Annotated in this window: 103 protein-coding genes and 3 pseudogenes (2 of these 106 only partly in view); 53 read left to right on the top strand and 53 right to left on the bottom strand. The window is 70.4% G+C overall.

Going from position 1 to position 114476, the window contains the following annotated elements:
- Positions 1 to 348: the 5' end (the start) of a ricin-type beta-trefoil lectin domain protein gene (locus NLX94_RS12505; protein ID WP_254382740.1), read on the bottom strand. 1194 nt of this gene lie to the left of the window's left edge; 348 of the gene's 1542 nt are visible here — the first part of the coding sequence; its start codon is at positions 346 to 348; the stop codon falls past the left edge of the window.
- Between the two features lie 107 nt (positions 349 to 455).
- Here NLX94_RS12505 and NLX94_RS12500 point away from each other — a divergent pair, with 107 nt between their 5' ends.
- The 3 genes from NLX94_RS12500 to NLX94_RS12490 all read left to right on the top strand — a co-directional run bounded on the left by NLX94_RS12500 (position 456) and on the right by NLX94_RS12490 (position 5208).
- Complete coding sequence (locus NLX94_RS12500; protein ID WP_254382739.1) at positions 456 to 1847, top strand: aspartate ammonia-lyase; 1392 nt, start codon at positions 456 to 458, stop codon at positions 1845 to 1847.
- 179 nt (positions 1848 to 2026) lie between these two features.
- Positions 2027 to 2737: a DUF402 domain-containing protein gene (locus tag NLX94_RS12495; protein WP_254382914.1), complete on the top strand. Its 711-nt coding sequence runs from the start codon at positions 2027 to 2029 to the stop codon at positions 2735 to 2737.
- Between the two features lie 230 nt (positions 2738 to 2967).
- Positions 2968 to 5208: an ATP-binding SpoIIE family protein phosphatase gene (locus NLX94_RS12490; protein WP_254382738.1), complete on the top strand. Its 2241-nt coding sequence runs from the start codon at positions 2968 to 2970 to the stop codon at positions 5206 to 5208.
- A 24-nt stretch (positions 5209 to 5232) separates the two neighbouring features.
- On the opposite strand, the gene NLX94_RS12485 is transcribed toward NLX94_RS12490, so the two are convergent.
- Positions 5233 to 7476, bottom strand: a complete 2244-nt coding sequence (locus NLX94_RS12485; protein ID WP_254382737.1) for a transglycosylase domain-containing protein — start codon at positions 7474 to 7476, stop codon at positions 5233 to 5235.
- A gap of 279 nt (positions 7477 to 7755) precedes the next feature.
- Here NLX94_RS12485 and NLX94_RS12480 point away from each other — a divergent pair, with 279 nt between their 5' ends.
- The 3 genes from NLX94_RS12480 (at position 7756) to NLX94_RS12470 (ending at position 9748) form a co-directional block, all read left to right on the top strand.
- A complete protein-coding gene (locus NLX94_RS12480; protein ID WP_254382736.1) occupies positions 7756 to 8667 on the top strand; it encodes an SPFH domain-containing protein in 912 nt (303 codons plus the stop codon).
- Positions 8664 to 8936: a hypothetical protein gene (locus tag NLX94_RS12475; protein ID WP_254382735.1), complete on the top strand. Its 273-nt coding sequence runs from the start codon at positions 8664 to 8666 to the stop codon at positions 8934 to 8936. Before NLX94_RS12480 ends, NLX94_RS12475 begins: the two co-directional genes overlap by 4 nt.
- Before the next feature lie 104 nt (positions 8937 to 9040).
- On the top strand, positions 9041 to 9748 hold the full coding sequence (locus NLX94_RS12470) for a peptidylprolyl isomerase (protein WP_254382734.1): 708 nt from the start codon (positions 9041 to 9043) through the stop codon (positions 9746 to 9748).
- An 81-nt stretch (positions 9749 to 9829) separates the two neighbouring features.
- Here NLX94_RS12470 and NLX94_RS12465 read toward each other — a convergent pair whose 3' ends face one another.
- Positions 9830 to 11338 carry a DUF2079 domain-containing protein gene (locus tag NLX94_RS12465; protein ID WP_254382733.1) on the bottom strand — a complete coding sequence of 503 codons (1509 nt, stop codon included), beginning with the start codon at positions 11336 to 11338 and terminating at the stop codon, positions 9830 to 9832.
- Between the two features lie 183 nt (positions 11339 to 11521).
- Here NLX94_RS12465 and NLX94_RS12460 point away from each other — a divergent pair, with 183 nt between their 5' ends.
- Genes NLX94_RS12460 through NLX94_RS12450 form a run of 3 tightly spaced genes read left to right on the top strand, consistent with a single transcriptional unit; the run spans position 11522 to position 15134 of the window.
- Complete coding sequence (locus NLX94_RS12460; protein ID WP_254382732.1) at positions 11522 to 12046, top strand: PadR family transcriptional regulator; 525 nt, start codon at positions 11522 to 11524, stop codon at positions 12044 to 12046.
- Positions 12043 to 12729: an ABC transporter ATP-binding protein gene (locus tag NLX94_RS12455; protein ID WP_254382731.1), complete on the top strand. Its 687-nt coding sequence runs from the start codon at positions 12043 to 12045 to the stop codon at positions 12727 to 12729. The genes NLX94_RS12460 and NLX94_RS12455 overlap by 4 nt, the downstream gene beginning before the upstream one ends.
- Positions 12726 to 15134 (top strand): ABC transporter permease, encoded by a 2409-nt coding sequence (locus NLX94_RS12450; protein WP_254382730.1) that lies wholly within the window; start codon positions 12726 to 12728, stop codon positions 15132 to 15134. The genes NLX94_RS12455 and NLX94_RS12450 overlap by 4 nt, the downstream gene beginning before the upstream one ends.
- A 52-nt stretch (positions 15135 to 15186) precedes the next feature.
- Here the strand turns inward: NLX94_RS12450 and NLX94_RS12445 are convergent, their stop codons facing one another.
- Positions 15187 to 16128 carry a hydrogen peroxide-inducible genes activator gene (locus NLX94_RS12445; RefSeq protein ID WP_308402426.1) on the bottom strand — a complete coding sequence of 314 codons (942 nt, stop codon included), beginning with the start codon at positions 16126 to 16128 and terminating at the stop codon, positions 15187 to 15189.
- A gap of 125 nt (positions 16129 to 16253) precedes the next feature.
- On the opposite strand from NLX94_RS12445, the gene NLX94_RS12440 reads away from it, so the two are divergent.
- Positions 16254 to 16808 carry a peroxiredoxin gene (locus tag NLX94_RS12440; RefSeq protein WP_254382728.1) on the top strand — a complete coding sequence of 185 codons (555 nt, stop codon included), beginning with the start codon at positions 16254 to 16256 and terminating at the stop codon, positions 16806 to 16808.
- A 3-nt stretch (positions 16809 to 16811) separates the two neighbouring features.
- A complete protein-coding gene (locus NLX94_RS12435) occupies positions 16812 to 17351 on the top strand; it encodes an alkyl hydroperoxide reductase (protein WP_254382727.1) in 540 nt (179 codons plus the stop codon).
- Between the two features lie 69 nt (positions 17352 to 17420).
- On the opposite strand, the gene NLX94_RS12430 is transcribed toward NLX94_RS12435, so the two are convergent.
- The 6 genes from NLX94_RS12430 to NLX94_RS12405 form a co-directional block, all read right to left on the bottom strand.
- A complete protein-coding gene (locus NLX94_RS12430) occupies positions 17421 to 18107 on the bottom strand; it encodes a hypothetical protein (protein WP_254382726.1) in 687 nt (228 codons plus the stop codon).
- 27 nt (positions 18108 to 18134) lie between these two features.
- The gene (locus NLX94_RS12425; RefSeq protein ID WP_254382725.1) at positions 18135 to 18896 is read right to left on the bottom strand and encodes a hypothetical protein; all 762 of its coding nucleotides are present in this window, start codon (positions 18894 to 18896) and stop codon (positions 18135 to 18137) included.
- The gene (locus NLX94_RS12420; protein WP_254382724.1) at positions 18880 to 20283 is read right to left on the bottom strand and encodes an AI-2E family transporter; all 1404 of its coding nucleotides are present in this window, start codon (positions 20281 to 20283) and stop codon (positions 18880 to 18882) included. Before NLX94_RS12420 ends, NLX94_RS12425 begins: the two co-directional genes overlap by 17 nt.
- A gap of 134 nt (positions 20284 to 20417) precedes the next feature.
- Positions 20418 to 21134, bottom strand: a complete 717-nt coding sequence (locus NLX94_RS12415) for a transglycosylase SLT domain-containing protein (RefSeq protein ID WP_254382913.1) — start codon at positions 21132 to 21134, stop codon at positions 20418 to 20420.
- 418 nt (positions 21135 to 21552) lie between these two features.
- Entirely contained in the window at positions 21553 to 22869 is a 1317-nt protein-coding gene (locus tag NLX94_RS12410; protein ID WP_250742793.1) for a PhoH family protein, read from the bottom strand.
- Between the two features lie 415 nt (positions 22870 to 23284).
- Positions 23285 to 24058 (bottom strand): isoprenyl transferase, encoded by a 774-nt coding sequence (locus tag NLX94_RS12405; RefSeq protein WP_254382723.1) that lies wholly within the window; start codon positions 24056 to 24058, stop codon positions 23285 to 23287.
- Between the two features lie 138 nt (positions 24059 to 24196).
- On the opposite strand from NLX94_RS12405, the gene mgrA reads away from it, so the two are divergent.
- The 4 genes from mgrA to NLX94_RS12385 all read left to right on the top strand — a co-directional run bounded on the left by mgrA (position 24197) and on the right by NLX94_RS12385 (position 28339).
- Positions 24197 to 25234: an L-glyceraldehyde 3-phosphate reductase gene (gene mgrA, locus NLX94_RS12400; RefSeq protein WP_308402415.1), complete on the top strand. Its 1038-nt coding sequence runs from the start codon at positions 24197 to 24199 to the stop codon at positions 25232 to 25234.
- A 409-nt stretch (positions 25235 to 25643) separates the two neighbouring features.
- Positions 25644 to 26054, top strand: a complete 411-nt coding sequence (locus NLX94_RS12395; RefSeq protein ID WP_254382722.1) for a DUF192 domain-containing protein — start codon at positions 25644 to 25646, stop codon at positions 26052 to 26054.
- A gap of 59 nt (positions 26055 to 26113) precedes the next feature.
- Positions 26114 to 26731 (top strand): SMI1/KNR4 family protein, encoded by a 618-nt coding sequence (locus NLX94_RS12390; protein ID WP_254382721.1) that lies wholly within the window; start codon positions 26114 to 26116, stop codon positions 26729 to 26731.
- Positions 26732 to 27028: 297 nt separating this feature from the next.
- On the top strand, positions 27029 to 28339 hold the full coding sequence (locus NLX94_RS12385; protein WP_254382720.1) for an extracellular solute-binding protein: 1311 nt from the start codon (positions 27029 to 27031) through the stop codon (positions 28337 to 28339).
- 209 nt (positions 28340 to 28548) lie between these two features.
- Here the strand turns inward: NLX94_RS12385 and NLX94_RS12380 are convergent, their stop codons facing one another.
- From NLX94_RS12380 to NLX94_RS12370, 3 genes are all read right to left on the bottom strand, one after another.
- On the bottom strand, positions 28549 to 29175 hold the full coding sequence (locus NLX94_RS12380; protein ID WP_254382719.1) for a hypothetical protein: 627 nt from the start codon (positions 29173 to 29175) through the stop codon (positions 28549 to 28551).
- Between the two features lie 91 nt (positions 29176 to 29266).
- On the bottom strand, positions 29267 to 29596 hold the full coding sequence (locus NLX94_RS12375; protein ID WP_254382718.1) for a nuclear transport factor 2 family protein: 330 nt from the start codon (positions 29594 to 29596) through the stop codon (positions 29267 to 29269).
- Between the two features lie 161 nt (positions 29597 to 29757).
- Positions 29758 to 30579, bottom strand: a complete 822-nt coding sequence (locus NLX94_RS12370) for a polysaccharide deacetylase family protein (RefSeq protein ID WP_254382717.1) — start codon at positions 30577 to 30579, stop codon at positions 29758 to 29760.
- Between the two features lie 239 nt (positions 30580 to 30818).
- On the opposite strand from NLX94_RS12370, the gene NLX94_RS12365 reads away from it, so the two are divergent.
- Positions 30819 to 31991: an Ig-like domain-containing protein gene (locus tag NLX94_RS12365; protein WP_254382716.1), complete on the top strand. Its 1173-nt coding sequence runs from the start codon at positions 30819 to 30821 to the stop codon at positions 31989 to 31991.
- Positions 31992 to 32214: 223 nt separating this feature from the next.
- Here NLX94_RS12365 and NLX94_RS12360 read toward each other — a convergent pair whose 3' ends face one another.
- Positions 32215 to 33804 (bottom strand): MDR family MFS transporter, encoded by a 1590-nt coding sequence (locus NLX94_RS12360; RefSeq protein ID WP_254382715.1) that lies wholly within the window; start codon positions 33802 to 33804, stop codon positions 32215 to 32217.
- Between the two features lie 125 nt (positions 33805 to 33929).
- Here NLX94_RS12360 and NLX94_RS12355 point away from each other — a divergent pair, with 125 nt between their 5' ends.
- From NLX94_RS12355 to NLX94_RS12340, 4 genes are all read left to right on the top strand, one after another.
- Positions 33930 to 34514, top strand: a complete 585-nt coding sequence (locus tag NLX94_RS12355) for a TetR/AcrR family transcriptional regulator (RefSeq protein ID WP_254382714.1) — start codon at positions 33930 to 33932, stop codon at positions 34512 to 34514.
- Positions 34515 to 34621: 107 nt separating this feature from the next.
- Positions 34622 to 35614 carry an SGNH/GDSL hydrolase family protein gene (locus NLX94_RS12350; RefSeq protein WP_254382713.1) on the top strand — a complete coding sequence of 331 codons (993 nt, stop codon included), beginning with the start codon at positions 34622 to 34624 and terminating at the stop codon, positions 35612 to 35614.
- On the top strand, positions 35611 to 35889 hold the full coding sequence (locus NLX94_RS12345; protein WP_254382712.1) for an SDR family oxidoreductase: 279 nt from the start codon (positions 35611 to 35613) through the stop codon (positions 35887 to 35889). Before NLX94_RS12350 ends, NLX94_RS12345 begins: the two co-directional genes overlap by 4 nt.
- A 27-nt stretch (positions 35890 to 35916) precedes the next feature.
- Positions 35917 to 36303: a VOC family protein gene (locus tag NLX94_RS12340; protein WP_254382711.1), complete on the top strand. Its 387-nt coding sequence runs from the start codon at positions 35917 to 35919 to the stop codon at positions 36301 to 36303.
- 7 nt (positions 36304 to 36310) lie between these two features.
- Here the strand turns inward: NLX94_RS12340 and NLX94_RS12335 are convergent, their stop codons facing one another.
- The 5 genes from NLX94_RS12335 to NLX94_RS12315 form a co-directional block, all read right to left on the bottom strand.
- The gene (locus NLX94_RS12335) at positions 36311 to 37321 is read right to left on the bottom strand and encodes a quinone oxidoreductase (protein ID WP_254382710.1); all 1011 of its coding nucleotides are present in this window, start codon (positions 37319 to 37321) and stop codon (positions 36311 to 36313) included.
- A gap of 335 nt (positions 37322 to 37656) precedes the next feature.
- Positions 37657 to 40665: a tetratricopeptide repeat protein gene (locus tag NLX94_RS12330; protein ID WP_254382709.1), complete on the bottom strand. Its 3009-nt coding sequence runs from the start codon at positions 40663 to 40665 to the stop codon at positions 37657 to 37659.
- A gap of 387 nt (positions 40666 to 41052) precedes the next feature.
- Entirely contained in the window at positions 41053 to 41382 is a 330-nt protein-coding gene (locus NLX94_RS12325; RefSeq protein WP_254382708.1) for a trypco2 family protein, read from the bottom strand.
- 220 nt (positions 41383 to 41602) lie between these two features.
- Entirely contained in the window at positions 41603 to 42007 is a 405-nt protein-coding gene (locus NLX94_RS12320; RefSeq protein ID WP_254382707.1) for a DUF1992 domain-containing protein, read from the bottom strand.
- A gap of 50 nt (positions 42008 to 42057) precedes the next feature.
- On the bottom strand, positions 42058 to 42483 hold the full coding sequence (locus tag NLX94_RS12315) for a nuclear transport factor 2 family protein (RefSeq protein WP_254382706.1): 426 nt from the start codon (positions 42481 to 42483) through the stop codon (positions 42058 to 42060).
- Between the two features lie 141 nt (positions 42484 to 42624).
- Here NLX94_RS12315 and NLX94_RS12310 point away from each other — a divergent pair, with 141 nt between their 5' ends.
- The 5 genes from NLX94_RS12310 (at position 42625) to NLX94_RS12285 (ending at position 47289) form a co-directional block, all read left to right on the top strand.
- Positions 42625 to 43188, top strand: coding sequence for a TetR/AcrR family transcriptional regulator (locus NLX94_RS12310; protein WP_254382911.1), 564 nt, complete (start codon positions 42625 to 42627; stop codon positions 43186 to 43188).
- Between the two features lie 130 nt (positions 43189 to 43318).
- Positions 43319 to 44833 carry an SH3 domain-containing protein gene (locus NLX94_RS38910; protein ID WP_302169240.1) on the top strand — a complete coding sequence of 505 codons (1515 nt, stop codon included), beginning with the start codon at positions 43319 to 43321 and terminating at the stop codon, positions 44831 to 44833.
- Positions 44834 to 45081: 248 nt separating this feature from the next.
- Positions 45082 to 45507, top strand: coding sequence for a hypothetical protein (locus NLX94_RS12295; RefSeq protein ID WP_254382705.1), 426 nt, complete (start codon positions 45082 to 45084; stop codon positions 45505 to 45507).
- A gap of 205 nt (positions 45508 to 45712) precedes the next feature.
- Entirely contained in the window at positions 45713 to 46126 is a 414-nt protein-coding gene (locus NLX94_RS12290) for a YciI family protein (RefSeq protein WP_254382704.1), read from the top strand.
- 17 nt (positions 46127 to 46143) lie between these two features.
- Positions 46144 to 47289 (top strand): RNA polymerase sigma factor, encoded by a 1146-nt coding sequence (locus NLX94_RS12285; RefSeq protein WP_254382703.1) that lies wholly within the window; start codon positions 46144 to 46146, stop codon positions 47287 to 47289.
- Between the two features lie 102 nt (positions 47290 to 47391).
- On the opposite strand, the gene NLX94_RS39325 is transcribed toward NLX94_RS12285, so the two are convergent.
- Complete coding sequence (locus tag NLX94_RS39325) at positions 47392 to 51468, bottom strand: LamG-like jellyroll fold domain-containing protein (RefSeq protein WP_254382702.1); 4077 nt, start codon at positions 51466 to 51468, stop codon at positions 47392 to 47394.
- 691 nt (positions 51469 to 52159) lie between these two features.
- Here NLX94_RS39325 and NLX94_RS12275 point away from each other — a divergent pair.
- From NLX94_RS12275 to NLX94_RS12245, 7 genes and pseudogenes are all read left to right on the top strand, one after another.
- The gene (locus NLX94_RS12275) at positions 52160 to 58378 is read left to right on the top strand and encodes an RHS repeat-associated core domain-containing protein (RefSeq protein WP_254382701.1); all 6219 of its coding nucleotides are present in this window, start codon (positions 52160 to 52162) and stop codon (positions 58376 to 58378) included.
- Positions 58379 to 58403: 25 nt separating this feature from the next.
- Positions 58404 to 58733, top strand: a complete 330-nt coding sequence (locus tag NLX94_RS12270; protein ID WP_254382700.1) for a hypothetical protein — start codon at positions 58404 to 58406, stop codon at positions 58731 to 58733.
- Between the two features lie 282 nt (positions 58734 to 59015).
- A pseudogene (locus tag NLX94_RS12265) lies at positions 59016 to 59477 on the top strand (transposase family protein); the annotation flags it as partial.
- 467 nt (positions 59478 to 59944) lie between these two features.
- Positions 59945 to 60277: a hypothetical protein gene (locus NLX94_RS12260; protein ID WP_254382699.1), complete on the top strand. Its 333-nt coding sequence runs from the start codon at positions 59945 to 59947 to the stop codon at positions 60275 to 60277.
- Between the two features lie 56 nt (positions 60278 to 60333).
- Positions 60334 to 60834 carry a Ku protein gene (locus tag NLX94_RS12255; protein ID WP_254382698.1) on the top strand — a complete coding sequence of 167 codons (501 nt, stop codon included), beginning with the start codon at positions 60334 to 60336 and terminating at the stop codon, positions 60832 to 60834.
- 985 nt (positions 60835 to 61819) lie between these two features.
- Positions 61820 to 62146: a hypothetical protein gene (locus NLX94_RS12250; RefSeq protein WP_254382697.1), complete on the top strand. Its 327-nt coding sequence runs from the start codon at positions 61820 to 61822 to the stop codon at positions 62144 to 62146.
- Positions 62147 to 62785: 639 nt separating this feature from the next.
- Positions 62786 to 63106 carry a hypothetical protein gene (locus tag NLX94_RS12245; protein ID WP_254382696.1) on the top strand — a complete coding sequence of 107 codons (321 nt, stop codon included), beginning with the start codon at positions 62786 to 62788 and terminating at the stop codon, positions 63104 to 63106.
- A gap of 89 nt (positions 63107 to 63195) precedes the next feature.
- On the opposite strand, the gene NLX94_RS12240 is transcribed toward NLX94_RS12245, so the two are convergent.
- The 3 genes and pseudogenes from NLX94_RS12240 to NLX94_RS12230 all read right to left on the bottom strand — a co-directional run bounded on the left by NLX94_RS12240 (position 63196) and on the right by NLX94_RS12230 (position 65593).
- On the bottom strand, positions 63196 to 64416 hold the full coding sequence (locus NLX94_RS12240) for an IS30 family transposase (RefSeq protein ID WP_254382695.1): 1221 nt from the start codon (positions 64414 to 64416) through the stop codon (positions 63196 to 63198).
- A gap of 119 nt (positions 64417 to 64535) precedes the next feature.
- Complete coding sequence (locus NLX94_RS12235; RefSeq protein ID WP_254382694.1) at positions 64536 to 65141, bottom strand: IS630 family transposase; 606 nt, start codon at positions 65139 to 65141, stop codon at positions 64536 to 64538.
- Positions 65096 to 65593: pseudogene (locus NLX94_RS12230) on the bottom strand (winged helix-turn-helix domain-containing protein). Before NLX94_RS12230 ends, NLX94_RS12235 begins: the two are co-directional and overlap by 46 nt.
- A gap of 937 nt (positions 65594 to 66530) precedes the next feature.
- On the opposite strand from NLX94_RS12230, the gene NLX94_RS12225 reads away from it, so the two are divergent.
- Entirely contained in the window at positions 66531 to 67400 is an 870-nt protein-coding gene (locus NLX94_RS12225) for an alpha/beta fold hydrolase (RefSeq protein ID WP_254382693.1), read from the top strand.
- Between the two features lie 22 nt (positions 67401 to 67422).
- On the opposite strand, the gene NLX94_RS12220 is transcribed toward NLX94_RS12225, so the two are convergent.
- The gene (locus NLX94_RS12220; RefSeq protein ID WP_254382692.1) at positions 67423 to 68157 is read right to left on the bottom strand and encodes a hypothetical protein; all 735 of its coding nucleotides are present in this window, start codon (positions 68155 to 68157) and stop codon (positions 67423 to 67425) included.
- 128 nt (positions 68158 to 68285) lie between these two features.
- On the opposite strand from NLX94_RS12220, the gene NLX94_RS12215 reads away from it, so the two are divergent.
- On the top strand, positions 68286 to 68852 hold the full coding sequence (locus NLX94_RS12215) for an AAA family ATPase (protein ID WP_254382691.1): 567 nt from the start codon (positions 68286 to 68288) through the stop codon (positions 68850 to 68852).
- Between the two features lie 28 nt (positions 68853 to 68880).
- Here the strand turns inward: NLX94_RS12215 and NLX94_RS12210 are convergent, their stop codons facing one another.
- Positions 68881 to 69381 carry an ATP-binding protein gene (locus tag NLX94_RS12210; protein ID WP_254382690.1) on the bottom strand — a complete coding sequence of 167 codons (501 nt, stop codon included), beginning with the start codon at positions 69379 to 69381 and terminating at the stop codon, positions 68881 to 68883.
- Positions 69382 to 69606: 225 nt separating this feature from the next.
- Between NLX94_RS12210 and NLX94_RS12205 the strand changes: the two genes are divergently transcribed.
- Both NLX94_RS12205 and NLX94_RS12200 read left to right on the top strand, forming a co-directional pair.
- Positions 69607 to 70458 (top strand): helix-turn-helix transcriptional regulator, encoded by an 852-nt coding sequence (locus tag NLX94_RS12205; protein WP_254382689.1) that lies wholly within the window; start codon positions 69607 to 69609, stop codon positions 70456 to 70458.
- Between the two features lie 11 nt (positions 70459 to 70469).
- Positions 70470 to 70667, top strand: a complete 198-nt coding sequence (locus tag NLX94_RS12200; protein ID WP_254382688.1) for a hypothetical protein — start codon at positions 70470 to 70472, stop codon at positions 70665 to 70667.
- Positions 70668 to 70703: 36 nt separating this feature from the next.
- Here NLX94_RS12200 and NLX94_RS12195 read toward each other — a convergent pair whose 3' ends face one another.
- The 14 genes and pseudogenes from NLX94_RS12195 to NLX94_RS12130 all read right to left on the bottom strand — a co-directional run bounded on the left by NLX94_RS12195 (position 70704) and on the right by NLX94_RS12130 (position 82080).
- Positions 70704 to 71339 (bottom strand): OmpA family protein, encoded by a 636-nt coding sequence (locus NLX94_RS12195; RefSeq protein ID WP_254382687.1) that lies wholly within the window; start codon positions 71337 to 71339, stop codon positions 70704 to 70706.
- Between the two features lie 4 nt (positions 71340 to 71343).
- Positions 71344 to 71733 carry a hypothetical protein gene (locus tag NLX94_RS12190; RefSeq protein WP_254382686.1) on the bottom strand — a complete coding sequence of 130 codons (390 nt, stop codon included), beginning with the start codon at positions 71731 to 71733 and terminating at the stop codon, positions 71344 to 71346.
- A gap of 228 nt (positions 71734 to 71961) precedes the next feature.
- On the bottom strand, positions 71962 to 72561 hold the full coding sequence (locus NLX94_RS12185) for a pilus assembly protein TadG-related protein (protein ID WP_254382685.1): 600 nt from the start codon (positions 72559 to 72561) through the stop codon (positions 71962 to 71964).
- Positions 72561 to 72761 carry a hypothetical protein gene (locus NLX94_RS12180; protein WP_254382684.1) on the bottom strand — a complete coding sequence of 67 codons (201 nt, stop codon included), beginning with the start codon at positions 72759 to 72761 and terminating at the stop codon, positions 72561 to 72563. Before NLX94_RS12180 ends, NLX94_RS12185 begins: the two co-directional genes overlap by 1 nt.
- Before the next feature lie 110 nt (positions 72762 to 72871).
- Positions 72872 to 73561 carry a response regulator gene (locus NLX94_RS12175; RefSeq protein ID WP_374683943.1) on the bottom strand — a complete coding sequence of 230 codons (690 nt, stop codon included), beginning with the start codon at positions 73559 to 73561 and terminating at the stop codon, positions 72872 to 72874.
- Positions 73558 to 74814, bottom strand: a complete 1257-nt coding sequence (locus NLX94_RS12170) for a sensor histidine kinase (RefSeq protein WP_254382682.1) — start codon at positions 74812 to 74814, stop codon at positions 73558 to 73560. The genes NLX94_RS12175 and NLX94_RS12170 overlap by 4 nt, the downstream gene beginning before the upstream one ends.
- Positions 74815 to 74817: 3 nt before the next feature.
- The gene (locus NLX94_RS12165; RefSeq protein WP_254382681.1) at positions 74818 to 75711 is read right to left on the bottom strand and encodes a DUF5936 domain-containing protein; all 894 of its coding nucleotides are present in this window, start codon (positions 75709 to 75711) and stop codon (positions 74818 to 74820) included.
- Positions 75712 to 75721: 10 nt separating this feature from the next.
- Positions 75722 to 76660, bottom strand: coding sequence for a type II secretion system F family protein (locus NLX94_RS12160; protein ID WP_254382680.1), 939 nt, complete (start codon positions 76658 to 76660; stop codon positions 75722 to 75724).
- 359 nt (positions 76661 to 77019) lie between these two features.
- Positions 77020 to 78318: pseudogene (locus tag NLX94_RS12155) on the bottom strand (CpaF family protein); the annotation flags it as partial.
- Positions 78319 to 78325: 7 nt separating this feature from the next.
- Positions 78326 to 78700, bottom strand: coding sequence for a TadE/TadG family type IV pilus assembly protein (locus NLX94_RS12150; protein ID WP_254382679.1), 375 nt, complete (start codon positions 78698 to 78700; stop codon positions 78326 to 78328).
- A 1-nt stretch (position 78701) separates the two neighbouring features.
- Positions 78702 to 79031 (bottom strand): TadE family protein, encoded by a 330-nt coding sequence (locus tag NLX94_RS12145; RefSeq protein WP_254382678.1) that lies wholly within the window; start codon positions 79029 to 79031, stop codon positions 78702 to 78704.
- A 63-nt stretch (positions 79032 to 79094) separates the two neighbouring features.
- A complete protein-coding gene (locus tag NLX94_RS12140; RefSeq protein WP_254382677.1) occupies positions 79095 to 80411 on the bottom strand; it encodes an AAA family ATPase in 1317 nt (438 codons plus the stop codon).
- 7 nt (positions 80412 to 80418) lie between these two features.
- On the bottom strand, positions 80419 to 81123 hold the full coding sequence (cpaB, locus tag NLX94_RS12135; RefSeq protein WP_254382676.1) for a Flp pilus assembly protein CpaB: 705 nt from the start codon (positions 81121 to 81123) through the stop codon (positions 80419 to 80421).
- Positions 81124 to 81162: 39 nt separating this feature from the next.
- The gene (locus NLX94_RS12130; RefSeq protein WP_254382909.1) at positions 81163 to 82080 is read right to left on the bottom strand and encodes a hypothetical protein; all 918 of its coding nucleotides are present in this window, start codon (positions 82078 to 82080) and stop codon (positions 81163 to 81165) included.
- Positions 82081 to 82413: 333 nt separating this feature from the next.
- Here NLX94_RS12130 and NLX94_RS12125 point away from each other — a divergent pair, with 333 nt between their 5' ends.
- The gene (locus tag NLX94_RS12125) at positions 82414 to 84150 is read left to right on the top strand and encodes a chitinase (protein ID WP_374683937.1); all 1737 of its coding nucleotides are present in this window, start codon (positions 82414 to 82416) and stop codon (positions 84148 to 84150) included.
- Positions 84151 to 84260: 110 nt separating this feature from the next.
- Positions 84261 to 85598 (top strand): M14 family metallopeptidase, encoded by a 1338-nt coding sequence (locus NLX94_RS12120; protein WP_254382674.1) that lies wholly within the window; start codon positions 84261 to 84263, stop codon positions 85596 to 85598.
- 76 nt (positions 85599 to 85674) lie between these two features.
- Here the strand turns inward: NLX94_RS12120 and NLX94_RS12115 are convergent, their stop codons facing one another.
- From NLX94_RS12115 to NLX94_RS12100, 4 genes are all read right to left on the bottom strand, one after another.
- A complete protein-coding gene (locus NLX94_RS12115) occupies positions 85675 to 87576 on the bottom strand; it encodes a serine/threonine-protein kinase (RefSeq protein WP_254382673.1) in 1902 nt (633 codons plus the stop codon).
- Positions 87577 to 87683: 107 nt separating this feature from the next.
- Positions 87684 to 88178, bottom strand: coding sequence for a lamin tail domain-containing protein (locus NLX94_RS12110; RefSeq protein ID WP_254382672.1), 495 nt, complete (start codon positions 88176 to 88178; stop codon positions 87684 to 87686).
- A gap of 120 nt (positions 88179 to 88298) precedes the next feature.
- The gene (locus NLX94_RS12105; RefSeq protein ID WP_254382671.1) at positions 88299 to 88709 is read right to left on the bottom strand and encodes a RidA family protein; all 411 of its coding nucleotides are present in this window, start codon (positions 88707 to 88709) and stop codon (positions 88299 to 88301) included.
- Entirely contained in the window at positions 88706 to 89479 is a 774-nt protein-coding gene (locus tag NLX94_RS12100; RefSeq protein WP_254382670.1) for an IclR family transcriptional regulator, read from the bottom strand. The genes NLX94_RS12105 and NLX94_RS12100 overlap by 4 nt, the downstream gene beginning before the upstream one ends.
- Before the next feature lie 136 nt (positions 89480 to 89615).
- On the opposite strand from NLX94_RS12100, the gene NLX94_RS12095 reads away from it, so the two are divergent.
- The 5 genes from NLX94_RS12095 to NLX94_RS12075 all read left to right on the top strand — a co-directional run bounded on the left by NLX94_RS12095 (position 89616) and on the right by NLX94_RS12075 (position 94460).
- Positions 89616 to 90899: an amino acid deaminase gene (locus tag NLX94_RS12095; protein WP_254382669.1), complete on the top strand. Its 1284-nt coding sequence runs from the start codon at positions 89616 to 89618 to the stop codon at positions 90897 to 90899.
- 4 nt (positions 90900 to 90903) lie between these two features.
- Positions 90904 to 92490, top strand: coding sequence for an amidohydrolase family protein (locus NLX94_RS12090; protein WP_254382668.1), 1587 nt, complete (start codon positions 90904 to 90906; stop codon positions 92488 to 92490).
- A 53-nt stretch (positions 92491 to 92543) separates the two neighbouring features.
- Complete coding sequence (locus NLX94_RS12085) at positions 92544 to 93551, top strand: YdcF family protein (protein WP_254382667.1); 1008 nt, start codon at positions 92544 to 92546, stop codon at positions 93549 to 93551.
- Positions 93552 to 93644: 93 nt separating this feature from the next.
- Entirely contained in the window at positions 93645 to 93830 is a 186-nt protein-coding gene (locus NLX94_RS12080) for a hypothetical protein (RefSeq protein WP_254382666.1), read from the top strand.
- Positions 93831 to 93977: 147 nt separating this feature from the next.
- Positions 93978 to 94460: a nitroreductase/quinone reductase family protein gene (locus NLX94_RS12075; RefSeq protein ID WP_254382665.1), complete on the top strand. Its 483-nt coding sequence runs from the start codon at positions 93978 to 93980 to the stop codon at positions 94458 to 94460.
- Here the strand turns inward: NLX94_RS12075 and NLX94_RS12070 are convergent.
- Complete coding sequence (locus NLX94_RS12070) at positions 94441 to 95118, bottom strand: DUF4386 domain-containing protein (RefSeq protein WP_254382664.1); 678 nt, start codon at positions 95116 to 95118, stop codon at positions 94441 to 94443. The two genes, NLX94_RS12075 and NLX94_RS12070, sit on opposite strands and share 20 nt — an antisense overlap.
- Positions 95119 to 95255: 137 nt before the next feature.
- Here NLX94_RS12070 and NLX94_RS12065 point away from each other — a divergent pair, with 137 nt between their 5' ends.
- A complete protein-coding gene (locus NLX94_RS12065) occupies positions 95256 to 95984 on the top strand; it encodes a TetR/AcrR family transcriptional regulator C-terminal domain-containing protein (RefSeq protein WP_254382663.1) in 729 nt (242 codons plus the stop codon).
- Here the strand turns inward: NLX94_RS12065 and NLX94_RS12060 are convergent.
- On the bottom strand, positions 95981 to 96460 hold the full coding sequence (locus NLX94_RS12060) for a macro domain-containing protein (protein ID WP_254382662.1): 480 nt from the start codon (positions 96458 to 96460) through the stop codon (positions 95981 to 95983). The genes NLX94_RS12065 and NLX94_RS12060 overlap by 4 nt on opposite strands.
- A 310-nt stretch (positions 96461 to 96770) precedes the next feature.
- Here NLX94_RS12060 and NLX94_RS12055 point away from each other — a divergent pair, with 310 nt between their 5' ends.
- Positions 96771 to 97982, top strand: a complete 1212-nt coding sequence (locus NLX94_RS12055) for a PTS transporter subunit EIIC (RefSeq protein ID WP_254382908.1) — start codon at positions 96771 to 96773, stop codon at positions 97980 to 97982.
- 2 nt (positions 97983 to 97984) lie between these two features.
- The gene (locus NLX94_RS12050; RefSeq protein ID WP_254382661.1) at positions 97985 to 98215 is read left to right on the top strand and encodes a DeoR family transcriptional regulator; all 231 of its coding nucleotides are present in this window, start codon (positions 97985 to 97987) and stop codon (positions 98213 to 98215) included.
- Positions 98216 to 98293: 78 nt separating this feature from the next.
- Here the strand turns inward: NLX94_RS12050 and NLX94_RS12045 are convergent, their stop codons facing one another.
- Positions 98294 to 98719, bottom strand: a complete 426-nt coding sequence (locus NLX94_RS12045; RefSeq protein ID WP_254382660.1) for a hypothetical protein — start codon at positions 98717 to 98719, stop codon at positions 98294 to 98296.
- Positions 98720 to 98980: 261 nt separating this feature from the next.
- Here NLX94_RS12045 and NLX94_RS12040 point away from each other — a divergent pair, with 261 nt between their 5' ends.
- Positions 98981 to 100192, top strand: coding sequence for a pyridoxal phosphate-dependent aminotransferase (locus tag NLX94_RS12040; RefSeq protein WP_254382659.1), 1212 nt, complete (start codon positions 98981 to 98983; stop codon positions 100190 to 100192).
- 21 nt (positions 100193 to 100213) lie between these two features.
- Here NLX94_RS12040 and NLX94_RS12035 read toward each other — a convergent pair whose 3' ends face one another.
- Both NLX94_RS12035 and NLX94_RS12030 read right to left on the bottom strand, forming a co-directional pair.
- The gene (locus NLX94_RS12035; RefSeq protein WP_254382658.1) at positions 100214 to 100846 is read right to left on the bottom strand and encodes a biliverdin-producing heme oxygenase; all 633 of its coding nucleotides are present in this window, start codon (positions 100844 to 100846) and stop codon (positions 100214 to 100216) included.
- Positions 100843 to 102018 carry a polyprenyl synthetase family protein gene (locus NLX94_RS12030; protein ID WP_254382657.1) on the bottom strand — a complete coding sequence of 392 codons (1176 nt, stop codon included), beginning with the start codon at positions 102016 to 102018 and terminating at the stop codon, positions 100843 to 100845. The genes NLX94_RS12035 and NLX94_RS12030 overlap by 4 nt, the downstream gene beginning before the upstream one ends.
- Positions 102019 to 102178: 160 nt before the next feature.
- Between NLX94_RS12030 and NLX94_RS12025 the strand changes: the two genes are divergently transcribed.
- Entirely contained in the window at positions 102179 to 102574 is a 396-nt protein-coding gene (locus NLX94_RS12025) for a hypothetical protein (RefSeq protein WP_254382656.1), read from the top strand.
- A gap of 181 nt (positions 102575 to 102755) precedes the next feature.
- Here the strand turns inward: NLX94_RS12025 and NLX94_RS12020 are convergent, their stop codons facing one another.
- Entirely contained in the window at positions 102756 to 103301 is a 546-nt protein-coding gene (locus NLX94_RS12020) for a hypothetical protein (protein ID WP_254382655.1), read from the bottom strand.
- 146 nt (positions 103302 to 103447) lie between these two features.
- Between NLX94_RS12020 and NLX94_RS12015 the strand changes: the two genes are divergently transcribed.
- Genes NLX94_RS12015 through NLX94_RS12000 form a run of 4 tightly spaced genes read left to right on the top strand, consistent with a single transcriptional unit; the run spans position 103448 to position 107947 of the window.
- Complete coding sequence (locus tag NLX94_RS12015; protein ID WP_254382654.1) at positions 103448 to 104533, top strand: substrate-binding domain-containing protein; 1086 nt, start codon at positions 103448 to 103450, stop codon at positions 104531 to 104533.
- Between the two features lie 15 nt (positions 104534 to 104548).
- Positions 104549 to 105733 (top strand): toxic anion resistance protein, encoded by a 1185-nt coding sequence (locus NLX94_RS12010; RefSeq protein ID WP_254382653.1) that lies wholly within the window; start codon positions 104549 to 104551, stop codon positions 105731 to 105733.
- Positions 105730 to 107355, top strand: coding sequence for a substrate-binding and VWA domain-containing protein (locus tag NLX94_RS12005; RefSeq protein WP_254382652.1), 1626 nt, complete (start codon positions 105730 to 105732; stop codon positions 107353 to 107355). The genes NLX94_RS12010 and NLX94_RS12005 overlap by 4 nt, the downstream gene beginning before the upstream one ends.
- The gene (locus NLX94_RS12000) at positions 107342 to 107947 is read left to right on the top strand and encodes a hypothetical protein (RefSeq protein ID WP_254382651.1); all 606 of its coding nucleotides are present in this window, start codon (positions 107342 to 107344) and stop codon (positions 107945 to 107947) included. The genes NLX94_RS12005 and NLX94_RS12000 overlap by 14 nt, the downstream gene beginning before the upstream one ends.
- 84 nt (positions 107948 to 108031) lie before the next feature.
- Here NLX94_RS12000 and NLX94_RS11995 read toward each other — a convergent pair whose 3' ends face one another.
- The gene (locus NLX94_RS11995) at positions 108032 to 109888 is read right to left on the bottom strand and encodes a phosphoenolpyruvate carboxykinase (GTP) (RefSeq protein ID WP_254382650.1); all 1857 of its coding nucleotides are present in this window, start codon (positions 109886 to 109888) and stop codon (positions 108032 to 108034) included.
- 220 nt (positions 109889 to 110108) lie between these two features.
- Between NLX94_RS11995 and NLX94_RS11990 the strand changes: the two genes are divergently transcribed.
- Entirely contained in the window at positions 110109 to 110795 is a 687-nt protein-coding gene (locus NLX94_RS11990) for a hemolysin III family protein (RefSeq protein ID WP_254382649.1), read from the top strand.
- A gap of 53 nt (positions 110796 to 110848) precedes the next feature.
- On the opposite strand, the gene NLX94_RS11985 is transcribed toward NLX94_RS11990, so the two are convergent.
- The 3 genes from NLX94_RS11985 to NLX94_RS11975 form a co-directional block, all read right to left on the bottom strand.
- Positions 110849 to 111913: a virginiamycin B lyase gene (locus NLX94_RS11985; RefSeq protein WP_254382648.1), complete on the bottom strand. Its 1065-nt coding sequence runs from the start codon at positions 111911 to 111913 to the stop codon at positions 110849 to 110851.
- An 81-nt stretch (positions 111914 to 111994) separates the two neighbouring features.
- On the bottom strand, positions 111995 to 114412 hold the full coding sequence (locus NLX94_RS11980) for a galactose oxidase-like domain-containing protein (protein ID WP_254382647.1): 2418 nt from the start codon (positions 114410 to 114412) through the stop codon (positions 111995 to 111997).
- Between the two features lie 22 nt (positions 114413 to 114434).
- Positions 114435 to 114476: the final stretch of a glycosyltransferase family 2 protein gene (locus NLX94_RS11975; RefSeq protein WP_254382646.1), read on the bottom strand. It continues 1143 nt past the right edge of the window; only the last 42 of its 1185 coding nucleotides appear in the window; the start codon falls outside the window, past its right edge; it ends in the stop codon at positions 114435 to 114437.

The raw sequence follows: 114476 nt of genomic DNA, 5'->3' as shown, positions 1-114476 counted from the left end.
CGCCGCGTCGGGCGAGCGGTGGCACTGATTGGACGGGGTGTTGGTCGCGGGGTCGTAGTTGCCGACGCCCTCGCCCGAGATCTCGCTGTCGCCGAGCGAGATGAGCCCCGTCTTGCGGTCCGCGAGCGGGCGGATCGCGGAGTCGCCGTAGATCTTGACGGCCTCGGCGGCCCGGACGGCCTCCAGTTCGGGCGTGAGCGGGGTGACCGCGGCGGCGGCCCCCGAGGCGTTGGCCGCTTGGGCCGTGGGGGTGATGGCGGTGACGCCCCCCAGGGCGGCCAGGGCCGCCGCGACGGCGGCGACGGTAGATCTGAGCCTGGTCCTTGATTGCGTACGGGCACGTGCCATGAACGCCTCCCCGATCTCGGTGTTACCCACGGTATTTACTGGCCGGTAGGCGAGTTGGGAACAGTCCGAACAAGACAATTGCTCAACTTTTTGAGGAGGCACCACAGATGACGAACGAACAGTTCCGGATCGAGCACGACTCCATGGGGGACGTGCGCGTCCCCGCCCACGCCAAATGGCGAGCTCAGACCCAGCGCGCCGTCGAGAACTTCCCCATTTCCGGGCAGCGCCTGGAGCGGGCCCACATCGAGGCACTGGCCCGCATCAAGGCCGCGGCCGCCACCGTCAACGCCCGGCTCGGCGTGATCGAGGCGGACACCGCCGGGGCCATCGTCGCGGCCGCCGCCGAGGTGGCCGACGGCCGCTGGGACGAGCACTTCCCCGTGGACGTGTTCCAGACGGGTTCCGGCACCTCGTCCAACATGAACGCCAACGAGGTGATCGCCACCCTCGCCACCGAGCGGCTCGGCCGCGCCGTCCACCCCAACGACCACGTCAACGCCTCGCAGAGCTCCAACGACGTCTTCCCCTCCTCCATCCACATCGCCGCCACCGCCGCCGTCACCGGCGAGCTCATCCCCGCCCTGGAGCACCTGGCCGGCGCGATGGAGCGCAAGGCCGCGGAGTTCGCCCAGGTGGTCAAGGCCGGCCGGACGCACCTGATGGACGCCACCCCGGTCACCCTGGGCCAGGAGTTCGGCGGGTACGCGGTCCAGCTCCGCTACGGCGTCGAGCGGCTGCGCGCGGCGCTGCCCCGGCTGGCCGAACTGCCGCTGGGCGGGACCGCCGTGGGCACCGGGATCAACACCCCGCCCGGGTTCTCCGCGGCCGTGATCGCCGAGGTGGCCGCCGCGACGGGGCTGCCGCTGACCGAGGCCCGGGACCACTTCGAGGCCCAGGGGGCCCGGGACGCCCTCGTCGAGACGTCCGGAATGCTCCGTACGGTCGCCGTCTCGCTGACCAAGATCTGCAACGACCTCCGCTGGATGGCATCGGGGCCGCGCACCGGATTGGCCGAAATCAATCTCCCGGATCTTCAGCCGGGGTCCTCGATCATGCCCGGAAAGGTCAATCCGGTGGTCCCGGAGGCCGCCCTGATGGTCGCCGCCCAGGTGATGGGGAACGACGCCGCGGTCGCCGTGGCGGGCGCAGCGGGCAACTTCGAGCTCAACGTGATGCTCCCCGTGATGGCCCGCAACCTCCTGGAGTCCATCCGGCTGCTGGGCAACGTGAGCCGCCTGCTGGCCGACCGCACCGTGGACGGAATCACCGCCAACACGGCCCGGGCCAGGGAGTACGCCGAGTCCTCGCCCTCCGTGGTGACCCCGCTGAACCGGTACATCGGCTACGAGGAGGCTGCCAAGGTCGCCAAGAAGTCCCTCGCGGAGCGCAAGACGATCCGGGAGGTCGTCCTGGAGTCGGGGTACGTGGACCGCGGCGACCTCACCCTGGAGCAGCTCGACGAAGCACTGGACGTGCTGCGGATGACCCGCCCCTGAGCGGACCCCGATCCGGGGCGGCCGCCCCGCCCCGGGGTCCGGATCCGGTCGTTTCCCTCCCTCGGACACCTCGGTGACCTGCAGCGCAGCGGTCCCCCGGACCCCCGCCCTAAGATCTGCCCATGACAGGTACCGGAGGCCGCGGGGGCGGCAGCGCGCGGAGCTCGGCACGGGGCTCGATGCAGAGCTCGGCCCAGGGCTCGGCCGGGCGTGCGGAGCGGGGCGCCGCACAGGGCGTCCGCTGGGCGCCCGGGGAGCAGATCCTCTGGCGCTACCGCGATCACGCGCCCGACGCGAAGGGCGCCGTCCACATCTGCCGGCCCGTGACCGTGGTGGCCGACACCGACGAGCTGCTCGCGGTGTGGATGGCCCCCGGGACCGAGTGCGTCAAGCCGGTGCTCGCCGACGGGACCCCGGTCCACGAGGAGCCGCTCGCCACCCGGTACACCGCGCCGCGGACCACCGTACGGTCGCGCTGGTTCGGCGGGGGCGTGCTGAAGCTGGCCCGGCCCGGGGAACCCTGGTCGGTGTGGCTGTTCTGGGGACCGGGCTGGCGGCTCAAGAACTGGTACGTGAACCTGGAGGAGCCGCTGTCCCGGTGGACCGGCGGGGTGGACTCCGTGGACCACTTCCTCGACATCGCCGTCTACCCGGACCGCAGCTGGAAGTGGCTGGACGAGGACGAGTTCGCCCAGGCCCAGCGGTCGGGTCTGATGGACCCGGAACAGGCCCGCCGCGTGCGCGCGGCCGGCCTCGCGGCGGTGGACGTGATCGGGGCCTGGGGTCCGCCATTCTCCGAAGGCTGGCAGGATTGGCGGCCGGACCCCGCATGGGGCGTACCGGCACTGCCGGAGGACTGGGACCGCACTCCGGCGCATATGACCTCATGAGACCCTTGATGCGCCCCCGGGGGGCGATCGTAGGATCGTCCTCCGCCGGGGCGTCGGCGGTCAAATGTCGCCAGCAGCACAGCATTTGACCTAGGCCGACGCGATATCGAGAGGTAACGAGCGGGACGCGGAAACGCGGGGCGATGGTGTCCCCGCCGCTGAGCGGGTATACCGCGACTGACCGAGTTGAGTGCAGCGCACATCGAGCGCAAACGGACGGAATGCCACGCGTGACGGAGTACCCCACCTCTCAGGAGGGCCCCCAGCCGGTTGCCTCCGGCGGTCGGACCGACGAGTCCGGCCACGGCACGGAGGAACTGGGCCACGGCAAGGCCACGCTCCCGGCGGCCGAGGCCGTGCGCACGCATGCGCAGCCCCAGGCGGCGGACCTGCCCCGCCCCCGCGCCACCGCGGAGGCGCCGTCCGCCTCCGAGGGGGCCGGGGAGCCCGGCGACCCCGCGGCCCTGCCCGGCCAGGGCGCCGCCCGGGTCCGGGCCGGCCGTGACGCGGCCGCGGCCGCGGAGGCGGGCAGTGCGCGCACCCGCGACGGCGAAGCCGCCCGCGAGGCCGCGGGACGGTCCGGCACGCTGGCCACCTCCGGCGCCTCCGGTGCGTCCGGACGGCCGGGCGCGTCCGTGCAGCCCGGCGGTACGGCCCAGGCCGGCGGCACGGGCGGCCCCGGCGGCATCGGGGCCGACTCGACCATCGCGCGGCGCGAGGGCGACCGGCTGCGGTTCGTCGGAGCCGCCACCCGGCGGATCGCGCGCGGCATCGACCTCGACGAGATCGTGCTCGGCCTGTGCCGGGCCACCGTGCCCACGTTCTCCGACGCCATCCTCGTCTACCTGCGCGATCCCCTGCCCGTCGGCGACGAGCGGCCCGTCGGACCGGTCGTTTTAAGGCTCCGCCGAACCGACCGGCTCCGGCCGATCGACGAGTTCACCGGAGCCGGAGCCGGAGCCGCCGGCGCGGCGACCACCGCCGACGGCGAGCTCGACTTCAGCCAGCTCGCCCTGGTCGGCCCGCAGGGTGACCTGCCCGCGGCCGAGCTGTGCGAGATCCGCCCCGGCGGGGCCCTCGCCGAGGTGCTGCGCGGCGTACGGCCGGTCTTCGGGTCCTCCGCCGCCGCCCGCGCCGCCCTGCCGGAGCTGCTGGGCGCCGACCACCCGGTCCCGCGCGGCCAGCGGGCCATCCTCGCGCCGCTGCGGGGCCGCCGCCGCGTCATCGGCGCGGCGGTGTTCCTGCGCACCCCGGAGCGGCCCGCCTTCGAGACGAACGACCTGCTGGTCGCCGCGCAGCTGGCCACCCACACCGCGCTGGGCATCGACAAGGCCGTGCTCTACGGCCGCGAGGCCTACATCGCCGACGAGCTCCAGCGCACGATGCTGCCCGACAGCCTCCCCCAGCCCACCGGGGTCCGGCTCGCCAGCCGCTACCTGCCCGCCGCCGAAACGGCCCGGGTCGGCGGGGACTGGTACGACGCCATACCCCTGCCCGGCAGCCGGGTCGCGCTCGTCGTCGGCGACGTCATGGGCCACTCCATGACCTCCGCCGCGATCATGGGACAGCTCCGCACGACGGCCCAGACGCTGGCGCAGCTCGACCTGCCGCCCGCGGAGGTCCTGCACCACCTGGACGAGCAGGCGCAGCGGCTCGGCTCCGACCGCATGGCCACCTGTCTCTACGCCGTCTACGATCCGGTCTCGCACCGGATCACCATCGCCAATGCCGGGCATCCGCCGCCGGTCCTGCTGCACCTGGGCGGCCGCGCCGAGGTGCTGCGCGTACCCCCCGGCGCCCCCATCGGCGTCGGCGGCGTGGACTTCGAGGCCGTGGAGCTGGACGCCCCGGCCGGGGCCACCCTCGTGCTGTACACCGACGGGCTCGTCGAATCGCGGCTGCGCGACGTCTGGACCGGCATCGAGCAGCTCCGCGAGCGGCTCGCCACCACCGCGCAGCTGACGGGCCTGGACCACCCGCCGCCGCTGGAGGCCCTGTGCGACGACATCCTGGACATGCTCGGCCCCGGTGACCGGGACGACGACATCGCGCTGCTCGCGGCCCGGTTCGACGGGATCGCGCCCAGCGACGTGGCGTACTGGTTCCTGGACCCGGAGGAGACCGCCCCGGGGCGGGCCCGCCGGTTCGCCCGCCGCGCGCTGGCGCGCTGGGGGCTGGAGGAGCTGGAGGACTCGCTGGAGCTGCTGGTCAGCGAGGTCGTGACGAACGCCGTGCGGTACGCCGAGCGGCCCGTGACCCTGCGCCTGCTGCGGACGGACGTACTGCGCTGCGAGGTCGGCGACGACTCCCCGCAGCTGCCGCGCCAGCGCCGGGCCCGGGACGACGACGAGGGCGGCCGCGGCCTGTTCCTGGTCAACCGGATGGCACGCCGCTGGGGTGCCACCCGGCTGAGCAGCGGCAAGGTCGTCTGGTTCGAGCTCGCTCTGCCGGGTTCGCCGGACCGGCGCTGACCGGACCGGCGCTGACCGGACCTCCTACGGTTCGGGCTCCCGGTCCGGCGGCGAGGGCTTCCCCGAGCTGGACTTCGTCGGGGTGGGCGTCGAGCTGGGCGTCGAACTCGGGGTCGAGCTCGGCGTCGAGCTGGGCGTCCGGCTCGGCGTCCGGCTGGGCGTCCGGCTCGGGGTGCCGCTCGGCGACTGCGAGCTCTCGGACTGGCTCGGCGAGGTCGACGCGGAGCTGCTGGGGCTCGACGACTGGACCTTGCCCATGTCGGCCTCGTCGAGGTCGAAGGAGGCCGTGTCGACGCCCTTGAGGGCGGCGAGGGTGTACTCCTTCCAGATCGACGCCGGGAAGCTGGAGCCGCCCGCGCGGCCGCCGCCGGCGGTGCCGGTCAGGCTGGTCTGGGTGTGGGTGCCGGGCTCGTCACCGAACATCGCGACGACGGTGACCAGTTCCGGGGTGAACCCGGTGAACCAGGCGGCCACGTTCTTCTCGGCCGTTCCGGTCTTGCCCGCGGCCTCGTAGGCCGAGCTCTTCACGGCCTCACCGGAGCCGTCCTCGACGACGCCGGTGAGCACCTTGGTGACGGTGTCGGCGGTCCTGCGGCTGATGGCGGTGTCGCCGACGGCGCGGACCGGCTTGTACTCGCGGTCCGCGTGCTTGGCGGACTTGATGATGCTCGGCGTGACCTTCTTGCCGTGGTTGTCGAAGGTGGCGTAGACCCCGGCCATCTCGACCGTGTCGGCGCTCATGGTGCCGAGCGACATGGCCGGCCTGTCCTCGGGCCAGCCCTCGCGGTCCTGCATGCCGAGCTGCAGGGCGGTCTTCTTCGCGTTCCGCGGACCGACGTCCACGATCATCTGGGCGTACACGGAGTTCACCGAGGAGTTGGTGGCGGACTGCACCGTCATCATCGGGTTGCCGTAGTTCCTGTCGTCCTGGTTCTGCGGGGCGAACGGGGTGTCGCTGCCCACCACGGGCCGCTTGCTCGTGCCGTCGTAGAGGGTGCTGGGCGTGATCGGCTTCCCGTCCTGCGTGCTCGCCTTCTGCTCCAGGGCCGCGGCGAGCACGACCGGCTTGAAGGTCGAGCCCGGCTGGAAGTCCTTGCGCAGGGCGTTGCTGGCCCACTGCTCGCTCTGCCCGGTGCCGCCGTACATCGCGACGATCGCGCCGGTCTTCGGGTCCACGGAGGTGGCGCCCGCCTGCACGGCGGCGTCGACGGGGCGGCCCTTGCGGTCGAGCTTGGACTCCAGCTCGTCCTGGACGGCCTGCTCCAGCGCCGCCTGCTTCTTCGGGTCGATGGAGAGGGTGATCTCCCAGCCGCCGGCCTTCAGCTGGCCGTCGGTCATGCCGGTCTGGCGCTTGAGCTCCTCGTCGGCGGCCTGGATCAGGTAGCCCTTCTGGCCCTCCGCACCGGTGGGCGCCTTGGGCTTGATCGGCTCCTGGAACTTCATTTCCTTGCGCTTGGCCGGGTCCAGCTTGCCCATCTCGACCATGTTGTCGAGCACGCCGTTGAAGCGGATCATGACGAGCTCTTTGCCGTTCGGCCCGGCGGTCGCCCAGTCGTACTGGCTGGGGGCCTGGAGGACCGCGGCGAGGTACGCGCCCTGCTCCAGGGTCAGCTTGTCGGCGTCGACCCCGTAGTAGGCCTGGGCCGCGGCCTGGATGCCGTAGGCGTTGCGGCCGTAGAAGTTGGTGTTCAGGTAGCCCGCAAGGATCTGGGGCTTCTCCATCTCCTGGTCGACCTTGAGGGAGATGATCAACTCCTTCAGCTTGCGGGTCGCCGTCTGGTCCTGCGTCAGGTAGAAGTTCTTGACGTACTGCTGGGTGATCGTCGAACCGCCGGCCTTGCCCTTGCCGGTGACGGTGTTGAACACGCCTCGGGCGATGCCCTTGAGGTCGACGCCCCGGTCACTGTAGAAAGACTTGTTCTCGATGGCGATGAAGGCCGTCTGCACGTCCGCCGGGATCTTGTCGATCGACACGATCTGGCGGTTCATGGAGCCGACGCGGGCCATGACCGTGCCGTCGGAGAGCTTGTAGACGTTGCTCTGCTTCAGCGCATCGTCGTTGGGGTTCGGCGGTTCCACGTAGAAGTAGAGGCCGACCAGGGCCGCCATGCCGAGCAGCACCGCGCCGAAGAAGGTGCCGAGCACCTTCCTCCAGGTGAAGAAGCGGCGTATGCCGGTCGGTTTGCCGCCCTTGCCCTTGACGCGCCCGCGCGGCGCTCGTCGCGCACCGCGCTGCTGCTGCGCCCTACGCGCTTCTGCTCGCCCCATCGCTCCCGCTCCGCTCGATTACCCCCCGACGTCAGCTCAGAAAGCTAACACCGCAGGCTGTGACAAAAACCGGCCAACGGATGCTGATACCGGGCAATTCGGACGTGACAATGAGCACCCATCCCACCGGAACCGACGCAAGCGGGGCCCCGGAGGTTGCCGCTCCGCATCCCCTCCCCTCCCGCTCCCCTCTCTCGCTCCCCTCCCGCCCTGGTCAAAAAAGTGATATCACTTTGCTAAGCGGCCCGACCGGCCGCCACCGACGAAACGGGGCAGACGATGACGAACACCACGGGCGGTACCGAGAGCGGCGTACGGGAGTTCCCCGCGCGGAGCGTGGGCGGCGGGCTCGCGCTGCTGCTCGGCCTGGCGGGAATTGCCGCGGGGGCGGGCCTGATCGTGATCGCCTCGGTGTCCGCGAGCGGCGGGGCCCTGGTGGGCCTGATCCTGGCGGGCGCCCTCCTGGCCCTCGTCGCCGTCATCACGATGACCGGGCTGAACATGGTCGCGCCGGGCGAGGCCCGCGTGGTCCAGCTGTTCGGCCGTTACCGCGGCACCGTCCGCACCGACGGACTGCGCTGGGTCAACCCGCTGGCCACCCGCCACCCCCTGTCCACCCGGGTCCGCAACCACGAGACCGCCGTCATGAAGGTCAACGACGCCTACGGCAACCCGATCGAGCTGGCCGCCGTCGTGGTGTGGCGGGTCGAGGACACCGCGCGGGCCGTCTTCGAGGTCGACGACTTCACCGAGTTCGTCGAGACCCAGACCGAGGCGGCCGTCCGCCACATCGCGATCGAGTACCCCTACGACGCCCACGAGGACGGCGGCCTGTCGCTGCGCGGCAACGCCGAGGAGATCACCGAGAAGCTCGCCGTCGAACTGTCCGCCCGCGTCGAGGCGGCCGGCGTCCAGATCATCGAGTCCCGCTTCACCCACCTCGCGTACGCCCCTGAGATCGCCTCCGCGATGCTCCAGCGCCAGCAGGCGGGGGCGGTCGTCGCGGCCCGCAAGCTGATCGTCGAGGGCGCGGTCGGTATGGTCGAGCTCGCCCTGACCCGCCTCGCGGAGCAGGACGTCGTGGACCTCGACCCGGAACGGAAGGCGGCGATGGTGTCCAACCTGATGGTGGTCCTGTGCGGCGACCGGGCGGCCCAGCCGGTAGTCAACACGGGCACCCTCTACCAGTGACCCCCGACCAAGGCGCCGCACCGGAGGGCGCGGCCGAGGGGGCCGCGGCGGCCCCCAGGGCCGGGCGCCAGGCCCGCAAGCAGGTGCTGCTGCGGCTGGACCCGCAGGTGCACGACGCACTCGCGCGGTGGGCCGGGGCGGAGTTGCGCAGCACCAACGCGCAGATCGAGTTCCTGCTCCGCCGCGCCCTGTCCGAGGCCGGCCGCCTCCCCGGCGGCGCGGGCCCGATCCCACCCCGGGGCCGCCCCCGCAACGCACCGGATTCCTGAGGGCATTCCGCCCGAATTGCACGGCGTGTGCCGCCCGCCCGCATCCGTACGACTGGATACGCTCACCGCGTCATATACGGCCGCTCACCGAATTCGAGGCTCGTATGAATCTGACCAGTGGGACGAAATCCGGCGGACGGCGGGCGGCCCGGAAAGCGGGCGTCGCGGTGGCGGCGGTCGCCGTGTGTTCCGGACTCACGTGGACGGCGCTCTCCCTCACCGGTGGCGTCACGGATTCCAAGCCGCCCGTCACCTGCACCTACGCGGCTTCCGACGGCGGCAGCAAGGCCTCCGTCCCGGGCTTCGACGCCGTGGCGGCGGCCCGGCCGTACACGGTGAGGATCGACACCGAGGAGGGCCCCGTCACCATCGAGGCCCTCACGAAGGACGCGCCGTGCACCACCAACTCGTTCTCCTTCCTCGCCGGAAAGAAATACTTCGACGGAAGTAAGTGCCACCGGGTCACCACTGGAGGGATTTTCGTATTGGAATGCGGCGACCCCGCCGGAGAGGGTAATTCCGACCCCGGGTACTGGTTCAAGGACGAAAACCTGGCCGGAGCCTCCTACCCCGCGGGCACCGTCGCCATGTCCAAGGCCGTGCCGGGAAGGAACGGCAGCCAGTTCTTCATCAGTTACGCCGATCCCACTCTCCGCATGCCGCCCAGCTGGACCCCCTTCGGGAAGGTCGTCGGCGGGCTGGACACGGTGGCGAAGATCGCCGCCAAGGGGACGGCGGACGGATCGACCGACGGAAAGCCCAAGGAGCCCGTCGTCATCAAGTCGATCACGGTGCAGCGCCCGGCCGCGTGACGGCGGGCGACTGAGCCTCGCGAACAGCCGTGTGGGGCGCCGGCCGAGCCGGCGCCCCACACGCGTGTCCGGTGCAGGCGGCTATCCCGTGCGGCTCAGCAGGACGAAGCCGTCCCTGTCGTCCACCGTGTGGTACCCCCGGGCCCGGGCCTCGTCCAGGGAGATCTGCTCCTGGAAGACCGACATCGGCCACCGCAGATGCGGCTGTACCTGGGTGTCGACCATGATCCACTCGGGATGGGGGCGGCTGTCCCCCCATCCGTAGAGGCTGACGCTGGTGCGGTCGGCGAGGTGCGGCACGAGGTAGTGCGACGCCTGGACCGTGGCGTCGTCCGGGATCTCGTCCATCACGCTGTGGGCCACCGCGATGCGGGGGTCCTTCACCCAGGTCTCCGGCTGCGTCAGCTGCCAGAGCGGATAGTGCGGCAGCAGGAGCAGGGTGACCGCCGCGGAGCCCGCCAGGTAGCGGTACAGGCTGCGGCCGCTCGCCCCGCGCCGCTGCAGGGCGTCGACGAAGGCCACGAAGACGACCGGCATGACCAGCAGCGAGTAGTGGTAGCCGGTGCCCCAGTGGGGCGGGTAGTTCGAGGCGAGGCGCCACAGTACGGACGGCAGCGCGATCAGCACCAGGGGCGAACGCGCGGCCAGGAAGAGGGTGGGGGCCAGGATGAGGACGAGGGTGGTGACCTTCTCCTGCGGGGTGATCAGACCGAGCGTCAGCTGGTGGAGGAGTTCCAGTACGCCGCCCTGCGTTTCCCCCACCAGCGCGCCGCCCGAGCCGCCCGCGCCGCCACCGGGGTTGTGGGAGACGAGGTAGCCGTCGAAGCCGCCCGGATGGAAGGAGGCCAGCACCAGCAGGGCCAGCCCGGTCCCGGCCACACCGGCCGCTGCCGTGAGGAGCCCCAGCCGGCGCCCGCCGCGGCCGCCCCGCCAGGCGATGACCAGGCCGATCGCGGCCACCGTGAGACCGAGGTCCTCCTTCACCAGCAGGAGCGGCAGCGCCCAGTACGCGGCGGCGCGCAGCCGGCCCGCGCCGAGGGCCGTCAGGGAGAGGGTGAGCAGCGGAAGGGCGAAGGCCCACTCGTGGAAGTCGGAGGAAACCCCGCTCGCGATGCCCCACGAGAGCCCGTAGCAGGTGCCGATGACCGCGGCGGCCGCGGAGCCCAGCGTCCGACGGGCCCAGAAGGCCAGCGGCAGCACGCTCCCGGCGACCAGCGCGGCCTGCGCCACGAGCAGCACCTTCACCGACGGCCACAGCCAGTACAGCGGCGCCAGCAGGGCCAGGATCGGGGAGAAGTGGTCTCCCAGGACCGGGAAGTCGGGCCCCTTGACCTCGGATACGGGCAGGTGCCCCGACGCATAGGAACGCACGACCTGGACGAAGATCCCCAGGTCGAAGCTGCGGGAGAGCAGGCGTTCGTGGATCCGCAGGGACAGGGCCATGTAGGCGAAGAACAGCGCCCCCGCCATGGCCCAGATCCACCAGTCGGCTCGGGCCCGGCCTTCCGGGGACGGCGTCGGCGCCGCCCGCTCCTCGGTGCCCGTCTGCTGCGGTGGGAGTGCGGCGGTATTGGTGGTGGGTGCTCGCATGAACCTTCAAGATGCCAGCAAGGTCCCGGCCGACCCCGGAGCCGCCTCCCCCGCGGGCGGATTCCCTTCGAATGGCGGACCCCGTCGGTCGAATGGCCGATCCTGCCCGTCGAATGGCCAGTCCTGCCGGCTATGCACTCCACGTATACATCGAGCGTATACACCGCGTGTATAGTCGTCGGCATGTCCATCAGTCACGCACTCCTCGGCCTCCTGGAGGCCGGCCCCCGGCACGGCTACGACCTCAAGCGGACCTTCGACGAGAGATTCGGCCACGACCGGCCCCTCGCCTACGGGCAGGTCTACTCGACGATGTCCCGGCTGCTGAAGAACGGCCTGGTCGAGGTCGACGGCGTGGAGAGCGGCGGCGGCCCCGAGCGCAAGCGGTACGCGATCACCGACGCCGGGATCACCGACGTCGAGGGCTGGCTCGCCCAGCCCGAGAAGCCCGAGCCGTACCTGCAGTCGACCCTCTACACGAAGGTCGTGCTCGCCCTCCTCACCGGCCGCAGCGCCCAGGAGCTCCTGGACACCCAGCGCGCCGAGCACCTGCGCCTGATGCGCATCCTCACCCAACGCAAGCGCAAGGGCGACCTCGCCGACCAGCTCGTCTGCGACCACGCCCTGTTCCACCTCGAAGCGGACCTGCGGTGGCTCGAACTCACCGCCGCCCGCCTCGACCAGCTCGCCCAGGAGATACGCCGATGACCCCGGCCGGCACGCTGCTCAGCGCCACTGACCTCCGTAAGACCTACGGCACCACCCACGCCCTCGACGGAGCCGAGTTCTCCATCCACGCGGGCGAGGTCGTCGCGATCATGGGCCCCTCCGGGTCCGGCAAGTCGACCCTGCTGCACTGCCTCGCCGGAATCGTCACCCCCGACTCCGGAACCATCACCTACGCCGGACGCGAGCTCTCCGCCATGAACGACGCCGAGCGCAGCGCCCTGCGCCGCGGCGAGTTCGGCTTCGTCTTCCAGTTCGGCCAGCTCGTCCCCGAGCTCACCTGCGTCGAGAACGTCGCCCTGCCGCTCCGCCTCACCGGCGTGAAGCGCAAGCAGGCCGAACGGACCGCCCTGGAATGGATGGAGCGGCTCCAGGTCGACGACCTCGGCCGCAAGCGCCCCGGCGAGGTCTCCGGCGGCCAGGGCCAGCGCGTGGCCGTCGCCCGCTCCCTCGTCACCAACCCCCGGCTGATCTTCGCCGACGAGCCCACCGGCGCCCTCGACTCCCTCAACGGCGAGCTGGTCATGCAGCTGCTCACCGAGGCCGCCCGGTCCACGAACGCCGCCGTCGTCCTCGTCACGCACGAGACCCGCGTGGCCGCGTACTCCGACCGGGAGATCGTCGTACGCGACGGCAAGTCCCGCGACATGGAGCGCGCGGTATGAGTCACGGCACCACCCACCGCCGGGCCGGCGGCCACGGCGGACCCGCGGAGCAGAGCGCGCTCCGCGTCTGGCTCCGCGACCTCGGACTCGGCGTCCGCTTCGCCTTCGGCGGCGGCCGCCAGGGCTGGACCCGTACCCTCCTCACCGGCCTCGGCGTCGGCCTCGGCGTCGCCCTGCTGCTCGTCACCAGCGCGGTCCCCAGCGCCCTGGCCGCCCGCGACGCGCGCGGCGCCGCCCGCCAGACCTTCACCTCGCCCACCGCCGAGGAGCCCGGCCGCGACACGCTGCTGATCACCGATGTGAACCAGACGTACCGCGCCTACGGGATCGACGGGCGGCTGGTGCAGCCCGAGGGGCCGGACGCCCCGCTGCCCCCGGGCGTGAAGAAGTTCCCCGGCGCCGGCGAACTGGTCGTCTCCCCCGCGCTCGACCGGCTGATGAAGACGGACGAGGGCAAGCTGCTGCGCGACCGCCTCGACGGGAAGATCGTCGGGACCATCGGCGACGCGGGCCTGGTGGGCCCCGGCGACCTCTACTTCTACGCGGGCAGCGACCGCCTCCCCGCGCTCCAGAAGGAGGCCCCGAACTACGTCCAGCGGGTCACCGCCTTCGAGAACAGCCAGGAGAAGGAGGGCCTCGACCCGGTCCTCACCCTCCTCGTCGTCCTCACCTTCGTGGCCCTGCTCATGCCGGTCGCCGTGTTCATCGGCGCCGCCGTCCGCTTCGGCGGCGACCGCCGCGACCGCCGGCTCGCCGCCCTGCGCCTGGTCGGCGCCGACGGCCGGATGGTCCGCCGGATCGCCGCCGGCGAGGCCGCCGCCGGATCGCTGATCGGCCTGGCCCTGGGCACCGGCTTCTTCCTGGCGGCCCGCCAGGCGGCCCCGGCCATGGACCTCTACCAGCGCAGCGTCTTCCCCTCCGACCTCAACCCGACGCCCTGGCTGGCCGTGCTCATCGCGATCGCCGTGCCCGCCGCGGCCGTCGCCGTGACCCTGTTCGCCCTGCGCGGCGTGGTCATCGAGCCGCTCGGCGTGGTCCGTACGACGACTCCGGCCAAGCGCCGGATCTGGTGGCGGCTGCTGCTCCCGCTGGCCGGACTCGGCCTGCTGGCCCCGCTGATGGGCAAGGGCAACGACAGCGGACAGTTCAACCAGTGGCAGGTCTCGGGCGGCGTGGTGCTGCTCCTCGTCGGCATCACCGTCCTGCTCCCCTGGGTGCTGGAACGGGTCGTCGGCCGGATCGGCGGCGCGGGCCCGGTCTCCTGGCAGCTCGCCGCCCGCCGGCTCCAGCTCACCAGCGGCAGTTCCGCCCGGCTGGTCAACGGGATCGCCGTCGCGGTCGCCGGAGCCATCGCCCTGCAGATGCTCTTCGCCTCCACCGAGGACTCGTACACCAAGGACACCGGTCACGACCCGACCCGGGCCTCGATCTCCGTCATGCAGCGCTCCCGCGGCGGCGGCGAGGACGTCGCCCGGGTGCTGGCCGGGACCAAGGGCGTCACCCAGGCCGTCGCGGAGTCCTCGACCATGGCCGGGCGCAGCCCGGACATGAGCTACACGGACACGGCGATCCAGGTGACGACCGGCACCTGCGCCGCCCTCAAGGAGTTCGCGGAGCTGCCCTCCTGCAAGGACGGCGACGCCTTCGTCATCACCGGCGCCCCCGCACCCGGAGGCATGACCGGCGACACCGCCAAGCCCGGCGAGAAGCTGTTCGTGGGGAACATCTTCAAGGAGAACGCGGACGACGGCACCAAGCCGGTCGCCTGGACCGTGCCCGCCGACGCCCGGACCGTACAGCCCCGCAAGGGCCCGATGGGCGACACGCTGAGCGGACTGCTGGTCACCCCGGCGGCCGCCCCGAAGGGCATGGGCAACTTCCAGTCCTCCCGGGTGTACGTGAAGCTGGACCCGAACGTGCCCGACGCCGTGGAGCTGGCGCGCAACGCCGTCTTCAAGGCCGACCCGATGTCCGTCCCCATGACGGTCCAGGCCACCGAGGTCAACGACCGCTTCGCCTCCATCCGGACCGGCCTGTTCGTGGGCTCCGCCCTCGTGCTGATGCTGATCGGCGCCAGCCTGCTCGTCTCCCAGCTGGAGCAGCTGCGCGAGCGCAAGAAGCTGCTGTCGGCGCTGGTCGCCTTCGGCACCAAGCGCTCCACGCTCAGCCTCTCCGTGCTGTGGCAGACCGCCATCCCGATCGGCCTGGGCCTGGCCCTGGCCACGGTGGTCGGGCTCGCGCTCGGCCTGGTGCTGCTGCAGATGACGGGCTCCACGATCACGGTCAACGTGACCGCGGTCCTGGGGATGGTCGGCATCGGCGCGGGCGTGTCCGTTCTGGTCACCCTGCTCAGCCTGCCGCCGCTGATCCGCCTGATGCGCCCGGACGGCCTGCGCACGGAGTAACGGCCGCGCACGGATCGACCGCCTCGCGCACGCAGCCCCGTACGCCCGCTCCCTAGTCCGTCAGCCAGACGGGGAGCGGGCGTACGGCTTCGCGCAGGGCGTCGGCGACGGCGCGGAACTCCTCCGCGCGGGCGGTGCCCGTCCGCATGGCCAGCGCGATCCGCCGGGAGGGCGCCGGTTCGGCGAAGTACCCGGTGGCCAGGTGCTCGTTGCGGGCGGTCTCCAGTCGCAGCGCGGTGCGCGGCAGCAGCGTCACGCCGAGCCCGCCGGCGACCAGCTGGACGAGCGTGGACAGTCCGGCGGCCGTGGTGGTGACGTCCGCCCCGGCGCCGCGTCCCGCGTCGTGGCAGATGTCGAGGGCCTGGTCGCGCAGGCAGTGCCCCTCGTCGAGCAGCAGCATCCGCAGTCCGCGCAGTTCCTCGCGCCGGATGTCCCGGCGGCCGGCGAGAGCGTGCTCGCGCGGCGCGAGCAGGACGAAGTCCTCGTCGAAGAGCGGCAGTTCGGTGACTCCGGGGACCCCGAGCGGTACGGCGAGCAGCAGCAGGTCGAGCCGCCCGCCGGCCAGCCCCTCCAGCAGCGAGGCCGTCTGCTCCTCGTGCACCTGCAGGTCGAGCCGGGGGTAGCGGCGGTGGAATAGCCCGAGCACGGTCGGCAGCAGGTACGGGGCCACGGTGGGGATCACCCCGAACCGCAGCACCCCGGTGAAGGGGGCCCGTACCGCCTCGGCCTCCTCCAGCAGCCCGCCCATCGCGTCGAGCACGGCCCGTGCGCGGGCCGCGATCCGCTCCCCGGCGGGGGTGAGCAGCACCTTGCGCGTGGTCCGCTCCAGCAGCCGCACCCCGAGCGCCTCCTCCAGCGCGGACACGGCGCCGGAGAGCGCGGGCTGGCTCATCCCGATCGCGGCGGCCGCGTCGCGGAAGTGCAGCTGCTCGGCCACGGCGGCGAAGGCCCGCAGCTGGGCCAGCGTCGCCTGCTTCGTTCCTCTGATAGGTATCTCCGATCACTCACTACCAGGTTAGCTATTTCTGCAATCAATGCCGCCGTGTCAGCATGTGAGATACGTCCAACCTCACCGGAAAGCCCCCAAAAGGGTCACTTTCCATTCCGCAAGGAGAGCGCGTGCTCACTGTCGGCGACCAGTTCCCCACCTACGACCTGACCGCTTGCGTCTCGCTCGACGCCGGGGCCGAGTTCGCCCAGATCGACCACAAGACCTACGAGGGCAAGTGGAAGATCATCTTCTCCTGGCCGCTCGACTTCACCTTCGTGTGCCCGACGGAGATCGCCGCCTTCGGCAAGCTGAACGAGGAGTTCGCCGACCGCGACGCCCAGATCCTCGGCTTCTCGCTCGACTCCGAGTACGTGCACCACGCCTGGCGCAAGGACCACGCCGACCTGCGCGACCTGCCCTTCCCGATGATGTCCGACATCAAGCGCGAGCTCTGCTCCGACCTCGGCATCCTCGGCTCGGACGGTCTCCCGATGCGCGCCGTCTTCATCGTGGACCCGAACAACGAGATCCAGTTCTCCATGGTGACCGCCGGTTCCGTCGGCCGGAACCCCAAGGAGGTCCTGCGGGTCCTCGACGCCCTGCAGACCGACGAGCTGTGCCCCTGCAACTGGAACAAGGGCGACAGCACCATCGACGCCGGCGCCCTGCTGGCCGGTGAGTGACGGATGTCCCTCGACTCCCTCAAGTCCGCCGTACCGGACTTCGCCAAGGACCTGAAGCTGAACCTCGGCTCGGTCATCGGCAATCAGGACACCCTGACCCAGCAGCAGCTGTGGGGCACCGTCCTGTCCTGCGCCATCGCCGCCCGGTCCCCGCGCGTCCTGCGCGAGCTGGAGCCGGAGGCGAAGGCGGCCCTGAGCCCGGAGGCGTACACCGCCGCCAAGGCCGCCGCCGCGATCATGGCGATGAACAACGTCTTCTACCGCACCCGCCACCTGCTCTCCGACCCGGAGTACGGCACCCTGCGCGCGGGCCTGCGGATGAACGTCATCGGCAACCCGGGCGTGGACAAGGTGGACTTCGAGCTGTGGTCGCTCGCCGTCTCCGCGGTCAACGGCTGCGGCCAGTGCCTGGACTCGCACGAGCAGGTCCTGCGCAAGGCCGGCGTGGACCGCGAGACGGTCCAGGAGGCCTTCAAGATCGCCTCGGTGATCCAGGCCGTCGCCGTCACCCTCGACGCCGAGGCCGCGCTCGCCGGCGAGTGACACCCCGCCCTACGTGCCCAGGTGCCCCGCGACTCCGGTCGCGGGGCCCCTGCGTGTGTGCGGCAGCGGTTACCGCTTCAGCTTGGCCATCAGCGCCCGCATGTCCTCGACCATCGCGGCTTCCATCGCGCCCCCGTCGACGCCGCCGCCGGGGTCGCCGTTCAGGTGGAACCACTGCACGCTGAGGGTGAAGACCGCCCCTCCGTCGAGCACCATCAGCCGCGCTCCGGTGCGCCCGTAGTACGGGTCGAGCACCGCCCGCTCGCCGAGGCCCACCACCGCGTAGCGCTCGTCGGTGTCGAGCCTGGTGTCCGGGTCCGTCCCGGGGCCGGTGGCGAACTCCCGCCCGGGGTCGGTCTTCTTGTGCAGCTCGACCAGCACCTGGGCCCCGTACATCGGGGCCCCCTCCACGTACAGCATGGAGGTCGTGCAGTACGCCCAGTCCTGCTCGGGTGAGGTGCCCGCACTGCTCTGGCGCCCGTCGAACTCCCGGCCGGCAGCCTGGCCGACCGTCTTGACCTCGAACTCCTTGCAGACGTCGGCGGAGTGCCGGTAGTCGAGGCGCGGCGTGTCCCGGAAACGGTCCTGCACCGCCAGGGTGCCCGCCCACACCGCCGAGGCCGCCACCACCCCGCCCAGCGCCCACAGCCACGGCGGACGTGCGCGCCGTACGCGCTCGGGCGCGGGCTCGCCCGGAAGGACCTCCGCCCCGCTCGCCGTGCCCCAGCTCCCGTCTATCTCGGGCTCGCCGATCATCCCCGTGTCCCCCCGCCGTTCCCCCGGCTACGTGTGCAGCGCCTTCATCAGGGCGTGCATGTCCTCGATCATCGCAGCCTGGACCGCGTCGGCATCGGGCTTCGGTGGATCTTGCGGCGCGGCCTCGCCGCTGACCGGTTCGCCCTCGCCGCCCGACCACACCGACACGTCCATGGTGAACACCGCGCCGCCGTCGAGCACGGTCAGCCGCCACCCGCTCCCGTACTCCGTCTCGGAGATCAGCGCCTGCTCCCCCAGCCCCGGCACCGAGCGGAAGTCCGGTCTGCCGAGGTCGCCCCAGCCCCCTCCGCCGGGATCCGCGCCGAACTCCGCCGCGGGGTCCACGCGCTTGTGCAGCTCCATCGAGACCTGGGCCTGGTACGCGAGCCAGCGCGTGGGCACCTCCGCGTCGATCGGCGGTGTGCTCAGCATGCACATCGCCCGGTCCACGCCCGGGTGTTCCCAGAGCCTCGGGGTCTGGTCCCAGGCGATGCGCTCGGCCAGCCGGCCCACCGCGGGCAGCTTCGCCTGGTCGCACAGGCTCAGGGGCAGCGCGTACCGCAGCGGCGGGCGGTGGTCCTGCGGGGTCGCGGCCCACCAGGCGCCCGCCCACAGGGCGGAGGCGAGCAGGGCCCCGCCGAGCGCCCAGCGCCAGGGGCGGCGGCCGGGCCGCGCGGACCCTCCGTAGCCCTCGTGCCCCTGCGGCCCCCCGGCCCCCTCGGCCCCCTCAAGGGCCTCCGGCCCCGGAAGGCCGGACGAACCGCCGTCGAACTCAGGCTCCGTTATCACCCGTACGTGTCTCCTCCGCCTCGAATTCCGTCTGACCCAGGGCCGTCGCACCGTGCGGCCCGGGGCCGACCGGGGAGAGCCCGTGGTGGAGCTGTTCGCGCGAGTAGGCCCGCAGGTAGCCGACCACCGTGTTGGTGACGGCGACCAGCGGGACGGCGACCACCGCTCCGCCGATGCCGGCGACCAGGCCGCCGGCCGCCACCGAGAGCACCACCGCGAGCGGGTGCACCCGTACCGCCCGGCCCAGGATGAAGGGCTGGAGCACGTGGCCCTCGATCTGCTGGACGGCCAGGACCACCAGCAGCACCATCGTCGCGGTGAACGGCCCCTGCGTCACCAGGGCCACGACCACGGCGAGGACGCCGGAGATCACGGCGCCGACGAGCGGGATGAAGGCGAACAGGAAGATGAAGACGGCGAGCGGCACGGCCATCGTGACGTCGAGGAAGTAGAGGCCGAGGCCGATGAACACGGCGTCGATGAGGGCCACGAGGACCGTGCCGCGCACGTAGGCGGTCAGGGTCCGCCAGGCGCGCGGACCGGCGCCGGCCACGCCGGGGCGGGCGGCCGCGGGGAGCAGGGCCGTGGTCCAGGTCCAGATGCGCTTGCCGTCGTAGAGCAGGAAGAGCGTGGAGAACATCGCGAGCAGCATGCCCGTCAGCACTTCGACGAGGACGGTGACGCCCTGCAGGCCGGCGGAGGTGATCTGCTCGGTGTTGGTGCCGATGGTCTCGCTGAGGTTCTTGGCGATCTCGTTGATCTGCTTCTCGGTCACGTGGAACGGACTGTCCAGCGCGGCGAGTTTGAGGTCGTTGATGCCTTCGCGCAGCCGGGCGGAGAGATCGTCGAGGTTGTCCATGACCTGCCAGACCACGAACCAGCCGACCAGCCCGATGACCACGAACCCGAGGATCGCGGTGACGGCCGTGGCCAGCCCGCGGGGCATGCCGAGCCGGCGCAGCCGGACCACGAAGGGCTGGAGCAGTGCGGTGACCAGGAGGGCGGCGGCGAAGGCGAGGACGACCAGCCGGACTTCGCTGATCACCTTCATCAGGACCCAGAGCATCCCGGCGAGCAGCAGCAGCCGCCAGCTCGCCTCGGCGGCGACGCGCATGCCCCACGGGATGACGGACACGGGGTCGGGGCGCCGGGGCGCGGTGTAGTCGAAGTGTTCCCGGCCCGGCTCCACGGAGTGCGGGGCGGCGGGGGCCGGGGCGGGCTGGGCCGGGTGTGCCGGGGCCCGGTGCGCCGGGGCCGGGTAGGACCGGGCCGGAGCGGGAGCGGCGTCGGAGGTCTCGGCCTCGACCTCGGCGCGCCGCTCCGCGAGCCGGGCCTCCACGTCGCTCAGCCTCTTGCCGAGCCGGCCGAGCCAGCCTGTCTTCGCCATCTCGTTCCCTTCCCCCCGCCCTGGACCGCGCGCCGGGGCACGCCTCGAAAGACCGTACACGCGAGGAGCCCCGCACCGTAGGAACGGTGCGGGGCTCTTCGGGGCCGAGGCGCGCGGGCGCTCCTCGTGCGGGGCTAGTACCAGCCGTTGGCCTGGTGGAAGTTCCAGGCTCCGCACGGGCTGCCGTACCGCTTGTTCATGTAGTTCAGACCCCACTCGATCTGGGTGGCGGGGTTGGTGCGCCAGTCCGCGCCGGCCGTGGACATCTTCGAACCGGGCAGGGCCTGGACGAGGCCGTAGGCGCCCGAGGACTTGTTCACGGCCAGGTAGTTCCAGGTGGATTCCTGGTTGATGATCCGGGAGAAGCACTGGAACTGCCCCGCCGGGACCATCTGCTGGGCGATCGCCTTGACCTGGGCCACCGTGTAGGTCGCCTGGGGGGTGAAGGAGGAGGCGTCGCGGCCGGTGGAACGGCTGGCGGCCTGCTCCTTCTCCTCGCGCTCCTTCTTCGCCTGCTCGTCGGCGGCCTTCTGCGCCTCGGCCTTCTTGGCCTTGGCGTCCTCGGCGGCCTGGATGCGGGCGGCTTCCTCCGCCGAGCGCTTGGCATCGGCGTCGGCGGCGTGCGCGATGGAGTCGGCCTGCTGCGTCAGGGACGCGTTCTGGACCTGCGCCTGCTGGCCGACCGGGATGTCAGTGAGGAGAGTCGTCCCGGACGCGGTCGTCTCGAGATCGTTCGAGGCGGGGTCGCCAGTGGCAACACCCACGACGGCGCCGACGGTGGTGACGGCGGTGGCCGAAGCCACCGCGAATCCCCGAACCGAGATCCGGCTCACACGGTTTCCTTCCAGCAGCGTCCGCAGTGACCGCGCGGGCGCAATAGTGCCCTGACACTGGCCTCCGTGGTGGTGCGGTCACTGGAGGCGCGGGCCCGTGGGCAACTCCCTTGCGGGAGTGCCGCGTGATGCTCCGGGCGGCATACGGCGATCGACTGTGGAGTTAGCGTACTGCGGTTGCATCTCACGGGAGATACAGGTGTGCCGTATGCGGGGCCTGACGGAAAACAGACTCTGCCGGACCTCGACGCCGCAGGGCAATTCTCCGTTGCGTGGGAAAGGTCACACCTGGTGCGTCGCCGTTGGTTTCGGTAAACCCCTGTGCGCGGAGGCGCCGCCCGGCTAGGCTCTCTCGCCTTTGCCGGACGGCGCCAACTCACCTTCCCGCTATGGGTGTTTTACCCGGTTCGCGGCCCGTGCGGGCCGCCGGGCCCGCCTACAGGTTCTCCAGCATCTCGGTGACCAGCGCGGCGATCGGGGAGCGCTCGGAGCGGGTCAGCGTGATGTGGGCGAAGAGCGGATGCCCCTTCAGCTTCTCGACCACGGCGACGACTCCGTCGTACCGGCCGACCCTCAGGTTGTCCCGCTGGGCCACGTCGTGGGTGAGGACCACCCGCGAATTGGCGCCGATGCGGGACAGGACGGTCAGCAGGACGTTGCGCTCCAGGGACTGCGCCTCGTCCACGATCACGAACGCGTCGTGCAGCGAGCGGCCCCGGATGTGCGTGAGCGGCAGGACCTCCAGCATCCCGCGGTTGAGCACCTCCTCGATGACCGCGCGCCCGGCGACCGCCGAGAGGGTGTCGAACACCGCCTGGGCCCAGGGGCTCATCTTCTCGTTGGCGTCCCCGGGGAGGTAGCCGAGGTCCTGGCCGCCGACCGCGTACAGCGGCCGGAAGACCATCACCTTCTGGTGCTGCCTCCGCTCCAGTACGGCCTCCAGCCCCGCGCACAGCGCCAGCGCCGACTTTCCGGTGCCGGCCCGGCCGCCCATCGAGATGATCCCGATCTCGGGGTCGAGCAGGAGGTCGAGCGCGATCCGCTGCTCGGCACTGCGGCCGTGCAGCCCGAAGGCCTCGCGGTCGCCCCGTACGAGCTTCACGTTGCCGTCGGCCGTGACCCGGCCGAGCGCCTTGCCGCGCTCCGACTGGAGGACCAGACCGGTGTGCACGGGGAGTTCCGCGGCCTCCGGTACGTAGAGCCGCTCCTCGGAGAAGAGCAGGTCCACCTGTTCACCGGAGAGCGCCAGCTCGGTCATGCCGGTCCAGCCGGCATCGGTGATCGCGAGCTCCGCGCGGTACTCCTCGGCGATCAGCCCCACGGAGGAGGCCTTGATGCGCAGGGGAAGATCCTTCGAGACGACCGTGACGTCGTAGCCCTCGGCCTGGAGGTTGCGCGCGACCGCGAGGATCCGCGAATCGTTGTCCCCCAGCCGGAAGCCCGCGGGCAGGACGCTCTGGTCGGAGTGGTTGAGCTCGACGCGCAGGGTGCCGCCCAGATCGCCCAGTGGGATGGGTGCGTCGAGGCGTCCGTAGCGAACCCGGAAGTCGTCGAGCAGGCGGAGGGCCTGACGGGCGAAGTAGCCGAGTTCGGGATGGTGCCTCTTTGCCTCCAGCTCGGTGATCACCACGATCGGGAGCACGACCTCGTGCTCGTCGAAGCGGGAGATCGCGTTGGGGTCTGCCAGCAGGACGCTGGTGTCGAGGACGTAGGTCCGCCTGTCGGGCAGGCGGCTCTTAGTGCTGGTCACCACGGAAGGACGTACCCCCTCGGAAGAGGTCGGGCCATGAAGACCGGACCGGTCATCGGCACCCCTGCGCGGGCCGACTTCCGGCCCTCCACTCCGTCCGTGCGAGCCGCACGTGCGTCCTGGTGCAAAGGGCCTCCCGGGCGGACGACCCCATGCCGTCCGCTGAGATTCGACACCCGTGGATCGGGCGTCGACCTGCAAGGGATATTCCCCGAATGGGTCCAGCCATGCCATGGCATATGACGGACGCTCGGTGAATCCCTGGTGAAGGCCTCGCGCGGAGGGTCCGACGGGACGGGAAGGGCGTACGGGAACACGCGCACGGCGCGCCGCGGAGGGTTCCGGGCGCGCCGTGAGGTGCCGAGGGGGCGTTGGTCCACCGCAGGTCAGATGCCGTACGGGGCCCCGCCGGGCGGGGTCAGGTGCCGTAGCGCCGGTGGCGGGCGGCGTAGTCGCGCAGGGCGCGCAGGAAGTCGACCTTGCGGAAGGCCGGCCAGAAGACCTCGCAGAAGTAGTACTCGGAGTGGGCGCTCTGCCACAGCATGAATCCGGACAGCCGCTGCTCCCCGCTGGTGCGGATCACCAGGTCCGGGTCGGGCTGGCCGCGCGTGTAGAGGTGCTCCGAGATGTGCTCGATGTCGAGGATCTCGGCGAGCTCCTCGAAGGAGGTGCCCTTCGAGGCGTGCTCCAGCAGAAGGGAGCGGACCGCGTCGGCGATCTCCTGGCGTCCGCCGTAGCCGACGGCGACGTTGACGAGTATTCCGTCGATGTCGCGGGTGGCCTCCTCGGCCTCCTTCAGGACGCTCTGGGTGCCGGCGGGCAGGATGTCGAGGTTGCCGACGTGGTGGACGCGCCAGCGGCCGTCGGCGGCGAGGCCGCGGACGGTGTTCTCGATGATGTTGAGCAGCGGGCGGAGCTCGACCTCGGGCCGGTCCAGGTTGTCCGTGGAGAGCATCCACAGGGTGACGACCTCGACGTCCGTCTCGGTGCACCAGCCCAGCATCTCGGAGATCTTGTCGGCGCCGGCCTGATGGCCCTGCACCGTCGTGCCTCCGGACGCCTTCGCCCAGCGGCGGTTCCCGTCCAGGATCACGCCGATGTGCTTGGGCGTCTCGTCATGGTCGATGCGGCCTTCCACCCGGCGTGCGTAGAGCCTGTACACAGGACGGCGTACCAGGTCGCGCAGCTTCACGATCTTCCAGCCCCTCCGAGCGATACCCCCGTGCGGAATGCGGTGGTCCCCCCCAAGTCCACAGACCGCCACATTACTGCGCGACGGGATCCGGCACCCAACTCGGTCCTGTCACAAGTCCGTGATAGGGAGGACAACGTGACTGAAAACAATCCCTATCGGGCAGAGCCCTCGCGCTACGACTCCATGGAGTACCGGCGCACCGGCCACAGCGGCCTCAAGCTCCCCGCGATCTCCCTCGGCCTCTGGCACAACTTCGGCGACGACGCGTCCCTCGGGTCCCAGCGGGCGATCCTGCGCCGGGCCTTCGACCTGGGCGTCACCCACTTCGACCTGGCCAACAACTACGGCCCGCCCCCCGGCTCGGCCGAGCTGAACTTCGGCAAGATCTTCGCGCAGGACTTCGCGTCCCACCGCGAGGAGCTGGTCCTCTCCACCAAGGCCGGCTACCTCATGCACCCCGGCCCGTACGGCGAGTGGGGCAGCCGCAAGTACCTGCTCGGCTCGCTGGACGCCTCGCTGAAGCGGATGGGCGTCGACTACGTCGACATCTTCTACTCCCACCGCTTCGACCCGGAGACCCCGCTGGAGGAGACCATGGGCGCGCTGGCGTCCGCGGTCCAGCAGGGCAAGGCGCTCTACGTGGGCGTGTCCTCGTACACCGCCGAGCAGACGGCCGAGGCGGCCCGGCTGCTGCGGGAGATGGGCGTGCGCCCGCTGATCCACCAGCCCTCGTACTCCATGATCAACCGCTGGACGGAGGACGACGGCCTGCTGGACACCCTGGAGGAGGCCGGCATGGGCTGCATCTCCTTCGTGCCGCTCGCGCAGGGGCTGCTGACGGGCAAGTACCTCAAGGGCATCCCGGAGGGCTCGCGGGCCACCCAGGGCAAGTCCCTCAACCCGGACCTGCTGTCGGACGAGGTCGTGCGCCGGCTGAACGGGCTGAACGAGATCGCGGCGCGGCGCGGGCAGACGCTGGCCCAGCTCGCGCTGAACTGGGTGCTGCGGGACGAGCGGATGACCTCGGCGCTGATCGGCGCGTCGAGCGTGAAGCAGCTCGAGGAGAACGTGGCTTCCCTGTCCGGCGCGCCGCTGTCGGAGGAGGAGCTCAAGGAGATCGACTCCTTCGCGGTGTCCACCCCCGGCGCCAACATCTGGGCCCAGCGGGGCTGACCTGCCCCTTTGCCCGGAGGCGGCCCGGCGGTGCCCGGACGCTGCGCGGAGACAAAAAAACGGGCCGGTCCGTGGGGGGGATACGGACCGGCCCGAGGGGGGGGTTCCACCATAACCCTTCGTAAAGCCTGCTGCGTGCATCACTGCGACACGATTACGCTCCGGAGCCGTCCGGGAGCACTGCGCAGAGCCACGGCGGCCCCCGGATCCCTTGCGGGGCCCGGCGGGAGCCCGTACGGGCCAACCCGCGGGCTTCCCTCCCCCGGGTGACCCCGCCGGGCGCGCCGCCTTGACGCCGAAGCCCTGATCCGGGGGCGGTCGGGCGCCTAGGGGGTGTCCTGCCGGCCGGGCCGGATCAGGGAGCCGCGAGCCCGGCCCGGCCGGCAGGACACCCCCTAGGGTGGCCCGCATGGGGAACGGGCAGCGGTGGCACGACGGTGCGGCGACGCTCTGCGTCGACCTGGGGACGGGACCGGCAGTACCGGGGGAAGAGCCGGTGGACGCGGGGCTGGAGGTGCCGCTGGAGGTGGCGGCCTCCTACCGGGCCCGGACCCGGGGGCTGCTCGGGCGGGACGGGATCGACGGGGCGATGCTCCTCACCCCGGCCACGAGCGTGCACACCTTCCGGATGCGCTTCGCCATCGACGTGGCCCACCTCGACCGCCGGCTCACCGTCATCGCACTGACCACCATGGCCCCCGGCCGCCTGGGCCTCCCCCGGCTGCGCGCCCGGCACGTCCTGGAGGCCGAGGCGGGGGCCATGGCCGCCTGGGGCCTGCGCGTCGGCTCCACGCTCGGAGTACGTCTCACGACGCGCTAGGCGCCACCCCGCACCGGCGGTAGGTTGGGGCGGTTGAGCTGGGGTGGCAGGGGAGCGGCATGACCGAGAACGCGCGCATCAAAGCGCTGGAGCAGATCATGCCGGCGACCCACGGAGCCGACGAGGACATCGACTGGCAGGCGGCCGAGGCCGTCTGGGGCAGTCGGTTCCCCGCCGATTTCATCGCCTTCATGGGCCGCTTCGGCGCGGGCTCGATCAACGGCGAGGCGAGCGTGCTGCTGCCGCTGCCCAAGCCCGGACTCCAGTGGGATCCCGCGCAGATGGCGGAGGAGACGGCCAACGCCCGCCAGGTGTGGGAGGCGGAGGGCGGCCGGGCCGCCTTCGATGTGGACCCGGAGTCGATCCTCGCCTGGGGGGTCACCGGCGGCTCCGACATCCTGTGCTGGCTGACGACCGACCCCGACCCCGACCGCTGGCCCGTTCTGGTGGTCGGCCGGCACACCGCGGACTCCTTCGCCGTGTACCCGTACGGCATGGCCGAGTTCCTCTACCTGCTGTGCTCCGACGAGTTCGACGTGAGCCCGGTCAGCATCACCTTCTGGGACGGCGGCCACCTCAGCTTCGTGCACTGGCGCAAAGCCCAGCGCCGCTGGCAGGAGGGGCGCAACCCCGAAACCGGCGAGCCCGACCCGTACGCGGGCGACTTCGCGGACTGATCCTCCGCCCGCTCCCCCTCCGACCCGTTCCGATCCGCTCCGACCCGTTCCGCCGCGCTCCATGGCCGGAAACGGGCGTTTCGGCATGTCTACGCGCGTCCGAATTGTGGATCACATATCGGAAAACACCATTCAGAAATGCCGCAGTTGGAGCATTGACCATAAGTGGCGACCCAATGGAACCAACCGCCCTTCCTCAGGAGAGAATTCCGGCCAACGGGCCACTGAGGGACACCGCAGCCCGGAGTAACTCATAAGTAATAACGGGACTCAAAAGAAAATCAGGGGAATACACCCGTGCGACGAAGAATCTTCAGCGCGGCCGCCACCACGGTCGTGCTCGGTCTGCTGATACCGCTGGCCGGCTGCGGCAGCTCCGGCGGAAGCGCTGATGAAGACGGCACCCTCCGTCTCGTCGCCGCCGAATACGGGGACACCCCGGCCACCAGTTCCAAGGCTTTCTGGGACAAGGTGACGGCTGATTTCGCCGCCTCGAACCCGGGCATCAAGGTGCAGGTCGAGCTCCTGCCGTGGGCCGACATCGACCGCGAAGTCTCCCGCATGGTCAAGGCCGGCAACGCCCCGGACATGGCCCTCATGGGCGGCTACTCGGACTTCGCGGCGCAGGGCAAGCTCTATTCGGCGCCCGAGCTCCTCTCGGTCACCGCCGAGGCGAACTTCCTCAAGCCGCTCTCCGACGCCGGCTCCGTCCGCAACACCCTCTACGGCCTGCCCTTCGTGGCGAGCAGCCGCCTCCTCTTCTACAACGAGCAGCTGCTCACCGACGCCGGGGTCATCCCGAAGGGCTCCAAGAGCGGCTGGCAGCCCAAGACCTGGCAGGACCTGAAGGCCGCGGCCGTCGCGCTCAAGGCCAAGGGCGTGAAGACCCCCTTCGCCATGCCCCTGGGCCCGGAGGAGGCCCACGCCGAGGCGATGATCTGGGAGCTCAGCAACGGCGGCGGCTACGCCGACAGCAGCGGCAACTACAGCCTGGCCTCCGACCAGAACATCTACACCTTCAAGTGGATCAAGGAGAACCTGGTCGCCCCCGGGCTGCTCGGCCCCGTTCCCCCGTCCCAGCTCAACCGCGCCGACGCCTTCGAAGCCTTCAAGAACGGCCAGGTCGGCATGCTCAACGGCTACCCGCAGCTCGCCCACGAGGCGCGCGCCAAGGGGATCACCGTCGGCACCGTCGCGATGCCCGTCTCGGACATGCTGGGCTCCGGGGAGGTCCCGCCGAACGTGGGCGTGGCCGACTGGATGATGGCCTTCAAGCAGAACGGCCACCGCGAGGAGATCGGCAAGTTCCTGGACTTCGTCTACCGGGACAAGAACCTGGCGGACTTCGCCGGCCGCTACCACCTGCTGCCGTCCACCGTCTCGGCCTCCCGGACCCTGGCCGGAAGCTCGGGCATGGACAAGAACGACCAGCAGTTCCTGAACGCCCTGCGCGGTGCGCAGCTCTACCCGGTCAACGACCCGTCCTGGGTGGTCATCAGCGACACCATCAAGCGCAACATCGGCCGCGCCGTGGACCCCGCCGGCGACCCGAAGGCGGTCCTGGAGGAGATCTCCACCAAGGCGAACGAGGCCAGGAAGGGCCGCTGACGCAGCGCCCCGCCGACGCGAAGCGCCGCGCCGACCCGAAGAACCGCCGAAGGCCCCCGGCGGAAGGGACCTTCGCCTCCTGCCGCACCTCACCCCGGGCGGCATGATGGCTGTACGGCCTTGATCCAAGGCCGAGGCCCCGTCGCCCGCGAGCGCCCACAAGGCGCGCGGGGCGGCAGGCCCTCCCCCTCCCCCGCGACCCCCGCGGCCTAGCTCGCGCCCTGGTTCTTCGGCGTGAAGGCCGTGCGGTACTGCTCGCAGCTGGAGTCCCACGGCAGGGATCCGGTGAGGGTGCCGTAGCCCGTGCGGGTGACCGACCATTCCACCGTGTAGATCCCGGTGTCACACGTGACGCGCTTGCCGCCGGGGATCTTCGTACGGCCCGTCGCTGGCCGGTTCTTGAGCTCCTGGCGCACCTGCGCCACCTCGGTGCGCCGGGCGTCGCGCAGCACGGCGCGCAGGACGAGCGCCTGCTTGCCGTCCTTCGTCGTCAGCACCTTCTTGACCCCCTGCGAATCCGCCACCGACCATGCGAACTCGTACGCGGGCTCCCAGGCCAGGGTCGAGGGGTCGCCGACCTGGCGCTCGTACTCCTCGGCGCCCTTGGGGCCGGGGCGGGTGATCGTCTTGTACTGGATGCCGGGGAAGAAGCGGAACTGCGCCTCGACCTTGTGCATGTCGTCCTTGGTCCACATCGACTTCATCGCCTTGTCCCCGCCGCTCGGGTCCTGGAGGTACGGGGCCTCCGCGGCCGTGGCCGCCGCGCCCGAGAGGGTTGGGGCGAGGGCCGCCGCGGCGGCGGCGAGGACGAGTGCGGCGGTGCGGGTGCGGTTCATGCCCGGACCAACGGAACCCTCCGGCGGGCCGGAACGACGCCCGGCGCCCTTTCACCCGTACGGGATCCGGCCGGGCGGTGGTGGACGCGTACTACGCCTGGCCGGTCTCGAAGCGGCTGATGCGGCCTCCGCCGGGGGCGATGACGAACCGCCAGGAGGTGCGCATCTCCCCCCAGGTGTCGTTGCGGTAGCCGACGGTCAGGGTGCGGCCGCCGTCGGACTCGGACTGGACGTCCATGTGGCCGCCGGAGTCGAAGATCTCCCGGTCGATCCACTCGTGGAGGTCGCGCTCCGTTCCGTCGTCGGACATGGTCGCGTCGGCGGTCAGCAGTGCGAGGAAGGCTTCCTTGTCGTGCGCGTTGACCGCGCTGACGAGGGCGCCGACGACGGGGTCGGACAGTTTCCCGGGGGCGATGGCCACGGAGACCTCCTGGTGGGTCCGGCTTACGGGCTTGCGTACGGGCTTTGCGTACGGGCTTCCGTACGGGGCTTGCGTGCGCGACCAGGGAACACCCCGGGCGGCTCCGGGGCACCGACCCTCACCCGTTCGCCACCGGACGGCGTGTCAGGCGCAGCTGCGGGTCAGGTGCTGGGCCCGGTGACCACCGGGAAGCCGGTGGGCCGGCCCTGTTCCTTCAGCCAGGCGAGGACCTGGTCGAGGGCTTCGACGCTCTGGCTGCGGTCGCCTCCGCCGTCGTGGAAGAGGATGGTCGGGCCGTTGCCGATCTCGGACTTGACCGTGTTCACGATCGCGGCCGCACCCGGCTTGCTGAAGTCCTTGGTGTCGATGTTCCAGCCGAGCGGGCGCATGCCGTGGGCGGCGGCCAGGGCCCGGCTCCCGGGGGTGAACGCGCCGCCGGGGGCGCGGTAGTACTCCACCTTGGCCCCGCCGCCCGCGGCGTCCTCGATCTGCTTCTTCGCGTCGAGGATCTGCTGCTGCTGGTACTCGAGGGGCTTCTTGTCCATCCCGGTGTTGTGGTCCATGGTGTGGTCGCAGAGCCGGTGGCCTGCGGCGACGACCGCCTTGACCAGGTCGGGACGGGCCTTGGCCTGCGGTCCGATCATGCAGAAGACCGCCTTCACGTCGTACTTCTTCAGCACCTCCAGCACCTTCGGGGTCCACTTGGGGTCGGGACCGTCGTCGATGGTGATGTTGACCGCGTTGCCGCCGCTCTCCGACGCGTGGGCTATGCCGTCCGGGACCTGGCCGCCCGGCTTCCCGGGCGCCTGCGGGTCGCCGGCCCCCTGCGCGGGGTCGTCGGTCTGCCGGGAGACGTTCTGGTGGTTGGTGTCGTGCCCCGGGTCGACGAGCGCGGTCACCCCCCACGCGGTGGCGGCCACCGCCACCACCGCTCCGGCGACGGCGATCCGCGCCTTCTTCCCCTGCATCTGTATGTGCGTCATGAACCCCATGTGCTGTCTCAACTCCCCATATCGACGTCCACCGTGTCGGCTCGCACTGGTCAGGACGTCGGCCTCGGATGCGGGGTTCCAGCCGAATGGCCCATAAATTTCGGGTTGCAGGACTTTGGTCCTTGATCGTCCCGAATTCCCTCCCATCTGAAACCGGGCACGGCCGAACCGGCCTCATACCGGACATCCCGGACCCAAGACCCGGGCTCCAAGCGGAGGTTCACCTACCCATGCGCAAGGCAGCGACACTGGTCATCCTGCTCGGCCTGGCAGCGACGGCGACGGCATGCGGGGGCGGTGCGGACGCGGACGCCGCGAAGCCCTCACTGCCGGCCACGGAACTGAGCCTCGTACCGCCCGACGGGGCGAAGGACGTCAAGCCCGACGAGCCGCTCACGGCGCGGGTCGCCCACGGCACGCTGACGGCCCTGACCGTGACCGGACCCGACGGAAAGCCGGCGGGCGGGTCGCTCAAGGACGGGGTGTTCACGCCGGAACACGGGCTGGCGGTGGACACCCAGTACAAGGTGCGGGCGACGGCCGCCTCGGAGGACGGCAAGGAGACCGTGTCCGAGTCGGCCTTCCGCACCCTCGCCCCCTCCAAGGAGCAGACGGAGACGGTGGACGTGCTCCCCGCGAACGGGACGACCGTCGGCGTGGGCCAGCCGCTCTCGCTCACCTTCGACCACAAGGTGAAGAACAGGGCCGCGATCGAGCGGCTGCTGAAGGTGACCACGGACAACGGCACCGAGGGCTCGTGGGGCTGGCTGACGGAGACCCTGACCGGCAAGGACCGCGTGGACTGGCGGCCCAAGGAGTACTGGAAGCCGGGCACCCGGGTCACCCTGGAGGCCCCGCTGTCGGGCGTGGCCACGGGGGACGGCCGCTACCTGACGAAGTCGTACACGACCTCCGCCACCATCGGCCCGAGCCAGATAGCCAAGGTGGACATCACCGGCCACAAGCTGACGCTGGAGCGCGACGGCCGGGCGGTGAAGACGGTCCCGATCACGGCGGGCGATCCGGCGAAGACGCCGACGTGGAGCGGGAAGATGCCCCTCATGGCCAAGGAGGGGAGGATCAGGATGACGGCCCAGTCGGTCGGCCTGAGCGGCTACGACCAGTGGGTCGACAAGTCGATGCGCCTGACGGTCTCGGGCACGTTCGCGCACCAGGCGGAATGGGCGGAGAGCTACATCGGCTCGGCGAACAGGAGCCACGGCTGCATCGGCATGAAGACGGCCGACGCCACCTGGTTCTACGACCAGGCCCGCATCGGCGACGTCTTCGAGGTGACGGGCGGCAAGGAAACGGTCTCCCCCGGCAACGGCTTCGCCGAATGGAACCTCCCGTGGGAGCAATGGCAGAAACTGTCGGCGAATTCCAGCCCCTCCGGCGTTTGAGGAGCGGGGGTCCGGGGGCGGAGCCCCCGAAGGGGTCCGGGGCGGAGCCCCGGTTTCGGGAAGGGGCGGGGTGGGGGAAGCCCCGCGCAGCGGCCCCACCCACCCGGCCGCAGCCGACCACCCGACCCCGCCCCGCCCCGCCCGGGCGAACGAGGCGGGCCCGGCCCGGAGGATCCGTAGATCCACCAGACCGGGCCCACCCACACCCGCACGCGCGAGCAACTCAGTGCATGACAGCCGCCTCCGGCGCCGCCGCCTTCTCCGAGCCGCCACCACCGCCCGCCCCGGCCGGCCCCGCACCACGCAGCGGAACCTCCTTCACGAACCAGGCGGCGGCAAAGCCCAGTACGGCAATCCCCGCACCCAGCAGGAACGCCGAGTGCGTCCCGGCAGCCACCGCGTGCTGGTAGGCCTCCCGGACGACCTCCGGAAGCTTCGCCAGGCTCGCCGCGTCCAGCTGGGCGGAGCCCGCCTTGGCCGCCGCCTCGGGACCGAGCCGCTCGGTCATCGTGCTGGTGACCTGGCTGGTGAAGAGGGAGCCCATCAGGGCCACGCCGAAGGAGCCGCCGAGCGTGCGGAACAGGGTCGCGGAGGAGGAGGCGACGCCCATGTCCTTCATCTCGACGCTGTTCTGCGCGACCAGCATCGTGATCTGCATCAGGAAGCCGAGACCGGCGCCGAGCACCGCCATGTACACACCGGACATCAGGCGGCTCGTGCCGGTGTCCATGGTCGCGAGCAGGAAGAGCCCGACGACCATGAGCCCGCCGCCGACGATCGGGAAGATCTTGTACTTGCCGCTGCTGGTAGTGATCCGGCCCGCGATCAGCGAGACGAGCATCATCGAGAGCAGCATCGGCAGGAGCAGCAGGCCGGAGTTGGTGGCCGAGGCGCCCTGGACCGACTGCTGGAAGAGCGGCAGGTAGAGCACGCCGCCGAACATCGCGAAGCCGACGAGGAAGCCGATCACGGACATGAGGGTGAAGTTGCGGCTGCGGAAGATGTGCAGCGGCATGACCGGGTCGGCGGCCTTGGTCTCGGCGTAGAGGAAGCCGGCGATGGAGACGATGCCGACGGCGATCAGGCCGAGGATCTCGGCGGAGCCCCACGCGTACTCGGTGCCGCCCCAGGTGGTGACGAGGACGGTGGAGGTGATGCCGATGGTGAGCAGTGCCGCGCCGAGGTAGTCGATCTTCGGGCGTTCACCGTGCTGCTTCTTCGGGAGGTGCAGTACGGCGGTGACCATGGCCAGGGCGACGGCGCCGAGCGGGAGGTTGATGTAGAAGGACCAGCGCCAGCCCATGTGGTCGGTGATGGTGCCGCCGACCAGCGGTCCGCCGATCATGGCGAGGGCCATCACGCCGGCCATCATTCCCTGGTACTTGCCGCGCTCCCGGGGCGGGATCAGGTCGCCGATGATCGCCATGACGCCGACCATCAGACCGCCGGCGCCGAGGCCCTGGATGGCGCGGAAGCCGATGAGCTGGCCCATGTCCTGGGCCATGCCGCTGAGCGCGGAGCCGATGAGGAAGATGACGATCGAGGTGAGGAAGGAGCCCTTCCGCCCGTACATGTCGCCGATCTTGCCCCAGATGGGAGTGGAGGCGGCGGTGGCCAGCGTGTAGGCGGTGACGACCCAGGAGAGGTGCTCCAGGCCGCCGAGCTCTCCGACGATCGTGGGCATGGCGGTGCCGATGATCATGTTGTCGAGCATGGCCAGCAGCATCGCGATCATGAGGGCCATCAGGACGACCCGTACGCTGCGCGGCTTCACCTCCTCCGAGGTGTCGGCCGCTTTCTTGTTTTCCACCATGTCTTCCACTCCCCTGGCGCATGCGCACCGGCCCTGGGTCTTACTTGCCGACCGGCTAGTTCACTACACTGGGGAAGGTAGACCCGTAACTAGCCGGGCGTCAAGTAAGTAGTCAGGGGAGAGCCATGTCCAGCAGCAGTCCGCAGCAGCGCCGCGGCGATACGCGGCAGCGGATCCAGGACGTCGCACTGGAACTCTTCGCCGAGCAGGGGTACGAGAAGACGTCGCTGCGGGAGATCGCGGAGCGGCTGGGGGTCACGAAGGCGGCGCTGTACTACCACTTCAAGACCAAGGAAGACATCATCATCAGCCTGTTCGAGGACCTGACCCGGCCCATCGACGAGCTGATCCAGTGGGCGGAGGAACAGCCGCGCACCCTGGAGATGAAGCGGGAGGTGCTGCGCCGCTACAGCGAGGCGATGGCGGGCGGCGCCTCGCTGTACCGCTTCATGCAGGAGAACCAGGCCTCGCTGCGGGAGCTGACCATCGGCGAGACGGTGAAGAAGCGGCTCTTCGCCCTGGTGGAGCTGCTCCGGACCGGCCAGGAGGACGCCCCGCTGGCCGACCAGGTGCGGTGCGTGAGCGCCCTGTTCACCCTGCACGCGGGCATGATGTTCCTCCAGCACGTGGACGGGGACCCGGAGGAGACCCGCCAGGCCGCACTGGAGGTCGCGACCGACCTGATCATCCAGGCCCACGGGCAGGCATAGCCCTCTCGTTCACTCGATCGAACGATTACTCTCTGTAGCCATGTCGGCTACTTTTGGTGATGTGCGCTGCGGAAGGCCGCGGCGCCCGAGCCAAAGGAACCGCCGTCATGATGCGTCTCGCTCTCATCACCACCGCCGCCACCGTCGCAGCCGTCCTCACCACCGCCCTCGCGCCGCAGGCCCCCGCACCGCTCTCCTACGTCGCCCTCGGGGATTCCTACAGTGCCGCCTCCTTCGTGCGGCCGTGGAGCACCGACGGTTGCGGCCGCTCCGGGCAGGACTATCCGCATCAGGCCGCGCGGCGGCTGCAGTTGGAGCTCACCGATGTCACCTGCTCCGCCGCCGAGGTGAGAGCGGGGCTGCTGGGTCCCCAAGTCGAGCTGAAGGGGCCGCCGTCCGTGCCCCCACCGGGCGGATGGGCCGCCAAACCGGCGCAGATCACGGCCGTTACGGCGGCCGCCGATCTCGTCACGGTCGGGGCCGGCGGCAACTCCGTGGGCTTCGCCGAGGTCGTGGAGACCTGCGTGAAGCGGGGCCTCGCCTCGTTCGGTACGGGCACCCCGTGCACCGATCACTACGCGCGGGGCGGGGGCGCCGCGGGGCTCAACGCCCGGTTCGCCGCCCTGGAGGCCGACTTCGCGGTCCTGCTGAAGGAGATCCGCACGCGCGCCCCGCGCGCCCGGATCGCGGTCGTCGGGTATCCGGCCGTCGTGGACCAGTCCGCGGGCTGCGGCTGGGGGTCCTGGCACCAGCTCGGAACGGTCACCAAGGGCGACATGCCCTGGCTCGACGCCCTGGAGCGCCGGCTCAACGACCTCCTGCGGGAACAGGCCCGCCGCGGCAGCGCGGTGTACGTGGACACCTACTCCTCCAGCACCGGGCACGGGGTGTGCGCGAGCGGCGAGCAGCGCTGGATGTACGGGATCAAGGACAGCCTGACCGGGCCCGGGGAGCAGAGCGATCCGCCCTCCGAGCTCTGCCGCTCCATCCCGGCCCGGGGCGAGGCCTGCACCGTCCTCCACCCGAACCTCCGCGGCGCCACCCACCAGGCGGACCGCGTCACCGAGGCGCTGACTGCTCTGGGGGTGGGCAGGCCGTGACGCTGACGAAGGCGACGGCCATCGACCACGCGAAGGCGGGCATCCGGATCAACGCCCTCTGTCCGGGCCCCATTTCGACGGAGCTGCTGGAGGAGGTCTTCCGGTCGGGTCCGGACCCGGAGGGCATGCGCGCGGACTTCGAGGCGCGCACCCTGCTCGGACGCCTCGGCCGTCCGGACGAGGTGGCCTCGGCGGCCCTGTTCCCGGCCTCGGACATGTCCTCCAACATGACCGGTGCCAACCTCATCCTGGACGGCGGCTGGACCACCCGCTGACGAAGCCCGGCGATCTAGACTCGGGCCATGTTTTCGGTGGTGCAGAACGTAGCGATCGACTGTGCTGACGCCTATGGGCTGGCCCGGTTCTGGAGCGCGGTGACCGGCTGTCCGCTCCCTCCGGAGGACGGGCCGGGCATCCCGGAGACCCGGGTGCTGCTGGCGGAGGGGCCGGTCCTGTACTTCAACCAGGTCCCCGAGGCGAAGACGGTCAAGAACCGGATCCACTTGTGCCTGTGCCCCGACACCTCGCGGGACCGGGAAGTGGACCGGCTCCTGGACCTCGGCGCCGCGTTCCTCGCGGACCACCGGAACCCCGACGGCTCGGGCTGGGTGGTCCTCGCCGACCCCGAGGGCAACGAGTTCTGCGTCCTGCGCAGCGAGTCCGACCGCGCCGCGGCGCACGCGCCCTAGCCTGCGGTCAGCTCTGCGTCTCCTCGCGGCGCCCAACAGCGGCCGCATCGGGTACGAGGAGCAGCTTGCCGGTGGTACGCCGGGCCTCCAGATCGCTGTGGGCCTGGGCGGCCTCGGACAATGCGTAGCGGCCCGTCACGTTGACCTCGAGCGCCTTGGAGCGCACCCACTCGAACACATCGGCGGCCCGTCGGAGCAGTTCGGACCGATCGGCGATGAAGTCCCCGAGGCTGGGCCGGATCAGGGTCAGCGAACCGCCCTGGGCGAGCCGCATCGGATCGAACGGCGGCACGGCACCGCTGGCCGCGCCGAAGAGCACGAGATGGCCGCGGGTTCGCAGGCTGGCGAGGCTCGCATCGAAGGTGTGCGCGCCGACGCCGTCGAAGACAACCGGCAGTCCCTGACCGCCGTTGAGCCGCCTCACCTCGGCGGCGAGATCGTCGACTGCGGAGGAAAGGATCACCTCGGCGGCCCCGGCACGCTTCGCCAGCTCGGCCTTCGCCGTGGTCGACGTCGTGCCGATGACCCTGCCGCCGAGAGCGGTGATGAGCTGGGTCAGAAGCAGCCCCATGCCACCGGCAGCCGCGTGCACGAGCACCGTGTCGCCCCCCTGAACCGGGTAGGCGTCCTTGACGAGATAGTGCGCGGTCATGCCCTGGAGGAGCACGGCGGCGGCCGTCTCGAAGTCGATGTCGTCGGGCAGCGGCACCAGTCGGGAGGAGTCCACGACGGCCCGTTCGGCATACGTGCCGGGAATCTCCACCCAGCCGACCCGGTCCCCGACTGCGACGTCAGTGACGCCGGGTCCGACTTCGACGACCGTGCCGGCGCCCTCGGAGCCCGGGGTGAAGGGCAGCGGGTGGCTGTACCGGCCTTCGCGGTAGTAGACGTCGAGGAAGTTGACCCCGGATGCGGCAACCTCCACGACCGCCTCGCCCGGCCCCGGCCGCGGCTGGTCCACCTCGGCCTCCCGCAGCACCTCGGGACCGCCCACTTCGTACACCTGAATCGCGCGCATGACTCTCCAATAACGGTTCATCCCCCACCACCCCCGTTGATGGTGATCAACGGCTCCAACCCCGTTGACGGCGATCCGATTCCCGACAGGCAGACCAGCCCGCGGCTTCCGCGCCGCCGTACGGCCACCCACCCGGACCGGCTCAGCCTCCGGCAGCTCCGCCGCCTACCGCGTCGGCGCGAGGAACAGAGGCAGCTCATGCGCACTGACCAGCCGCTTGAACCGCGGATATGCAGTCCGTGTGATGTACGCGGTGCGGGGCAACAGCCGTCACACATACGATCCTGGCCCCGGCCCCGTGGCACGCTCTAGGGCAGCGACGCCCGGGTACTTCCTTAGCCTGCTGGGCCCGGGCTGTCTTTCATGTCCTCCTGCAGCAAGGACCGAAGCTGCAGTGACCGATCAAGTTCGCTTTGGTGGACGTGGGGGCGGAGCCGGGCCAGTTCTCCCCGGATCTTCACGGCTTCGTTGGTCGCGGCCAGTGCTTCCTCCCACCGCCCCAGACTCCCCAGATCGATGGCGAGGTTGTTCAGGCTCGTGGCGAGGTAGGGCAGGAAGGCTTCGGGCCGCTGCTGCGCCAGTTCCCGGTGCACGTCCACGGCCTCGTTGATCGTGTCCAGTGCTTCCTCCCACCGCCCCAGGCTCCCCAGACCGCCTGCGAGGTTGTTGAGGCTCGTGGCGAGGTCGGGCAGGAAGGCTCCGGGCCGCTGCTGCGCCAGTCCCCGGTACACGTCCACGGCCTCGTTGATCGTGTCCAGTGCTTCCTCCCACCGCCCCAAACTCCCCAGACTGCCTGCGAGGTTGTTCAGGCTCATGGCGAGGTCGGGCAAGAAGGCTCCGGGCCGCTGCTCCGCCAGTCCCCGGTACACGTCCACGGCCTCGTTGATCGCGTCCAGTGCTTCCTCCCACCGCCCCAGATCCCCCAGACCGACGGACAGGCTGCTCAGGCTCATGGCGAGGTCGGGCAGGAAGGCGTCGGGCTGCTGCCGGGCCAGATCCAGCCGGATCTTGATGGCCTCGTTGATCGCGTCCAGTGCTTCCTCCCGCCGCCCCAGATCTCCTAGCCGGTTGGACAGGTTGTGCAGGCTCATGGCGAGGTCGGGCAGGGAGGCTCCGGGTCGCTGCTGGGCCAGTTCCCGGTACATGTCCACGGCCTCGTTGATCGCCGCCAGTGCCTCCTCCCGCTGCCCCAGATCCCCCAACCGGTTGGACAGGTTGTTGAGGCCCGCGGCGAGGTAGGGCAGGAAGACCTCGGGTCGCTGCTGGGCCAGTTCCCGGTACACGTCCACGGCCTCGTTGATCGCGGCCAGTGCCTCCTCCCGCCGCCCCAGGCTCCCCAGATCGACGGCGAGGTTGTTCAGGCTCGTGGCGAGGTTGGGCAGGGAGGCTCCGGGGCGCTGATGGGCGAGTTCCCGGTACATGTCCACGGCCTCGTTGACCGCGGCCAGTGCTTCCTCCCGCCGCCCCAGATCCCCCAACCGGATAGACAGGTTGTTCAGGCGCATGGCGAGGTTGGGCAGGTGGTCGGGGACGTAGGTGCGTGCGCGGTGGTGGTCGACGAGGAGCTGGGCGAGGTGGGCGGCCCAGGGGGCGAGGTTGTGGCTGGTGAGGGGCAGCCGGTCAGCGAGCTGTTCCAGGTCGGGCAGGGGGACGCCTGGGGTGTCGGTGATCTGCTGGAGGGCGTGGAGGAGGGGCTGGGGGGCTTCTGTCTGGGTGATCACGATCATGGCAGGTGCGGCCAGGACCGTGGAGTGGCGCGTGCACAGGGTGGTCAAATCCTCGTCGAGCCGGTGGTCGAAGACTGGGTGGGCGGCAGCCCGGGCGTAGACGGTGAGGAGCTGGGTGGCCTGGTTGTCGGTGGCGGCGGGGACGAGGTGATCGGCGAGTTCGGGATGGTCCTGAAGGTGGCGGCCGAGGAACCGCTCGGCCAGCCGGTCGGGCTGCAAGGTGTCCCAGGGCCGGCCGCCGGAGGAGGTGGGGTAGAGGGCGGCGATCCAGCCGCGGACGGAGCCGAGTCGGTCGCCGGGCTGGTCGGCAAGGCCGGGGACGCGGTGCAGGAGTTCCTCGGCCTGGGCTCGCGTTTCGGCACCGAGGAGGAAGGCCGCTGCCAGCGCGTCGGTGAGGGTGTTCAGAGTCAACGCTGGGTGCAACCCGAGGGCGGTGGCGGTGGCGGTCCAGTAGCGGCGCTCGTGGACCAGCAGTCGGTCCTCGACTCCCTGCGTACCCGCTACCTTGGTCCCGGAGCCGGCCGGGACCAAGGTAGCGGCTGGGACCTGGCCTGCGCTGTCCAGCAGGTCGGCCAGCGCGGTCATGTGCAAGGTCAGCGCCGTCTCCATACCCGGACGGTCCAGCGCGGCACCCGCACCGGGGCGGTCCGTCATGGGGACAGTGAGCCGGGCAGCCACGGCCGGCCAGTCGTGGTGCTGCCAGCCGCGCACCCGCGGCAGATGCTCCGCATAGCCGTGCACCGCCTCGCGGTACCCCTGGGTGCGAGAGGCGCCGGGTTCGGGCTCCAGGGCCGACAGGGCGATCGTGTCGGCGCCGTCCAGTAGCTCCTCGGAGACGGGACTGGCCGCCTGCAGCGCCGGCCACCAGTCACCGGGCGTGCGCGCCAGCAGCAGCAGCTTGAACGCGCTGCCACTGACCACACCCTGCCGGGCAGCGGCTTCCAGCAGCGCAGTCAGCTGCGCGGTGCGCGTTTCGGCGTAGTCGACGACCACCAGCAGGGGAACGGTCGCGTGCGAGAGCACCGCCAGGGCATCGAGGGAAGTATCCGGGCGCAGCCACAGGCTGCTCCAGCCTTCGGCCGTCAGGGTGTCGGCGAAGTGCTGGGCGAGGCGGGTCTTGCCCTGTCCGCCTGGGCCGTGCAGGAGCAGGGCACCGAATCCGGCCTCCGTGCTCCAGGCGGTCAGGTCGTCGATCACGCTGGTGCGGCCGCGGAAGGGCACCACTTGGCGGCGGGCCCGCAACAGCGCGGCAGGAGAGCCGACCAGGCTGGTGCTCACCGGATCTGCCGCCTCGGCCAGGTGCTGCCATTCGACCGGCTCCAGCACGCTGCCGGCCTCGGGAGCGTGTGCGGCCAGCGCGGTCCGGAAGGCAGGGTCGTGCATCAGCACGTAGGCGGGTACGGCCTCAAGGCTCGCGTGGGCACGGCCCGCCGGATCGCTGGCGATCACACCGGCCAGCAGACCGCCGCAGAACAACGCAGCCCCCGACATCCCGCCCCACGGGGAGGACACGTCCGCCGTGGCGGCCGGGGGGTGCTGGTCAAGGTTCATCACGTACCGGTTGCCGACGTAGCGGTCTCCGGGGTTGAGCGTGCCTGAAGGCTGCAGCGTGTCCACCGGCCGACCTGGCCGCTGCACCACCTCAGGAACCCCCCACGCCTCACAGGCGGTACCGGGCCGGTGGGTCACCAAGCGCCCCCAACGAACCGCTGCTGCGGGCGGCGGGGCCCATGCCGGATCGTCGACGCGGACCAGGGCAGCATCATCACGCCCGCCCGGCGTCCCGCGCCAGACCACCGTCCCGCCCCAGGCCGGCGCTCGGCCAGGCCGAAACAGCGACACCGTGCTGCCGGGCGCGGGCACTACGTGCGCGGATGTCAGCACCACCCGCGGCGCGATCACATACCCGGACCCCGGCCCACCTGTGCCTTCGACAACGACCACCCGCGCACGATCCACCCCGCCGCCCTCGGAATCCCCTCGTACTTCAGGCCCGCCGCACGATCAGCCCTCGATGTGACCGGATACGTCTCCCGGACCCTGCAGGCGCCCCGTGTCGCCACTCACCAACAGGTCCCCGCCACCAGACCGCTGCGGAGCAAGCGTGACCTTCACCCGGTGCGTGCGAGCGCGGGCCACGCCCGCCTCCACTTCTCCCGTGACCACCCACGCTTTGAACTTGGCCTTCGCCTTCGCATCCGCCCGCAGCTCCACAGCGAATTCCAGTTCCACCGGCCCGACCTTGAACTCGAGACCCTGCCCCGCCCCACGCGCCGCGGCCGCAAGCAGCTCATCACGCACCGCCGCCACCGCATCCGCCAACTCAATGTCCATGACCCCACCCATGTCAGCATCCACTCGACCAAACAGCCCAACCCCACACCACACCCGGCGGCCCGGCAAGCCCCTTCGCGACCCTCTCAGGCGGCTCTCTCCATCCCCGCCCAAATGGCTCCCGTTCACCCCGCCGAGAACAACTCATCGCTCGCCCAGGTCAACGCTCCCCCGCCGCGCAGCTCCTGCACACCGGGCTCCTCGCCGCCCTACGAGCCGGCTAACGGGCGTCGCGGGACTCGCGCCAGCTGGTGAGTTCGGCTTCCACGTCGAACTCCTTGAGGTTCAGCGGGGGGCCGGGCGGGGGCCTGCGCAGTGCCGCGCGGATCTTGTCGTTGATCTCCGTGAGGAGGGCACGGACCTGGCGTTCGGTGCGGGCGGTCCTGAGCGCCTCGCGGGCGTCCTCCGCCTCCTTGCGGAGCGCGAGTGCCGGCGGGAGGACGGCGAAGCCCTCGCGGTGCAGTTTGCCCTTGATCCACCACAGCTCGTCGTACGGGGCGTCGAGCGAGGCCAGCGGCTTGCCGAAGCCGGGCAGGTTCTCGATCTCGCCGCTCGCCTCGGCCTGCCTGATCTGGCGGTCCACGAAGGATTCGAAGCTGACACCAGGCGGTTTGCGCTCGGTCACGTTGCCTCCCCAGGGGTTCCTGCCAGCATAACTCCGGCGCAACTCCGGGCTCAGAGGCGCCGGTCGGACTCCTCGATCGGGATGTCGTTGATGCTCGCCTCGCGGCGGCGCATCAGGCCCGCGGCATCGAATTCCCACTGCTCGTTGCCGTGGCTGCGCCACCACTGACCGCTCGCGTCGTGCCACTCGTACTCGAAGCGCACCGAGATGCGGTTGTCGGTGTACGCCCACAGCTCCTTGCGCAGCCGGTACTCCAGCTCGCGCTCCCACTTGTCGGCGAGGAAGGCGCGGATCTCGGAGCGGCCGTTCAGGAAGCGGTCGCGGTTCCGCCAGGCGGAGTCCTCGGTGTAGGCGAGGGCGACGCGTTCGGGGTCGCGGCTGTTCCAGGCGTCCTCGGCGGCCTGCACCTTGGCGCGGGCGGACTCCTCGGTGAAGGGCGGCAGGGGCGGTCGTACGGAAGCAGTGGTGGCAGTCATGGCGGGCACCTCTCGGCTTCTGGTGGGCTGGGGGGACGGGGAGAACGACCGTTCTCCCCGTCCCCCCAGCCTAGAGAACGGGCGTTCTCGGTGCAAGCGGTTCTGGTCTACGCTGCTTCCATGCCCACCACCCCCGCCCCGATGACCGACGAAGAGGCCCGCACGCGCCTGCTGGACGCCGCGGAGGCGCTGTTCTACGCCGAAGGCATCCAGGCCGTGGGGATGGACCGCATCCGCGCGGAGTCCGGGATCCCGCTCAAGCGGCTGTACCACCTCTACCCGGCCAAGGAATCGCTGGTCACCGCCTATCTGGAGCGCCGCGACCGGCGCTGGATCGCGAGCCTGGCCGGGGCGGTCGCGGGGCAGGACGACGATCCGGTCGGGGCGGTCTTCGAGTGGCTCGCGGGGTGGTTCTCGGAGCCGGGCTTCCGCGGCTGCGCGTTCCTGAACGCGTACGGGGAGCTGGGGGCCGGTCCCGCCGGAGTGCTGGACGTCGTACGCCGCCACAAGGCGGAGCTGCGGGCGCTGCTGGCCGGGGTCGCCGGGCCGGGCCGGGAGGGGCTGGCGGAGCAACTGCTGCTGCTGGTCGAGGGGGCGACGGTGGTCGCGGCCCTGGAACCGGGCCCGGGGGCGGCGGTGCGGGCGCGCGAGGCGGCGTACGTCCTGGTCCGGGACGGCGGAGGGATTCACGCGGCTGCCGAGTGACCGGTTACGCGTCGTACACGACCGGGTCGCATTGTCAGCTTTTAACTGGTGCCGGAACTTTTGTCCACCGGAAGACCGCATTCGGCGGTCACCTTCCGGTTCCGTCGCCTTTCCTCGCGGAGGAAACCCCTTGTCTGCTTCCCGCTCCACGTCGGCCGCCCTGGTCGTCGCGGCCGTCACCGCGACCTGCCTGCTGCCGGCCGCGCCGGCTTTCGCCGCCGGCTCGCCGCACATCCGGTTCTCCCAGCCGTACGTCCCCTCGATCGCCGCCGGAAAGACCGGCCGCGTGGTGATCGTGGCGGAGACGGGCACCGACGCGGCACTGAGCAGCAGATTCCGGATCACCGCACCGGAGCGGACCACCTTCCCCGAGGCCCGCTTCTACTGGAACGGCGACCGCGCGGGCGCGCCCTGCACCCTCTCGGGCAACGCCCGCCAGCTGACCTGCGACGCGGGCACCCGGGCGGGCTTCGCCTTCCCGGCGGAGAGCAACACCCGGCTGGGCGTACTCGTACGGGTGGACGCGGATGCTCCCGAGGGCACGACGCTCGACGGCGGCGAGTGGGCGGCCGGGGACGGCTCCGCGCCCGGTCTGTACGCGGTGTCCACCCCGGTGACGGGACCCAAGGGCGACGACGGGCACGACGGGCACGACGGAAAGCCCGGTCACCACGGCAAGCCGGGCCGCCCCGGCCCCAAGGGCGACAAGGGTGACAAGGGAGACCAGGGCGAGCGCGGCGAGAAGGGCGAGCGCGGGGACCGCGGCGACCGCGGTGAGAAGGGTGACCGCGGCGACAAGGGCGAGCGCGGCGAGAAGGGTCCGCAGGGGCCCAAGGGCAAGCCGGGCCCCAAGGGCGACACCGGCCCGGCGGGTCCGAAGGGCGACCAGGGACCGGCCGGAGGCCCCCAGGGCCCGAAGGGCGACACCGGGGCCCCCGGCCCGAAGGGCGACACCGGTCCGGCCGGCGGTCCGAAGGGCGACACCGGTCCCGCGGGCCCGAAGGGCGACACGGGCAGCACCGGCGAGACCGGCCCGGCGGGACCGGCCGGCACCCCCGGACCGAGCGGACCCCAGGGCCCGAAGGGAGACACCGGCCCGGCCGGCGGACCCAAGGGTGACAAGGGCGACAAGGGCGACCGCGGGGACACCGGCCCGGGCGGACCGAAGGGCGACCAGGGGCCGAAGGGCGACCAGGGACCCAAGGGCGAGAAGGGCCCGAAGGGCAAGCCGGGTCCCAAGGGTGAGCAGGGTCCCAAGGGCAAGCCGGGACCGAAGGGCGAGCAGGGCCGCCCCGGCCCCAAGGGCGACAAGGGAGAGCAGGGTCCGAAGGGCGACAAGGGCAAGCCCGGCGACTGCAAGTGCGGCAAGGACCACGGCGGTAAGGACCACGGCGGTAAGGACCAGGGCGGTAAGCCCGCCAAGCCGTCGGCCCGCATCGTCAGCGACAAGCTGTCCGTCCGTACCGGCCCCGGCACGCACTACAAGAAGGCGGGCGTGATCAAGTACGGGGCCCAGGTCCAGGTGCAGTGCAAGACCAACGGCTCGAACGTCGACGGCAACGCCATCTGGTACAAGCTCGCCGACGGCAGCGGCTGGATCGCCGCCCGGTACGCCGCGAACCTGAACCGCATCCCCACCTGCTGACCGGACACCGGACCCGGTCCGGCCTGACCCGGCCGACCCCGTCCGACCCCGTCTGACCCCCTTCGGTGCGCACCGAGGCCTCCGGGCCCCGATGCGCACCGAGGCGTTTCCGTACCTGTCAAGCCCCGAACTTCAGGGGCATGACGCCCTGCACCGGCCGGGGTTGAGTGGGACAGGGGATCACGTAGAGCAGGTGGTCACCCGCAGCATCCGCCTTGTCCCTGTCTGCTCGCCGGAGGTGAGTTTTCATGATCCACACATCCCGTAGGCCCCGCGCACGGCGTGCCGTCGTCCTCACGGCGTCGGCCGCCCTCGCCGCGGCGGGCGCACTGGTACCCGCCCAGGCGTTCGCCGCACCGGCGGCGGCGCCGTCGGCCGCCACGACCGCCGTCACCACGACGACACCCGGTCACAGCGTTCAGGGCGGCGACCGCGACGGCTACCGCATCCGCTACTGCCACTGGGGCAAGCACGGCCGCCATCACGGCTGGGGCAACTGGCACTGCCACACCTACTGGTACGACCCCGGCAAGCACCACTGGAAGAACCAGTGGAAGGACCACCGCAAGGGCCAGTGGAACGACAACTGGAAGGGCCAGTGGAACGGCCACTGGAACAGCGGTTGGAACGGCCACAACGACGGCCGCCTCTTCACCCGCGTCCACGGCCTCTGAGCCGGCCCCGGACCGGGTGGGGGCCCGTACGCCCACCCGGTCCGGACCTGATCCGGACCTGATCCGGACCTGATCCGGACGCGATCCGGACCCCGATCCGAAAGACGCGAAAAAAATCTCGTCGGCGATGTCGAGAACCCGTGCCCGGCTCCGTCTCCCCAGTGGAAGCGGCCACAATGGGCCGCACAGCACGGAGGAGACCGTCATGGCCAAGTACCTGCTTCTCAAGCACTACCGCGGCGCCCCGGCTTGCGCCAACGACGTCCCGATGAGCGAGTGGACGCCGGAGGAGATCTCCGCCCACATCCAGTACATGCGCGATTTCGCGGACCGGCTGGAGGGGACCGGCGAGTTCGTCGACGGGCAGGCGCTCGCCCCCGAGGGCACCTGGGTGCGCTACGACGGCGAGGGCCGCCCGCCCGTCACCGACGGCCCGTTCGCCGAGACCAAGGACCTGATCGCCGGGTGGATGGTCATCGACGTGGACAGCTACGAGCGTGCGGTCGAGCTGGCCGGGGAGCTGTCGGCCGCGCCCGGAGCGGGCGGCAAGCCGATCCACGAGTGGCTGGAGCTGCGCCCGTTCCTGGCCGCGCCGCCCACCGTCCCGGAGTGCCACTGACATGGAGTGCCACTGACATGGACGAGGGTCTGCTCCGCAGCCTCACCCCGCAGGTCCTCGGAATCCTCGTCCGCCGCGGAGCAGACTTCGCGGCGGCCGAGGATGCCGTGCAGGAGGCCCTGCTCGAAGCGGTGCGCGTCTGGCCCGGGGAGACTCCGCGGGATCCGAAGGCCTGGCTGGTCACGGTGGCCTGGCGCCGGTTCCTCGACGCGACGCGGGCGGACACCGCCCGCCGCCGGCGCGAGGACCGGGTGGAGGAGGAGCCCGCGCCCGGTCCCGCGCCCGCGGTGGACGACACGCTCCAGCTCTACTTCCTGTGCGCCCACCCCTCCCTGTCCCCCTCCTCGGCCGTCGCGCTGACCCTGCGCGCGGTCGGCGGGCTGACCACCCGGCAGATCGCAGCCGCCTACCTCGTCCCCGAGGCGACCATGGCGCAGCGGATCAGCCGTGCCAAGCGCACCGTCTCCGAGGTCCGCTTCGACCGCCCGGGCGATGTCGGTACGGTCCTGCGCGTCCTCTACCTGGTCTTCAACGAGGGCTACTCCGGCGACATCGACCTCGCCGCCGAGGCCATCCGCCTCACCCGCGGGCTGGCGGCCTCGATCGACCACCCGGAGGTGGCGGGCCTCCTCGCCCTCATGCTGCTGCACCACGCCCGGCGGGCCGCGCGCACCGCCCCCGACGGCAGTCTGGTTCCGCTCGCCGAGCAGGACCGCTCCCGCTGGGACCGGTCGCTGATCGCCGAGGGCATCGGCATCCTGCAGCCGGCCCTGGCCCGGGACCGGCTGGGCGAGTTCCAGGCCCAGGCGGCCATCGCCGCGCTGCACGCGGATGCGCAGGCCACGGAGGAGACCGACTGGGTGCAGATCGTGGAGTGGTACGACGAGCTGGTCCGGCTGACCGGCAGCCCGATCGCCCGCCTCAACCGCGCGGTGGCGGTGGGCGAGGCCGACGGCCCGCGCGCGGGGCTGGCGGCGCTGGCGGAGCTCGACGCCGCGCTCCCCCGCCGTACGGCGGTGGCCGCGTACCTCCACGAACGCGACGGCGACCTGGCCACGGCGGCCCGCCTGTACGCGGAGGCCGCCCACCACGCCCCCAACCTCGCGGAACGCGACCACCTGACCCGCCAGGCGGCCCGCCTGAACTCCGCACTGCGCGCCTGACCCTCAAAACCACCGGCCAACGGGACGCAGCGCTGCTCCGCGAACACCGCAGGCCCGCCCCTGTGGGGGGGCGGGCCTGCGGTCATGCGTTATGGGTCGGGGTCAGCCTTTGGCGCCGAGGGGTGTGGCGAGGCCGGAGGCGTGCCAGCTTTGTGCGTTGAGGCTGTGGCAGCCAGCGAGTTCGAGTTGGGTGCCGTTGTCGGTGCGGGCGTTAGGCAGGTCGAGGCAGAGGCCTGATTGTGGGTTGTAGAAGCCGCTGGTGGCGGTGGGGAGCCACTGCTGGCTACCGGAATCGTTGCAGGTGTTGAGCTGGACGAGGGTGCGGATGGCGGTGCCTCCGGATTTGGGGGTCACGCATTTGCCGGACACCCGCAGTTCGCCGTCGTCGACCTGGAAGGTCTGCGAGGTGTCGGAGGATGTGCTGCAGTCCTTGATGGAGATCGGGTTGCCTTCGGCGTTGGTGCCGACGACGTTGTCCGCGCACTTGTTGCTGTTGACCGCGGAGACGAGGGTGGTGCTGACCGCGGTCGGGACGGTGGAGTGGTCGTAGACGGTGACGTTGCTGATCCGCCCGTTCCAGAAGGAGGCGGGCTTGCTCGCGGTCTTGTAGCGGCCCATGACGAGGGGGCCGGTGGCCTTCCAGGCGTTGGCCTTGGCGTGGTGGCCGGTGCCGGCGAGGGTGCCGTTGACGTAGAGGGCGATCAGGCCGGTGGTGGCGTCGTAGGTGGCGGTGAGCTGGGTCCATTCCTTGGTGCGGGCCTTGGCGGCGTCGTTCATGACGTCGGTCTGGTCGTAGTTCCAGGTGTCGTCGTCCTTCTTGGACATTCCGAAGCGCCAGGTGCCGTCCTGGTCGTGCCAGATGATGAAGCCGCTGGAGTGGAGTCCGTCCTGGCTGAGGGCGACGTCTGGTGCCTCGGACCTGACCCAAGCGGAGATGGTGAAGCTCTTGGTGGTGTCGACCGGGGCGCCGGTGGAGGTGACGGTGCCGCTGGTGCCGTCGAGGTCGACGACCTGGGTCAGGGTTCCCGCGACGGTGCCGGCGATGTGCGTGGCGCCGGTGGAGCTGAGCTTGGCGTTGCTGCTGCCGCGCATGTCGGCGGCGACCGTTCCGGTCCCTTCGTCCAGCTTCCAGTGGTGGGTGGAGATCCGGGCGTCGCCCATGACCTCGGAGGTGTCGAAGCTGGTGACCTTGCCGCTGGTCGTCTTGCCGTTCCAGGTCCGCAGACGGTTCCGGCTGTCGAGGGACCACAGGTCGGGGATGCCGTCGGCGCTGGTGTCGCCGGAGGAGCCGAGCACCGGGAAGGAGGCGGCGGTGACGCCGGTGCGGATCCGGGTGCGCTTGCTGTGGTCGCCGAGCGCCTCGGGCTTCCCGGCGACGTTGGCGTACTGGTAGACGTCGCCCGTGGTGTTGTCCCGGGCCCAGAGGTCGGCCAGGCCGTCGCCGGTGGCGTCTCCGGGGGCCATGATGGTCAGGTTCTCCCATCCGCTCGTGCTGAGGACGAAGGTGCCCGGGTCGATGAACTGCCCTGTGGAGGCCTTGCCCTGGAACAGGATGAGCTGTGTGCCGCCGGCTCCGTTGCTTTCGACGGTGAGGAGGTCGTTTCGCTGGGTCGTGGTGCTCGGGTCGGGCAGGACGTCGCCGACTGCGAGGATCTGCCGAACCCGGCTCCAGTTCTTGGCGTACTCGGCCCCGCAGGGCTTGTCCGTGGTGGCCACCGTGCATCCCTCGACAGGCCTCACCACATCCAGGATGTCGTCGGAGTCGAAGTAGGGGCCGCCCTTGATCTTGGAGTTGCGGTAGAGCTTTAGCTGACCGTTGTAAAACGTCCACAGGTCATCGACCTGGATGCCGTTGCCGCCGCGGTGCGTGATCAGGGTGTCCTTGTCCCAGCCCTTGTCTTTGCCAGCCGGGCTCTCATCCTTGGAGGCGGCAAGCTGGCCACTGGCCCCGGGGTCGGTTGCGGTCGGGTAGACGATCAGGTCGCCGTTGTCGTCGGGGGCCACGAAGTCGACGAGGGCATCGTTGGTGATGTCGCCCAGGGTGGTCTTGGCGTTCGGGTCGTCGGGGACGTAGAAGACGTAGGTCTGCTGCTGCGAGCGGTTGCCCGCACGGTCCACGGCCTGGACACGCAGGATGTTGGTGCCCCACCAGGTGGGCGTCACCGGGATGGTGACGGTGCCGTCGGCCGCGGCGTTGATGCGGGTGGCGCCGCCCACGGGGATGTCCTCGTTGAAGGCCCACTCGTAGTACAGGACTCCGCTGAGGGGGTCGCTTGCCGCGATCTTGAAGTTGCCCTTCTCCCCGATGTGCCTGGTGGAGCCGGGCAGGGTGCCGGACGGCGGGTATTCGGCGGAGGTGACGACCGGGACGGACGGCGGCTGGGTGTCCATGGAGAACGTGCATCCGGTGGTCCAGTTGGCCGACATCATGTCGCCGTCGCCGCCTGCTACGCGCCAGGAGTAGGTGCGGCCGTCGGTGAGGTTGGTGGGGTGGGCGGATACCCAGTGGGTTCCGTTTCCGGCCCCGATCCAGCCGCTGCTGTATGCGGTGGCGCCGCTGGCTGTGTCGGTGACCTCGAAGATGGCGTCGTTGACCTGTCCGTCGGGGTCGCCGACCCAGGCGCCGATGGTCAGGCCGGTGTAGGTGGTGGCGCCGACCCAGCCGCAGCCGTTCCCGTTCGGGTTCTGCGGCGCGGGGCTCGTGTTGAGCTCCCACGGGTTGTACGGGGGCCGGTTGTACTCGATGTAGAAGAACGGCAGCTTGGCCTTGTCGCGGGTGAAGCGCTTGAAGCCGTTGTTGCTGCTGGTCTTGGACTCGTTGTCGGCGAAGAGTGCGTAGGTGACGCTGCCGCGCCAGGCGTTGCCCGCGAGGTGGTCGCGTACGTCCCACTCGCCGCGCGTGGTCGAGCTGGAGCAGCCGGGGCCGCCGGCGCTGTTCATCGAGGTCGTGCGCAGGACTTCCCAGTCGCGGGGCTGGGTGTTCCAGGTGATGTTCGACAGGAGCGGCTCGGTGGAGTGCAGGTCCACGTTGTAGGTGTTGCTGCAGGTGGCGTCGGCGGCGTACGACTGGGTCGCGTTGAAGGACGCCTTCTTGATGGCCTTGTCGTTCAGGTCGCTGGTGTCGAGCTGGACGTAGTAGCGCTCCAGGCCCGTCCTGGTGCGCCAGCGCTGGTAGCCGACACCGGGATCGTAGTCGTCCGCGTAGTCGTCGTAGCTGGTCGTGGTCGGGTACCCCTCCTGGACCCAGGCCCAGTGCTGGGTGCCGCGGCTGGTGGGGACCCACGCCGGGTCGATGTACACCGGGTAGGCGGTGTCGGGGTCGGTGAGGAAGGCCTGGTCCGGGGTCAGGGCGACGGAGTCCGTGCCGAGGTCGGCCTGCAGGCGGGTGGTCTTGGCGGAGTCGCCCGGCCCGTCGCTGTCGGAGGTGGCCTTGATCCCCTCCTCGTCCCCGGTACCGGGCGTGGTCTCGTCCGCGGTGACCGCCTGCGAGAAGGCGATGGTGCCGGAGGGCTTGGCGAGCGGGACCTCTGCGGGTGCGGTGGAGTCCCACATCGTGGGGGTCGGTGCCTGGAAGACCGTACGGCCCGAAGCGTCGGCCGCCTTCAGGTTTCCGGCGGCGTCGGCGGAGACGGTGACGCCCTCGCCCTTGAGGCCCGTGGTCAGCTTGGCGAGCTTCGGATTCTTCGCGGCCTCGGCGGACTTGACCACCAGGATCTGCGAGACCCCGCCGCCCTCATCGGCCGTGATCTTCAGGTCCGCACCCGGCAGGACCTCGCGGTAGACGGCGCTGGACCCTTCCAGCACCGGTGCGGGGAGCGGGTCCGGCCAGCTCAGGACCAGCTGCTTGCCGTCCTGGTCGAGGGTGGCCAGCGGGGCGGTGCCGCCACCGGACAGGGTCAGACCGCTCACCGAGGCCTTCGGGCGGAGCGTGCCGTCGGCCGCCTTGACCAGCGTCGCGTCCAGGTCCGCCCAGCTGCCGTCGCGCTTCGTGCGCACGGGGGCGACACTGCGCGTCAGACCAAGGGTGCCGTCCGGATTGGCCGTCACCGTGTCGGTCTCGGTCATCCCCGCCGGGACCGGCACCGGCTTGCCCGTGCGCTTCGCCTCCGCCAGCGCGGCGTCCTCCGCACGCTCCCGCTCGGTGGTCGGACGCTCGGGCGGAGTCGGACCGCTTGGCACGGGCGGCGCATCCACCGTCTGCGCGGCTGAAGCGCTGGGCGCGACGCCAACAGCGGATATGGACAGGGCCAGTGCGATCAGACCTGCCAGTGCGACCGGCCGGTTGGCCGGTCGTTTTCTTCTTTGTGTGCCCCCCACGGCAAAACTCCCAATGCGGTCGCGACGATCAACTGGCCGCGAACGCTAACAGCCATCTAAACAGGCACTTCGAGGCCCCCCGTGATCTGCAAAGAAATATTCGCAGCAAACATCCCTCAACGGGCAGTATGTCCATTACTGAGGCTCCGAGCATCGCGCATGCGAATGAGTTAAATTCGGTCAGCTTTTTAGACAGTGCAGGTCAAAGGTGGGATGGATGTCTACATTGATCCCATTTTTGCGAAGCGGAAGAAGCGCTACGATCCGCCAATTGATCATCTAGCGTGGGGGGAATGCCGTGCAGGCACCACCAGGACTACGTCGAACCAGAGGAAGATCTGCGGCGAAACGCCGCATATTCATCACCTCTGCTGTTGCACTTTCACTGATCGTCGGAGTCGGAACCGCGGAAGCTTCCGACTGGAAGCCCAAGGACCCAACCCTGTGGTCCCCTGGTGCGCTGCAGGGAACCGAATCGGTACCGGGCAAGAACGCCTCGAAGGCCGGAGGAGAGGTTCCGGAGGAGCAGGCTGATGCCTGGGCTCCGAAGGATGTGTACTGGCCGCCGGCCACCAACGCCGAAGTGGACCTCGGCGCCACCGCGCCCATCCCGGCAGACGGCTCGCTCTTCACTACCCCGGGCCGTGCCAAGGGTCCGGCCGCGCCAGTACCCGATCCGACCCGCGTCGGTGACGCGCCGGTATGGGTCGCCCCCGCTGCAGGTGAAGAAGGCCCGCGCAGTGGCAAGGCCGCCGTTGAGCTTGAGGACCGGGAGGCTGCCGAGAAGGCCGGCCTGCAGGGCATGCTGGTCTCGGTCCGCCCGGGTGAGGGTGTGACCGAGGGCGGTCCGGTCAAGGTGTCCGTGGACGTCTCGCACATCGCGGGCTCGTTCAGTGGAGACTGGCTCTCCCGCGCCCAGCTCGTCGCGCTCCCCGAGTGCGCGCTGACGACTCCCGAACGCCCGGAGTGCCGTACGCAGACTCCTCTGGCCACCGCCAAGGACGGCGACCGGCCCGGCCTCCTCAGCGCCGAGGTCCCCCTCGCCGCCCCCGGCGCCGAAGCCCAGAGCCTGAGCGCCGACTCCGGCGCCTCAGGCGGCGCCACCGTCTTCGCGGCGTCGAGCAGTCCGAGCGGCCCGTCCGGCAACTTCACCGCCACCAGCCTCGACCCCTCCGGTACCTGGAGCAGCGGCTCCAACACCGGCGGGTTCTCCTGGTCCTACCCGATCGCCGTACCCGAGGGCCTCGGCGGTAAGCCGAGCATCGCGCTGTCCTACAGCTCCCAGGCCGTCGACGGCCGTACGGCCGCGACGAACAACCAGGCCTCCTGGATCGGTGAGGGCTGGGACTACTCGCCCGGCTTCGTGGAGCGCAGCTTCAAGCCGTGTTCCAAGGACGGCCAGGAAGGATCTGGCGACCAGTGCCTGGCAGGCGAGAACGCCACCTTCTCCCTGGGCGGCAAGTCCTCCGCCCTGGTGAAGGACGACACCACCAAGGAATGGCGGCTGGAGAACGACGACTCCTCGAAGGTCGAGCACCTGACCGGAGCGGCCAACGGTGACAACAACGGTGAGTACTGGATGGTGACCACCACCGACGGTACCCGGTACTACTTTGGCGCCGGTCACAAGCCGGAAAGCTCCACCGGACCGGCCACGAACTCCGCCTGGACCACACCCGTCTACGGGAACAACACGGGCGAGGAGTGCCACCAGTCGACGTTCGCGGCCTCGTGGTGCCAGCAGGCCTGGCGCTGGAACCTCGACTTCGTCGTCGACCCCCGCGGTGGCCTGATCACCTACACGTACGCCACGGAGACCAACCGCTACAAGCGGGGCGCTTCCGCGGCGAATCCCACGGGCACGCTCACCTCGTACATCCGTGGCGGCAATCTCGAGAAGATCACCTACGGCTCGAAGCTGAAGGACGCGGACACGGTCAAGCCGACCGCACAGGTCCTCTTCGACGTCGACGAGCGCTGCCTGCCGGTGAAGGACGTCTTCGACTGCGCACCGTCGAAGCTGACCGCGGCCAACCAGACCAAGTGGCCGGACGTGCCCTTCGACCAGAAGTGCGAGTCCACCGGCACCTGCGAGAACTACTCGGCCACCTTCTGGACCACCAAGCGACTCACCAAGATCACCACACAGGTCCTCAACGGCGCCGGCGGATACGACAACGTCGACTCCTACGCACTGACACAGTCGTTCCCCGACCCGAAGGACCAGACAGCCCCGGCCCTGTGGCTCTCCACGCTCACCCACACCGGGTACGACGGCGCGACGAGTCTCGCCACCCCCTCTGTCGTCTTCAACGGCACCCTGCGCAGCAACCGTGTCGACTCCAGCGATGACAACCGACCGGCTCTCAACCGGCACCGCATCGCGAAGATCACGTCCGAAACCGGGAAGGTCACCGACGTCATCTACGCCGCTACGGACTGCGCCCCCGGCACCGGGCTGCCTTCGACTGCAGATGCCAACACCAAGCGCTGCTTCCCCGTCTACTGGAACTCCGACCCCCGCAGTCCGAACGACCCGTCGCTGGACTGGTTCCACAAGCACGTCGTCGACCGCGTCACCGAAAGGGATCCCTTCGGTGGTTCCCGTGACCAGGAGGTCCGCTACGAGTACGTCGGCGGCGCAGCCTGGCACCGCGACGACGAGGAACTGACCGAGGACAAGTACCGGACCTGGAACCAGTTCCGCGGCTACGGACAGGTCATCACCCGCGCCGGCACCGCCCCGGACATCCTCTCCAAGACGTCCTCCTTCTACCTCCGCGGCATGGACGGCGACATCAAGGCCGACAAGTCCGTGCGTACCGCCACGTTCAAGAACATCGCCGGTGCCACCGTCAAGGACAGCAACCACCTGGCCGGCACCCTCCGCGAGCTCCAGACGTTCGCTTCCGACGGCGGGGAACTCGTCTCCACATCGCAGTCCGATCCCTGGCTCCCGGCGGCGACTGCCACCCACAGTCGCGGCGCCGGCCTGCCGGCTCTCACGGCCCGGATGCAGGGCACCGCGGCCTCCAAGCAGAAGGTCCTGCTCGCTGACAAGACATGGCGGAGCACTTCGCAGTCCATCGACTACGACGAGAGGGGAATGCAGGAGTCGGTCCTTGACCAGGCAGACGGTCTGCCCGACATCTGCACCACGACCTCCTACGCCCGCAACACCGAATCCTGGATCCTCGACCGCGTTTCCCAGAACACCCGGACCCAGGCCGCCTGCGGCGTGGCCGCGACCGAGGCGAACACCCTCGACAGCAGCCGCACCCACTACGACAACAAGCCCTTCGGCACCCTCGACGGTCCCGGCCAGCCCACCACCACCAGCGTCCTGGACCGCTTCGAGACTGGGCAGCCCAAATACGCCACCAAGGCGACCATCGCGTACGACACGTACGGCCGTGTCACCAGCACCACTGATGCCGCAGGGGCGAACACGAAGTCGGCGTACACGCCGGCAGCACCGGCCCGCCCGACGACCCTCAAGGTCACCAACGCCAAGAACTGGACGACGACCACCACCCTGCACCCCCTGCGCGGGCTCCCGGTCAAGACCGTCGACCAGAACAGCCGCACCACAGAGATCGCCTACGACGAGCTGGGCCGCACCACCGAGGTATGGCTGCCAGGCCGCGCACGCGCCGAGAGCGCCAGTCAGGTGTTCACCTACGACCTGACCCGGACCGGCACCAGCTCCGTCACCAGCAAGACGCTCCGCGCCGACCAGTCCTATGCCACCTCCATCAGCATCCTCGACGCGATGGGACAGCAGGTCCAGACCCAGTCGGTCCCGCTGGACAATGCGGCAACCACACGTCTGGTCACGGACACCGCCTACGACAGCCGCGGCCGAGCCTTCAAAACGAGCGGCGCCTACGTCAACAAGAACTCCGCCCCGGTGAAGACCCGCTTCATCGCCGACGAGAACATGCTGCCCGCCCAGAACCTCACCCAGTACGACGGCCTCGGCCGGCCGGTCGCGGGGACCTTCTACTCCAAAGCGCAGGAACAGTGGCGTAGCGCCACCGCATATCCGGGTGCCGACCGAGTCGACACCACACCGCCGCAGGGCGGCACCGCCACGAGCACCATCACCGACGCCCGCGGACGCAAGACCGAGCTGCGGCAGTACAAGGCCGGCACCCCCACGGGTGCGTTCGATGCAACCCGCTACGGCTACGACACCACCGGCCAGCTGACGCAGATCACCGACCCGGCCGGCAACGACTGGACCTACGAGTACGACCTGCAAGGCCGCCAGACCAAGGCGGTCGACCCGGACAAGGGCACCTCCACGAGCACGTACGACGTGGCCGACCGCCTCGCATCGTCCACGGACGCCCGCGGTACCACCGTCTTCACCAGCTACGACATCCTGGGCCGCCCGACCACCCGCAACCTGAGCGCGGTCGACGGCACCAAGCTGGCCGAGTACGAGTACGACACCCTCCTGCCCGGACTGGCGACCGCATCCACGAGCTGGGTGGCCGGCAAGGCCTGGCGCCAGGAGATCACCGGCTACGACATCGGCTACCGCCCCACCGGCACCAAGCTGACCGTCCCCACCGGCGAAGGAGCCCTCACCGGCACCTACACCACCTCCACCAACTACAACCCGATCACCGGGCTGGAAATCAGCACCGACCTCCCCGCGGCCGGCGGACTGCCCGCCGAGGACCTCTCCACCAGCCGCAACCCCAACGGCCTTCCGGTCGCCATGGGCTCGAACACCGTCGACTACGTCAACTACACCGACTACAACGAACTCGGCCAGGTCCAGCGCACCACCTTCGGTGACAGCCCCAAGCAGGTCGTCGCCACCAACATCCTCGACCCGGCCACCGGCCGCCTCCTGAGTACTGCACTCGACAAGCAGCAAGAGGCCACCACCTCGGTCAACACCACCAGCTACACCTACACCCCCAACGGTGACGTCACCTCCGTCACCAACGTCCAGGGCGCCGCCCGCGACACCCAGTGCTTCACCTACGACTACCAAGGCCGCCTCACCGAGGCCTGGACCGACAAGGGCACCACCACAACCAAGCCCGGCCCCAGCGTGCCCGGCATCGGAGGCTGCACCAACACCACACCCGAGACCAGCAGCATCGGCGGCACAGCCCCCTACTGGCAGTCGTTCACCTACGACGTCACCGGCAACCGCAAGACCCTGACCGACCACGACCCCGCAGGTGACGCCGAAAAGACCACCGTCACCACCAACACCTACCCGGCGCCCGGATCCGCGCGCCCGCACACCCCGACTTCCACCACCAGGAAGATGGGCAGCAACACCCCGGTCACCACCAACCTCACCTACGACAAGACCGGCAACACCCTCACCCGCCCCGACACCGGAGACACCCCCAACACCCTCCCCGGCAACGGCGAACCCACCCAGACCCTGACCTGGAACGCCGAAGGCAAACTCGCCTCCAACACCACCAGCGCAGGCACCTCCACCTACATCTACGACGCAGCCGGCAACCGCCTGGCCCGCAAGGACCCCGGCAAAACCACCCTCTACACCGGGACGGACGAACTCACCCGCGACACCGCCACCGACAAGGTCACCGGCACCCGCTACTACGCGACCCCCGGCGGCACCACCATCGTCCGCACCTCCGCCGGCAAGCTCTCCTACATCGCGGCCGACCACCACAACACCGGCACCACCTCAATCGACGCGGCAACGCTTGCGGTCCAGCGCCGCTTCACCAAGCCGTTCGGCGAGGAACGAGGCACCAAGCCGACCGCATGGCCCGGCGAGCGAGGCTTCGTCGGCGGCACCCAGGACAAATCCACAGGCCTCACTCACATAGGGGCCCGCGAATACGACCCCGCAGCTGGCCGATTCCTCTCCGTCGACCCACTGATGGTCGTCGGCGACCCCCGCCAGCACAACGCCTACCAGTACGCCAACAACAGCCCCCTCACCAACTGGGACCCCACCGGCCTCTACACCGACGACGGAACCGGCCACAGCGAAAAGCCCGACGGCAGCCCCCCCAGCAACCCCGTCACCCCCGGCGGCAAAGCACCCGACGGCGGCGGCGGCTACAGAGGCGGCGGCCCCCAGACCGCTGTGACCGGCAACATATGCGGAAACGACCCCGACTGCCGCAGCCAATACAGCACGCCTTCGTCCGGGGCCAAGCCGGATAGACCTGCCCTTGTGCAGACGATTTCAGGGTATCCGGCACAGGGTGTTCCGCGAGGCAGCATCCAAGATCCCAACCCCATGACCGCACCAAGCGCCAGCGGGGCTGAGTTGAATTGGCTCTGCGTGGCAGGCGAAAGTGACTTTAAATGCGGCCTCCGGAAAACGAATTACCTACTCCAGCTGACTACAGCGGGAATAGCAGGAAGTAAGGCAGCAGCAGGAGCGAAGGGGCGTCCGGGCGGCTCCGCCCCCGGAGGTAATCCAGTCGGTCCAGGATGGTTCCCATATGGGAGTGCGAAGATACCGGGCAACTGGTCTGGGCCAAACATGACGAGCAAGTATAAGAAGAATGACAATAAGGCGGGTTTTGTGTGGCGCGCCCCGAAGGGGCAAGACAGTGTTCGCATCGACAGAGGGGACCTCAACTCTCAGTGGGCCACACAACAGGTCGATCACGTAGTTATCAACTCTGGAGGTAGAATCGTAGGGCGCGGTGGCGAGCTCCTGCCTCCCAATGCTCGAATACAAGATTATCCGGTAGAGGCGCACATCCCACTCAGTGAGTGGCAGACATGGAGGACTTGGAATGCCCCCTAAGGATCATGGCCTTCAGACTCCATGGATGCGAGCCCAGCTGCTCGACTGGCTGGAAAAGCTAGGGAACAGAGACTGGCAAGAAGAGAATTGGTTGAGTCAACCCCCAGGGGAATCTGGCCTTGATGAAGCGCTGGACTTTTTCGACGACTCGGGCGTCTTGGCCGAGCCGAGCGGGAGGCTGGGATTCATCCTCGTTGACGACGCAGAAATCTCTGCCATGACCTCCCTGAACTCTGCACTTGATTCTGCTTTGTCTTCCGCATCGAACGATGCAGAGATAATTCACTCCCAAGCTTGGGGTGACGTCGTTGCGGCGGCATCCGAAGCCTTGAGTATCATGAGTAATTCGCGTTGAACTTTCCGCGGCATGCAGGTGTCTTCTTGGTGTCAATGGAAGCGATATTGAGGATCTTCAATTTCTCGCGAATCGTCTCTGCTGAGCGATAGATAAGAAGGGCTCTGCGGCGACAGCCGTAGAGCCCTTCGGCGCATGTTCGATCCCCGATGGAGAAGTCAATCGATGTGAGTTGGAGGCGGGAGTGTCAGTTCCTTGGCTCTGGCCCGTAGTCGGTGGTGACGCCGAGTAGCCATCCGCGATCATGATCTTGTGATGGATGTCAACTCCCTTATCGGGACGGTGTTTTCCGGGCTGTCGGCACTGGTCGTCGAGGACGTGGCGGACGACGGTGGCATGGTGGTGGTCACGGCACGCACCCGGGATGTGGCGGTGCCGTGTCCGGTGTGCCGAACGCCAGCGGCGAGGGTGCGCGGGTACCACCGCCGGACGGTGCGGGACGTGCCGGTCGACGGCCGCCCGGTCGTCGTCCACCTGCGCGTACGAAGGCTGGTCTGTCCGGTTCTGGGCTGCTCCCGGCAGACCTTCCGTGAGCAGATTCCCGGACTGCTGAAGCATCATCAGCGCCGCACTGAGCGTCTCACCGGGCAGATATCGCAGGTGGCACGGGAGTTATGCGGCCGGGCGGCCGCACGCCTGGCCACTCTGCTGGCCGTGCCCGTCTCCCGCAGCACCGCACTGCTCCATCTGCGGCGCCTGCCGCTGCCCAAGCAGGCCATCCCGCGGGTAATCGGCGTGGACGATCGGGAATATCCGGGACAAGGGCTGCCGCTAACATCAGAGGAGCCACACCCAAGGCGGGGCCCAAGGCCTCCACAGCTCCCAACCCTCCGGCAGCTCTCCCCCCGGCCGGCCCTGGAATCCCAGATGTGCCTCCACTGTACGGGCCGTTCCATCGGCTTGGGGGTGCAAGTACGACCCAGACTCAGGCAGTTACGGACAAGGTGGTAGCTTCCGGTGAACTGTGGGGCCGGACTCCCAGGACCGGCACGGAGCCAGCAGCTCAAGCCCATAACGGACCCCTTCCTCATGGCGCCCGCGAGGGAAGTTTCGAATTTTATACGACGGTGAAGCCGACGGGTATCAGCCAAAGGACCGGGTACGTGTCATGGGAGGTCGGAAGAGGGCCGGGCGTAAGGGAATTCCAAATGAACGGTGAAAGTTGGGCCGCAATTCCGGCCTTCCTGACCTCTCGGCGATAAGGTTCTACTGTGATAAGAATTTCCGCAAATGAGATGACTGGGGGGAGACTCCTGGTCTACGTGGCGCATTTTGACATAACTTCGGATGAGATCTCTGCGAAATGGGGAGAGGGGGAGAGGTTCGAAGACGAGTGGGACCTCGGGCCGCGCCACATCTACTGCTGGCGGCTTGCAGGGGGTACTTACGTATCCTTGAATCGAGTAGAAATCGAGAGCGTGCCGGGCTTCAGTTTCAATGTGCGGGCAGATCGGGAAGATCCTGACAGTATGAGGGCTGCACTCCAAAGCTTCCTTGAAGAGTCCTGCATTTCTGAAGACAGGGTTGTCGAGATGATGTTCTGAACCATGGAAGCCCCGTCTGAGCGATACGCCCAGACGGGGCTGCTGGCGCAGGCGCCTTGACCTACTACCTCGGGCCGCGCGGCAAGCAGTACGCCAAGGTGTACGCGCTCTTGCAGACGGCGCTCTCCACCGCGAACCGCGCCGGCGTCGCCACGTTCGTGATGCGCGGGCGCGAGTACCTCGTCGCGCTCAAGTCCGACGACGCGCTCGGGCTCCTGACCGTGCACACCCTTCACTGGGCGGACGAGATCCGCGATCCCCGCAAGGAGATTCCCGATCTGCCCGGCGCCGCGAAGGTCTCCGAGAAGGAGGTGAAGATGGCCGAGCAGCTGATCAGCGCCTTGGCGGCGGAGTGGGACCCGGACTCCTTCCGGGACACTTTCCAGGAGGAGGTCACGGCGCTCATCGAGGCGAAGAAGGCCGGCGAGACAGTCGAGAAAGCCGAGCCCCCGGCGAAGGCCACCGGCGCCATCGACTTGATGGAAGCCCTGCGCGCCAGCGTCGAGCGGGCGCGCAGCCCCAAGGCGACCGGGGAGAAGGCGACGAAGGGGGCGTAATCCTACGGTCGGACAAATTGACCAATTGGGGTTTGAGGAATGGCGATTTGTTTCCACAATCTGATGTCAATGTAATCCTTTATGGTGGGGCGAAGGCGTGGTAGGGCGAATCGAACCAGGTCGCCGCAGTTCGGGAGTCGCTGCACAACGGCTACCAGTACGCCAACAACAGCCCCCTCACCAACTGGGACCCCACTGGCCTCTACACCGACGACGGAACCGGCCACAGCGAAAAGCCTGACGGCAGCCCGCCTAGCAACCCAGTAACACCCGGCGGAAAAGACCCGAACAATGGCGACGGCGGCTACCGAGGCGGCGGTCCCCCGCTAGTCAAGGGCAGCACGTGCGGCAACGACCCTGACTGCCGCAACGTGAGCAGCAGCAAGCCCCAATGGCAGCGACATTGGGGTAACCCGCCAGTCTGCGATCTCTGCCTCAAACCACGCCCGCCGCAACCTTCCGTGCGAGACACGGCCGTTGGAATAGTGAGCGGACTCATCACCAACCTGCAGGGATCGAAGGTGAATGCTGGCTGCATCGCGGCACCTGACCTTCCTTCCTGCCAGCTGGACGACGCGTTCGACAGGTGGGCGAAAAGCAAGGGGGTCAGCGACTATGGCCTCGAACAAGGAAAACTAGCCTTCTCGGCAATGATCCCCATCCCTGGCGGGACAGGCAACGTGGCTACTAAACTGAGCCAGACACAGTGGCGACACGTCAAGGGGCGCCCAGAATACCTACGGAATGGTGGCACCGGTTCATATTTCTTGCACTACAAGGATGGGGAGGAAATACTCGCCGCTTATCACCAAGGTCGAACGACATACCTTGGAACAACAAAGAAGGGGAACATTGTAATTCGATACGATGGGGTTACTGACTACAATAACAACCCTGGAGCCGGAGCCGGTCAGCTTGACCAGCCGACAAATGTGTTCATGCTTAAGGGAACCGTCAGGCCTAGCTTCGTCCCAATGAACCCGAATTGGACTCCATAAAATTGAACCCACTGGAGCGTGAAAACTACCTCATCATCCAGGTCATGCAAGCCTGTCTCGGCCTGATCTCGGATAGTGTCCGCGGAATCTCAGTTCAGGTCGACACGGAACGCATCACACTTTACTTCTCCGTATCGAACAGATCTCCCGAGCTAGAAGAAGATATCGACGACATCCAGTTCGAGCTGGACGCATTCACGGAGGGCCGGTTCTACATTGATGCCGAGGTCCACGATGGACCACCCGACGAAGAATGGCCGGGACATCCATGGAGAAAGATCTACATGGAAAGTCACCGCAGGTATGAAAGCTAGCAATCCGTCGGATGTAGCAGAGCGACAAGCGTGCTGGCTTGAGATTTCGGATTCACTATGCATCGAAGTATAAACTTGCGGCTCCTGAGGCTGTAACACTCACCAGCTATTTCGTCGATTACCGGCAGTAGACGACGGCGGCGGCGGGCAGTAGTTGTCCGCCGCCGCCGTCGTCCGCGCCAGGGGTCATCGGCATCGGAGGCCTCCTCGCCCAGCCGGGCGGTGGGCTCCTAGGTAGCGGCATCGCCCGCCCGACGGATGTTACGGTCGCGCAGCCCCTTCCGCACGATCACGGGCTGCTGCTGATGGCCCGCACCTGGTGCCAAGGGTTCTCGGCACGGGATTGGGAGCGGTCGAGGTACTCGCGTTTTACTGTGGCCGAGCCTGGTTTCCAGCGCCCCTGGTGGGTGGGGGTGGTTTCACCTACGTTGTGTACCCGGCAAGTCGAGACGCATACATATCGGCACGCCCGGGATCCGTATACGCAGAATTCGACGTGCCGAAATCTTCGCTCATTCCTGGCGGCAGGCCGGGGGACTTCAAGATGTCAGATTCCGACACCATCTTTGCTCGTCTGGCACAGAAGAAGGGGAGCCCTGTTCCTCAACTTCCCGAGGCGAAGAACATCAAGCTGGGAGGATGGGGATGTCCCTAGGTAGTGCTCTACTGGAGCGGGCTCAGGAATGGATCCGGCAGGAAATCCACAAGACAGAGGCTCTGCGGGATATTTCAGAGATTGAGACATCCCCTAATGAGGGTGATCTGACGTCGGTGAGCTGGATCCTTGATGGCGGTATCTTCATGGCCCAGCTGGTGCTGTGGGATACCGGGGAATTCGAGGAAGATCTAGTGAACGCGGAGACGGGTCAAGTTCGGACGCGGAGCGGCCGCCTGGTTTCGCCCGGCGATCTCGAATCCCGCCTTGCGACTGCCCGCGATTGGGTTCTCCAGGATCTTTGAGGATTCACTGGGAAGTGTGCGTTCGCAAATATGAAGCCCCGTCAGGCAGGGCGGTTTCTAGGGATCGTCGCAACACGTGATCGTTTGTGTTAGGCGGCGAGTAGTTTATGCAGGCGCTCGGCTGGGGTTTCCCAGTCGAGCGTTTTGCGTGGTCGACCGTTGAGTTCGGCGGCGACGGCGGCCAGGTGTTCACGGGTGTGGGCGGACAGGTCGGTGCCCTTGGGGAAGTACTGCCGCAGCAGGCCGTTCGTGTTCTCGTTCGAACCTCGTTGCCAGGGGCTGGCCGGGTCACAGAAGTAGACGGGGACGTCGGTGGCCACGGTGAAGGCGTGGTGGGCGGCCATCTCGGAGCCCTGGTCCCAGGTCAGCGAGCGCGTCAGATGCGATGGAAGGGTCTTGACGGTCTTCACCAGCGCGTCGTGCATGTGCTCGGCACTGCGGCCGTCGGGCAGGTGCACCAGCATCACGCAGCGGGTCGCTCGCTCGACGAGCGTGCCGATCGCCGAGCCGCCGTCCTTGCCGATGATCAAGTCACCTTCCCAGTGGCCGGGCACCGCCCGGTCCTCTGCCTCGGCGGGACGTTCGCTGATCATGACCATCGGGTGCGTGAAGCGCGGCTGGCGGCAGGCGGCCTGGCGTTGGGGGCGGCGGCGTGCGCGTCCCGAGCGAAGCGCCCGGGCCAGTTCGCGGCGCAGTTCTCCGCGGCCCTGGACGTAGAGGGCCTGGTAGATCGTCTCGTGCACCACGTGCATCTCCGCCTGGTCGGGGAAGGTCCGGCGCAGACTCTCGCATATCTGTTCCGGGCTCCATTTCCGGTCCAGGCCGTCCTGGATGAAGTCCCGCAGCGCGGTGTTCTGGCCGATCTTGCCGGGCTTGGGGCGGGGCCGGCGGGCATCGGCCCGGGCCTGAGCGGCGTGCGGACGGTAGTGCCACCGGCCACGGGGGTCCACGGTGCGGTTGCGGCGGATCTCCCGGCTGACTGTCGAGGGGCTGCGGCCCAGCTCGGCGGCGATCGCCCGGACGGTGGCCTTCTCCCGCACCCGGTCGGCGATATGGATGCGCTCGGTCTCGCTCAAGTACCGGGACGACGCGGCAACGGGCGCCCGCTCATGGTGAGCGGGCGCCCGGTACCTCAGCGGATCCGTCCGGCCATTGCGCCACTCGCGACCGGTCCGCTCATGCACGCCGACGAGTCGGGATGCATCTTTGCTGCTGTAGCCCTGTTGCACGAGCCGGAAGTATTCCGCCCGCTCAGCACGGAGCTTCCTGGGCCCCTGCGCCGACCGGACCTTACGGACCTCGAAGTCCATCGCACCCCTTGAGCTGGGGTGTTGCGACGACTACTAGAACCCAAGCAGTGCCTGGCGGGGCTTCGGCGTGCTGTGACGGCAGTAGTTGACGCTGAGGTTGAAAGGGTGGGGTGACGGGGCTACGGAGGCTCCAGCCCGAGTCCGGTCTCGGCTATGAAGCCGTTGAGGATCTCGGGTCGGCGTTGGATGCCACGTAGGCGGTTCTTCACGAGCGGGGTCAGGTCGTCGATTGTGCGCGGTGCGAGGTTGGCCAGGGACTTCTTCAGATGGGCCCACACGCCTTCGACGGGGTTGAGGTCGGGCGCGTATGGCGGGAGCCTGACGATGGTCAGCCAGTCGCTGTTGCGTTCGCAGAACTCCCGCAGGGCCTTGGCCTGATGGGTGCTGGCGTTGTCCCACACCACGATCAGCGGGGCACCGCCGAGTTGCCGACGGGCGGAGGTCAGCAGGTCCGCGAACTCGCGGGCCCGGAAGCCCTTCTTCTCGCCCGTCCGGCCCCGGTACGTCTGCGTCCGGTAGATCAACCTGATCTCACGGCCTGGCCGGACGCAGACCATCCCGGCCATCAGGACGCGGCCCGAACCCTTCCCCGTCACCCTGACCAGCGGCGTCCGCCCGCGTCGCGACCAGGTGCGGCCCTTGCCCGGTTTCAGGTCCTGCCCGGCCTCGTCCTCGAAGACTATCCACGCGCCCAGGAGCTGGGCTGTCCTCTTACCCGTGACCACTGCTCCGTCCGCCACCGGGCGACGGCCTGTTCGTCCCGCTCGACGGCCCGGTGCGCGGGGACCTGCGACGACCAGCCCAGCCGGTGCAGCAGTTACGACACCCCACGCGGGGTGTACCGGTACCCGAAAAGCCGGTGGATCAGCTCCCCGACCCGCGCTAGGGTCCACCGCTGGTCCTGGCTCCAGCCGTGCGCCGCCGGCCCCGCCTCCAGCTCAGTCTGCAACCGCTCCGCCTGGTCATCACCCAGTCGGCACGGAAAGCCCCCGGCCCCCTTGGAGGCCAGGGCCGCACTGCCGCCCTCGCGCCAGGCGGCTTGCCAGCCGCCGCCTGGTACGCGCGCCTTGGGTGCGGGCTCGTTGGCCTTACCCAGCCCTGGGACGGGGCACCCGTCTACCAGTCCATGGTGAAGCCCCTGCCGAGCTGATGCGCCGTGCGGCTTCGGCCAGCGCATGAGCGGGAAGTCGATGCAGGGGTGTGCAGGCGGTCTACCGCTGTTGGCTGCCGTCGTGGGCGAGTCAGCCGGGCGTGCCTTCGGCCGTACCGTGTCCGGTGTGCGCGACAGTGATCATGTGAACAGCCGGAACCTCCCCCGCCGTCCTCCTGGCCACAGCGGGGTGCGCCTCCGTCGCCCCCGCCGACAACAAGCCACCGCAGGAACGCACTTGGGCCTCGATCCCGGCGCCTACGTCTGGGCAGGTGGCTGGTGAGGCGCTGCCACTGACGCCGCTGCCCAACAGTCGGCCACCCGCTCCTTCTGTGGTGGTCGTGCCCGAGAACACCTCCGCGGCCGCGACCCCGCGCCGGGAACAGCCCCGCACGGTGAAGGCCGACGGATCAGGATCGGGAATGCGGACGGTACGAAAGCCGGAGCGGCAGCCCGTGAAGGCGGAGGTTCAGCGGTCCAGCCCGAAGCGCCACGCCCCGAAGCTGAAGCCGAAGGCCAAGCCGCGCGGAGCGGGAACGTCGAACCCGCTGGTTCCCCAGCGCTCGCGCCCGGATGCGGCCCGGTGCCGGGCCGGGTGTCCATGGCCGAGCTCTGCCGTTCCTCGCAGGGAGTCACGAGTACGGCGATCAGCCAGCTCTGCCACAGCACCTACCGGTAGCCCGCGCGGGCGGACTCTCTCAGACGAGCGCAGGGAGAACGTCGCTGGGGCCGCCCGGGGCACAGAAGCGTCCGCCGAGGTCGGCATCCACGGCAACCAGCCCGGGGGATTGCGCTCGGTGGGGTGGGAAACCGCTTCGTGGTGGGTGGGGGGCGGCTGTTACGGTCGGTCGTATGTGTTTCTGCTTCGTCATCCACAACTGGCAGGCCCTGTGCGGTCGGTAGGTGGGTCGATTGACCGCCCGCCCCCTTTCCCCTTCGCCTCAGGATGACGAGGAGCTTCACCGTGCGCGCAGACTCGCGGCCCGCCTTCGTACTGGTTCACGGGGGCTCCAGCAACGCGCGGGCCTGGGGGCCGTTGCAGAACGAGCTGGCGCTGTTCGGGTATCGGTCGTACGCCGTTGACCTGCCGGGGCATGGTGACCTCGCCGATGGCCCCGCCGCCTATTACCAGCAGCCTCAGGACATCGTGGCCCTTGCCGCCGCGCCCTCCGCCGTGAGCGGGGTCGGGCTGGAGGACAACGTCCGGTGTGTGGTGGATGTCGTGCGGCGGGTCGCCGCGGTGGGGCCGGTCGTGCTGGTCGGGAACAGTCTGGGCGGGCTGACGATCAGTGCCGTCGCCAATGCCGTGCCGGAGCTGCTCGACCGGGTGGTGTACCTCTCCGCGCTCTGCCTCAGTGATCCGGCGATGCTCACCGGGGTGTGGGAGGCATCGGGGGACGGGGGCGACCTGCTGGACGCCGCCGCTGCCCGGATCGCCGTGCCCGGCGTACGTGATCCGGGCGTGGTACGGCTCAACTGGCGGGCCGCACACGCCGATCCGGACCTGTTCGCCGCGCTGAAGGCGGCCGTCATGGCCGACTCCACCGACCACCAGTTCCGGCTGCTGATCGATTCCCTGGATGCGGATGAGACGTACGCGGCCCTGGAGCCGGGCGCGCTGGTCCGGGCCGACGCGTGGGGGCGGGTACCGCACACGTACGTACGGCACTCCGCCGACCGGAGCCTTCCTCCGGCGGTCCAGGACCGGATGATCCGTGCGGCGGACGCGCTGACACCGGACCACCCCTTCGACGTGCACACCCTCGACGCCTCGCACATCGGCTACTTCAGCCGGCCGCGGCCCTTCGCGGAGCTCCTGACGAGCCTGGTCTGACCGATCGCCCCCTCGGCTACGGCTACGGCTTCGGCTTCCGCTTTACGGTGGTCACGTCCACGCCCTCCTCCTCGGTGGCGCCGAACGCTTCGGCAGTCACCCCGGTGTCGGTTCCCGTGACCTCCATGGCCAGTCGGCTGCCCATCATGCGCATGTCGATCCGTGCACGGGGTGCGCCTGCGTGGTCGGGCATGCGGTGGATGTACGCCGCCGGGTAGTCGAGTTCCGTCAGCTTCCTCTGCATCGCCTGGTAGTCGGCCGTCTTCGTGTTCTCGAAGGCCTCGGTGATGCGCCGCGCCTCCTCGCTGCCGAAGCACTCCTCGGCAGCGTTCAAGGCCACCTCCTCCGTCCGGTCGGGCCGGGTGGCGCCGGGGGTCGGCTCCGGCGGTGGCGGGACATCCTCCGTCAGGGGGACCGGGACGCCGTGCGCCGCGTCCGGAGCGCCGGGCGGGGGGCCGTACGCCGGCGGCTGCTCGGGCTCGGGCGGGACTCCCCCGGGCAGCATCCCCTCGGGGAGCTCCCCCTTGTCGGCCGCGACGTACTTGTCGCAGCGCGGGACGTCCCGGGTCATCAGCTCCATGAAGCGCAGCAGCTCCTCCTCGCCGGGGCTCGGCGCGGGGTCCGCAACGGTCGCCGCCGGGGCGGCGCCGCCCGCGAGGGCCAGATCGGTGGTGCCGTTCCGGGTGCCGCAGCCGGACAGCACGATGCAGCCGAGTACGGCCAGCACCAGGGACTTCGTGACGGAGATCGATCGCATGCACGCATCATGCGAGGACCGGCCCACCGGCCACATGAGTACGCCTACTCACCCCACCCCGGTCGTTGACGCCACCCGCACACGTATCCTCGGGCCTTGATCGTTTGCGTTTGGAGGAGTCGAGTCGTATGAGCTTGGATCTGGTGCCCGTAGACCGCGAGCCCGCCGCTGCCGGGGCCGTCCTGCTGTCCGGCATCCCGGGGAGCGGGAAGTCGACGGTGGCCGCCGCGCTGGCCGACCGGTTCCGGATGGCTGCCCACATCGAGGTGGACGACCTCCAGCACATGATCGTCAGCGGTGGGCAGTGGCCCTCACCGGACGCGAACCCGGAGGCCGACCGGCAGATCTTCCTGCGGGCCCGCAACGCGTGCCTGCTGGCGGACAGCTTCGCGCGGGCCGGTTTCGTCCCGGTGCTCGATGACGTCGTGGTCCGCCGTTCCCACCTCGACTTCTACCGCGCCACGCTGACCTCCGTGCCGCTCCACGTCGTCGTCCTGGCCCCTGGCCCGGAAGAGGCCTGGCGGCGCAACCAGGCTCGGGACAAGGCTCTCGACACGGACTGGTCGTTCCTGGACGAGGCGATGCGCTCCGAGCTCGCGCAGGAGGGGACCTGGATCGACAACGCCGCGCAGTCGGTCGAGGAGACGGTCGAAGCGATCCTGTCCGCGACCGGTCTGAAGTCGGCCGGCGTGTGAAGTGATGGCCGTGTGGCGCGGGGAGTTGTCAGGGGGCCAGGTACCCGGCAGCTCCCGCTACCGGGAGGCTGGCCCAGGTGCGGGTTCCGCCGCCGGGTTCGCGGGATTCGCCGAAGCCCCAGGCTCCGCCGCAGTCTCGGACGACGGCGGCCATGACCCGTAGGGCTGCCCGGCGGCGGGCCTCGCAGTGGGCGGCGAGGCGGGGGTGGGTGTGGGGGGCGTGCCCGTCGTAGACCGTGAGGCGGAGGGCGGATTCGCGGTGGCGGAGGGCGAGGTAGAGGCTCCGGCCGGGGTCCAAGTACCAGGCCGCGGCGATGAGTTCCCCGACCACCTGTTCCGCGGCGGGCACGACCCGGTCGAGGTGGTGGGCGTGCAGGACGGACCGTACGGTGCTGCGCGCGATCTGGGCGCTGTAGGGCTCCCCGGGCACGGTCAGGCTGCACGACAGCCCGTCGGCGGAGGGCGGCCCCCCGGCGACCGGCCGGGCGTCGGCGCAGCTGGGGCTGGGCGGCATGAAGGGACTGAGCATGACGGACTCCCTGTCGTAGCGCGGCGCGGATGCTCTCGCTTTGGTGGGGGCAGTGGCTCGTCGCCGTAACCGAGGCCTAGGCATGCTGCGGCGATGCACTTCCAACTCCCTTGCGTGAGTGGTGCATTACCGAATGTAGCGCGGGCGGGCCTTTTTTGGCCCGCCGTACGGGAGAAGTCAGCCGTTCGTGGCAGGAGGGGCCCGCGACGCGTAAGACTGCACCCCATGACCGCGAGGACAGCTCCCACGGAGCGCCAGAAGCGACTGGGGTACGAACTGCGCCGCATGCGCACGTCAGCGGGGGTCTCGGCCGAGTTCGCGGCGGGCCTCCTGGCTGTGGACCGGGGCGCGATCTCGGCGATGGAATCGGGCACCCGTGCCATCTCGGCCGATCGGATCCGCACTCTGGCAGCCAACTGCCAGGTGGACGACGAGCGGTACATCGCCGGACTGACGGACATGGCCCTGCCCGCCGGCCCGCGATGGTGGGACCGCTACAAGGGTCAGGTGCCGCAAGGGTTCCTGGACATCGCCGAGTTGGAGTCCCGCAGCATCCGCATGCGGGTGGCGTACCCGTTCCACATGCCGGGGCTGCTCCAGACCTCGGACCACGCCCTCGCCGTGTTCCGCATGGTCATCCCCACGCTCCCCGAGCACGAGGTCGCGCTGCGGCTGGCACTGCGCGTGGAGCGCCAGAAGGTACTGGAGGGCGAGAACGCCCCCGCGTTCGTGGCAGTCGTGCATGAGGCCGCCCTGCGGATGCGGTTCGGCAGTCCGGAGGTCCTGCGGGCACAGCTGAACCACTTGATTCAGCGCTCCGAACAGGACAATGTGACCTTGCTCGTCCTCCCGTTCGAGGCGGGCGGCATTCCCGGAGCGGGCCAAACGGTGCTCTACGCGGAAGGGCCGACGGCGCAACTCGACACCGTGCAGATCGACAACTCGCACGGGCCCGACTTCCTGCACGCCGAGGCGCAACTCGCGAAGTACCGGGGCCACTTCGAGTTCATGGAGGGGGTGGCGTTGTCCCCGGAGGCTTCCCGGGACTTCATCCGCACCCTCGCTCGCCAACTGTGAGAGGGGACACCGTGACCGACGTGACCTGGGAGGACCCCTTCTGCGGCGAGGGGAACTCCTGCTACCGGATCGGGGTGGACGGGGACGGCAACAGCTACATAGCCCTCTCCGGCCAGGAGGACACGTACCTCACGGACAGCCGCGAAGCCCTGAGCCAACTGATCCGGGACATCAAGGCCGGCAAGGCGGACCACCTGCTGACGGACTGACCCCGCCATCCGCCGGAGCGGACAGCGGGGTCGGAACTACTTGATGCTGCGCGGGAAGGTGATCTCCACGCGACGATTCTTCTTGCGGCCTTCCTCGGTGCCGTTGTCGGCGATCGGGTAGTCCTCGCTGTAGCCGCGTACGTCGAAGGTGACGCCAGGGTTGGTCACCGTCTTCGCCAGCTCGGCCTGGACCGCGTCGGCGCGCTTCTTGGAGAGTTCCTTGCCGTGCTCGTAGGTGCCCTGGTCGTCGGTGAAACCGAAGACTCGGATGGTGGTGGCCTTCTGCGCGTTGATCTCCTGCGCGATGGCCTGGATACGGGCGGCGGCCTGCGCATTGAAGACGGCGCTGTCCTCGGGGAACATCACCTCGGACTGGAGCGCCATCATGACGCTCTGGTTCGTCTCCTGGCGCCGTTCCTCGCCGCCGAGGTCTTCGACGACCTCGACCATGTCGAGGACCTTGGAGGGTGCGAGCACACCGCCCTGAGGAAGTTTCAGCCCCGGGGAGTCGGGCCTGATGGGCGGGGGCGCCGAGGCGGACGGCTCGGTTCCCGGAGGCACTGACGGCGTGACATCGTCCGCGTAGGCACTGGTCACGCCGACGAAGTGGGCCCCTGCGATGACGAGGCCCGCGACGGCTGTGGCAGCTGTGGTGCGATGGCGTTTGGTCATGGGGTCACCCGGAAAGTTTGATGGTGGCCGCGGCAAAGGTCGGAAGACCGAAGACAACCGTGTTGGTGGTGGCCGGTGGCGCTGGGAACTGTGCGAAGAAGGCGACGCTCTCCCCGCTCTTCATGAACGCGAGACCGGTAGTGCATGCACACCGTCCCTCTGTGTCACGCAGCACTAGGTAGCGCTTCTTGCCTGCAGTATCGACCAAACTTGCACCGGCCACTGACGCCGGACTGGCCGCCTGCTCGTCGCCACGGAAGGCCCCGATGTCGGAGAACGTTGAGGAACCTGTGTTCTTGATCTGACCGCTAACGGTGACGTATCCGTCCTGATCGCGGACAGCCGAATTGATCTCCAAGACGAGGCCGGAAGACCCCTGCACCGTTGCGATCACTTCGGGAGGCCCAGAACCCTTACTCGCGGTGGGCGCGGGCTGCTGGGGGCTACTTCCCTGACTCTGGGGAGTCTCGGACTTCGTCGGCTCCTTCGGCTTCTCGCCACCCCCGCCGCATCCGGCCAACGCGAGGGCCAAGACCGCCGCAACCGCAACGGCCGCTCCCCCGCGGACCTTCACCTTCTGCCGAATGCCCATGTACGCCGTTTCCTTGTCTCTCGTTCGATGTCAGTCGGTCAGCCGCACGTTGAAGAACTTCCTCGCCAGCTTGTGCAACTGACCGGGTTTCGACGGATCCACGGTGATCACCGATCCGTCCCGGCACTTGATACCGACAGGCCCTCCGAGCGGTGGTGGCGGAACGGCAGGGTCGAGGAAGCAGCGTGGCTCGATCAAGGCTGTCGCCGTGGCGTGACCACGCATGGCCTCGGTCCCAGGGATGACCGAGTCACCGACCGCGTCACGGGTGGTAACCGTGACTGTAAAGTCCGGGACAACGAGGTCCTCGCATACCGCAGAGGCTTCGTTCGACCTGGCGAAGGCCTGCGCCTTGCTGCAGGCCCCCTCGGTATCGAAGCGGCGGCCCGCAAGGATCTCCCCCCATTCCTCCGGTGTGAGGGTGAGGAGATCCCTGCCCACGAACACGTTGTCCCTGACCTCCCGGGCAGCCGCAAGTGCCGCTGCGTCGGCGGCGCCCTGTGCATCACTGCGCGTGGCCCCCGCCATCCCTACGACGACGAAGGCCAACGCGGCGAAGAGCAGGCAGAACATCATCGCGGCGTAAAAGGGGAGAACCTGCCCCCGGTCACCCGAGCCCGCCCTGACCATCAGCCCGTGATTCGCACCAGGACCTGCCCGATGGCACGCGAGATGCTGGCCGCAAGGCCGCTCCCGATGATCGCCGCGATGATCAACGCAATGATCACGATGATCCCGAGGTACTCGAAGACCGTCTGCCCCTCGTCCCCACCCCGCCGCACGCGGTTCTTCCGCTCGACGATCGCCTTGAGCAGTCTGAGGTTCTGCATGGGAGTCCTCTCCAGAGCCGGCGCCGATATCGGTTCGCGGACGGTACGCCGCCGCCCCAGCAGTTGCAAAGGGTCCCGGGACCCAATTACGGACCCACTGCGCACTCCGTCTACCCATGGCCAGGCACCCCCGGATGGGCTGTTCCCAGCCAACGGGCTATCGCCTCGCTGCGCGTGGCCGTCTGGAGCTTCGCGAAGATCCGGTTGATGTGGTTCTTGACCGTCTTCTCGCTGATAAAGCAACTGGCTGCGATCTGCTGGTTACTCATGCCGGAAGCGATGAGATCCATGACCTCCTCCTCACGCGAACTCAGCCCGAACACAGCATGGTTGGGAAGACGCTCCGTCGACTGTGCCACAGTTCGTTGCGGATGCGAAGAGGTCCGGAGTTCCGCGAGGACCGCGGTCGCCGCCGTCGGGCTGAAATGAGCCCGCCCCGCGCGCACGTCGCGGACGGCCGCCACCAGGTGGTCCGGCGTGAATTCGCCGTGTACCAAGTAACCGCCCGCACCCAGCAGCAGCGCTTCCCGGACGATCTCCGCCTCCTGGCTGTACGTCAGCATCAGGACCGGAGCCATCTGCACGAGGTGCGGCAGGGCCGAGATGCCGTCCACGCCCGGCATACGCACGTCCAGCAGGACCACGTCCGGGGTGTGGAGCCGCGTCAGGTGCAGGGCTTCGCGGCCGTCCGCCGCCTCCGCTGCCACCTCGAAGCCGTCGGCGGTGGCCAGGAGGGCCGCCAGGCCCGCCCGTACGACCGGGTTGTCATCGGCGATCAACACGCGCAGCAGTGCCATCAGACCCCACCCCCCACCGCGAGCGCCGCCAGCGGCAGGGCCAGCCGGACCCGGGTCCCCGGGCGCCCGCCCGGGCGGGCTCCGATGTCGAGGCGGGCTCCCACCGCAGCCGCTCGCTCCGTCATGCCGAGCAGGCCGAAACGGCCCGCTCCGGCCAGTGCCGCGAGGTCGACGGCGGCCGGGAGGCCCCGGCCGTCGTCCTCGATGACGAGGAGGAGGTCGGGGGCGTCCACGGCCGCTTCGACCGTGATGCGGGCGGCTCCCGCATGGCGGCGGGCGTTCTCCACGGCCTCCCCCGCCACCGCCAGCAGGTGGCGGGCCACCGGGGAAGGCACCACCGGGAGGGTTCCGGTCACGCGCAGCTCAGCTGCGTCGGGGGCGATGCGGGCGCGGAGTTCCGAGTCCAGGGAGACCCCGGGCGCGTCCGGGTCGCGGCGCAGGTCGGCCAGTACGTCCCGGGACTCCGCGACCGCGCGGCGGGCCGCGCCGGCCACCAGGGCGGCCTGGCGGCGGAGGGTCGCCGGGTCGGTGGTGCGGGTGAGGGAGTCGGCCGCCAGGGCCAGGCCGTGCAGGGTCTTCGAGGCGGAGTCGTGGAGTTCGCGGGCCAGGTGCTCCCGCTCGGCCTGGACCGCTTCCGCGATCGCCTGGCGGGCGCGGGTCTCCAGCGCGGCCTGGCCGGCCGTTCCGAAGCGGAGCAGGACGCTGCGCAGGCAGGATCCGGCCGCGCCTGCCAGGAGGCAGGCCACCGCCAGGACCGGCGCCTCGGCGACGACAGCCACCACGGCCGCCTGGACGAGCGCGTAGACCGCCGCGCCACTGCGGCCGTAGACGATCCCGGCCAGGAGCGGGGTGCACACCGAGACCAGGAGGAGGGGGGAGTTGGGGGTGGTCGCCGTCAGGTACAGCAGTCCGCCGAAGAAGGCCCAGTCGAGCACCAGCGGCCAGCGGTGGCGCAGGAGCAGCGGTCCGAAGCGTTCCCATTCGCGGAACAGGACGTAGGAGAGGAGGAAGGTGAGCAGGACCGCGCCGCCCGCGACGTGGGTCGGTGCCCCGGGTTCCGTGCGGCTCAGGACCACCGGCGTGCCGAGGGCGATCATGACCAGGCGGAAGGCGAAGACCTGGCGGCACAGCGCCTGGAGGGCGTTGGCCTGGAGGGCGATCGGCAGCTGGGGAGCGGTGCGGGGCGCGGACGGCCGGTCCCGTGCGGCGGCGGGCACGGGCACGGCCCGCGAGGCCGCGTGGAGCGATGCGGGCATGGGTCACCCGCCCCCGAACATGGCGCCGAAGTCCACGTCGGCCCCGTACACGAACCCGCCGATCAGGAGGATCATCGTGCCGGGCAGCATGAACATCGTGACGGCGAAGGTGGCCTTCGGGACGGCCTTGGCGGCCCTGCGGCGGGCGTTCTGGGCGTCCGTACGGCGCATGTCCTCGGCGATGGCGATCAGGGTGTCGACGATCGGGGAGCCCAGTTCCTCGCCCTGCTGGAGGGCGGTCACGAACTGCGCGACCTGTTCGGAGTCGTTGCGGCGGCGCAGTTCGTCGAAGGCCTGGCGGCGGCTGACGCCCATGGTCATCTGCTGGAGGGTGATCCGGATCTCGTCGGACCACGGGCCCTCGTACTTGTCCGCCACCCGCTCCAGCGCGGGCCGGAAGCCGAGCCCGGCACTGACGACCACCGCGAGGACGTCGAGGAAGTCGGGCAGGGTCCGCTCGATGTGGTCGCGGCGGATCCGGATCGCCGACCAGAGGCCGGCCTCGATCCAGAACAGGCCGAAGGCGACCATCAGCAGGGCCAGGATCAGCTGGCCGTTGATCAGCATCGCCACCGCCCCGACCGCGCCCAGGGCGGCGTACACCGCGCGCCGGGCGGCGTAGCGGTCGATGGTCAGGCCGGACGGGTTGCCGGCGGTGTCGATCTGGCGGCGTTTGCGCGCGACCCGGTCGGGGCCCATCAGGCGCAGTATCAGCGGCGCGTAGCGGATGCCGATGCGGTCGATGAGGGAGCCGACGGCCGTGGTGCGGGTGGCGCCGACCTCCAGGGCCAGCATCAGGTCGGACGGGAGCTTGGTGTCGGCGCGGTAGAGGCGGATGCCGTGGAAGATGCCGAGGACGGACAGGCCGACGGCCAGGGCCAGGAGCAGTGCGGTCATGTCGGCCTCCTCAGACGTCGATCTTGGACAGGCGGCGGATGGCGAGGAAGCCGAGCACGAAGAGGCCGAGCGCGACGAGGACGGCGGTCTGCCCGAAGACGGATCCGGTCATCCGGTCGAGCGCGCCCGGCATCATCGCGTCCACGAGGAGGAGCGAGCCGATGCCCATCACGGGGACGAGGTACGCGGTGGCCGTCACCTGGGAGAGCTGCGTACGGATCTCGCGCCGGGTCTCCTTGCGCTGCTCCAGGGTCACGGTGAGGTTCCGCAGGCTTCCTACGATCGCGCCGCCCGCGCGGGCGGACAGGACGAGGGTGGAGACGAGGACGACCAGCTCCCGGGAGGGCAGCCGCTCCTCGATCTCGCCGAGGGCCTCCTCGATGGAGTGGCCCACCGCGAGCCGGGCGGCGACCCGCGCCAACTCCTCGCCGGCCGGTGCCTCCAGTTCCTCGGCGGCCATGCCGATGGCCGTACGCAGGGCCAGGCCGGCCTGGGTGGCGTTGGCGAGGATCCGGGCCAGGTCGGGGAGCTGGTTGATGAACCGCTCGGTGCGGCGGGCCCGCTGCCAGTTGAGGAAGGCGTTGGCCCCCCAGAGGGCGATCAGGCCGGCCACCGGGCCGAAGAAGGGGGCCAGGAAGGAGGCGGAGACCAGCCAGATCCCGGCGACGGCGGCCAGCATGTAGACGAAGTACTCGCCGACGGTGAGGTCCAGGCCGGTCACCGCGAGCTTGCGCTCGATGCCGCGGCCCAGGCTCGTCCTGCGCAGGCGCCGGTCCACGCCCGGGAAGCGGCGCTTGCGGCCGAGGGGCGCGGGGAGGCCGGACGCCGAGAGCCGCTCGATGAGCGCGGCACGCTGGCGCCTGCCGGCGGCGTAGGCGTGGAGGCCGAGGACCGCCAGCACGCAGGTCAGCAGCGTGGCGCCGAGGGTGAGGGAGATCAGTGGGTTCACAGGGCGGTCCGGGTGATGCGGGCGGGGAGGGGGCCGCTGAGCGGGTCCGGGTGGGGGGCAGTGCGGGGGTCGGGGTGGGCCCCGGGGTACGGGGCCGGGAGGGCGCCGGGCTGCGGGGCCGGGTTGGCCCCGGGGTACGGGGCCGGGAGGGCGCCGGGCTGCGGGGCCGGGTTGGCCCCGGGGTACGGGCCCGGGTTGGCCCCGGGGTACGGGCCCGGGTTGGCCCCGGGGTACGGGCCCGGGTTGGCCCCGGGGTTCGGGCCGGCGTGGGCGCCGGGATACGGGCCTGCGGGGACACCGGAGTTGGCGCCGGGGTGGGGCGCCGGGAGCGGGCCGGTGAGCGGGTCGTGGTCCGCCGGGGCGACGCCGAAGGCCTGCGGGATCGGCTGGTTGCTCATGTAGAGGCGGTCCGCGATCCAGCGCGGCAGCGGGTAGTAGGCGAAGCGGCCGTGCACGCGGCCGTCCGGGCCCATGGGCTGGGCGGCGAAGCGGCAGACGGTCGAGATGCGGAAGGGCTCGCGGCCGTGCGAGTCGAGGACGGAGATCTCGGTGATGCGGCGGGTGCCGTCGCCGAAGCGGGTCAGCTGGACGACGATGTTGACCGCGCTGTTGATCTGGTCCTGGAGGGCCTCGAAGGGGATCTCCACCTCGGACATCGAGGCGAGGGTCTGCAGGCGCATCAGGGCGTCCACGGAGCTGTTCGCGTGCACGGTGGCCAGCGAGCCGTCGTGGCCGGTGGACATCGCCTGGAGCATGTCGAGGGTCTCCCCGCCGCGGACCTCGCCGACGATGATGCGGTCGGGGCGCATGCGCAGGGAGTTGCGGACGAGGTCGCGGATGGTGATCTCGCCCTTGCCCTCCACGTTCGCCGGGCGCGATTCGAGCCGGATCACGTGGGCCTGCTGGAGCTGGAGCTCGGCGGAGTCCTCGATGGTGATGATGCGCTCGCCCTCCGGGATCAGGCCGGAGAGGGCGTTGAGGAGGGTGGTCTTGCCGGTGCCGGTGGCGCCCGAGACGATCACGTTCATCTTCGCCGCGACGAGTCCCGACAGGAGCAGGACCATCTGCTCGTCCAGGGAGCCGACGCCGATCATCTCGTGGAGGGTGAAGGCGCGGGGGAAGCGGCGGATCGTGAGGGTGGCGCCGGTCAGGGAGAGCGGCGGGATGATCACGTTGACGCGCTCGCCGCTGGGCAGGCGGGCGTCGACCATCGGATTCGCCTCGTCCACCCGGCGGTTGACCGTGGAGACGATGCGCTCGATGGTCTGCATCAGCTGCTCGTTCGAGGCGAAGCGGAGCGGCAGCTGCTCCACGCGGCCGGAGCGCTCCACGAAGATCTGGTCGGGGCCGTTGACCATGATCTCGGAGATGGTGGGGTCTTCGAGGAGCGGTTCGAGCACGCCGAGGCCGAGGGCCTCGTCCACGACGCGGCGGATGAGCTGGGCGCGCTCGGCGGTGGAGAGGACCGGGCCCTCGCGGCTGATGATGTGGCCGAGTACGCGCTCCAGGCGCGCGCGGCGCTCGGCGGGCGCGAGCGCGGACATCTCGGCGAGGTCGATCTCCTCCAGCAGCTTGGCGCGGTACGAGGAGACCAGGCGGCCGTCCTCGCGCGGGTTGTGGCGGTCGTCGGGGGTGTTCACCCTGGAACGCAGGCTCATGGCCGGATCACCTCGGATCGTCGTTGGGCATGACGGCGGTCCGGGTGACGGTGCGGTCGCCCACTCCGGGCACGACCGACTCGATCGTGATGCTCACCCTCATCGTGATCGCGTCCCGCGTCACGACCCGGCCGATGTCCGCTCCCGCCGCGAGGCTCGGCCTGATCGCCGCCAGGCCCGCCGCCACCCCCTCGTCCGGGTTGCGCGCCTCCACGCGCGCCGCTGTACGGGCGGCCGTCTCGGCCTGTTGCGTCACGTATGCGGCCCAGCCCAGCTGGATCCCGCCGAGCGCGACCAGAAGCAGGAAGGGGAGGAACCCGATGTATTCCAGGGCGACTTGACCCCGGTCACGGTCGCCCTTGCGGATCCGGATCCGTTTCATCTCACTCCTCCTCATTCGGGGAGCCACCGTGGCCGACTATGTCGATGTCGAGGTTGAGCCCCGGGAGCAGGACCGGGAGGTTGAGCGTGACCTCGGCCTTGAAGAGGTTCCCAGACTCGTAGCAGGACGGGGTGCTCATGGTCCATGCCGCGGAGATGTGCTCCCTCGCGGCCTCCTGACACGCGCCCACGCCGTCCACCGCCCCCACCCGCGCCGCTTCGTCCGCCGCGTTCCCGGCCAGGGAGAACGCGTACCCGATGAGCACGCACTCCCACACCGCCACCACCACGAGCAGGATGTACGGGAGCATGCCGACGAACTCGATCGCCACCTGCCCCTGATCACCCCTGCGACGGAACCGGTCCCGCCGGAGGCCTCTCCGACCGGCCATCCCTCAGCCCTCCCGCCCGCGCCGCAGCCACGGCCCGAGGGCGCCGCGGTCGCCCCGGTCGCCGCCGCGCAGCCGGGCCACCGGGCCGGAGCCCCGTACGGCCAGGGCCGCGCCGGGGGGCTCCGGGGCGGCGGCGGGCTCCGCGTCGGGGGCGGCGAGCAGGCCCAGTTCGCCCGCCACCGCCCACAGGGCCTGCTTGACCGTCGAGCGGTTGTCGAGGTCCTGCACCCGGCCCGCGTCGACCACGGCCTGGAGTTCCTTGAAGGCGGCCGGCACGGGGGTGCGTACCGCCCGGGTCTTGGTGATCTTCTGGATCAGGGCGGGCTGGATCTCCGTCTGCTTGCTCCAGCGGTTGACGACCGTGGTGGTCTCCTCCGCCTTGCGGACCTGGAGCCGCTCCCACATCCGGACCATCCGCTTGGCCGCCCGGACCGCGACCACGTCCGGGGTGGTGACCAGGACGGCCACGTCGGCCAGCTCCACGGCGGCCGCGTTGGCGCCGGTCATCTGGGTGCCGCAGTCGATGACGACCACCTCGTAGCGGGCGCGCAGGGCGGCGATCACGTGCCGGGCGGCCCGGTCGTCGACCTCCTCGCCGCGTTCGCCGTCGGCCGGGGCCAGGAGCAGGGCGAGGCCCGTGCGGTCGTCGTAGACGGCGTCCTGCAGGACGCGCGCGGAGATGTCCTGGATGCCGGCGAGGTCGGCGACGGAGCGGCGGAACTGCACGTCGAGGTAGGAGCCGATGTCGCCGGCCTGGAGGTCCAGGTCGACCAGGGCCGTGCGCCGGCCGGCGGCCACCGCGGCGAGCGCGAACTGCACGGCCGCGAAGGTGGCGCCGACCCCGCCCTTGGCCCCGGTGACGGTGACCACCCTGCCGCCCGGGCCGCTGGGGAGTTCCGGGCCCCGGCCCAGGTGGCGGCGTACGCCCACGGACCACTGGGCGGCGGCCTGGACTCGGGCGGCGAGCTCCTCGTAGGCGAGGGGCAGGCCGATCAGGCCGCGGGCGCCGGAGTCCATGGCGGCGGAGAAGAGGGCCGGGCTCGCGTCGGAGGTGAGGAGGACGACGCCGACGGCGGGGAAGCGCAGGGCGACCTCGCGGATGAGGTCGAGGACGGGGAGCGGACCGATCCGCTCGTGTACGAGGACCACCTCGGGCAGTTCGTCGATCGACTCGGTGGCGAGCCGGGCGAGCATGTCGAGGAGGAAGGTGGAGTCGGGGACGGGGGCGGCCGGCTCGGCGCCCGGGAGCTGGCTGAGCAGGGTGGCGATGACGCGGGCGGCTTCCGGATCGCCGACCGCGGGGAGGATGCGGGTGGTCATCGGCGCCTCACCTGTCCCCTTCGAGGGTGTAGAAGTGGTCGCCCGGGTTGGGCGCCGAGTCGGTGCCGGGGGCCACCAGGGCCAGGCGCACGTGCACGGCGAAGGACTCGGCGTAGGCCACGCGCTGGGTGTCCTTGGAGGACAGGGCGAAGGTGATCGGGACGGCGTCGGTGGTGGCCTTCTTCTCGGCGTCCTTGCTGTCGATGGGGGTCAGCCTGCCGACGTTGATGACGCGGGCGTTGGCCACCATGAGCACGGACTGGTCGGGGCCGTCGGCCTTCTTGCTCTTGTAGGTGCCGATGATGTTGACCTTGGAGCCGGGAGTGATCTTGCCCGCGACGCCGGTGGAGGCGTCGATCATGATGGCGATCTCCTGCTCCCCGGCCTGGAGCTTCGGCTTGTCGACGAACATGTCGCTCTGGAGCAGCGAGCCCTTCTTCAGGGCGGTGAGCGCCAGCTTGTCCTTGAGTACGCCGAGGTCCGTGACGGCGGTCTCCGACAGCCACCGCTTGGGGACCGTGACCTGCTCGAACTGGCCTGCCGTCAGCGGGGTGTACGGGGCTATGTCGCCCTTGACCCGGTAGGCGGGGACCTCGTTGCCGACCTTGGAGTTGACGTCGCCCATCACCACGAGGACTCCGCCGAAGGCGGCGAGGGCGCACAGGACCGACAGGAGCAGCAGGATGACGCCGCGGCGCTGGCGTGAGTTCATGGCCGTCTTACCTCGCCGTTCTTCATTCATTCGGGCCGGTCAGTGTCTGGATCTGGATCTGGGGCGGAGCTGGGCCGCGGAGGCGGGCGCCGCCTCCGGGGGTGGGGCCGGCGGGGCGACGAGCGGGGCGGCGCAGAAGCCGCAGCGGTCACCGATGAGTTCGAAGCCGCACCAGCGGCACTCCTCGCGGCGGACCGAGGCGACGAGCTGGTAGAGCACGGAGGGGTCCGGGATGGCGGCGGCGAACTCCACCAGCTTCGGGGTGGCCCACCAGGCGGCCGAGTCGGCGGGCAGCGGGTTCTCCATGACGCCCTGGACCCGCCAGGCGGGGGCCAGCTCGGAGGCCACCCAGTCGGAGGCGAGCTGGCCGCGGGCGAAGGTGAGGTGGGTGGCGAAGTCGGGGCCCGGGGGGAGCGTGGCGCCGCCGCCGTGGGCGCCGCCGGAGCCCGAGCCCAGTTTGACCAGGTGCGGGGTCGGATGCGCGAGTACGGCGAACTGGGCGTTCGGGGACCAGGACTTGGCGTGCGCCTTCAGCCCGACCGGCACCCGGTCCAGCTTGGCGACCGAGCCGAGCAGCGCGCCCGCGTAGACGTAGTGCGCGAGCAGCCGGGCGGCGGAGGCGAGGACTCCGGGGCTGAAGTCGCAGATGCTGAGCTGGCGCAGCTGACGCACCAGCAGGGCGGTGCCCAGTGGCGGGAGATCGACGTCGACGAGGGCGATCCGGTCGGTCTCCAGGATGGCCCGGACGGTGTGCAGGCGGCGCACGGCGGAGGCGCGGAGCCAGGTCGGCACGAGGACCACCAGGTGGCCGTGGCGCTCCAGCAGCGAGGCCGTCTGGGTGAGCGCGCCGTCGAGGTCGAGCTCCTCGGGCGGTGGCAGTACGGCGGCGGCCGGAGTGTGCCGGTCCGGGGCCGGCAGCACCAGATCGGCGCTGGTGACAGCAATGGCGATCGGCATGCGCATCCCCCCGTTCACCCCGTCGTTCACCGCGTCGTCCACGGGCGTTCCCCTGACCGGCCTGCGTGCGCGCATGCTGCGCGACCGCAAACGATCAACACCCTTCCCCCTTGCCCCAGCACCATATCCGCGTCCTTCCTGACAGGGCAGGGCCTTGTCGATTCCCGTGCCACCGGCACGTGTCAGGAAGGGCGGGGAAATCCGGACAACAAGGATCGGAAGGCATCGCCAGGCGGCCGACAGGTCGATCAGATCAAGCCATATTGCAAACACCCTTGACATGGAGATTGGACTAGACCAACTTGGCTGCGGGGCACCCCACTTGCCCCGGTCATGCGCCCATCACCTCCCCACTCCCCCCACGGAGCCCACGTGAACCGCATACGCTCCCTCGCCATACCGCTCGCCGTGACCCTCGCCGCCGCCGGGCTCACGAGCCTCGCCACCGGCACCGCCCAGGCCGCCGACGTCAACGTGGTCCGCAACGGCGGCTTCGAGTCCGGACTCGCCAACTGGACCTGTTCCTCCGGCAGCGGCGCCGTCGTCTCCTCCCCCGTCTTCGCGGGGGCCGGCGCCCTCAAGGCCACCCCGGCGGGCCAGGACAACGCCCGGTGCAGCCAGGTCGTCACCGTCAAGCCGAGCTCCACCTACACGCTGAGCCAGCAGGTCAACGGCTCGTACGTGTACCTCGGCGCGACCGGGACCGGCACCCAGGACGTCTCCACCTGGACCCCCGGCACCGGCGGCGGCTTCCAGAAGCTGTCCACCACCTTCACCACCGGCCCGAGCACCACCCAGGTCACCGTCTACACCCACGGCTGGTACGGGCAGCCCGGCTTCGTCGTGGACGAGTTCAGCGTCTTCGGCCCCGACGGCGGAGGCGGCACCGACCCCTCGCCGACCATCCCCGGCGCACCGGCCGGCAGCACCGTTTCCGGCCAGAGCTCCAGCGGACTCACCCTTTCGTGGAACACGGTCGGCGGAGCCACCGGCTATTACGTGTATCAGGACGGCGTCCGCGTCCAGACCGTGACCTCCGGCACCTCGGCGCAGATCACCGGGCTCGCCGCCTCGACCTCGTACTCCTTCCAGGTGAGCGCGTACAACGCGGCCGGCGAGGGCGTGAAGGGCGCGGCGGTCACCGGCACCACCACCAGCGGCGGGGGCGGCAACCCGAACCCGGCGGTGCCCAAGCACGCGCTGACGGGCTACTGGCAGAACTTCAACAACGGCGCGACCGTCCAGAAGATCTCCGACGTCTCCGCGCAGTACGACATCATCGCCGTCTCCTTCGCCGACGCCACGAGCACGCCCGGCGCCATCACCTTCAACCTCGACTCGGCCGGCCTCGGCGGCTACACGGTCCCCCAGTTCAAGGCGGACATCGCGGCGAAGAAGGCGGCCGGCAAGTCCGTCATCCTCTCCATCGGCGGCGAGAAGGGCACCATCTCGGTCAACGACTCGGCCTCCGCGACCAACCTCGCGAACTCCGCGTACGCGCTGATGCAGGAGTACGGCTTCACCGGGATCGACATCGACCTGGAGAACGGCCTCAACCCGACCTACATGACCCAGGCGCTGCGCGCGCTGTCGGCGAAGGCCGGGCCCTCGATGGTCCTCACCATGGCCCCGCAGACCATCGACATGCAGTCGACGCAGGGCGGCTACTTCAAGACGGCGCTCGCGGTGAAGGACATCCTGACCGTCGTGAACATGCAGTACTACAACAGCGGCTCGATGAACGGCTGCGACGGCAACGTGTACCACCAGGGCTCGGTGGACTTCCTCACCGCGCTGGCCTGCATCCAGCTGGAGGGCGGGCTCGACCCCTCACAGGTGGGCATCGGGGTCCCGGCCTCCCCCAGCGGCGCGGGCAGCGGCTACGTCTCGCCGACCATCGTGAACAACGCGCTGGACTGCCTGACCCGCGGCACGAGCTGCGGAAACTTCAAGCCGTCGAAGACGTACCCGGGGCTGCGCGGCGCGATGACCTGGTCGACCAACTGGGACGCCAAAGCGGGTAGCGCTTGGTCCAACGCGGTGGGTCCGAAGGTCCACGGGCTGCCGTAGCAGGTAGGTGTGTGGGGTTGGCTGAATTGGGGTTCTTGACCCGGACATGCCATGAGAGCACGCTGTGCGCGTCCGCACGGCTACCCCCACACTCCCACCCAGGAGAACGCATGCGGCTCCACCACCGCCGAAGGGCCGCCATCACGGCGGCCCTTCTCGCGCTCGCGCTCGGCGCACCCGCCTACGGCCTGAGCGCGACGGCAGCCCCGCCGCCCACCCCGTCGACCGCCACCCAGGACGAGTCGATCGTCCAGTACGAGATCCAGGGCCCGGCCACGGCCGTCGAACGCACCGCCCTGCTCCGTCACGGCGTCTCCATCGACGAGGTGGACACCAACTCCGTCGTCGTCAGCGCCGACACCATGCAGGCCAAGAAGCTGCGCGCACTCGGCTACGAGCTGACCGCGCTGGCCGGCCCGCCGGACCGCCGCGACGCGCGCGACATCGCCGCCGGGATCAACGACTTCCCGTCGAAGGACGCGCTCTACCACAACTACGCCGAGGCGAGCGCGGAGATCGACCAGCGCGTCGCCCAGTACCCCTCGATCATCAGCAAGCGGGTCATCGGGAAGTCCTACCAGGGCCGGGACCTCGTCGCGATCAAGATCAGCGACAACGTCGCGACCGACGAGGCCGAGCCCGAGGTGCTCTTCACCGCGCACCAGCACGCCCGCGAGCACCTGACCGTCGAGATGGCGCTCTACCTGATCAAGGAGTTCGGCTCCAAGTACGGCACCGACTCCCGGATCACCAACGCCGTCAACGGCCGCGAGATCTGGATCATCCCCGACCTCAACCCCGACGGCGGCGAGTACGACATCGCCACCGGCTCCTACCGCTCCTGGCGCAAGAACCGGCAGCCCAACGCCGGCTCCTCCTACGTCGGCACCGACGAGAACCGCAACTGGAACTACAAGTGGGGCTGCTGCGGCGGCTCCAGCAGCAGCAAGAGCTCCGAGACCTACCGGGGCCCGGCCGCCGAGTCGGCGCCCGAGGTGAAGGCCGTCTCGGACTTCGTGCGCAGCCGCGTGATCGGCGGCAAGCAGCAGATCACGGCCGCCATCGACTTCCACACGTACAGCGAGCTCGTGCTGTGGCCGTACGGGTGGACGTACAACGACACCGCGCCCGGACTGAGCGCGGACGACCTGGCGGTGTTCAAGAAGATCGGCACCAGCATGGCGGCCAGCAACGGCTACACGCCGGAACAGTCGAGCGACCTGTACATCACCGACGGGACGATCGACGACTGGCTGTGGGGCAACCAGAAGATCTTCGGCTACACCTTCGAGATGTACCCGGCCGGCTCGGGCGGCGGCGGCTTCTACCCGCCGGACGAGGTCATCGACCGCGAGACGACGCGCAACAAGGACGCGGTGCTGCAGCTCCTGGAGAACGCGGACTGCATGTACCGGTCGATCGGCAAGGAAGCGCAGTACTGCTCGTAGTACCTGCCGCAGTACCCGTCACGTGAGCCGGGGGCGCCCCACCGCCAGGGGGGCGCCCCTCCTGCGCGCGCCTCGGCTAGTCCTTCTTCGCTTCCTCGGCGTTGCGCCAGATCGTGAGGTCGAGGGTGATGTACTGGCTCGACTCCTTCGCCCCCGACTTGCCGCGGTACGTGGCCACCGCGATGTGCCCGGCGCTACTCAGGACGCAGACCTGCGATCCGTCCGTGAGCTGGTCGAGGCGGATCTTCTCGGTGAAGCGGGTCACCTGGCGGCAGGTCTCCAGGGAGCCCTTCTCCGCGTTGTTCAGCAGGACCAGCTTCCCGTTCGCGGTGCCGAACTCGTCGTTCCCGAAGACGGAGTCCCGGTAGTAGTAGAGGTCCCCCTTCCCGTACTGCACGCCCCCGCCGCTCGGCTCCTCCGCCGGGCGCGGCGGGTTGTCGGCGAGCAGCAGCCGGTGGGAGCCGGGCATCTCGATGCGCTTGTACTCGACCGGCTGCGGGTCGACGGGCTTCTGGGCCGCCTTGCCCGGGGAGGCACCGGCGCTCGCCGTGCTGCCGCCGCTGCCGGGTGAGCCGGCCGCGCCGTTGTTCTTCTTCGAGTCGTCGGGGAGCAGGGACCCCAGGACGGCGAGCCCGATGACGGCGCCCACGACGGACAGGGTGACGATCAGCCCGGTCCGCTTGGGGCGGGTCGGCGCGGGCGGGTACGACTGCTGCCCCCACCCGGGCTGCGCGTAGGAGGGCTGGGCGTACGAAGGCTGCGGGCGCGGAGGCTGCGCGTACGCGGGCTGCCCGTAGGCGGGCTGGGGCTGGGCGTACGGGGGCTGCTGGTGCGGGGCCTGCTGGTGCGGGGGCTGCTGGTGCGGGGGCTGGGCGTACGGCGGCGGTGTCGCGTAGCCGGTCGGCACCGTCGCCGCGCCGGGCTGCGCGGCCGGGGCCGGCTGCGCCGGGGTCGCGGCGGGTGCCGGAGGCGCGCTCGGGGCCGGCGGCTGCGGGGCGCGCTCCGTGGGAGTGGGAGCCGGGGCCGCCGGGACCTGGGCCGGCTTCGGCGGCGGGGTGGGCGCCGGGGCGGGCAGCAGGTGCACCCGCTCGGTGATGGAGCCGACGATGGCCCGCGGCAGCCAGTCCTCGCCCTGGCGCAGCGGAACCTCCGCCGCCGCGTGGCACAGCGCGATGACCTCGGTCAGCTCGGGGCGCTCGGCCGGGTCGCGGCTGAGGCACCGGGTCACCAGGGGCCGCAGCTCCTCGGGCAGCCCGCTGAGGTCGGGGTCCTCGTGCACGATCCGGTAGAGCACGGCGTGCGAGGGCCCGTCCCCGTAGACGGAGGACCCGATCGCGGCGAAGGCGGCGATCTGGCCGAGGGCGAAGACATCGGTGGCCGGGGTGATCGTGCCCGCCGAGGCCTGCTCGGGCGCCATGAAGGCCGGGGTGCCGATGCTGACGCCCGTGCTGGTCAGGGCGGTGCTGTCGGCCGCGCGGGCGATGCCGAAGTCGATGACGCGCGGGCCGTCGGAGGCGAGCAGGACGTTGGCGGGCTTCAGGTCCCGGTGGACGATGCCCGCGCCGTGGATGACCGTCAGGGCCTCGGCGACCCCGACGGCCAGCAGCAGCACGCTGCGCGGCGGCAGTGCGCCATGGTGGGCCACGGCGTGCGCGAGCGAGGGACCGGGCACGTAGGCGGTGGCCAGCCAGGGCTGGGCCCCCTCGGTGTCCGCGTCGATGACCGGGGCGGTGTACAGCCCCTGGACCCGCTCGGCGGAGCGCACTTCCTGCTGGAAGCGCCGCCGGAACTCCGGGTCCTCGCCGAACTCGGAGCGGATCACCTTGATGGCGATGGGCCGCCCGCCGGGGGTGTAGGAGAGGTACACCTTGCCCATGCCGCCCGCCCCGAGCACCGCCGCGAGCCGGTATCCGCCGACGACCTCCGGATCATCCGCCTTGAGCGGTTGGAAGATGCCTGCCGAAGGTGCGCTGCTCATGAGGCTCCGTCCCTGCTAGCGGCGTCCCGGCCCCCGCCGGCGCCCCGAAGTCAACCGTGAGGGTACCCAATTGCAGGTCCGTGCCCGTCGGCGCCCACCCGCATCCGTCAGCCGTGGAAGGGGATGTATCCGTTGCCGTCGGCGTCGGACCCGCTCTTGGTGTAGGAGTGGGAGTCCGCGGTCGTGCCCGACGGGCGATTCAGGTAGACCGTGTCGCGGTCGTTGTTCCAGATGAAGTTGCAGCTGCCGCGGTAGGCCACGTTGGAGGCATCGGACTCGGTGCCCTTGCCGCCCCGGAGCTTCACGAAGTCACCGGGCTGCAGGTAGTGGTTGTTGGTGAAGGTGAAGCTGTTGCCGGTGGCGTCCTTGACGACGTATCCCTTGAGGTTGACCGTCACCGTGGTGGAGTAGTTCTTGATCGTCAGGTACTCGTCGCGGGTGTTGCCCGTGGAGCAGCTGTTGGAGTCCGCGCCCGGGGCGTCGTACTGGACCCCGCGGAGCTTGAGGGCCGAGCCGGACTCGGCGGCCTGGGCCGGGGTGGCGGCGAGGGCGGCCAGCGTGCCGGTGGCGATGGCCGTGGCTATAACAGAGCGCTTGCGCAAGAGAGTTCCCCCCACATGATGTGTACTTGAACGGCGCTCAAGATACACACAACGGCGCAAGCGGTCACCGGCCGGTACACACCGTGAGACGCGGCCCAAAACCCCCGCCGCCCGCCCGTGTCAGCCGAGCACCGCGAGGGCGTCGATCTCGATCAGCAGGTCGCCGGGGAGGCCCACGTACACGGTGGTGCGGGCGGAGGGGGCCGCCTTCAGGTTCTGCTCCTCGAAGTAGGCGTTGTAGATCCCGTTCATCTCTTCGAAGTGCGTGGTGTCGGTGAGGTAGACGCGCAGCATCATCACGTCGTCCCACGTGGCGCCGCCCGCCTCCAGGACGGAGCGGACGTTCTCCAGCGTCTGGAGGGTCTGCTCGCGCAGGGTGGGGCCGGCCGGGGTGGGCTCCTGGCCGTCCACGTGCGGGAGGAAGCCGACCTGGCCGGCGACCTGGAGGATGTTGCCCTTGCGGACGCCGTGCGAGAACTTCGCGGGCGGGTCGGTGTGGGTGGCGGGGGTGATGGCGGTCTTCTCGGTCATGGCCTGTCTTCTTCCTGTTCCTGTGCGGGGCCCGAGCCTGAGTACTCGCGGCCGATGGCGTCGGCGGTCTGCCGTACGAGCGGGAGGAGTTCGAGCAGCCCCACGACGGAGAGGACCACACCGGGGGCGGAGACGGACATCGCGGCGACCACCCGGCCGTCGGGTCCGCGGACGGGGGCGGCGAGGCAGTTCAGGGACTCCTCGTGGCCGCCGAGGTCGGTGGCCCACCCCTGGGCGCGTACGAGGTCCAGCTCGCGCAGGTACGCGGCGGCGTCGGGGGTGGAGCGGGAGGTGTAGGCCGGGTACTCGATGCGCTCGGCCAGGGCCCGGCGCTCCGCCTCCGGCAGGTCGGCGATCAGCAGTTTCGCGACGGCGGCGACGGTGAGGGGGACGGGCCGGCCGATGCGCGAGTACATCCGGACCGCGTAGCGGCTGTCGACCTTGTCCACGTAGACGACCTCGTCGTCCTGGTGGAGGGCGAGGTGCACGGTGTGGCCGGTGATCCGGTTGAGTTCCAGCAGGTGCGGATGGGCGATCTCGCGCACGTCGAGGTTCTCGATGGACTCGGAGGCCAGAGCGAAGAGGGCGGCCCCGAGCCGGTAGCGCCCGTCGCCCTGCCGGTAGACGAAGCCGTGCTCCTGGAGGGTCCGCAGCAGCCGCAGGGCCGTGCTCTTGTGCACGGCGAGGACCTCGGCGACCTCGCCGAGCCCGGCCGGCCCCTTGGCCAGGGCGGGCAGGATCCGCAGCGCCCGCTCCACCGACTGGCTCACGCCGTGTCCCTTCGTGCGGCTGTCGGGTCCGGCCCCGTTGACCCGTCGTCACCCGGGATGTTAGACAGCATGCAGCGTGATACGCAACGACTGTTGCAGCACATGCAACACCCCGCACCCCCGGAGGCACCCGCACATGCCCAGCGACCCCGTCCAGGCCCTCGCCCAGGAGCCGGTGGACCACCGGTTCAAGGGACTCCCCCCGGACGCCGGGCAGGCGGGCCTCACCGTCGGGGAGCTGACCGCGCAGCGGCGGAGCCTGTGGACCGGCGGGTTCACCACGCCCGTACTGACCCTCGACGCGGAGGCGCTGAGCCACAACCTCACCGCCCTCGGCGCCTACGCCGAGCGCCACGGGCTCGCCTTCGCCCCGCACGGCAAGACCTGCATGGCCCCACAGCTGTTCCGGCGCCAGCTCGACCACGGGGCCTGGGGCATCACCGCCGCCGTCCCCCACCAGGTGCGCGTCTACCGGGCGTTCGGCATCCAGCGGATCTTCCTCGCCAACGAGCTCGTCGACGCCGCAGCCCTGCGCTGGGTGGCCTCCGAGCTCGCCGCGGACCCCGATTTCCGCTTCGTCTGCTACGTGGACTCCGTGCGCGGGGTCCAGCTCATGGACCGGGCCCTCCAGGGGCAGCCCGCCATCGCCGTCGTCGACGTGGTGGTCGAGCTCGGCGCGGGCGAGGGCGCCCGCACGGGGGCCCGTACCGAGGAGGAGTGCCGGGCCGTCGCCGATGCCGTGGCCGAGGCCCCCACCCTGCGCCTGGTCGGCGTCGCCGGGTACGAGGCCGAGGTCCCGGGCGCCGATCCGGACTCCGTCCACGCCTACCTGCGCCGGCTCACCGGCCTCGCCGCCGAGTTCGACAAGGCGGGCCGGTTCGAGGGGGTCGGGGAGATCGTGGTCAGCGCGGGCGGCTCCGCCTGGTTCGACGCCGTCGCCGACGTGTTCGCCGAGCTGCCGGAGCTCTCGCGGCCGGTGCTGAAGCTGCTGCGCTCGGGGGCGTACGTCTCCCACGACCACGGCTGGTACACCCGCCTCACCCCCTTCAACCGGGTCCCCGAGGAGGGCGGACTGCGTCCCGCCTTCCGGCTCTGGACGCAGGTGGTCTCCCGCCCCTCCCCCACCCAGGCCTTCGTCAACGCCGGTAAGCGGGACATCGCCTACGACCTCGGGCTGCCCGAGGCGGAGCTCGTCCGCGACCCCCTCACGGGCGCCGAGCGCCCGGCCACGGGGATCCGCGTCCTCAAGCTCTCCGACCAGCACGCCTGGCTGGAAACCGACTCCGCCGAGGACGTGCAGGTCGGCGACTGGGTGGCGCTGGGGATGTCCCACCCGTGCACGATCTTCGAGAAGTGGCCGCTGATCCCGGTGGTGGAGGCCGACGGCACGGTCGCGGAGTACGTCCGGACGTTCTTCTAAGCGCATGGACCTGGTCATCCGCGGGGCCCGCGTCGTCGACGGCACGGGCGGGCCCTCCTACACCGCCGACGTCGGGATCCACGAGGGCCGCATCGCCGAAGTGGGCAGCAGGATCGCGGGCGGCGGGCGGCGCACGCTCGACGCCGCCGGCCTCGCCCTGGCCCCCGGCTTCATCGACATGCACGCCCACAGCGACCTCGCCCTGCTGCGCGATCCCGACCACGGCGCGAAGGCCGCCCAGGGCGTGACCCTCGAAGTCCTGGGCCAGGACGGCCTGTCCTACGCCCCCGCGGACGACCGCACGCTCACCGAGGTGCGGGCCGCCATCGCCGGCTGGAACGGCACCGGCGAGGACATCGACTTCGACTGGCGTGACGTCGGCGGCTACCTGGACCGGCTGGACCGGGCCCACGGCGGGCAGGGCATCGCCGTCAACGCCGCCTACCTTGTCCCCCAGGGCACCGTCCGCGCGCAGGTCGTCGGCTGGGGCGACCGCCCCGCCACGCCCGCGGAGCTCGACCGGATGCGGACCCTGGTCGCCGAGGGGCTCGCGCAGGGCGCCGTAGGGATGTCCTCCGGGCTCACCTACACCCCGGGCATGTACGCCTCCGGGGCCGAACTGACCGAACTGTGCCGGGTGGTGGCGGAGTACGGCGGCTACTACTGCCCGCACCACCGCAGTTACGGCCGCGGCGCCCTGGCCGCCTACGCCGAGATGGTCGAGCTGACCCGCGAGGCCGGCTGCGCGCTGCACCTGGCGCACGCCACGATGAACTTCGGGGAGAACGAGGGCCGGGCCGGCGAGCTGCTCGCCCTGCTCGACGGGGCGCTGGCCGGCGGCGCCGACATCACCCTCGACAGCTACCCGTACACCCCCGGCTGCACCACCCTGGTGGCCCTGCTGCCCAGTTGGGCGAACGAGGGCGGACCCGAGGCGGTCCTCGCCCGGCTGCGCGACGACGCCGAGGCCGAGCGGATCCGGTACGCGCTGGAGGTGGAGGGGGCCGACGGCTGCCACGGGGTCCCGGTCGACTGGTCGACGATCGAGATCGCCGGGACCACGGACCCGGCCTACGGGGCGTACGTCGGCACCCGCGTCCCCGACTGGGACACGGCCCGGGCGCTGCTGCTGGGCGACCGGCTCGGACCGAGCATCCTCCAGCACGTCGGGCACGAGGAGAACGTCCGGGCGATCATGCGCCACCCGGTCCACACGGGCGGTTCGGACGGCATCCTGCAGGGCGCGAAACCGCATCCGCGGGCCTACGGCACCTTCCCCCACTACCTCGGGCACTACGTGCGCGAGCTGGGGGTCCTCTCCCTGGAGGAGTGCGTCGCCCACCTCTCCGGCCGTCCCGCCGCACGGCTACGGCTGCCGGACCGGGGGCTGGTGCGCGCCGGGCACCGGGCCGACCTCGTCCTCTTCGATCCGCTGACGGTCGCGGCCGGATCGACGTACGAGCGTCCGCGCGCGCTGCCGGCCGGGATCCCGCACGTCCTGATCGACGGGCGTTTCGTCGTGCGGGAAGGGCGCAGGACGGACGTCCTTGCGGGGCGGGCCGTCCGTCGGACGTCGCACGGAGGCCGCTGACCGGCCGCCGGGCAGCCTCCGGTCGGACGCGTGCCGCACATACGATGAGCGGCATGTACGCCTTTGTTCCTGCCGCTCTCTTCCTCGTCCTCTTCGGCGTGAGCGTCCGGGAGGACCGCCGGCGCTTCCGCAACGCGGTCTACCTGGGCCTCACCCTCATATTCCTGTCCGTCGGACTGCTCACCCTGGTCCCGCGCCTGCCCGCCGGCCTCGACACCGCCGTCGTCGCGCTGGTCTTCCTGGTCCCGGCGCTCGGCACGATCGCGCTCGGGTTCTTCCTCATCGGCAACGCCGTGACGGTGCACCGCAAGGAGGGGCGCCGCCCGGCCCTCCTCTCCTTCGCGGCCGGGGTGTCGATCTTCGCCCTGATCGCCTTCGTCCTGACCCTGGGCAGCCGGGGCTCCGGGGCCTGGGACGCGGTGGTGGTGGGCGTGGTCCTGCTCGCCGGGTACGTCTCCTTCCTCTTCCTCTGCTTCCTCGCCTACGCCTTCCTCTACGGCCGGATCAAGGTGCACGGGGACGTGGACTTCGTGGTGATGCTCGGCTCCGGCCTCATCGGCGGCGACCGGGTCCCGCCCCTGCTGGCCTCCCGGCTGCGCAAGGGACGGGCGATCCACGACGCGCAGATCGCCCGGGGCGGGCGGGTGCCGCTGCTGCTGACCTCGGGCGGCAAGGGGTCGGACGAGAAGCTCGCGGAGGCGCGGGCGATGGCCGACTGGCTGATCGCCGAGGGCGTGCCGGCGGAGCACGTGCGGCTGGAGGACCGGTCCCGCACGACGGAGGAGAACCTCCTGTACAGCCGGACGATCATGGAGGCGGAGGACCCCGCCTACCGCTGCGTGGTGGTCACCAACAACTTCCACGCCTTCCGCGCCGCGATGATGGCCCGCAAGGCCGGGGTCAACGGCCAGGTGCTGGGATCGCCGACGGCGGCGTACTTCTGGCCGAGCGCGACGATCCGCGAGTTCGTGGCGGTGTTCTGGGAGCACAAGGCCGTGAACCTCGGGATCTGCGGCGCGATCGTCGCGCTGACGGCCCTGCTGGCGGCCGTCACCGCCTGAGACGCGGCTCCCCCGGCCCCCCGGCGCCCCGAGGTGCGTTCATGGGGGCGCGGCCGGAGGATGGGGGCCAGGGGGACACAGCAGGAGGTAGCGATGGACAGTGAATCGGACCAGCAGCCCCAGCGCCCCGCACACCTCTACACGGGCTCGGAGCACCCCTTCGACCCCGAGGACCTCGTGATGGCGCGCGGCCAGGACGTGACTCCGGAACGGGTCGAGAAGGCTCGCAAGCTGATCGAGAAGGAGGGCCCGAGGGCGCTCGAACGCTACCTCCCGTAGGTGGGCCCGGAGCGGGGCGGACCGGGCACTCCGGTCCGCCCCGCGGTGCGTCCTGCGGGCCTCCCGAGGTGCGCCGCGGCCGGTGCGCATCCAGAATCGGTGGATGCTCGTTAGGCGCGCGGGGGCCTATTGCAGAGGACGACGACGATGCGCACGATCCAGACGACAGCCACCACCCCCCACGACCAGGTCGACTGGGACCACCCGGCCGACCCGCCGGCCGGGCAGCTCTCCGCGCACGTGCGCGCCTACGTGGACAGCTCCGGCGCCGACGGCCACCTGTGGCACGGCGTCCCGACGCTCCTGCTGACCACCCTCGACCGCTTCTCCGGGCGGCCCGTCCGCACCCCGCTGATCTACGTGAAGGACGACGGCCGCCACATCGTGCTGGCCACCGCCGCCGACGGCACGCCGGGCGTCCCCTCCTGGTACCGCAACCTCACCGCCCACCCCGAGGTCCGCCTCCAGGTCGGCGCCCTGACCGCCCAGGCCCACGCCCGCACGGCGACCCCGGCGGAGCGCGAGACGTACTGGGAGGCCATGACCGCCCTGTGGCCCGCCTACGAGGACCACCAGACGGCGGCCGCCCCCCGCGAGATCCCCCTGGTGATCATCGAACTCGGTCGCTGATCCCGCGGGGCCCGAAGCCCCTGACGAGCAGCCAGCCGGCCAGCGCCAGCTCCCAGGCGAACACCGGGAGCGCGGCGGCGGCCCCCGCCGCGCTGAGCTGCTCGTAGGCCCCGAACATCACGGCGACGGCCGAGGCGCAGATCAGCGGCCCGCCGACCAGACCCAGCACGGCTATGAAGCGCGGCACGAGCCGTGCGCGGTACGCCAGGTATGCGAGCAGCACGGTGTTCAGGCCGAGGGCGATGTTGGGCCCGAGCAGGAAGGTCCACTCGTGCAGGGCCACCAGTGCGGCGTCGGCGCCGTCCGCCGCCACCGCCGTTCCCGCGTCCCGGCGCAGGGTGACGAGCGCCAGGACGGCGGCGATCCCGAGGGCGATGACGGCCGCCTCCAGCAGTCTTCCGAAGGCGTACCCGAGCGCGAGGCCCTCGCCGTGGCGCCGCAGGACGGGGAAGAGCGCCGCCCCGGTCCCGGCCACCGCCACCACGAGCACCACCTCGCAGAGCGCCCCGAGCAGGGCCCGTGTGTCGGCGCCCTGCGCGAGCGGGCCGTCCGCCGCGCCCAGCAGGGGGCGGTAGAGCACCGCCCCGGCGATCGCGGCGACCTCCGTCAGCAGGAACAGCGACCCGACGGCCACCGCGGTTCTCCGGTCCGGACTCATCTTCTGGCACCCCTCGCTCGATGGAGGTGTACGCCGTACACCTGACGGCGACCATAGGTGTACTGCGTACACTCGTCAAGGAGAGGGCGCCGCCGAGGGGCCGCCGAGGGCCGAGGAGAGCAGGGGGCCGACCCGCAATGACCCGCCAGGAAGCCACGGGCAAGGCCGCGGACAAGGCCGCGGACCGGCAGCGGATCCCGCTGAACAAGGACCGCGTGCTGCGCGCCGCCGTCGCGCTCGCCGACGCCATCGGGATCGACGCACTCAGCATGCGCCGGCTCGCGCAGGAGCTGGACGTCGTACCGATGGCCCTCTACAAGCACGTGGCCAACAAGGAGGAGCTGCTCGACGGCATGGCCGACGCCGTCGTCGGCGAGATCGACCCGCCGGCCGCGGGCCCCGACTGGCAGTACGTGATCCGCGGGCGGATCCTCTCGGCCCGGCGGGTGCTGCTCCGCCACCCCTGGGCGGCCCGGGTCATCGAGTCGCGGACCGGTCCCACCCCGGCCGTACTGGCCCACCTGGACTCGATGGCCGGGACCTTCCGGGCGGGCGGGCTCTCCGCCGACCTCACGCACCACGCCATGCACGCGATGGGCAGCCGCCTGCTCGGCTTCAGCCAGGAGCTGTTCGACACCTCGGGCCCCGCCGGCCCCCCGGACCCCGCCCTGGCGGCGCGCTTCCCGCACATCGCGGAACTGGCCGCGACGGCCGCCCACGACGACGGCTCCACGGTGGGCGGCGGCTGCGACGACCAGGCCGAGTTCGAATTCGCCTTGGATCTGCTCCTGAACGGCCTCGCGGCCCTCCACCGCCAGGGCTGGACGTCGGCGCCGGCCGAGAGGCCCGCGACGCCGGAGCGCTAGTCGAAGTCGTACACCGTGACGGGTATGCCCTTCGCGCACAGGCCGTCCCGGATCAGCGGCTCGATGCGCGACCACTTCCCGCCCGCGAGCCCGCAGCCGATGCGGGGCATGTGGACGGAGGCCCCCAGCTCGGCGGCACGGTCCGCCACGAGCGCGAGGCAGCGCTCGACCGCCTCGTAGCGGATGGGCGGACCGGCGCTGCCGGTGCGCATGCCGTGCTGGCCGATCATGTTCGCGACCCGGACGTCCGGGCGGACCTGCACGAGCTGCACCGCGCCGAGCCCGAAGTCGTTCCCGGCGCGCCCCCGGTGCCAGGCCCGGTACGCGGCCTCCGGCTCGCTCCAGCGCTTCGAGAGCGCGAGCACGAAGCCCTTCCCCCAGCCCCCGAGGTCGTTGCAGACGTGCGCGATGATCTTCGGCCCGGCGGCCTGCGGACTGCTCGCGTCCCCCCGGATGAACCTCAGCCGGTCCTCCATGTGGAATCCCCCCTCGTTTCCCCTCCCGAAAGGTACGCGGACCCTCTGACATCGCCGGAGGGCACGAGGTTCGGGGGGCTTCCGACCTCAGCCTGCGGGTCGTAGGTCCACAGTCTGTCCGGCCTTGGGTTTATGCCGTTTTAACCGTGTTACAACTGGAACATCGCGCTGCAAATAGCGCAATTTCCTTCGCTGTTGCCCAGCCCACACAAGCGCTGCCTGCCTTGGCAACACACCCCGTTTCCTCTGGAGGAAGCACGTGAGTACAGCCGAGCAGACGGCCCCGTCTGCCAAGAAGAACTCCGCCGCGATGGCGGTCATGCAGCGCCTCGGCCGCAGCCTCATGCTGCCGATCGCCGTGCTGCCGGCCGCCGCCCTGCTGATGCGCTTCGGCCAGCCGGACATGCTGGGCAGCGATTCGCTGCCGAGCTGGTGCAACGAGATAGCCAAGTACATGGCCGCCGGCGGCGGCGCCATCTTCGACAACCTGGCTCTGCTCTTCGCGGTGGGCATCGCGGTCGGCTACGCGAAGAAGGCCGACGGCTCCACCGGCCTCGCGGCCGTCGCGGGCTACCTGGTCTTCGCCAAGGTGCTGGGCACCTTCACCGACGGCAACGTGCCGAAGATCCAGGCCGTCGTCGACGGCAAGGTCGCCCTCGTCGAGGCACCCGTCAACGCCGGTGTGCTCGGCGGTGTCGTCATGGGCATCGTCGTCGCCCTGCTGTACCAGAAGTTCTACCGGACCAAGCTGCCGGACTGGGCGGGCTTCTTCGGCGGCCGCCGCCTCGTCCCGATCCTGTCCTCCCTCGCGGGTCTGGTCATCGGCATCGTCATGGGCCTGATCTGGCCGGTGCTCGGCAAGGGCATCCACGGCTTCGGTGAGTGGCTGGTCAACTCCGGCGCCGTCGGCGCGGGCATCTTCGGTGTCGCCAACCGCGCGCTGATCCCGGTCGGCATGCACCACCTGCTGAACTCCTTCCCGTGGTTCCAGGCGGGCGAGTTCGACGGCAAGCACGGTGACATCGCCCGCTTCCTCGCCGGCGACCCGAGCGCCGGACAGTTCATGACCGGCTTCTTCCCGATCATGATGTTCGCCCTCCCGGCCGCCTGCCTCGCCATCACCCACTGTGCGCGCCCCGAGCGCCGCAAGGTCGTCGGCGGCATGATGTTCTCCCTCGCGCTCACCGCCTTCGTCACGGGCATCACCGAGCCGATCGAGTTCACCTTCATGTTCATCGCCCCGGTCCTCTACGCGATCCACGCGGTCCTGACCGGTGTGTCCATGGCGCTGACCTGGTCGCTCGGAATGAAGGACGGCTTCGGCTTCTCGGCCGGCGCGATCGACTTCTTCCTCAACCTCGGCATCGCGTCCAACCCGTGGGGCCTGGCCGGCATCGGCCTCTGCTTCGCGGTCGTCTACTACTTCATCTTCCGCTTCGCCATCACCAAGTGGAACCTGCCGACCCCGGGCCGCGAGTCCGACGAGGAGCTCGCCGAGATCCTCAAGGCCGAGGCGAAGTAAGCATGTCCGCGGCGCAGCGCACCCCCGGACGGGGAATGCCTTGCGAGGAGCGGCGCGAGCTGATCGCCGGAGCGGTACGGGCCAGGGGCCGCGTACAGGTCGCCGATCTCGTACGGGAGCTGGGCGTCAGCCGGATGACCATCCACCGCGACCTCCAGCACCTGGACTCCCAGGGCCGGATCCACCGGATCCGCTCCGGAGCGACCACGACGCCCGGGCCGACGACAGCCTGAGCATCACCCCGAAGGCAGGGGCGGGGCACCACCGACCGACCGGTGGTGCCCCGCCCCTTTTCGCGTTGCCGCAGCCGCTCAGGCTCGCGCCGCCGACAGCAGGCCGCGCCAGCGGGTGCGTTCCGTGATCAGGCAGGCCACCGCCAGGGCCGTCACCGCCGCCGCGGCCCACACGGGCCAGGCGGACCAGGACGCCGCCACGGCCGCCACCAGCTGGAGCAGCACCAGCGCGACGGTCACCCCGCCCGGTACGGCGACGATCACCTGGGCCTTGTCCCCCGGGGTCGAGAACACGGTGGGCAGCCCGATCAGCAGCACCACGCTCGCCACCGCCGCCGTCACCGACCAGCCGGCCAGCGCCCACGGGGCCGCCACCCACGCGCACAGCTCCGTCGCGAAGCGCAGCACCGAGGAGAGGTCCGCCCGCGGGCCGCCGCCGCTCACGGCCGCGCCTCCCCTCACTCCCGCATCGCCCTTCACTCCCGTACCGCTCATCTCCCGCATCCCCCGCCTTCCTTGATCACCGCCGCGCGCCGCGGACACCTTAGGACCGGGCAGGGTGACGAGCGCAACACCGGTCCGGATCCCTCCGCCGGGCCCACCCCATTCCGCAGGCCGGAACGGGGGGCCGGCCCCGGTTTCAAAGGGCTCGTGGCGCCCGTACCCAAGCTTTGCCCGAAAGGGGACATATCGGTCCGCCGCCCGCCCCTCCGCTGCACGTCAAATAGCGGGGCGCGCCTCCATCAGGACCCGTAAGCTCCCGTCATGCAGGTGATCCAGTCAACGAAACTCGCCAATGTCTGCTACGAGATCCGCGGACCCGTCCTCGAAGAGGCGATGCGGCTCGAAGCAGCAGGTCATCGCATCCTCAAGCTCAACACCGGCAACCCCGCGGCCTTCGGCTTCGAGTGCCCGCCGGAGATCCTTGAGGACATGCTCCGCAACCTGGGCACCGCCCACGGCTACGGAGACGCGAAGGGGCTGCTGTCCGCGCGCCGTGCGGTGATGCAGCACTACCAGACCAGGGGCATCGAGCTGGACGTCGAGGACATCTACATCGGCAACGGGGTCTCCGAGCTGATCCAGATGTCCATGCAGGCGCTGCTCGACGACGGCGACGAGGTGCTCGTCCCGGCGCCGGACTACCCGCTGTGGACCGCCTCCGTCAGCCTGGCCGGCGGCACCGCCGTGCACTACCGCTGCGACGAGCAGGCCGATTGGATGCCGGACCTCGCCGACATCGAGCGCAAGGTCACCGACCGGACCCGCGCGATCGTGATCATCAACCCGAACAACCCGACCGGCGCCGTCTACGACGACGAGATGCTGCGCGGGCTCACGGACATCGCGCGCCGCCACAACCTGGTCGTCTGCTCGGACGAGATCTACGACCGGATCCTCTACGACGGCGCCACGCACACGAACACCGCCGCCATCGCGCCGGACCTGCTGACGCTCACCTTCAACGGGCTCTCCAAGAACTACCGCGTCGCCGGCTACCGCTCGGGCTGGATGGCCGTCTGCGGGCCCAAGAAGCACGCCTCGTCGTACATCGAGGGCCTGACGATCCTGGCGAACATGCGGCTCTGCGCCAACATGCCCTCCCAGCACGCCATCGCCACCGCGCTCGGCGGCCGCCAGTCGATCGAAGACCTGGTGCGGCCCGGCGGACGGTTCCTGGAGCAGCGCGACACCGCCTACGACCTGCTGACGCAGATCCCCGGCATCACCTGCGTGAAGCCCAAGGGCGCGCTGTACCTCTTCCCGAAGCTGGACCCGTCCGTCTACAAGATCAAGGACGACCGGCAGATGGTCCTCGACCTGCTGCGCGAGGAAAAGATCATGGTCGTGCACGGTACGGGCTTCAACTGGCCCGAGCCCGACCACTTCCGGATCGTGACCCTCCCGAACGCGAAGGACCTCGCCGACGCGGTCACCCGGATCGGCAACTTCCTCGACGGCTACGGCCAGCCGTAGCCGTCGAGCGCCACCGCCGCCCTACGCGGCGGTGGCGACGAGGCCCGTGGACAGGGCCTGCGAGATCGCGGCGACGTGGTCGTAGGCCCGCCCGGCGGCGACGATCACGCCCTCCTGCTCCTCCGGCCCGGGGAGCGCCCCGTTCAGCCGCGCCGTGAAGCCGGCCCAGCGCTCGCGGTCACCGGCGGCGTAGTAGGCCACGCCGTCCGTGCCGCTCAGACCGTAGGCCTCGGTCACGTACCGGCGCAGGATCATGCCGCCGAGCGTGGAGCCCTCCAGTACGTAGAGGAACCCGAGCAGGGCCAGGGGGTCCGCGTCCGCCGCGGCGCGGATCTCCCCCGCGAAGGCCGCCGCCCGGGCGGCCGCGAAGGCCGCCGGGAACACGCCGTCCCCGGCGAAGTGCATCAGGTCGCGGTCGATGAGGGGGATCTTGACCAGATCCGCCGACCACACCGAGGCGAGGCACGGGCCCGTGGCGCGGGAGAGCTCGCCCTCCAGCGCCGCCAGGACCGTGCGGTACGCGGCGAGCTGGCCGACGTACCGGTCGAGCGGGAGCGTCCCCGCGAGCATCGCGGCGGAGAAGGCGGTGGCCTCCAGCTCCTCGTGCCGGCCGCGGGTGCTCGCCCGGATGCGCTCGACGACCGTGGGGCTCATGCGCCCTCCCCCTTCAGGAGGGTCGCGTGCAGCCGGTCGATGAGGTGGCCCTTGCGTTCGATCGTCACCTCGAAGTACCGGGCGCTCCGCTCGGAGCGGCACACCCCGCGCACCGCCTCCATCGCGGCGCGCTTCAGCTCCACCGCCTCCGCCGCGAGGGACAGGAGGGTCGTCCGCAGCTCCGGGTGACCGAGCACGAACTCCTTCAGCCGCGGCCCCGCGAGCTCCCCCGACGCGCGCAGGTCGGCGGGTGCGGAGTCGAGGAGTTCGAGGAGGACGCGGTTGCTCAGCTGGCCGAAGTCCTCGTGGGTGCCCCGGCCTCCGAACCCGGGCACGAAGTCGGTCAGGTCGTTGAACAGCTGGCTGGCCAGTCCGAGCCGGCGCATCGCCCCGTCGAGGACCCGGCGTTCGTCCTCCACGACGCCCAGGGCCGCGACTGCCGCGTCCAGCGGCATCCAGAACAGCGTGCCCGTCTTGAGCGCGGCCACCGACTCCCAGAAGGCCACCCGCTCGCGGAGGGGCGCGGCCAGCAGTTCGGCGCGGGTGGGCGCGGTGCGCGTGGAGACGTCGACGGCCTGGCCGGTGAAGCCCCGGCCGACCGAGCGCAGCAGGCTCCGTACGACGGCCGGGTCGGCCGCGTGCTCCAGCGCCGCGGTGATCAGCACGGAGCCCGTGTTGAGGGCGAGCGGGACGCCATGGGTGACGTGGAGGGCGGGCTCGCCGTAGCGGAGGCCGCTGCCGTCCTGGATGTCGTCGAGGGCGACGGCCGCCTTCAGCAGCACGCGGACCGCCACGGCCGCGCGGCGGACCGCCGCCAGGTCCGCGGCATCGGCCTCCTCGCCGTCGGGGCCGGGGAAGCCGCGGTAGTTGCGGTAGGCCCAGAACACCATCGAGGGGCGCAGCGGGGCCCGGCCCGCGGGCGCTCCCGCGGTGGGTGCCAGCGCCTCCTGGCCCACCTTCGAGCCGACGGCGTCGGCCACGGGCTCGTACAGGGCGCGGCCGAGCACGGAGTCGTAGAGGGACGGGTCGTCCGCGGACGGTGGGGCCACCAGGGAGGCCAGGAAGGCCGCCAGGTCCTCCTCCAGGAGCGCCGCGTCGCTGCGGACGACCGCCTCTACGCCCGGTATGCCCGATGCTTCCGGTCTGCCCGACTCGCCTGCGGCCCCAGCCATAACGCCCCACCCCGTACGTACGTGCCGAAAAGAAGAAGAGTGATCGCCGCCACCGGCCGTCACAAGTCCCATTTAAGCCGACACGCAGGACCAAGATTCAGCTCAACTTTAGAACCGATCCAATGTAGGATGGTCTCCTGACCCACGCAGGAGGCCTCCCATGTACGAGCCGATTCGCACCAAGGCGGTCGACCCCCGCATAGGCGGCCACCGCAGCGACTACCCGCGCAGCAGCCGCGCCGAAGCCCTGGACATCCAGCTCGCCGGGCACCTCGCCGCGCTGCTCACCGTGACCGACGAGCTCGGCCTCGACGAGGCCGCCGCCACCATCGCCACCCAGGTGACCCGCCTGCGCGGGGCCCAGCCCGCCCGCGCGCGGCGCTCCGGCGGGGAGCCCGACGCCGGGGTCACCGCCTCGCTGCACCAGCGCGCCCATGACCTCGCGGCCCGTGCGCTGCTCGTCGCCGCGTCGCGCGCCGACACCACGGTCGCGATCCTCGCCGCCGAGCGGATGGATGCGCACGCCGCTGCGCTCGATCTCGTCGGCGCCCACTGACGGCCCCGGTCCGGGGCCGCGGAGGCTCCGGACCGGGTGCCATGCCCTGCGGGGCTTGAACGTGCAGCCCATCCCGCGCGCGGGTCGCGCCCTACGGGCCTGCGGCCCGTGCCGCCCTGCGGGGCTTGTCCCCTACCCGCCCTTCGCCCGTTCCCCGGGGCTCCGCCCCGGACCCCGGTCCTCAAACGCCGGACGGGCTGAGAATGCCGGCATTTCCAGCCTCGCCGGCGTTTGAGGCGTGGGGTCTGGGGCGAAGCCCCAGGGAACGGGCGAAGGGCGGGTCCGGGGCAAAGTCAGCAGCCGCGATGCCGCACCAGGGAATCGCAGCCTGGGGCCAGACCGGGCCCAGGGCCTCCGCACGCTCCGTCGCAGCCGGGGCGACACCCGGGATCTTCATCAGGACCTGCGGGCCCCTGGCCGCCGGGGGCAAAGCCAGGGACTCCGCGCCCCCGGGCCGAGCCGGCGGCGGCTGTTCGCGGAACTCCACCGTGATCACGTAAGCCCCCCGCTCCGGGAAGCCGTTGACCGCCTCTACGGAGGCGACCACGCGACGGCTTGCCGGATCGATCCGGCAATCGGTGATCCGGACATCTTCCGGCGCCGCCCCCGCCGGCCGCACCGCGGGCCGCCCGCCGGCCCACACGTACAGCCCCAGCGGGGCGAAGACCAGCAGTCCCGCCACGAACACCAGGGCGACCAGCCAGCCCTGCCACTTCAACGCGCTCACGCCACCCATGGAACGATCCTCCCGGCCGGCCGCCCCGCGAACCAGCACCCCGGGGCCCACACAGCATTTCGAAGTGGGACCGCCTCGTCACCTCGCGTTCACGCAACTCCGCGCGGAATGTGGGTTTCCGCGAGCACGCTGCACCCGTGAGACGCATCCTAGGAATCGCCCTGGCGGTCCTCCTGATCGGCGGCGTGATAGCCGTCATCGCCCTCGGAGGAAAGAAGCCGGAGGGCACGGCAACGAAGACCGTGCGTGGCGTCATCGGTTCGGAGAAGTCCGAGTTCTTCCGCGACCCCGACGTCGTCAAGGCCCTTGCTGACAAGGGCTACACCGTGAAGACCGAAACCTCGGGCTCCTGGGCGATGGATCAACTCGCCCTTGAGGAGTTCGACTTCGCCTTCCCCAGTAGTGCGGAGCCGGCCGCCGAGATCGAGGTGAAGGCGGGTGTGAAGGGTGCTCAGAACACCAAGCCCTTCTTCTCCCCGCTCGTGGTCATCGCCCGTGCCAACGCGGCCAAGGTGCTCAGCGAGCACGGCCTCGCGAAGGTCACCGGCAAGAACTCCGGCACCCTCCTCCTCGGCCCCTTCCTGAAGGCCGCCGCCGAGGACAAGAAGTGGCAGGAGCTCCAGGGCGGGACCAGCGCCTACCCAGAGCTGAACGGGACGGTGTTCATCAAGACCACCGACCCCACCGCCTCCAATTCGGGCGCGCTCTTCCTCGCCACCACCTCCAACGTCGCCAACGGCACGACCGTCGTCTCCGACGACGCCGCCATCGACCGCACCGCGCCCCTGATGAAGAAGCTGATCTCCGTCCAGGGCTCCCTGGAACAGAGCACGGACGGCCCCTTCCGCGCCTTCATCAGCGGCAGCGGCGAACCGCTCATCCTCGCCTACGAGTCCCAGGTGGCCAGCCTGCTCCAGCAGAAGCAGGACCCGGGCGACATGGTGGTCCTGTACCCGGACACCACCGTCAACTCCCCGCACACCTTCGTGCCGATCAGCGAGAAGGCCGGGGAGCTCGGCTCCCTGCTGGCCACCGACCCGAAGCTGCGCTCGCTCGTGGTCCGCCACGGGTTCCGGCCGACGGAGGGGGTGGCCGAGTTCACCGCGGCCGCCGCGCCGCACACCGCGTACCTCAAGACGGAGCTGACGGGCCTGCGCCAGGTCGGCGCACCGACCACCAAGGTCCTGATGGCGCTGGCCGCGCGCGCCACCGGAAAGGGATAGGGGGACCACCGGACCATGACACTGACACCACCCGAGGACGCTCCGCTCGTCCTCACCGCCCCCGAGCCCGTGGCCCCCGTCAAGCGGGAGCAGGCTTCCGGCCTGGTGCCGCTCCAGGACGGGGTGCGCGAGGAGATGGCCCGCCGGGCCGGGGAGTACGTCGGCTCGCTGGCGGGCATCGACAGCCGCTCCCCCGAGTTCGCGACCCGCATCGGGGAGATCGCCGGGCTCGGCTCCGCAGACATCCGCGGCGCGGCCCAGCAGTCCAACCGGATGCTGGAGCGGGCCGTACGCTCCCTCGACGCGGACGGCGGCGGCAACGCCCAGGCCCGTGTCGCGGGCTCGCTGGTCGAACTGCGGCGCACGGTCGAGGACCTGGACCCGAGCGAGAGCGCCGGCAAGGGCGTGCGCAAGCTGCTGTCCAAGCTGCCCGGCGGCAACAAGTTCCGCGACCACGTGGCCAAGTACGCCTCCTCGCAGGCCACCCTCAACCGGATCGTCGGCGCGCTGCGCGGCGGCCAGGACGAGCTGCGGCGCGACAACGCCGCCCTGCACACCGAGCGCGCCCGCCTGTGGGAGACCATGGGCAAGCTCCAGGAGTACGCGGTCCTCACCGAGGCCCTGGACGCGGCCGTCGAACAGCGGATCGCCGCCCAGAGCGACCCCCAGCAGGCGGACGCGCTGCGCGTGGACGTGCTGTTCCCCGTACGGCAGAAGCACCAGGACCTGCTGACCCAGCTGGCCGTCTGCGCGCAGGGCTACCTGGCGATGGACGTGGTGCGGCGCAACAACGAAGAGCTGATCAAGGGCGTCGACCGGGCCGCGACCACAACGGTGTCCGCGCTGCGGATCGCCGTGATGCTGGCGCAGGCCCTGAACACCCAGGGCGAGGTCATCAAGCAGATCAACACCCTGCGCGACACCACCGAGGGGCTGATCCGCGGCAACGCGGAGATGCTGTCCACGCAGAGCGGGGAGATCCAGCGGATCGCCGCCGATCCGGCAGTCGGCGCGGAGACCCTGCGGACGGCCTTCGCGCAGATCTACAAGACGCTCGACACCATCGACACCTTCAAGGTGCAGGCCACCGAGAACATGGCCGCCACCGTGGAATCCCTGACCGGCGAACTGCAAAACGCGTCCGCGTACCTGGCGCGCACCCGCACCGCGAGCGCCCTGGAAGGCGGGACCGATCGATGAGCATCCGCAGAGCTGTGATGCGCCGGCGGCTCGCCGCGGCGGTGGCGCTGGCCGCCACCCTGCTCGGGGCGAGCGCGTGCACGGAGGACGAGCCCGACGGCAAGGCGAAGCCGGGGAAGACCGCGTACCAGGAGGGCAAGCTCCGCGTCCTGGCCTCCAGCGAGCTGTCCGACCTGGACGAGGTGCTGAAGGCGGCGAAGGCCGCGACCGGGGTCTCGGTGGAGCTGACGATGTCGGGCACCCTCGACGCGGTCGAGCAGATCGCCTCCGGCAAGGCCGACGGCAAGTACGACGCCGTCTGGCTGGCCTCCAACGACTACCTGCGGCTGCGGCCCGAGGCCGCGGGCAAGCTGTCGAGCGAGACCCCGGTGATGTCCTCGCCGGTGGCCCTCGGCGTGAAGCCCGAGGCGCTGGCCCGGCTGGGCTGGAAGCCCGAGTCGGTGACCTGGTCGGCGGTCCACGAGGCCGTGGCCGGCGGGAAGCTGACGTACGGGATGACCGACCCGGTGCGCTCCAACTCCGGTTTCTCCGCACTGGTCTCGGTGGCCTCCGGGCTCTCCGGCGCCCAGGCGGCGCTGACCGACGCGGACGTGGCGAAGGCGCAGCCCCTGCTGAAGGGGTTCTTCACCGGGCAGAAGCTGACCTCGGGCTCCTCCGGCTGGCTGGCCTCGGCGTACGCCCAGCGCGGGAACGTGGACGCGCTGGTGAACTACGAGTCGGTGCTGCTGTCCATGAACCGGGATGCGAAGACGGACCTGACGGTGATCCGGCCGCTCGACGGCGTGGTCACGGCGCACTACCCGCTGACCCTGCTGACCTCGGCCCCGGACGGGGCCCGCGAGTCGGGCCGGGTGCTGACCGAGTACCTGCGCGGCGCCGAGGCGCAGAAGGCGATCACCGAGAAGACCTTCCGGCGGCCCGTCGCGGCCGGGGTGACCCCGGCGGCCGGGCTGAACCCGGACAAGCGGCGCGAGCTCCCCTTCCCGGGCACCCGGTCGGTGGCGGACGGGCTGCTGGCCAGCTACGAGAACGAGCTGCGCCGGCCCTCGCGCACGGTGTACGTGCTGGACACCTCGGGGTCGATGGCCGAGGAGGACCGGATCGGCCGGCTGAAGACGGCGCTCACCGACCTGACGGGGACGGGGAGTTCGGGCACCGGAGAGCGGTTCCGGGACCGGGAGGAGGTCACGCTGGTGCCCTTCGGCGACAAGGTGAAGAAGGTCCTGCCGCACACGGTGGAGCCGGGCAATCCGGGGCCGGCCCTGGACGCGATCCGGGCGGACGTGAAGTCGCTGCGGCCGGACGGGGGCACGGCCATCTACAGCAGTCTGCAGGCGGCCTACCAGCACCTCGGCCAGGGGAACGCGGACGCCTTCACCTCGATCGTGCTGATGACGGACGGCGAGAACACGGCGGGCGCCGGGGCCAAGCAGTTCGACGCCTTCTACGCGGGCCTGCCGGAGGCGCAGAAGCACACCCCGGTCTTCGCGGTGCTGTTCGGCGACTCGGACCGCAAGGAACTCGCCCACATCACCGAACTGACCGGCGGGCGGCTCTTCGACGCCACCGACGGCAACGGTTCGCTGGACGGAGCCTTCGAGGAGATCCGTGGCTACCAGTAGGGCACTGAAGTTCCTCGAGTCCAAGAAGAACCTGGCCGGCAGCGCCTGCGGGCTGGTCGGGGTGGGCCTGACCCTCACCGGGGTGGCCGGCACCTACTGGCCGGTGGTGGTCGCCGGGCTGTACGGGGCGGGCGCGCTGATCGCCCCGCCGGACGTGGCGGCCCCGCCGGTGCCGCCGGAGCCCGCCGAGCAACTGGGCTTCGTACGGGACGACTTCACGCGGCTGCAGGAGTACGTCGGCGAAGTGGACCTGCCGTCGGAGCCGGCCGGGGTGCTGGCCGGGCTGCTGGAGCTGTACGCGGCGATGCTGGAGCCGGGCTGGGTGGCGGGGGTCCTGGCCGCCGACCCGGAGGCGGTGCACGCGCTGACCCGGGCCATCCGCACGGACGTGCCGGAGTGCGTGGACACCTACAACCGGACCCGCTGGTGGACCCGGCTCACGGCGGGCGGCGAATCGCCCGAACGCCACCTGGAGCGGCAGCTGACGCTGCTGCGCGAGGAGGCGGAACGCATGACGGCGGACCTCCGTGAAACGGAGGCCCGCCGTCAGCAGACGCACACGACCTATTTGGAAGGCCGCAGGGAAACCTGAGTCGGGGAATCCCGCGTCAACCCGAGGCCGGGGACAGCCGGCCGCAGGAGTTCGGTGGGGCGAGGGCCCTCGGGCCCGGTGGGATCAGCCCAGGCGCGCGACGAGCGCCTCGTACTGGTCCCACAGTTCCTTCGGGGTGTGGTCGCCGTAGGTGTTCAGGTGCTCGGGGACCAGGGAGGCCTCGTCGCGCCAGACCTCCTTGTCGACCGTGAGCAGGAACTCCAGGTCGGCGGCGGGCAGGTCCAGGCCGTCGGTGTCCAGGGAGGCGACGGTCGGCAGGATGCCGATCGGGGTCTCCACGCCCTCGGCGGTGCCGTCGAGGCGGCCGACGATCCACTTCAGGACGCGGCTGTTCTCGCCGAAGCCGGGCCACACGAACTTGCCCGCGTCGTTCTTGCGGAACCAGTTCACGTAGTAGATCTTCGGGAGCTTGGACTGGTCCTTGTCCTTGGCCACGTCGACCCAGTGACCCATGTAGTCGCCCATGTTGTAGCCGCAGAACGGCAGCATGGCGAAGGGGTCGCGGCGCAGCTCGCCGACCTTGCCCTCGGCGGCGGCGGTCTTCTCGGAGGCGATGTTCGAGCCGATGAAGACGCCGTGGTTCCAGTCGAAGGACTCGGTGACCAGCGGCACGGCGGAGGCGCGGCGGCCGCCGAAGAGGATCGCGGAGATCGGGACGCCCTTGGGGTCCTCCCACTCGGAGGCGATCGTCGGGCACTGCGAGGCCGGGACGGCGAAGCGGGCGTTCGGGTGGGCCGCCGGAGTCTCGGACTCCGGGGTCCAGGCGTTGCCCTTCCAGTCGATCAGCTGGGCGGGGGCTTCCTCGGTCATGCCCTCCCACCAGACGTCGGAGCCGTCCGGGGTGAGCGCGACGTTGGTGAAGACGGTGTTGGCGTACATGGTCTTCATGGCGTTGGCGTTGGTGTGCTCGCCGGTGCCGGGGGCCACGCCGAAGAAGCCGGCCTCGGGGTTGATCGCGTAGAGACGGCCGTCCTCGCCGAAGCGCATCCAGGCGATGTCGTCACCGACGGTCTCGACGGTCCAGCCGGGGATGGTGGGCTCCAGCATGGCCAGGTTGGTCTTGCCGCAGGCGGAGGGGAAGGCCGCAGCGATGTACTTCGGCTCGGCGGTGGCGCCCTCGCCGGCCGGCGGGGTGAGCTTGAGGATCAGCATGTGCTCGGCGAGCCAGCCCTCGTCGCGGGCCATGACGGACGCGATGCGCAGGGCGTAGCACTTCTTGCCGAGCAGGGCGTTGCCGCCGTAGCCCGAGCCGTAGGACCAGATCTCGCGGGTCTCGGGGAAGTGCGAGATGTACTTGGTGGTGTTGCACGGCCACGGCACGTCGTCCTGGCCCTCGGCGAGCGGAGCGCCGAGGGTGTGGACGGCCTTGACGAAGAACCCGTCGGTGCCGAGCTCGTCGAGGACGGCCTGTCCCATGCGGGTCATGGTGCGCATCGCGACGGCGACGTAGGCGGAGTCGGTGATCTCGACGCCGATGGCGGAGAGCTCCGAGCCGAGGGGGCCCATGCAGAAGGGGACCACGTACATGGTGCGGCCCTTCATGGAGCCGCGGAAGATGCCGCCCTCCTCGCCCTTGCCGGCGAAGAGCTCCTTCATCTCGGAAGGGGCCTTCCAGTGGTTGGTCGGGCCCGCGTCCTCCTCCTTCTCGGAGCAGATGAAGGTCCGGTCCTCGACGCGCGCGACGTCGGAGGGGTCGGAGGCCGCGTAGTACGAGTTCGGGCGCTTGGCCGGGTCCAGCTTCTTGAAGGTGCCCTTGGAGACGAGCTCCTCGCAGAGGGCCTCGTACTCGGCCTCGGAGCCGTCACACCAGACGATGCGGTCAGGCTGGGTGAGGGCGGCGATGTCGCCGACCCAGGAGATGAGCTCCTGGTGCTTGGTGGGGACGTCGGAAGTGGTGCCAGCCGCGATGTCGCGCGCCACGATCGCTCCTTGTTGAGGGGTTTGATTTGTGATTGCCCCGTGGGGGCCGCGACCCGGACGCTTCGCGCTCCGCTCATCCGGTGTCGACCGCACTCATCTGATCATCCGGTGGATGTGCGCATATGTCCAGGGGGCTTCTCACGTGAGCATCGCCACTCCGGTCAATCTTCCGTAAAGCGCACTAACGGAAACCTACGCAACCGTAGGTAGCATGGCCGCTATGACTTCTGACGCCGCTGCCGTGGCCGCTCCGGTGGTCGAACCCGCCGATCAGGAGGCCAAGCCGCTCATGCGCGGCTGGCTGCACACCGGCATGTTCCCCGCCGTGGTGATCGCGGGCCTGGTCCTGATGGCCTTCACCGATTCGACCCGGGCCCGGGTGGCGTGCGGGGTGTACGTCCTCACCGCGTGCCTGCTCTTCGGAGTCAGCGCCGTCTACCACCGCGGTACGTGGGGCCCGCGCGGCGAGGCCATCCTGCGGCGGCTCGACCACGCCAACATCTTCCTGATCATCGCGGGCACGTACACCCCGCTGACCGTGCTGCTGCTGCCCGACTCCACCGGGCGGACCCTGCTGTGGGCGGTCTGGATCGCGGCGGCGGCCGGCATCGCCTTCCGCGTCTTCTGGGTCGGCGCCCCGCGCTGGCTGTACACCCCCTGCTACATCGCCATGGGCTGGGCGGCCGTCTTCTTCCTCCCCGACTTCATGCGCACCGGCGGCATCGCCGTCCTGGTCCTGGTCATCGTCGGCGGCCTGCTCTACAGCGTCGGCGGCGTCATCTACGGCATGAAGCGGCCGAACCCCTCACCCCGCTTCTTCGGCTTCCACGAGGTCTTCCACTCGCTGACGCTGGCCGCCTTCGTCGCCCATTACGTGGGCATCTCGATCGCCGCCTACCAGCACTGAGCCGTCTCCTCCGGACCGGACGGGTGCCCCCCGTACGGTCCGAAAGGCAGGACTCAGGGCTTGCCGTGGCCGTGGTCGCCGACCGTCACGCGTCCCACCTTGTTGCCGAGCAGCTCCGTGAACCACATGTTCCCGTCGGGACCCTTCGCGATGTGGAAGGGGGTGCTGCCCTGGTTCGGGGTGGGCAGCGGGAACTCGGTGAGCTCCCCCCGCGGGGTGATGCGGCCGATCCGGTCGCTGTTGGACTCGGTGAACCAGAGGTTCCCGTCCGGGCCCGCCGCGATGCCGATCGGGCCGCTGTTGGCGTCCGGCAGCGGGAAGAACCGCAGGTCGCCGCGCGGAGTGATCCGGCCGATCGCCTGGCCGAGGCCGCCGCTGTCGGTGAACCAGAGGTTCCCGTCGGGGCCGGCGGCGATGTTGAAGGGGGCGCCCTCGGGGTTCGGCAGGGGGAAGAGCTTCACCGTGCCGCGCGGGGTGATCCGCCCGATCGTGTTCTTGAAGGGCGAGGTGAACCACAGGTTCCCGTCCGGGCCGGCGGTGATCCGGTACGGCAGGGTCTCGGGCGGGAGCGCGAACTGCGTGATCGTGCCGCGGGGCGTGATGCGGCCGATCTTGTTCGCCCCGTTCTCGGCGAACCAGACGTTCCCGTCCGGCCCCCTGGTGATGCCGTAGGGGAAGCTGTCCGCCTGCGGCAGCGGGAACTCGGTGACCTTGCCCTGCGGGGTGATCCGCGCGATGTGGTTGTGGCCGGACTCGGTGAACCACAGGTTTCCGTCGGCGCCCGAGGTGATGTCGTCCGGGAACCGCTCGGGGTGGGGCAGCGGGAATTCCTTGATCCTGCCCTGCGGGGTGATCCGGCCGATCTTGTTGAACGGGGTCGCCTGGATCGTGAACCAGACGTTCCCGTCGGGGCCGCCCGTGATCCCCGCCGGGTTGGCGCCTTCGGTCGGCACGGCGAACTCGACGATCCTTCCGACGGGACCCTCGTCGCCCCCGTGCGGCCCGGCGAAGGCCGGGCCGGGCACGCTGAGCAGGGTGCAGGCGAACAGGACGGCGAGGCGCCGCCACCGGGCCGGAGCTCGGTGGCGGCGCTGGCTGGGCAGGGTGGTCTCGGGCATGGGCCCAAGGTAGAAGGAACGTCCTATTCCGGTTGACTTCGACGGGCTGTCAAACGGGTGCTCCTCCCCCTGCCCGGGGCCTCAGCAGGCGTAGCCGTCGCCGTCCGGGTCCAGGCGCAGCGGGTCGCTTCCGTTGACCTTCATGCGCGTCGGGTACTTGTGGGTGGCCAGCCAGTCGCAGCGGGCCTTGGTCGTCGCCTTCACCTCCGCCGGGAAACGCGTGGGCACGCACACGTTGGCCGTGCCGTAGTGCCGGTCGCAGCCGGCCACGTTCGGGGCCACCGGGGCCGAGTCCCGCTTCGCGGGGTTCTGCTTCGGTGCCGCCAGCTTGTTCGCGAAGGTGTGCTCGTGCGCGGTCGGGGGCTCGGCGGTGGCCGCCAGGGCCGACGGGCCGCCGATGTGCACCCACTTCGCGATGGACGGGATGCCGTTCGCGTCGACCGCGAAGAGCATGTACCAGCCGGGCGGGGCCAGGTTCGGGTTGCTGGTGACGTTCAGGTCGATGGTGGTGCCGTTGACGACCGTGAGCGGCAGGTCCACGAACCGCTGGTTCGGGTCCGAGGAGTGGGTGACCGCCGCCGGACGGATCAGCTCCGCCTTGGCCACCGGCCGGTTGACGGTGATCCGCTGCGTGTCCCCGTACGTCCACTGGGTGTCGATCACCGAGGTGATCTGCGGGCGCGCCCCCTTGAAGAGGTACGGCGGGCTGTAGATCGACACGTTGTGGTTGTACGTGCCGTTGCCCGGGTTGTCGCCGACCGACATGACGCGGCCGTCCGGCATCAGGAACGACGCCGAGTGGTAGGTCCGCGGGATCGGGTCGGTGGCCAGGCCCGCCTGGTAGGTGTTGGTGGTCGGGTCGAAGAACGAGGCCTCGTACACCGGGTCGGCCCGGTCGTGCAGCCCGCCGCCGGTCTCCAGCACCTTGCCGTCCGGCAGCAGCACGGCCGACACGAACATCTTGCCCTCGGCGCCGGTCTGCGGCCGCTTGCCCTGGCCCTGGTCGACCAGGCCCTGCGGGATGTCGGGGCCGGCGGTGTAGGCGGGGCTCGGCTGCTTCAGGTCGATGATGTCGGTGAGCCGGTTCGCGGCCGGGTTGCGCTCGTTGTTGCCGCCGCCGATGGTCAGGACCCGCTGGTCCTGCGCCGGGGGCAGCAGCACGCTCGCCGACTCGTCGCGCTCGTCCTTGTTGCGCAGGCCGGGCACGTCGGTGATGGTGTTGGCGTCGTAGTCGTAGACGGAGGCGCCGGTGCCCGGGGTGCCGTTGCCGAAGGTGTGGCTGCCCGAGTAGAAGAGCCGCCCGTCCTGCATGAGGATCATCGACGGGTACAGGCCCCAGTACGACCAGGTCTGGTTGACCTCGTTCATCGGCAGCCACTTGTTCTGCGCCGCCGAGAACTTCTCCGCGGTCACGTTGCCCGTGGAGTCCTCCTTCAGCCCGCCGAAGGAGATGACGTCACCGTTGCCGAGGATCGTCGCGGACGGGTACCAGTGCCCGCCGTTCATGTCGTTCGTCTTCGTGTACTTCTCGGTCACCGGGTCGAAGGTGTACGAGTCCTTCAGCCCCTGGTAGCCGATCGTGCCGTCGGCCGAGGGGTAGCCCTTGTTGCCGCTCATCACCAGCACCCGGCCGTCGGACAGCTGGACGTGGCCGGAGCAGAACATGTCCACGGGCGTGGGGATCGTCTTGAACGAGCCGTTCGCCGGGTCGTAGACGGCGGAGGTGAAGGTGCCCGCGTTGAACTGGGCGATGTCGTTGCCCGAGCCCGCGATCAGCAGCACCTTGCCGTTCTTCAGCACGACGGCGTGCATGGAGCGCACCGGGTTCTTGGCGGCGATCACCTCCCACTTGCCCTTGGCGCACTCCGTGGCCGTGCCCGTGCAGGTGGGCTGCGGCGGGACCGCGCCCACCTCCTCCAGGGCGTAGTCGTCGGTGGTGAGCGTGCCCACCCCGTAGACGGACAGCCCCCACGCGATCTTGTCGGTGTTCGGCGGGACCGCGGGCGTACGGACCTCCGTGCGCGCCCACGCGGCGCTGACGGGGGGATTCTGCAGATCGGTCCAGTACTGCCAGCCCGCCACCGTGTCGTGGCGGAACACGGTCACCGACACGTCCGGGGTGTTCGACTTGTACCAGGCCGACAGGTCGTACTGCTTGCCCGGTACGACCGTCGGGGCGCAGGTGCCGTTCTCGGTGACCAGGGCCTTGCGGTCGCCGTCGACCCGGCGGGTGAGCGAGACCCGCATCGCCTTGGTGCCGGAGTGCGCGTCGGCGACGGTGGCGAAGCTGAAGTCGTTGTCGCCCCAGCCGGACTTCGACCAGCAGGACGGCATGTCGGAACCGGCCGGGCCGGCGGTCTCGAAGCCGGGGTTGGTGAGCAGGTTGGGCGGTCCGGCCGTGGCCTGCTGCGGTGCGGTCAGCAGCAGGCCCGCGGTCATCGCCCCGACGGCCAGCAGGGCGGCCCGCCACCCTGCCCTGCGCCGGTTTTTCCTCTCCATGCGGAGCATCCCTTCGTGCGGCTCAACTCGTGCGGGTGCGGCCCGCCTTGCGCGGGAGGTAGAC

This window comes from Streptomyces sp. TBY4 (assembly GCF_024213195.1).
Lineage (GTDB): Bacteria > Actinomycetota > Actinomycetes > Streptomycetales > Streptomycetaceae > Streptomyces.
Note: the sequence above shows the minus strand (reverse complement) of the source record. Positions and strands in the feature narration are given on the sequence as shown.

Coding starts and splice junctions, on each gene's coding strand:
- NLX94_RS12500 (WP_254382739.1), top strand. CDS start 456: ATGACGAACGAACAGTTCCGGATCGAGCACGACTCCATGGGGGACGTG.
- NLX94_RS12495 (WP_254382914.1), top strand. CDS start 2,027: ATGCAGAGCTCGGCCCAGGGCTCGGCCGGGCGTGCGGAGCGGGGCGCC.
- NLX94_RS12485 (WP_254382737.1), bottom strand. CDS start 7,476: ATGGGGCGAGCAGAAGCGCGTAGGGCGCAGCAGCAGCGCGGTGCGCGA.
- NLX94_RS12480 (WP_254382736.1), top strand. CDS start 7,756: ATGACGAACACCACGGGCGGTACCGAGAGCGGCGTACGGGAGTTCCCC.
- NLX94_RS12470 (WP_254382734.1), top strand. CDS start 9,041: ATGAATCTGACCAGTGGGACGAAATCCGGCGGACGGCGGGCGGCCCGG.
- NLX94_RS12465 (WP_254382733.1), bottom strand. CDS start 11,338: ATGCGAGCACCCACCACCAATACCGCCGCACTCCCACCGCAGCAGACG.
- NLX94_RS12460 (WP_254382732.1), top strand. CDS start 11,522: ATGTCCATCAGTCACGCACTCCTCGGCCTCCTGGAGGCCGGCCCCCGG.
- NLX94_RS12455 (WP_254382731.1), top strand. CDS start 12,043: ATGACCCCGGCCGGCACGCTGCTCAGCGCCACTGACCTCCGTAAGACC.
- NLX94_RS12450 (WP_254382730.1), top strand. CDS start 12,726: ATGAGTCACGGCACCACCCACCGCCGGGCCGGCGGCCACGGCGGACCC.
- NLX94_RS12435 (WP_254382727.1), top strand. CDS start 16,812: ATGTCCCTCGACTCCCTCAAGTCCGCCGTACCGGACTTCGCCAAGGAC.
- NLX94_RS12430 (WP_254382726.1), bottom strand. CDS start 18,107: ATGATCGGCGAGCCCGAGATAGACGGGAGCTGGGGCACGGCGAGCGGG.
- NLX94_RS12420 (WP_254382724.1), bottom strand. CDS start 20,283: ATGGCGAAGACAGGCTGGCTCGGCCGGCTCGGCAAGAGGCTGAGCGAC.
- NLX94_RS12395 (WP_254382722.1), top strand. CDS start 25,644: ATGGGGAACGGGCAGCGGTGGCACGACGGTGCGGCGACGCTCTGCGTC.
- NLX94_RS12390 (WP_254382721.1), top strand. CDS start 26,114: ATGACCGAGAACGCGCGCATCAAAGCGCTGGAGCAGATCATGCCGGCG.
- NLX94_RS12380 (WP_254382719.1), bottom strand. CDS start 29,175: ATGAACCGCACCCGCACCGCCGCACTCGTCCTCGCCGCCGCCGCGGCG.
- NLX94_RS12370 (WP_254382717.1), bottom strand. CDS start 30,579: ATGACGCACATACAGATGCAGGGGAAGAAGGCGCGGATCGCCGTCGCC.
- NLX94_RS12365 (WP_254382716.1), top strand. CDS start 30,819: ATGCGCAAGGCAGCGACACTGGTCATCCTGCTCGGCCTGGCAGCGACG.
- NLX94_RS12360 (WP_254382715.1), bottom strand. CDS start 33,804: ATGGTGGAAAACAAGAAAGCGGCCGACACCTCGGAGGAGGTGAAGCCG.
- NLX94_RS12355 (WP_254382714.1), top strand. CDS start 33,930: ATGTCCAGCAGCAGTCCGCAGCAGCGCCGCGGCGATACGCGGCAGCGG.
- NLX94_RS12350 (WP_254382713.1), top strand. CDS start 34,622: ATGATGCGTCTCGCTCTCATCACCACCGCCGCCACCGTCGCAGCCGTC.
- NLX94_RS12340 (WP_254382711.1), top strand. CDS start 35,917: ATGTTTTCGGTGGTGCAGAACGTAGCGATCGACTGTGCTGACGCCTAT.
- NLX94_RS12335 (WP_254382710.1), bottom strand. CDS start 37,321: ATGCGCGCGATTCAGGTGTACGAAGTGGGCGGTCCCGAGGTGCTGCGG.
- NLX94_RS12325 (WP_254382708.1), bottom strand. CDS start 41,382: ATGGACATTGAGTTGGCGGATGCGGTGGCGGCGGTGCGTGATGAGCTG.
- NLX94_RS12315 (WP_254382706.1), bottom strand. CDS start 42,483: ATGACTGCCACCACTGCTTCCGTACGACCGCCCCTGCCGCCCTTCACC.
- NLX94_RS12310 (WP_254382911.1), top strand. CDS start 42,625: ATGACCGACGAAGAGGCCCGCACGCGCCTGCTGGACGCCGCGGAGGCG.
- NLX94_RS12295 (WP_254382705.1), top strand. CDS start 45,082: ATGATCCACACATCCCGTAGGCCCCGCGCACGGCGTGCCGTCGTCCTC.
- NLX94_RS12290 (WP_254382704.1), top strand. CDS start 45,713: ATGGCCAAGTACCTGCTTCTCAAGCACTACCGCGGCGCCCCGGCTTGC.
- NLX94_RS12285 (WP_254382703.1), top strand. CDS start 46,144: ATGGACGAGGGTCTGCTCCGCAGCCTCACCCCGCAGGTCCTCGGAATC.
- NLX94_RS12270 (WP_254382700.1), top strand. CDS start 58,404: ATGCGAGCCCAGCTGCTCGACTGGCTGGAAAAGCTAGGGAACAGAGAC.
- NLX94_RS12245 (WP_254382696.1), top strand. CDS start 62,786: ATGGGGATGTCCCTAGGTAGTGCTCTACTGGAGCGGGCTCAGGAATGG.
- NLX94_RS12240 (WP_254382695.1), bottom strand. CDS start 64,416: ATGGACTTCGAGGTCCGTAAGGTCCGGTCGGCGCAGGGGCCCAGGAAG.
- NLX94_RS12220 (WP_254382692.1), bottom strand. CDS start 68,157: ATGCGATCGATCTCCGTCACGAAGTCCCTGGTGCTGGCCGTACTCGGC.
- NLX94_RS12215 (WP_254382691.1), top strand. CDS start 68,286: ATGAGCTTGGATCTGGTGCCCGTAGACCGCGAGCCCGCCGCTGCCGGG.
- NLX94_RS12210 (WP_254382690.1), bottom strand. CDS start 69,381: ATGCTCAGTCCCTTCATGCCGCCCAGCCCCAGCTGCGCCGACGCCCGG.
- NLX94_RS12205 (WP_254382689.1), top strand. CDS start 69,607: ATGACCGCGAGGACAGCTCCCACGGAGCGCCAGAAGCGACTGGGGTAC.
- NLX94_RS12195 (WP_254382687.1), bottom strand. CDS start 71,339: ATGACCAAACGCCATCGCACCACAGCTGCCACAGCCGTCGCGGGCCTC.
- NLX94_RS12185 (WP_254382685.1), bottom strand. CDS start 72,561: ATGGTCAGGGCGGGCTCGGGTGACCGGGGGCAGGTTCTCCCCTTTTAC.
- NLX94_RS12180 (WP_254382684.1), bottom strand. CDS start 72,761: ATGCAGAACCTCAGACTGCTCAAGGCGATCGTCGAGCGGAAGAACCGC.
- NLX94_RS12170 (WP_254382682.1), bottom strand. CDS start 74,814: ATGCCCGCATCGCTCCACGCGGCCTCGCGGGCCGTGCCCGTGCCCGCC.
- NLX94_RS12165 (WP_254382681.1), bottom strand. CDS start 75,711: ATGACCGCACTGCTCCTGGCCCTGGCCGTCGGCCTGTCCGTCCTCGGC.
- NLX94_RS12150 (WP_254382679.1), bottom strand. CDS start 78,700: ATGAAACGGATCCGGATCCGCAAGGGCGACCGTGACCGGGGTCAAGTC.
- NLX94_RS12140 (WP_254382677.1), bottom strand. CDS start 80,411: ATGACCACCCGCATCCTCCCCGCGGTCGGCGATCCGGAAGCCGCCCGC.
- cpaB (WP_254382676.1), bottom strand. CDS start 81,123: ATGAACTCACGCCAGCGCCGCGGCGTCATCCTGCTGCTCCTGTCGGTC.
- NLX94_RS12130 (WP_254382909.1), bottom strand. CDS start 82,080: ATGCCGATCGCCATTGCTGTCACCAGCGCCGATCTGGTGCTGCCGGCC.
- NLX94_RS12125 (WP_374683937.1), top strand. CDS start 82,414: ATGCGCCCATCACCTCCCCACTCCCCCCACGGAGCCCACGTGAACCGC.
- NLX94_RS12120 (WP_254382674.1), top strand. CDS start 84,261: ATGCGGCTCCACCACCGCCGAAGGGCCGCCATCACGGCGGCCCTTCTC.
- NLX94_RS12115 (WP_254382673.1), bottom strand. CDS start 87,576: ATGAGCAGCGCACCTTCGGCAGGCATCTTCCAACCGCTCAAGGCGGAT.
- NLX94_RS12105 (WP_254382671.1), bottom strand. CDS start 88,709: ATGACCGAGAAGACCGCCATCACCCCCGCCACCCACACCGACCCGCCC.
- NLX94_RS12095 (WP_254382669.1), top strand. CDS start 89,616: ATGCCCAGCGACCCCGTCCAGGCCCTCGCCCAGGAGCCGGTGGACCAC.
- NLX94_RS12090 (WP_254382668.1), top strand. CDS start 90,904: ATGGACCTGGTCATCCGCGGGGCCCGCGTCGTCGACGGCACGGGCGGG.
- NLX94_RS12085 (WP_254382667.1), top strand. CDS start 92,544: ATGTACGCCTTTGTTCCTGCCGCTCTCTTCCTCGTCCTCTTCGGCGTG.
- NLX94_RS12080 (WP_254382666.1), top strand. CDS start 93,645: ATGGACAGTGAATCGGACCAGCAGCCCCAGCGCCCCGCACACCTCTAC.
- NLX94_RS12075 (WP_254382665.1), top strand. CDS start 93,978: ATGCGCACGATCCAGACGACAGCCACCACCCCCCACGACCAGGTCGAC.
- NLX94_RS12070 (WP_254382664.1), bottom strand. CDS start 95,118: ATGAGTCCGGACCGGAGAACCGCGGTGGCCGTCGGGTCGCTGTTCCTG.
- NLX94_RS12065 (WP_254382663.1), top strand. CDS start 95,256: ATGACCCGCCAGGAAGCCACGGGCAAGGCCGCGGACAAGGCCGCGGAC.
- NLX94_RS12060 (WP_254382662.1), bottom strand. CDS start 96,460: ATGGAGGACCGGCTGAGGTTCATCCGGGGGGACGCGAGCAGTCCGCAG.
- NLX94_RS12055 (WP_254382908.1), top strand. CDS start 96,771: ATGGCGGTCATGCAGCGCCTCGGCCGCAGCCTCATGCTGCCGATCGCC.
- NLX94_RS12050 (WP_254382661.1), top strand. CDS start 97,985: ATGTCCGCGGCGCAGCGCACCCCCGGACGGGGAATGCCTTGCGAGGAG.
- NLX94_RS12045 (WP_254382660.1), bottom strand. CDS start 98,719: ATGCGGGAGATGAGCGGTACGGGAGTGAAGGGCGATGCGGGAGTGAGG.
- NLX94_RS12040 (WP_254382659.1), top strand. CDS start 98,981: ATGCAGGTGATCCAGTCAACGAAACTCGCCAATGTCTGCTACGAGATC.
- NLX94_RS12035 (WP_254382658.1), bottom strand. CDS start 100,846: ATGAGCCCCACGGTCGTCGAGCGCATCCGGGCGAGCACCCGCGGCCGG.
- NLX94_RS12030 (WP_254382657.1), bottom strand. CDS start 102,018: ATGGCTGGGGCCGCAGGCGAGTCGGGCAGACCGGAAGCATCGGGCATA.
- NLX94_RS12025 (WP_254382656.1), top strand. CDS start 102,179: ATGTACGAGCCGATTCGCACCAAGGCGGTCGACCCCCGCATAGGCGGC.
- NLX94_RS12010 (WP_254382653.1), top strand. CDS start 104,549: ATGACACTGACACCACCCGAGGACGCTCCGCTCGTCCTCACCGCCCCC.
- NLX94_RS12005 (WP_254382652.1), top strand. CDS start 105,730: ATGAGCATCCGCAGAGCTGTGATGCGCCGGCGGCTCGCCGCGGCGGTG.
- NLX94_RS11990 (WP_254382649.1), top strand. CDS start 110,109: ATGACTTCTGACGCCGCTGCCGTGGCCGCTCCGGTGGTCGAACCCGCC.
- NLX94_RS11985 (WP_254382648.1), bottom strand. CDS start 111,913: ATGCCCGAGACCACCCTGCCCAGCCAGCGCCGCCACCGAGCTCCGGCC.
- NLX94_RS11980 (WP_254382647.1), bottom strand. CDS start 114,412: ATGGAGAGGAAAAACCGGCGCAGGGCAGGGTGGCGGGCCGCCCTGCTG.